The sequence below is a fragment of the Mycobacterium intermedium genome (genome assembly GCF_002086275.1).
Taxonomy (GTDB): Bacteria; Actinomycetota; Actinomycetes; order Mycobacteriales; family Mycobacteriaceae; genus Mycobacterium; species Mycobacterium intermedium.
Genome location: NZ_MVHT01000001.1, coordinates 1 through 115343, shown reverse-complemented (window position 1 = coordinate 115343; position 115343 = coordinate 1). Strand labels below are relative to the sequence as shown.

Here is a 115343-nt window from a genome sequence, read left to right as displayed (position 1 = left end):
CAGCGTGGTTTCGTCCAGGACCGCCGAGGCGACGCGCGTGTTGAAGACGATGTCGCGGCGTAGGTCGAGCTTGTCGGTGACCCAGTTCAAGTAGCTCAGAATCTCGGCCTGGGTGGCGTACTTCTCCGTCCAGTTCCACTCCTGCTGCAGTTCGTCGGAGAACGAGTAGCAGTAGTCCACGCTCTCGACGTCACAGCGCGCGCCGGGATACCGGTTGTAATACCAAGTGCCACCGACTTCGGGCGCTGCTTCCAGCACTTTCACCGACAGGCCCTGTTCGCGCAGCTTGTGCAGCGCGTACAGACCGGCGAATCCGGCGCCGACCACGACAGCGTCCAGAGTCTTCCCACCGTTCACCCCACTCACCGTAGAACCTTCAGTGAAATTCGGACGCATTTGGTCCGCTGAACGGGATCGCCGGTGAGTCCGAAGGCGGACTGCGGTAAACCAGACATGAGCCCAAACACGTAAGGACGGCAGCATGAGCGAGCGGGTACTCGATCGAGTAGTGGCCATGGCGGACCAATTGCGCGAGCAGGCTGCCGAGGCCGAGCGGATCGGTCGACTCACCGACGACACGGTCAAGATGATGAGATCCGCCGGCTTGATCCGGCTGCTGCAGACCAAGCAGTACCAGGGTTTCGAGGTCCACCCGCGTGAGTTCGCCGAGACCACGATGGCCACCGCGGCGCTGGACCCGTCCGCCGGCTGGATCGTCGGGGTGGTGGGCGTACACCCCTACCAGTTGGCGTATGCCGACCCGAGGGTCGCCGCCGAGATCTGGGCCGACGACGTCGACACCTGGATGGCTTCGCCGTACGCGCCGCAGGGGGTGGCCCGGCCCGTCGACGGCGGTTACATCTTCAACGGGCGCTGGCAGTTCAGTTCGGGCACCGACCATTGCGACTGGATCATCCTGGGAGCGATGCTCGCGGACCCCGAGGGTGTGCCACTGATGCCGCCGCAGATGCTGCACATGATCCTGCCCCGCAAGGACTACGAGATCGTCGAGGACTCGTGGAACGTGGTGGGACTGCGCGGCACCGGGTCCAAGGATGTCATCGTCAAGGACGCGTTCGTTCCGGCCTACCGGACGATGGATGCGACGAAGGTGATGGACGGCACCGCCCAGCGCGAGGCCGGGATGACCGAGCCGCTATACCTGATGCCGTGGTCGACGATGTTCCCGCTCGGCATCTCCGCGGCCACCATCGGCATCGCCGAGGGCGCGTTGGCTGCGCACCTGGACTACCAGCGCGAGCGCGTCAACGCCACCGGCACCGCGGTCAAGGATGACCCATACGTCATGTACGCGATCGGGGAGGCCGCCGCCGACATCAACGCCGCACGCCAGGAGCTGCTGGCCAACGCCGACCGCATCTACGACATCGTCGCCGCTGGAAAGGAGGTTTCCTTCGCCGACCGGGCGGCCGGCCGCCGCACCCAGATCCGCGCGGTATGGCGGGCGGTGTCGGCGGTCGACGAGATCTTCGCGCGGTCCGGCGGCAACGCTGCACGAATGGACAAACCGCTGCAGCGGTACTGGCGCGATGTGCACGTCGGGCAGCTGCACGCCATCCACATGCCCGGAACCACTTACCACGCCTCGGCGCTGAGCTCGTTCGGCGTCGAGCCTCCGATGGGTCCGTTGCGGGCATTGATTTAGGAGTTCGATCGTGAGTGACCTGAAAAGCCTTGGCTACATCACCGTTTCGACGGCCGACATCGAGCGCTGGCGGCATTTCGCGTTCCGCGTCCTAGGTTTTGCCGAAGGCAAGGGACCCGACCCGTCCGCCCTGTACTTGCGGATGGACGAGCGTGCGGCCCGGATCATCGTTGTGCCCGGCGAGGTCGACCGCGTCGTGACCGTCGGTTGGGAGGTCCGCGACCGCGCCGCCCTGCAGCGGGTCAAGGCGACCCTGGACGCCGCCGGTGTCGCCTTCAAGGAACTGTCCCAGCAAGAGGCCGACGCCCGTCGCGTCGAGGAAGTGATCACCTTCGAAGATCCGGCCGGCACCACGCTGGAGGTGTTTCACAGCGCGGTGTTGGACCACAGCCCAGTCGTCACGCCGTTCGGCGCCAAGTTCGTGACGGGCGATCAGGGCTTGGGACATGTCGTCGTGCCCGCCCGGGATCCCAATGGCTTGTTCGACTTCTATACGGAGGTGCTGGGCTTTCGATCCCGCGGCGCCTTCCGGATACCGCTGCCCGCGGAGTTCGGCCCGATCCGGGTCCGGTTCCTCGGGATCAACCCGCGACACCACAGCCTGGCGATCTGCCCGGCGGTTCAGCAGCGCGACCCGGGACTGGTGCACGTCATGGTCGAGGTCGACACCCTTGACGCCGTCGGTCAGGCGCTGGACCGCGTCAACGCCGAAGGCTTCACGGTGGCATCCACCCTGGGACGCCACACCAACGACAAGATGGTGTCCTTCTACGTCCGCGCGCCCGGTGACTGGGATATCGAGTTCGGCACCGACGGCATGCGGGTCGACGAAACCTATTACACAGCAGAGGAAATCACCGCCGACAGTTACTGGGGCCATCAGTGGATCCCGGAACCGCCTGCGGCAATGCGAATGTGAGGGCTGTCGTCGCGCCGCGCGCGGCGCCTCATACGTCGCAGAATTCCGGGGATGTGTCGAGCTGCCCGGCTTTCAGCGACAAGGTGCGGCATCCCGGCGCCCCGCGGGCGCAACCTCCCGTTACCCAAGTGACAGAAGGGATTTAGCCAATAATGATCGACCTGGATGTCACGCCCATCCCAGCGACGACGATCACCACCTGGGACCACGAGGCCGACGTCGTCATCGCGGGCTACGGAATCGCCGGCGCCGCGGCCGCGGTCGAGGCGGCCCACCATGGCGCCGACGTCCTGGTGCTGGAACGCATGGGCTCCTGGGGTGGGGCGGCCGCGATGGCCGGCGGGTTCATCTACCTCGGCGGCGGCACCGCACTGCAAAAGGCTTGTGGTTTCGACGATTCCGTCGACAACATGGCGGCATTTCTCAATGTCGCGATGGGACCTGGCGCGGACCAGGACCGGATCGCCGACTATTGCGCGGGCAGCGTCGCACACTTCGACTGGCTTGTCGAATGCGGCGTGCCGTTCAAGGCCGAGTTCTTCTCCGAACCCGGCTGGGAGCCCATGGGCGATCAGGGCCTGATGTACAGCGGAGGCGAAAACTCATACCCGTTCAACACAATTGCCGCCCCGGCCCCCCGCGGCCACGTCCCGCAGATGTCGAACAAGAAACAGGGCGAAGCCAGCGCCGGCTACATGCTGATGAAACCCCTCGTCGACACCGCCACGGCGGCGGGCGTGCGGGCGCTCTACGACGTGCGAGTGCAGTGCCTGATCGTCGAATCCGACGGCCGAGTGGCCGGAATCCGAGCGCGCCAGTACGGCAACCACATGACGATCCGGGCGCGCAAAGGAGTGGTGCTCGCCACCGGCAGCTTCGCCTACAACGATGCGATGGTCGCCCAGTACGCGCCGCGGATCGCCGGCCGCCCGGCAGCATCGATCGAGCAGCACGACGGGCAGGCGATCCGGATGGCGCAGGCGCTCGGCGCCGACCTGGCCCACATGGACGCCACCGAGGTCGCCATCTTCATCGACCCCCAACAGCTCGTGCGCGGCATCCTGGTCAATGGCCGCGGTCAGCGCTACGTGCCCGAGGACACTTACCCCGGTCGGGTCGGGCAGCTCACGCTCTACCACCAGGACAACACCGCGTACCTGATCATCGACCACGAGGCCAACGAGGAAGCAATGGCGTCGTGGTCACCGAAGTTCATGCTGCGACAGCCGACCTGGGTGGCCGACACAGTCGCCGAGTTGGAACGTGACATGGGCCTGGCGCCGTGCTCATTGCAGGCGACCGTGGCCGCTTACAACGACGGCGCCGCCCGCGGCGAGGACCCGCTGCTGCACAAGAAGCCGGAGTGGCTGAAGCCGATCAGATCACCGGTTGGCGCAATCGATTTGCGCGAGAGCACCGGCGGCTTCACCTTGGGCGGCCTGCGCACCTCACTGGACGCGGAAGTGCTGCACGTCAACGGTCAGCCGATCCCGGGATTGTTCGCCGCGGGGCGTTCGGCCGCCGGACTGGCCGCGTGGGGTTACGCCAGCGGGATCTCGCTCGGCGACGGCAGCTTCTACGGGCGCCGCGCAGGCCGTTCCGCCGCCAAAGCCTGATCACCCAGCCCCGCAAGCGATCACCCAGCCCCGCGAGCAGACGCAAAGTTGTACAAATCCGCCCTCACGCGTACGAGTTTGCGTCTGCTCGGCCAGGGTTGGTGACAGCCGACCATGCGGTGTGATATTCCTAATAGGAATATACCGGTCAGACATAAACCGTTGGGAGCGCCGATGGCCGCCGAACCCACCACGCCCAGTGCCGTCATCGACCGAATCTCGCTGGTCCTGGACGCGTTCGAAGGCCCGGGACGGCTGACGCTGGCTCAGATCGTGCGGCGCACCGGCCTACCCCGCTCATCAGCGCACCGGATGCTGGAGCGTCTGGTGCAGCTGCGTTGGCTGCGACGCAGCGGCCGCGACTACGAGCTCGGCATGCGTCTGGTCGAACTGGGGTCGCTGGCCGTGCACCAGGACCGGTTGGTGCGGGCGGCCAAGCCGGTGCTCGGTGAACTGCATCGCGCGACCGGTCTGGTCGTCCATCTCGCCGTGCTGGATCGATCCGACGTCGTCTACCTGGACAAGATCGGCGACCGCACGGTCGCCGCCATCCCCACCCGTGTCGGTGGTCGGGCCCCGGCGCAGTGCGCCGCCGTCGGCAAGGCGATGTTGGCCTACCGGGACGATGATGAACCGATTGACTTGTCGACCCGCAGAACCAAGTACTCCATCGCGACCGCGCCCCAGCTGGCCGCCGAACTGACCAAGGTCCGCACCCACGGCTACGCGTTCGACCGCGAGGAATCACTGCTCGGATTCGGTTGTGTTGCAGCGCCGATCGGAGCTCCGGGCGAGGCGGTAGCGGCCGTATCGGTGTGTGGTCCAATGAGCCGGATGATGTTCGATCAGCGACTGGTCGCGCCGGTGCGCATGGCCGCGATGGGTATCTGGCGCAACATGGAAAACGGTGAAGTTGCGCCGACACTGCAGCCGGTCCGGCCCCTGCTTCGATACGCGTGACTCTCGATCCACAGATCGCCGAGTTGATCGACGAACTCGACGGCGGCTTCCCGGCGGTGCACACGATGACCGGCGCACAAGCCAGGGCCGTGATCCGGGACCGGTTCGTACCGCCCGCCGCGCCCGAACCCGTCGGTGAGGTCCGCGACGCGGTGGTCGCCGGTCCCGACGGGGATGTGCCGGTGCGTGTCTACCGGCCCGACGGTGACGACCTGCCGATCCTGGTCTACGCGCACGGCGGCGGCTTCGTGTTCTGCGATCTGGACAGCCACGACGGCCTGTGCCGTAGCCTCGCCAATCATGTGCCCGCCGTGGTTGTTTCGGTGGCGTACCGATTGGCCCCGGAACACCGCTGGCCCGCCGCGGCCGACGACGTCTACGCGGTGGTCCAGGCGGCGGCGGCCGGGACGTTCGGCGGTGACGTCAGCCGCGTCGCCGTCGGCGGTGACAGCGCCGGCGGAAACCTGGCCACCGTGTCGGCCTTGATGGCCCGCGACCGGGGCGGACCGGCGCTGGCGGCACAACTGCTCGTCTATCCGGTGATCGCCGCGGACTTCGAGACCGAGTCCTACCGGCTGTTCGGCAAGGGGTTCTACAACCCGAAGCCGGCCATGCAGTGGTACTGGGACCAGTACGTTCCGTCCGTTGCCGACCGCACCCACCCCTATGCCGCACCGCTGCACGGCGACCTGCGCGGGTTGCCGCCCGCCGTCCTGGTGGTCGCCGGACATGATCCTCTGCGCGACGAGGCACTCGCCTACGCGGCCGCGTTGAAGGACGCCGGGGTACCCCTGACGCTGCTTGAATTCGGCGGCGGTATACATGGCTTCATGAGCATGCCGATGCTTGACATCGCGCAGACCGCGCGACGACGGGCCGGCACTGCGCTCAGCGCGGCTCTGGGGGTTGCTGATGGCTGACGGACAGGTCTTCGTGATCGATCGAGTGGTGACCGCGCCCGGCTGCGCGCGCCGGTTCGTCGACTCCTACCTGGCCGAATACGCGCCCGGCGCGCAGGAGCGCGGCATGACCCTGCGCGACGTGCTGGTGAGCCCGCCGGTCTGGTTCGACGACAACGTCAACACCGTCACGATCACCTGGACGCTGCCCAGCGTGCGGGCGTGGTGGGAGATGACCTGGCAGGGTCGGTCGGACCCGAGCCTGGCGGAATGGTGGTCGCGAATCAGCGACATAGTGGTGGAGCGGACGCGGTCGTTCGCCGCCGACGCCCATGATGTCGACGATCTGTGCGACGTGTAGCGATGTACTGCGTCACCAGGTTGCTTGACGTCAGCGAGTCCGAACGCGACCGGATCCTCGACGAACTGCGCGCCGTCGCTTCCGGCTCGCCCTATTCGATCGTGCAGCCAACGATGCCCGGTTCCCGCAACGGGGGCGACGTCCTGGCCCATCTACGTTTCGCCGCCGAACCCGAATGGCGCGCGCTGGAAGGCGATTTCACCGCAGTTCTCAAAGACGCCGCGGTGACCCGGGTCAACGGTGCCAACTACACGGGCACGCCGGTCCGAACCGACACCACCAGCGGGACGGTGTACCGCACCCTCTTGCTCCGGGTGTCCCCCGACACCGCCGCCGACACCATCGCCCGTTTCGAGGACGAACTGCGGTCGATAGCCCGCTACGTGGACACGATCACCGCTTGGCAATTGAGTCGTGTCGGGCAGTCGGTGGGGACGACGCCGTGGACTCACGTTTTCGAGCAGGGATTCACCGACGTCGACGGTCTGGTGGGTCAGTACCTGATGCATCCGATCCACTGGGCGATGGTGGATCGCTGGTTCGACCCGGAATGTCCCGACGTGATCGTGCGGGGCCGGGTATGCCACAGCTTCTGCGTGCTACCCGACACCGCGATCTGGGATAACTTGCCTCGGATCGATAGGTGAATCTTGTGTCCTCGCAGCCCAGTCAGACCCCAGCGGGCCTGATGTTCGGGTTCGCCGTCTCCGGCGGCGCCAGCGGCGGTAGCACCGACTTGCCGTCGAGCGAATGCACTACCAATCCCTGCGACCACGGGTAGTGCAGGCTGAACGCCACCAACCCGGTGCGTTCGGCGGCGGGCAGATGACACATCGCCAGCACGGTCTCGGCCAGATACTCCACCGGCTCGGTCGGGAAGGAATCCGGAATCAGCTGTGCCGCACCGGGAGTGCGGATCGCACTGGTCGGAGCGACGCAGTTCACGGCAATGTTCGCATCGACAAGTTCGGCCGCCACGCCCTGAGTGAAGCGGTGCAGCGCGGCCTTGCAGGACGCGTAGATGACGTCGCCGGCGACCTTGTTGTAGTCCCGATAGGGCCGCACCGGCGCCACCCCGGTGACCGATCCGATGTTGACGATCCAGCCGGCACCTTGGCTACGCATGACCGGTACCGCGGCCTTGGTCAGGACGAACGGGATACGCAGATAGTGCTCGACGGTCCGGTCGAACGTCTCCAACGACATGTCCTCGACCAGCGAATAGTCCGCGAATCCCGCATTGTTGACCAAAATGTCGATGCGGCCGGCCCGCTGGAGCACCTCGTCGATCAGGCCATCACGCTGCGCCGGATCCTCCAGGTCCGCCGCCAGCCCGATCCCCCGGCCACCCGCGGCCTCGATCAACGCAACCGTCTCCCCTATCGTGCCGGGTAAGGAGGCCGAAACACCCGCCCGCACTGACGACGACGGCTCGAAAGACCGCGCCGTCACCACCACCGTGGCTCCCTCTGCGGCAAGTCGCTGCGCGATCGCCCGACCAATTCCCCGGCTGCTGCCGGTCACCAAAGCCGTTCTGCCGCAGAGCAAGCCCGTCATCGTAGCTCGAAGTGCTCTTCGATGGGCGCCCGATGTTCGTGCCAGAGATCGACCAGCCGGTACGGTGTCGCCACCACGACGCGGCCCGAGCCCGAGCGGTAGTAGGTGTGCGCGTTGGGAGTGTGGCACCACACCGTGTTGGCCATGGCTTGGTCAATGCCGGCCACGTACTCGTCATGGGCCTGGCGGGTGACTTCCATGGTGCTGGCGCCGCGCAGCGCCATCAGTTGCAGACACTCAATGATGTAGTGCGCCATCACTTCCATGGAGAAGTTGGCGCCCGCCCCGTGCCCGGGGCTGTAATTGGGCGCGGAGTTGATGAACAGATTCGGGAATCCCGGAACGGTCCCGCCCCGGTAGGCCGCGGGGCTGTCGCCCCACTCGTCGACCAGTTTGCGACCGTCGCGACCGCGGATGTCGATGGTGGACAGGAAGTCCAGGTGATAGCCGGTGGCGTAGATGATGACGTCGAGGTCAATCTGGCGACCATCCTGCGTGACAATGCCTTTCGGGTTCACCTCGCGCGGCTCGCTGGCCTCCACGTCGACGTGGTCGCGTGTCAGCGCCGCGTAGTAGCCGCCGGGATCCCGGATGATCCGCTTGCCGTAGGGCGCGAAGTCGGGGGTGACCTTCTTCGCCAATTCCGTTCCGGCACCGAATGTTCGATCGATGTAGTCCAGGCACATCTGCAACAACACATCGTTGGCCGGCGAGATCGACAGATGGGTCTCGGCCCATTCCGGGTCCCGCAGGATGACGGGGTAGTTGTTGTCCGCCGTGCCCCAGAACGACTTGACCCGGTTCCACTTCGCGTAGTACGGCAGGTGTCGACCGAGGTAGCGGCGGTATTCGGGAACATCGTCGGTCAGCCGTTTGCGCGGCGCCACCCAATGCGGTTGCCGCTGAAACACTGTCAGGTGTTCGACCTCGTCGACGCAGGCGTCCACGATCTGCACCGCGGTGCAACCGGCGCCGATCACCGCAACCCGGCGACCCGTCAGGTCCAGGGAGGGATCCCACTGTGCGGAGTGGATGCTGTTGCCCGCGAACGTGTCCCGGCCCGGCAAATCCGGCCACCGCGGCCGGTTCAGATATCCGGTGGCGGTAATGACCACTCGCGCATGGCTGATGGAACGGTTGCCGCCGCGGTCCACCGCGTGGATCTGCCACTGCGCGCGGTCATCGTCCCACCACAGCGCCTCGACCTCGGTCCCGAACCGGGTTTGCTCCCGTAGCTTGTACTTGTCGGCAAGGCGGACCAGATACGCCTGATACTCGGCACCCTGCGGGTAGTAGCTGGTCCAGTCGGGATTCACCTCGCGCGACAGCGAGTAGTATGCCGACGGGGTGTCGACGCCGATGCCCGGGTAGGTCGTGGTGAGCCAGGTGCCGCCGACCTCGTCGTTGCGGTCGAACATTTCGTAGGCGACCCCGGCGTCGGCGAGGGCCAATGCGGCGATGATCCCGGCGATCCCCGCCCCGATGATGGCCACCGTCGTCGTCTCGGGAATCGGCACCGACCGGGGCAGCGTCGGCTGGGAGAGCTGGAATCCACCCTGCTCAAGCAGCAACGGCACGAACTCGTCGTCGACCTCGGACCCGAGCGCCAGCGGCAGCAACCGCCGGAACAATTCGGGGTCATCGGCGGGAACCGCATCGGGGGACCGGTCACCCCCCAACGCGCTGACCACGGCGTCGACCAACTCTTCGGCGGTCGACGGATCGGTGACACCGGCGCGTTCCGGCGGGTCGGGGATGTGGGTGATCTTCGGCCCGAAGGTGTCGATGACCGACGGATCACCGGTGAGCTGCGCCAACACGGCGACCAGGACGCCCGGGTCCGCCTGACGCAGGTTCTCCCGCAGTTCGTCGGGATCGAACGTGGCCATGGAATTCAGTATCGGAGCCGTGGGTCGGCCGGGCGACCACCCTTTCCTCTGAGCGGGACACGATGCCTATGTTCGAGTGATGCACGACGTAATCGCCCAGGCGCGCAGTCAGTCGCTCGGCGACATCCCCCGACGCTCGGCGCAGCGGCGGCCGGACAAGACGGCGATCATCGACGGCGACGTCCTCCTGACCTTCGCCGAGTTCGAGCACCTGGTGGACCGGGCCGCGGCAGCGTTGCACGACAAGGGTTTTGCGCCCGGCGACCGGCTCGCGTTGTTGGCGCGCAACTGCTGGCAGTACGCGGTCCTGGCGTTCGCGACGGCACGGGCCGGGGTGATCTTGGTTCCGGTCAACTTCATGCTGACCGCCGAGGAGGTCGGCTTCATCCTCGGGCACAGCAAGGTCAGCGGATTCCTCGTCCAGGACGAGTTCCTGGTCACCGCCCAAGAAGCGATCCGGTCAGCCGGCCAGAAAAGCGCTGTCAGGACGACAGCCACGCTCACCGACGACTTCGCCGACTGGTTGAACACCACAACCATCGCGCCGCACCACCACATCCACGACGACCAGGTCGTGCGGTTGATGTACACCAGCGGCACCGAGTCCCACCCCAAGGCGGTCATGCACAGCAGTCGCAGCCTGATCGGGAATTACGTCAGCACGATCATCGCCGGCGAGAAGTCGGCGGACGACGTCGAGATCCATTCGCTGCCGCTGTATCACTGCGCCCAGTTGGACAACTTCTTGATTCCGGATATCTATCTCGGTGCCACCAGCATCATCCTGCCGCGCCCGGAGCCAGAATCCGTGCTCCGCACCATCGAGCGGTATCAGGTCACCAATTACTTTGCGCCACCGACGGTTTGGATCAGCCTGTTGCGGTCCCCGCTGTTCGACGACGTGGACCTGTCCAGCCTGCGCAAAGGCTATTACGGCGCGTCGGCGATGCCGACCGAGATCCTCGGTGAGATGCGCCAGCGACTGCCGAATCTGAGGTTGTGGAACTTCTACGGCCAGACCGAGATGGCTCCGCTGGCCTCAGCGCTCGGACCAGACGAGCAGGACGCCCACCCCGGTGCCGCCGGGCGGCCGGTGCTCAACGTCGAAACCACGATCCTGGACGATGACGACGCTCCCGTCGCGCCCGGCGTGATCGGGGAGATCGCGCATCGCAGCCCGCACCTGATGCTGGGCTATCTCGACGACGAGGACAAGACCGCCCAGGCGTTCCGAAACGGCTGGTTCCACTCCGGCGACCTCGGCTACTACGACGAGCATGGACTGCTGCACGTCGTGGACCGCAAGAAGGACATGATCAAGACCGGCGGCGAGAACGTGGCCAGCCGGGAGGTCGAGGAGGTGCTGTACCGGCACAGCGGGGTGCAGGAAGTCGCGGTGTTCGGCGTGCCCGACCCGGTCTGGGTGGAAGCGGTGGTGGCCGCGGTGGTGACCCGCGATGGCATCAGCCTCACCGAGGACGACCTCATCGCGCACTGCCGGGAACACCTGGCCGGGTTCAAGACCCCCAAGCAGGTGTTTCTGGTCGAATCCCTGCCCAAGAACCCCAGCGGCAAGCTACTCAAGCGGGAGCTGCGGGAGCGGTTCACCCGCGCGTCGACGGGCCGGTAAAACGGACTCCCTACAGTTGCCAGCATGAGCACCGCTTTGGAAATCACGACCGACGGCCCGATCCGCACCTGGACGATCAACCTGCCGAGCGTGGGAAACGCGATCACCGGCAAGGATGTCATCTCCGCGATCGAGGCGGCCGTCGACAGCGCCAACGCCGACACCGACGTACGAGCGGTGATCCTCACCGGGGAGGGCAAAATCTTCTCGGCCGGCGGCAACGTCAAGGAGATGGCGGACCAAACGGGCATGTTCGGCCTCAGCGCGCTGGACCAGCGACACGCCTACGTCGACGGAGTCCAGCGCATTCCGCGGGCGCTGTCCCGGCTCGAAGTGCCGTTGATCGGCGCCATCAACGGCGCCGCGATAGGCGCGGGTTGCGACCTGGCGCTGATGTGCGACATCCGGATCGCCTCGGAGCGAGCATCTTTCGCGGAGAGCTTCGTGCAGCTGGGCCTGATCCCCGGCGACGGCGGCACCTGGTTTCTGCAGCGCGTGATCGGCTACCAGCGCGCCGCGGAGATGACGTTCACCGGCGATCGCATCGATGCGACGACCGCGCTCGAGTGGGGCCTGGTCACCAGCGTCGTCCCGCACGACGAACTGCTGCCGCGGGCGCGCGAGCTGGCCGAACGGATAGCCAAGAACCCGCCGCACTCGCTGCGGATGGCCAAGCGGCTGCTTCAGGAGTCGCGCACCGGCTCGCTGGAGTCCACGCTGGGTATGGCCGCCGCCATGCAGCCGTTGGCGCACCGCGACCCTGAGCACCTGCAGCGCATCGCCAAGTGGAAGACAAGCTAGTGGCGCTGCCCAGGCTGGTCCCAGCCGCCGGAGTCGAAGACGAACAGATCGCCGACCTGCGCGCCGAGGTCCGCACCTTCATTGCCGAACAGCTCGCCGCGGGGGCGTTCACCCCCACCGTCGACGCCTGGCTGTCCCGTTGGGACGAGGACTTCACCGCAGTACTCGCGGCGCGGGGTTGGCTCGGCATGACCGTGCCGGTCGAGTACGGCGGTCACGGCCGGTCCTTCCTGGAGCGGTTCGTCGTGACCGAGGAACTACTGGCCGCCGGTGCGCCGGTCGCCGCGCATTGGGTCGCCGACCGCCAGATCGTGCCGTCCCTGCTCAAGTACGGCACCGAAACGCAGAAGCGGCGTTTTCTGCCGCGAATCGTGCGCGGTGAGTGCTTCTTCGGCATCGGGATGAGCGAACCGGACTCCGGCTCCGACCTGGCCAGCGTGCGCACCCGGGCCGAGCGCGTCGAGGGCGGCTGGTCGCTGTCGGGCACCAAGGTCTGGACGTCGGGAGCCCACGTCGCGGAGGCGTTCATCGCGCTCGCCCGCACCGCCCCGGTGGATCCGAAAAACCGGCACGCCGGCCTGAGCCAGTTCATCGTGGACCTGCGCAGCCCCGGCATTGAGATTCGCCCGATCATCTCGATGAACGGCGCGCATCATTTCAACGAGGTGATCCTGGACGGCGCGTTCGTGCCCGATGACATGGTGTTCGGTGAGATCGGCGACGGCTGGCGGCAAGTGACGTCCGAGCTGAGTTTCGAGCGCAGTGGGCCGGAACGGTTCCTGTCCACCTTCATGCTGCTGGCGGCCTGCGCGGACCGGATGGCCGCCAACGCCATCCCCCGCAACGCGGAGCTCGGCCGGTTGGTGGCGCGAATCGCCGGCTTGCACCAGATGTCCAACGCCGTCGCCGGCGCGCTGCAGCGCCGGGATCCCGCCGACCTGCCCGCCGCGGTGGTCAAAGTCCTGGGCACCACCACCGAGGGGGACATCGCGGAATTCGCCCACTTGCAGGACTCCCCCGACGCCGTCTTCTCGGAGTTGGTGCGCGCGGCGGTCGACCAGCGGCCGGGCTTCACCCTGCGTGGCGGCACCAACGAGGTGCTGCGCGGTGTGATCGCGCGCGGATTGGGGCTGCGATGAACGTCAGGCCCGCGGTCGACCAGGCCTTGGTCGAGATGATCGACGCCGTGTTCGCCGACTACCGCAACAAACGTCCGGTGGGCGCCCCCGTCGAGCGCGATACGCAACTGTGGCAGCGCCTGGACGACCTCGGCCTGGTGCGATTGACGGGCGCGGAACAGCACGGCGGCAGCGGCGCGGGCTGGCCCGAGGCGGCCGAGCTGCTGGCTGCAGCAGTTCGGCACGGCGTGCGAATTCCCTTGGCCGAGCACGACTTATTGGCGTGCTGGCTGCTGGAGGCCGCCGGGATTCCGGTGGATGACGCCGTCCGGACGGTGTGCATGCTCACCAAGCAGGGACACGCGACCGAAGTGCCTTGGGCGGCAACGGCGGACCGGGTCGTGGTGGTGTGGCGCGCCGATGGCCAGTACCGCGTGGTCGACGTCGCGGCCGGCGAGTTGGCAATCACCCCGGGCACCAACCTGATCGGCGAGCCGCGCGATGAGGTGACCGTCGACCCCGCTTCCTTGCCCGGAACGCCGATCACCTTGGCCTTGGTCACCCAGCTTCGGTTGAAGTCCGGCCTGGTCCGGGCAATCCAGGTGTGCGCCGCGCTCGATCGAATACTGCAGTTGTGCGTCGAGCACGTGACCTCACGCATCCAGTTCGGCCGGCCGTTGGCGAAATTCCAGGCCGTACAGAACCTGGTTTCCGACGTTGCTTGTGAGGCCGCGCTTGCGCGGGCGGCGACCGAAGCCGCGCTCAACGTCGCCGTCGTCAACGGGTGGTCGGCGCCCGAGCTGGATTTCCTTGTGGCCGTGGCCCGTTCGTGTGCCGGTCACGCGGCCACGGTGGTGGTGCGAAACGCGCATCAGGTACATGGGGCGATCGGCACCACCCGGGAGCACCGGTTGCACGAGTACACCCGGGCCGCACTGGCCTGGCGTTCGGAGTTCGGTTCCATGCAGTACTGGGACGACCAGGTCACCGACGCGGCAATGCACGCAAGCGCGGGCGGCCTCTGGGGCTTGATCACCGGGTAACTGTTGTTCCACTCATCGGGCCGTCCGAGTGTCGTCGCGGCCGTGACGGGGTTGACTGCCATGTCATGAGCAACGACACCACGCTGCCGGAACTGCAGGAGTTCATCGCAGGCTTCTGGTACCACTACGACGAAGCGCACTACGACGAGTTGGCCGCGCGGTTTGCCGACGACATCCGGTACGTGAGCAGAAGCGACAGCGGCGCAAGCCCGTTCGAGGAGCTGATGTCGCCGGAGTTGCACGGGCGGGACGCCGTCATGGAGTGGCTCAGGGCTCACCGCGAACAAAGCCCCTACCCGCTGCGTCACCACACCACCAACCTGCACCGCATCGGATCCGACGGCGACGTCACCCGGGCCCGGTTCTACCTGCTGGTCAACCAGGTCGCGAACTACGTGCCGTTCGCGGTGTCCAGCGGCGTCGTGGAAGTGGGTGTGCGCCGCGCCGCCGACGGCCTGGAGTTCACCGAGATGGACGCCGTCCTCGACACCACCAACTCGGTGCTGCTGTCCGAACGGCAGGCCGGCGCTAACGCGGGGACGTGAGCGCGCGTGAGACATTTTCCGGTGGCGTGGCCGTCATCACCGGCGCGGCCGCGGGCATCGGCGCGGGCCTGGCACGCTATGCGCACCGGCTAGGTATGACGGTGGTGCTTGCCGACATCAACGCAGATGCTGTCACGGCTTTGCGTGACGAACTCGGCGACGAACTCGGCAGGGCCGTCGCCGTCGTCTGCGATGTGCGCGACGCCGACGCCGTGCAGGCGCTGGCCGACCAAACCTACCGGGAGGTCGGCCCGGTGCGGTTGCTGGTGAACAACGCGGGCGTCGAACAGTTCGGTTATCTGTGGGACACCCCGCTGGCCAACTGGCAGCGCGTCGTCGACGTCAACATCAGCGGCGTATTCCACGGCATCAGAGCATTTCTGCCGAAGATGATGGCCAGCGAGCACCAGGCGTGGGTGTGGAACCTGTCGTCGGTCGGCGGCGTGGTGGCGATCCCGTTGCAGACGCCCTACATCATGAGCAAGCATGCGGTCCTCGCGCTGACCGAGTGCCTGCGCCTCGACGTGGAAGCCGCCGGGCACGGCCACCACATCCACGTCCAGGCGGTACTGCCGGGCGCGGTGGTATCGAACATTTTCGAATCGGCGGGCGGGGTCGACGCCGTCGGTGACACCGACGCCGCCGAGGCGCAGCGAGCCGCCATGCTCGATATCAAGGCAGCGGCGATGGATCCGCTCGCGGCCGCCGAAACGCTGTTCGAGCAAGCGGCAGAGGGACGCTTCTATCTGGTGACCCAGCCGTCCGTCGTGTCGGCCATGCAGCGACGCGCGGAAACGCTTGCCTCGCAGAGTGCCCCGTCTCTGAAGCGATGACCTACTCCTTGGACCCCTTGGATCCGGACGCCGCCGCGCGGGTCGCGGCGTTCGGTGACGTGCCGCCGATGCGGGTGCGGGGCCTGGCGGCGGTGCGGGCCGCCATCGAAGCCGCTCCCCTGCCCGACGACATGCCGGACATGGCCGCGATCACGGATGCAATGGTCGGTCAACACGTCCCCGTCCGGATCTACCGGCCCACCGAAGCCTCGGGACAACCCGTGTTGGTGTATTTCCACGGCGGCGGATTGGTCATGGGCAGCAACCATTCCTTCGAACCGTTGGCCCGGGTGCTGGCATCGGCCTCGGGCGCCGTCGTCGTCGCCGTCGATTACCGGCTGGCACCGGAGTACCCGCCGCCGGCCCAATTCGACGATGCCTACGCCGCCACCGACTGGGTTTCGTCGCATGCCGAGGAACTCGATGTCGACGCCGGGCGCCTCGTCGTGGTCGGCGACAGTGCGGGCGGTTCGCTGGCGGCGGGGGTGGCACTGGCCGCACGCGATCGGGGCGGCCCGGCAGTCTTCGCGCAGGTGTTGATGTACCCCGGGCTGGATCGCGACATGACCACGCCGTCAATCACTTTGCTCGCCGATGCGCCGATGCTCAGCCGCGACGACATCGAATTTCTGCACGAGTTGGCCGAACTCGGCGAATCGGAGACCGATCCGTACCTCGTTCCCGCCTGCGCGACCGACCTGACCGGACTGCCGCAGGCCATCGTGGTGACGGCGGGTTGCGACCCGATCCGGGATTGGGGCGAGCGGTACGCCGCCCGGCTCTGTGCTGCGGGGGTACAGACCACCCTGACCCGCTATCCGGGGATGTACCACGGATTTCTGATGCGGTCGGAGGCCACGGCACGCGGGCGGCTGGCCGTCGCCGAAATCGGCGGGATACTGCGTGCCAAGTTTGCTCATCCACTTCGCTTCTAGCGTCCCGGTCACTGGACAACTTCTGCCCGCGGTGCGCCGTCGCCGCGCAGAATCACAGGCGATTCGCACTGCGAAAGGAGACGATTGATGCTCACCGACGAGCGGCGGATGGAGCTGTCCGACGTACTGCGGCCGGTCGCGCCGCCCCGCGAGGTCGACAACGTCTACACCGACGATCAGCGTGAGCGGTTGCTCGACGTGGTGCGCACCGAAGGCCCGTGGCGACTGATCATCTCGCAGCACTTCGCGTCGGCGGACGAGCTGATCGCAACCATGAGCGGACTCTTTCCGGAGGGATACACGCCGTCGCTGGACCTGTTCCTCACCCCGACCTTCCGGGGCTACCTGGCCAATTACGGCGCCGTGCTCTACCCGCAACTACACGACTGCTTCTACAACGAGCGGTTCCTGGAGCTGGCCAAGAGCTACTGGGGCGCCGAATACGCCAAGCCGCAACTGATGTTGTTCAACATCAACGGCCCGTGCGCCAATCGCGACCCCGGACATTTGGATTCGCCGAGTTTCCGCGGCGTGCGACACGAGAACGCTCCCACGTGGCTGACCAGCGTGATGGGCAAATCCGGCCTTTTCACCGACTACCTGATCAAGATGGCTCAGGTCATCACCTGGTTCTCACTGGACGGCTCCAGCGGTTTCACCTATTGGCCGGACGGTCCGCTCAAGCCGCCCAAACGGGTGCTGCCGCCGATCTACAACCGCGGCGTGGTGGTGCAGAACGAGATGATGGTGCACCGCGGCGAGGCGAATGGGCCGCTGGAACAACAAATTCCGCCAGGTTTGGCGTTCGATACGGTGTTCGACGGCGACCCCGCCGACCGTGATTACTGGCTGCTCAAGAACGGCGACGAGGTGATCGCCCGCCACCACACCGACGAACTCCGGTTCCTGGTGCACTGGTCGGCCGAGGTGTTCTCCGACTTCGACGAATTGAAGAAGAACATGGAAGGTTCCGACGACCTGACGGTGGAGAAGGCCATCGACATCATGGTCGACGACGCCAACGCCCGAGGCATCAAACTGGACATACCCAGTGAGCCCCTGCATGATCCGGCGTTCATCGGCGCACTCAACGCGGCTTTTGACCTAGGCGGGCCATCCACCTACCCCGAAGAGGCCCCAATCAGCGCCTTCCAGCTGTAACCTTCTCTCGCGAGCAGACGCAAACTTGTACCGCAACAGCAGTTTTCATACAAGTTTGCGTCTGCTCGCGGGGGTTAGCGGAGCGGGGGTTAGCGGAGCGGGGGTTAGCGGAGCACCACCGGACTGGGGGTGCGCGGCTCACCTAGGTGCCGGTGTGACGGCGGGCGGCGACCACCCTCGTCGGTGATGCCGTAACGCTGCGCCAACTCCGCGCCGATCAGCGTCTGCCCGCTCAGCTCAGACAGGCTGGGGTCCCGGTACAGGGCATCGATCAAATGCCCAGTGAACTCCGGGGTTTCGGCGTGCTCGGCAGTCTTGGCCAACGCGTCCTCGTTGCCCGCGAAGGCGGCGCGCAGCCTCTCGGTCAGCAGGATACCCATCCAGATCGACACCGTCGCAACACCCGTGCCGCGGAAGTCGACCGCCATGTCGGCAGCCATCTTGTCGACCCCTGCCTTCTGAGCACCGTAGGCCGGGCCGTGCATGTAACACACCGAACCGGGTGACGAGGTGAAGGCGATCAGGCCGCGACCGCGCTCCACCAACATCGGCGCGGCATGCCAGGACGCCACATACGACGACCGCAACCCGACGTCCAATACTTCGCCCAGCCCAAGCGGCTTCTCCCAGAATGGCTTTGGACTCACCAACTCATCGGAGATGACGGCTGCGTTGTTCACCAGCAGATCCAGGCCGCCTTCGGACCGCACCCGTTCAAAGAACCGGGCGACGGCTTCGTCGTCACCGTGGTCGAGCTGGACCGCGACCCCGCCCGGCGGAGCTTCGGTGATCGTGCGGCCGGTCGCATACACCCGCCAGCCCCGCGCGCTCAGCGCCCGCGCGATACCCCGCCCGGCGCCGCGACTGGCCCCGGTCACCACCGCAACGGACACTACGTTATCGGCCGTCAACGATCGCCAAATCTCCGACGGCTACCGCGGTTTCGATCGACTCACGTAATGCCGAGCAGACCAGAAACGGCCGCCGGTGGTGCCCGGCCAACCGGTCCGAATCCCGACGTTCGGCACACCGCGCGGACGCCTCGGCGTTCCATTGCACGCTGGTCTGGTTCCAGGTGGCCTTACGGACCAGCACCTGTGCCCCACAATTGCGGCATGCGACGGGCGCCATCGGCATGTCGTCGAGGCGGTTGTCCGCCCGCACCGACAGCTTCATGAGACCGAGCCCGCGTTGGCGGCCATGTTCGCCTCGATCTGCTTCATCCACGCCTCGTACGGGCGGGTGGTGTCCAACTCGAACTCGAAGCGGTCCACCATGTCCGGCTGCACATCGGCGACGTCGACATAGAACTGTTCATACCAGCGCCGCAATTGATAGACCGGACCGTCCTCCTCGACCAGCAGCGGGTTGTCGATGCGCGCCTTGTGCCGCCAGATTTCGACGTCCTGCTCGAAGCCCAACTTGACGTAGTCGCCGAGGCTGATCGCGGTCCGCATGGCCTCGTCTTCGGGCAGGTTCGCGGACTTCTTGACGATGATCCCGTATTGCAGCACAAACGAATTCGCGTCGATCGGGTAGTGGCAGTTGATGAGAACCGTTTGCTGGTCCCCCTCTTCGTAGTGGTAGGTCAGGTCGTCGATCATGAACGAGGGGCCGAAGTAGGACGCCACCGAAGTGGTGCCGAGCATCTTCGCGCCCTCGGAACCCATGTCGGGACGGCCTTCGCCGTTCATGTACTGCGTCGCGACGTGTCCCTCGAAGATGTTCTTGAAGTACGTCGGCAGTGAGCCGTGGATGTAGAAGAAGTGCGCCATGTCCACGACGTTGTCGATGATCTCGCGGCAGTTGCTGTTCACGACGGTGGTGTACCAGTGCCAGTCGGTCCACTCGTCGCTGCCGGCGCCCTCGATGCGGGGAATGGCGACTTCCGGCGGCGGCGGGTTGTGTTCGGGGTCGTTCCAGACGAACAACATGCCGTCTTGCTCCAGCGTGGTCCAGGTGGCCGTGCGGGCCATTCGCGGCGTGCGCCGCGCGTACGGCACCAGTTTGCAGCGGCCGTCGCCACCCCACCGCCAGTCGTGAAACGGACAGGCGATTTCGTTTCCTTTGACCTGCCCCTGTGACAGGTCACCGCCCATGTGCCGGCAGTAGCTGTCCAGGACGTTGATCTTGCCGTCGCCGCCGCGGAAAACGACAAGCTTCTGGCCGAAGGCGTTGATCGCGTGCGGCTTGCCGTCACCGAAATCTCGAATGAGGCCAAGGCAATGCCAGCCGCGGGCGAACCGGGCGGGAACGGCCTGCGCTTCGATGTGCCGAATTTCTTCGGCGCCGTGTTGCGACGTCATACCAACCTATTCAACGCCTATCCGCGGGGCTGCGGGGATTACCTGTTCCACTCAACAGGAAACTCTTCCGCTGTCGCGCTCGGCGCGCCTAACGTCCCTGCTGTGAGCGCACACAGCACGACGATTCCGGCCGGCCTGCCCGTGGCCGACACGTGCGTAGACCTGCTGGTGGTGGGCTCGGGGACGGGGATGGCTGCCGCGCTCACCGCCCACGAGCTCGGGCTTTCGGTGCTGATCGTGGAGAAGTCGTCATACGTGGGCGGCTCGACCGCGCGCTCCGGCGGCGCGCTGTGGCTGCCCGCCAGCCCGGTGCTGGGCGCCGACGACTCGGCGGCCAAGGCCACCACCTATCTCGATGCGGTGGTCGCCGGGTCGGCACCGAGGGCGCGGTCGGTGGGATTCGTCGAGCATGTGCCCGCAGCGATCGACATGCTGAAGCGCACCACGCCGATGCGACTCTTCTGGGCCCGCGACTACTCGGACTATCACCCGGAGGAGCCGGGGGGCAGCGCGGTCGGGCGCACCTGCGAGTGCCATCCCCTGGACACCTCGATCCTCGGCCCTTACCGCTCACGGGTACGGCCCAGCATCATGGAAACCGGCTTCGCGATACCGACGACGGGCGCCGACTACCGGTGGATGAATCTGGTAACGCGAGTGCCGCGCAAGGGAATTCCGACGTTCGGCAAGCGAATCGCACAGGGCCTCGGCGGTCTGTTGGTGGGGCGACACTATGCGGCGGGTGGCCAGGCGCTGGCGGCGGCCCTGTTCGCGGGGGTGCTGCGCGCCGGCATCCCGGTATGGACCAACACCACACTGCTGCGCCTGGACGGCGACCGCGACCGCGTGCGCGGCGCCGTCGTGGACCATGACGGCCGCCAGGTCACCATTACGGCCCGACGCGGGATAGTGCTGGCCACTGGTGGTTTCGACCACAGCATGGACATGCGGTGGAAGTTCCAGTCCGAAGCACTCGGCGCGAACCTGAGCCTGGGTGCGGACACCAACACCGGCGACGGCATCCGCGTGGCGCAGGAACAGGGTGCCGGCATCGCGCTGATGGATCAGGCGTGGTGGTTCCCCGCCATCGCCCCACTGCCCGGAAAAGCACCCGCGGTGATGCTGGCCGAGCGCTCGCTGCCGGGTTGCCTGATCGTGGATCAGCATGGCCGGCGCTTCACCAACGAGGCCGCCGACTACATGTCCTTCGGGCAGCGACTGCTCGAACTGGAGCGCAGCGGCAACCCAGTCGAAGCGATGTGGATCGTCTTCGATCAGCAGTACCGCAACAGCTATGTCTTTGGCGCCGAACTGTTTCCGCGGATGAAGGTCCCCCAGTCGTGGTATGACGTCGGGATCGCGGTCCGCGCCGACACCCTCCGCGAATTGGGTGCCCGCATCGGGGTGCCGGTGCACGAGTTCGTCAATACGATGGACCGGTTCAACGAAAACGCCTACGCCGGTGCGGATCCCGACTTTGGCCGAGGCCGCAGCGCGTACGACCGCTATTACGGTGACCCCACCATCACGCCCAACCCGAACCTGCGTCCGCTGACCAAGTCTCCGTTCTATGCGGTGCGAATGGTGCTGAGCGACCTGGGTACCTGCGGCGGGCTCAAGGCCGACGAGCGCGCCCGCGTGCTGCGTGAGGACGGGACGGCGATCGGTGGGCTCTATGCGATCGGCAACACCGCGGCCAATGCGTTCGGCACCACATACCCGGGCGCCGGCGCGACCATCGCGCAGGGCTTGGTGTACGGCTACATCGCCGGCAAAGAGGCGGCCAGGGAGGCTGCCAAAGGCTAGTCCGCCATCCGCTTGGCCTCGACCTGCTTCTCCACCTCGCGCCAATATCCCGGCGTGGGTCGAGGCCTGCCGAAGCCGGCCTTGGCGGCCTCTTCGATGATCGCCTCGGCTTCGTCGATGTCCTTCATCAGTTCCAGGGCGAACTCACGCTCGGCGGCGTAGTACTTCGCCGCCCACCGCAAGGCGATCACCGAGTACGCCCAGGCGGGTTGGGCTTCGGCGCCCTCGGCGTCCTCGACGGCCTTGCGATGCCTGGCCTCGGCATAGGCCACGTGTTCCTGCAGCAACTCCTTGAGCCGCGTCGGGTTGCTCAGGTGACCGAAGGTGACGCGCAGCAGCATGCTGTGCTTGAGCACCGGCGGGTCGACGGGAGCCTCATTGGTCCACTTGGTCACCGCCTCCATGCCGGCCGGGGTGATCTTGTAGAGCCGGCGGCTGCGGGTACCCTCGTCACGCTCGACACGCGAGGTCACCAGCCCCAGACTCTCCAGCTTCTTCAGTTCGGTGTAGATCTGGCTGTACGACGGGCTCCAGTAATAGAGGTCGACGCTCCAATCGATCCATTTCTTCAGGTCGTAGCCCGAAACTTCCTCTTCGTAGGACAACATTCCCAGCAGCGCCCAACTGGTGGAGGCAAGCGCCGGCTTCGCCGACTTTTCGCTGGCAGGGTCCATTTCGAAAGGTTAACAACACCGGTCTGCTGATGGTGGGCGACGGACCGCTGGCCGGGACGCCGAGTTGACTGGCCCGGCCCGCGCATGGTGGATTCGATTGCCGCAATGCCCCTCCGACGAAAGCTGGGACATGACTGATCCGACCGGTCCGTCGAACTACGAGACGCTGGCGGTCTCGGTGCGGCGCTTGATCGACGCAACAATCCGTACCGAGGTATCGCCGGAGGTCGTCGCCGCCGCTGCGGCCAAGATCGACAGCGTCACAAACGAACTCAGCGCCGCCCTGATGCCGGGATCGTTCGGGGAGCGCACGGTCGACGATGGGCAACCCGTAGCCGCGGGCAATGCGGTCATCGGGATCCGCAACCCATCGGCACCTCCGCTGGTGATCCACCACAACGACGACGGGTCGGTCTGGACCGAATTCACCCTCGGCGCGGCGTATGAAGGCCCGCCGGGACACGTGCACGGCGGCGTCATCGCCCTGATTCTCGATCACGTGCTCGGGGCGCCCACGCACAAAGCCGGGCGGCCCGCCTACACCGGGACATTGACGTTGCGATATCACCGGCCGACGCGGCTGCGGCGCCCGCTGCGTTCCGAGGCTCGCATCGAAAGTGTGGACGGGCGAAAGAATTTCGTGGTGGGAAGCATCAGCGATGCCGACGGCCCGACCGTAACGGCCGAAGGCGTGTTCATCCACCGGCGCGAGTCACCTGCCAGCTAAGGACTAATTCCTCTGGTGCGTCGGCCCCGGTGTGCTCCACGATGGAATCACCAGCCACTGGAGGATGATCATGCCGGACACGTTGGTCGATGCCGAGGTGCTCAAGGCCGCGGTGCAATTGGCATGCCGAGCCCCGTCGTTGCATAACAGCCAGCCCTGGCGATGGGTGGCCGACGACGCCAGCCTGCACCTGTACCTCGACCACAACCGGATCCTCTACTCCACCGACAAGTTGGGCCGCGAGGCCCACATCAGCTGCGGCGCCGTGCTCGACCATCTGCGGGTCTCGATGGCCGCGGTCGGCTGGGCCGGCGACGTGCAACGGTTCCCCGATCCAGCCGATCCAGACCATCTCGCGACATTCGAATTCCGTCCGGCCGACACCATCACCGACGATCAGCGTCGTCGTGCCGAGGCAATGCGGCAGCGCCGCACCAATCGTCTTCCGTTCGCCGAACCGAAGATCTGGGAGCCGCTGGAGACGTTGCTGCGCAACGTGGTCGACTGTGGGCCGGTTCACCTTGACGTGTTGGCCGACGAGCTGCGCCCCGAAGTCGCCAGGGCATCCCAACTCACCGAGTCGCTGCGCCGTTACGACTCTTCATACCACCACGAATTAGATTGGTGGAGCGGCCATTTCGAAAACAGTGATGGCATTCCGCGCACCTCGCTGGTGTCGATGGACGAAAGTGAACGCGTCGACGTCGGACGCATATTTCCCGCCGGTCCGCAGCACCCGGGACATGCCGGCACCGGGCCGGACCGGTCCAAGCTGCTAGTGCTGTCCACCGACGAGGACACCCGAGAACAAGCTCTGCGATGCGGTGAGGCGTTGTCCGCAGTGCTGTTGGAGTGCACCGTGGCCGGCCTGGCGACATGCACACTGACCCAACTGACCGAGTTGTGGTCCAGCCGTAACCTCATCGGCACCCTGACGGGACGGGCAGCCATGCCGCAACTCTTGATTCGGGTCGGTGAAGCACCCGCGCTGGGCGAGCCGCCCCCCATGACACCACGGCGGCCGCTGGCGGAGGTCTTGACGTTTCACCGCTCGAATTGAAACGAAGGGCCCTAAGTCCCTTCGATGTGAGCCGCAGGTCATCCTTCGACATCTGGCCTTAGGGCCCAAATGCTCTGGTGGCCCCCTCGTTTGCGAATCATCCTAAGAGGGCGAAGGAGAGGGACGAATGCCCAAGCATTGGTTGGTGATCGAAGGTGACGGACCCCCGACGCCGTTTCGCGCCCGACTCGCCGGGGCCGGTCGCCATCTGCCTAGCACCGTGCTGACGACGGACGAACTGATGTCGTCCACGCGCCACCGCACCCATATCGATCTGGAACGCCTGACCGGGATCCACGAACGACGCGTCTCGGTCGGAGACGAAGACTCCTACAGCCTTGCCACCGCGGCGGCGCTCGACTGCCTGGAAAAAACGCAACGACCGGCCGCGTCGCTCGATGTGGTGATCAACTGCAGCATCACGAAGTTTCGCGACGGCTTGACCCAGTGGGTGGAGCCGACGATGAGCGGTGCCGTCGCTCGCGCGATCGGGGCCGACAATGCGGTGACGTTCGACTTGTCCAACGCCTGTGCCGGAATGCTGACCGGAGTCACGGTGCTCAACAACTGGATCCGGCAGGGAACCGTCGAGCGCGGGCTGGTCGTCAGCGGCGAGTACATCTCCCAACTCGGCCAGAACGCTGCCCAACACATCCGCAGCATCGTGAGCAAAGAACTCGCCTGCCTGACGCTCGGCGATGCCGGGGCGGCACTTATGCTCGAGCGCGCCACACCGGGGTCCGGCGCCATCAGCCTCACCGGGTTCACCACGGTCGCCGACTACAGCCGGCTCTGCCTCGCCTACCCGAAGGGGCACGATCCCGGTGCCCGGATGTTCACCGATTCGCGGGGAATCCAGCAGGCGGCCATCGCCAATACGCCCCTCCTGCTGCACGAAGTGCTCGAAACGGCGGGCATCGCCATGCATGACGTCGATCACGTGATCACTCATCAAACGTCGGCCCGCGCGATACGCAAGGGAATGGCCGCGATGTCCGCCGCATTCGGCGACCGCCCGCAACATGACGCGGTAATCACCGTCGACCGCTACGGAAATACGGCGTCGACGACCCACACCGTGGCACTCGTGGAAGAACTCGAAGCCGGACGGATCCGGCCGGGCGAAACAATCGCCCTCATTGCTTTGGCATCGGGTCTGGAGATCGGTGTCGTTCTCCTCACCGTGGACGAGGATTTGGTGAGCCGCTATGGGCACAGTGATTGATCGAATCGACGTCGTCCAGGCCGGTTGGCACACCCGCCGCAGCGCGTTGCGCTTAGCCGTCGCGGCGGCCAAGACCTGTCTGCACAAGGCCGGCCGCGAGCCCGACGACGTGGATCTTTTGATCAATACTGGTATCTACCGCGACAAGAATCTGGCGGAGCCCGCCCTCGCCGCACTCATTCAGGACGACATCGGGGCCAACCCCGAGGATCCGCACGGTGACGCGCACGGCACGTTTTCCTTCGACGTGTCAAACGGAAGCTGCGGAGTCCTCACGGCGCTGCAGATCGTCGACGGATTCCTGCGATCGCGGACCGTGCGGTGCGCCTTGATCGTCGCGAGTGACGCGAACCCGGGGCGCGGGATGAGTGAGCACTTTCCGTTCTCCCCCACCGGGGCCGCCATGTCGTGTGGCTGGACCGACGATGAGTACGGGCTGGGCCGCGTGCACTGGGTGAACATCCCCGACGACGGTGAAAACTTCCGCGCCACAGTCGGCCTCGAAGATGGGCGCAATGTTCTCCGCTTCGGTGGCGCAGCCGCGATGGACGAGCACTTCGCCGCCGCGGGGGCCCGCGCGGCCCGCAACTGCCTCCGGGAGGCCGCACTTGGCCTTTCCGACGTCGACATCATCGTCGCCGCGCCCGGTCGGCGGACGTTTCAGACCGCGCTGGCAACCGAACTCGGTGTACCGGCGGACCGGATCACCGTCGCGGACGACGAGCGTGCGCATAGCGCCGCATTGGTGGCGGCGCTCGGTCGTGCCGGCGAGCAGCTTCGGCCGGGCGCCCGAGTTCTGCTGGTCGCCGCTGCAGCGGGTGTCACCGCCGGTGCCGCCCTCTACCGTGAGGCACCCGGCGACCGTTGACCTGTCCAGTCTGGCCCGGCCTGGCATCGAAAATACGAGGAGAAGCCCGTGTCGAGACGCAATTCCCAACCCGGCGTCGTCGTCGGCGTCGACGGTTCGTCGAGCGCCAAGCTTGCGGTCCAGTGGGCAGCGCGCGACGCCGAATTGCGCGACGTTCCGCTGACCTTGGTACACGTTGTGCCGGCGACGGCGGGGTCGTGGCTGGACTCGTCATTGATCCCGGAGTGGATGCGTCGGCAGCGCGAGCACGGCCAGCACGTGATCGATGAAGCGCTGCAAATCGCCAGCGACAGCTGCCAGCGGGGTTCCGCTCAGATCGATTGCGAAATGCCTGCTGCGATAACCGTTCCCGCTCTGGTGGACCTGTCAAGAGACGCCGACTTGGTGGTGGTGGGTTGCCTCGGTACCGGCACGTTGCGGGGCCGTCACCTGGGTTCGATCAGCGCCGGACTCGTGCATCACGCACGGTGCCCGGTCGCGGTGATTCATGACGGCATCCAGGTCAGTGGCGATAGCGAGGCGCCGGTGTTGTTGGGGATTGACGGATCGCCGGAGTCGGAACTGGCCACTGCGATCGCATTCGAAGAGGCGTCGCGCCGCGAGGTGGAGCTGGTGGCCTTGCACGCGTGGGACCCGGTGGGTTGGTACGACGACATCGTCAGTTTCTCCGGGCCCAAGTGGTCGGAGTTGCGGGCGGTAGAGGACGAAATCCTTGCCGAACGTCTGGCCGGCTGGGCCGATCGATATCCCGACGTGACGGTGCACCGCCAAGTCGTACGCGACAAGCCGGCCCGCCAGCTCGTGGAGTCATCCCACTGGGCTCAACTCGTCGTCGTCGGCAGTCACGGCCAGGGCGGTTACGCCGGGATGTTGCTGGGTTCGGTCAGTGCGGCGGTGGTGCTGTTGGCCCAGGTGCCGGTCATCGTCGCCCGCGAAGCGGTGGCGGCGTCATGACGCGACCCGTCACGCTCGACCCCCGCTACCACGACGCCGTGATCTTCAACCTGGACGTTGTGTTGACCGACGCAACGGATCGTCCGGCGCTCGAACCGACGACCAAGCTGGCGCGCAAGTTGCTCGACGTTGGGATCACCACGGCCGCTTACGTATTGCGCCCGGGTGGTCGACAGCTGCTGGAATCCGCAGGTATCGATCACCTCTTCGATGCGTGTATCGAAGGAGCGCCTTCCACCGTGCTCATCGAAGCGATCAGCCAACTCGGTGTTCGTCCGGAGCGGTCGGTTGTCATCGACGACCTCGGTACCGAGGTAGCGGCGGCCAACGGTGGCGGCTTCGCGCTCGTCATCGGCGTCGGCTCGGCCGGTGACGCCGAGCGCCGACCAGAGTTGCGCGCCGACATCGTGGTTTCGGACCTGGACAACGTGACCGTGCGCGCGGGAGATCGACGGATGTCGGAGCTGCCCAATGCCGTGCAGTCCTACGGTCAGATCGTCGGCGTTCTCGGTGCGCGAGAAGCGATCCTGTTTCTCGACTACGACGGCACCCTGTCCGACATCGTTTCCGATCCCGATGCTGCCACGCTCGTCGAGGGAGCCGCGGAGGCGCTGGAAAGCGCTGCGGCGCAGGGCCCCGTGGCCATTCTGAGCGGTCGTGACCTCGCTGACATTCGCTCCCGAGTACCGGTAGGCAACATCTGGTTTGCGGGTAGCCACGGTTTTGAGTTGACCGGACCCGACGGCACCTATCACCAGCACGAGGCGGCCGCCGCCGCGGTCGATGTCCTCAAGCGTGCGGCGGCCGAGTTGGGCGAGAGCCTGGCGGCGATTCCCGGACTGCGGGTGGAGCACAAACGCTTCGCGGTCGCGCTGCACTACCGGGAGGTTACACCGGAACACGTCGACGAAGTCATTTCTGCCACAATTCGATTCGGAAAGAAAAACGGCCTGAGAGTCACCAGCGGTCGCAAGCTCATAGAGCTGCGACCAGACATTGACTGGGACAAAGGCGCAACACTGGCCTGGATCCGTGCCCGTATCGACCCGGACCATGCGATGTTGCCGGTCTACATCGGCGACGACCTCACCGACGAAGATGCTTTCGAAGCAGTTCGTTTCGACGGCATAGGAATCGTCGTGCGGCACTCGGAGGATGGCGACCGCCCGTCGGCGGCACAGTTCTGCCTCGAGAGTCCGGCGGAAGTCGTAGATCTCATCCGGCGTGGATCGAACTGGTTGGCATACAAGCACCAGACGTTGTCCAAGTCTTGGGAATTCACCTATGAGGGATACGATCCCGAGGCAGAGAAGCTTCGTGAGGCGCTGTGCACGCTGGGAAATGGCTACTTCGCCACCCGCGGCGCCGCACCCGAGTCCAAAGCCGGGGCATTTCACTATCCCGGCACCTATGCCGCCGGCATCTTCAACCGCCTTTTCGACGAGGTCGCCGATGTCACCATCGACAACGAGAGTTTGGTGAACCTGCCCAACTGGCTCGCCCTCACCTTCCGGATCGACGGCGGCAGCTGGTTCGACATCGACTCGGTCGAGCTGCTGTCATACCGCCAGGTTCTCGACCTCCGGGGCGCGGTCCTGACGCGGGAGGTGCGCTTCCGCGATGACGCCGGACGCACCAGTTCGCTTACCCAGCAACGGTTCGTCGCCATGCACATGCCTCACGTCGCCGCCCTGGCGACCACGATTACCTCCGAGGATTGGTCCGGGACGATCGAGATTCGCTCGACACTGGACGGCAACGTCACCAACTCGCTGGTCGAGCGGTACCGGGAGCTATCCAGCAATCATTTGGAGTTGGTGCACACCCGAGAAATATCGGACAACTCTGTGCTGCTGGCAGTTTCGACGAATCAATCACGAGTCCCCATTGCCATGGCGGCGCGAAACACCGTGTGGCAGGGCGGAAAACCCGCCCCGGCTACCTACCGCCTGGTCGCGCGGGAGGCAGAGATCGGCCACGACATCACCGTGGAGGTGTCAGCCGGTGCGACGTTGACGGTGGAAAAAATCGTGACCTTGTTTACCGGCCGCGACGTTGCGACGTCCGAACCCGCGGTCGATGCCGAGCGCTGGCTGGGCCGCCTGGGCAGATATGACGAACTCCGTGACGGGCACTCGATTGAGTGGTCGCATCTGTGGGAGCGCCTGTCGATCGAGTTAGAGGACTTCGCAGACGAATTGCGCATCCTGCGCCTGCATCTGCTGCATCTGTTGGTGACGGTGTCGCCCCACTGCGCCGACCTCGATGTCGGGGTGCCGGCGCGCGGACTTCACGGTGAGGCATATCGGGGTCACATCTTCTGGGATGAGTTGTTCATCTTCCCCGTCCTCAACCTGCGCCTGCCCATGGTCACCCGGGCACTGCTGGGATACCGGTACCGGCGCCTCACCGAGGCCCGTCACCTCGCCAGGGCGGCGGGATACTCCGGGGCGATGTTCCCGTGGCAATCGGGCAGCGACGGACGCGAGGAAAGCCAACGCCTGCACCTCAATCCACGCAGCGGCCGATGGAACCCCGATGCGAGCGCCCGTGCGCATCACATCGGCATCGCCGTCGCCTACAACGCGTGGAAGTTCTATCAAGTCACCGGGGATCTGGCCTACCTGATCGACTACGGTGCGGAAATGCTGGCCGAAATCGCACGCTTCTGGGTGAGTCGGGCCACGTACGACGAAGATCGCGGTCGGTACAGCATCCGCGGTGTCATCGGACCCGACGAGTTCCACTCGGGCTACCCCGCCGCGCCGTACGACGGCGTCGACAACAACGCGTACACCAACGTGATGGCGGTCTGGGTGATCATCCGGGCCCTGGACGCACTGAACCGACTGCCGCTGCCGAATCGAATCGACCTTTTGGAGAAACTCGGACTGCACAGCGAGGAACTTGCGCACTGGGACGACGTCAGCCGTCGGATGTTCGTGCCGTTCCATGACGGCGTCATCAGCCAATTCGAGGGATACGACGAGTTGGATGAATTGGATTGGGAGCGCTACCGCCGTCAATACGGCAATATTCAACGCCTCGATCGCATCCTGGAGGCCGAGGGCGACGACGTCAACCGCTACAAAGCGTCAAAGCAAGCAGATGTGTTAATGCTGCTCTACCTATTGTCGTCGGATGAGTTGCGTGAGCTGCTCGACCGGCTCGGCTACCGGTTCACACCCGAGCAGATCCCAAGGACCGTCGAGTACTACCTGGCGCGCACCTCGCACGGGTCGACCTTGAGCGGCGTCGTGCACACGTGGGTACTGGCCCGTGGCAACCGGGATCGCGCGCTGGAATTCTTCCAGGAGGTGTTGCAGTCCGACGTCTGCGACACCCAGGGCGGCACCACAGCGGAAGGTGTCCACCTGGCGGCCATGGCCGGCAGCGTGGACCTGATGCAACGGTGCTTCACCGGTCTGGAAACCCGCGGGGACCGCATTGTCTTGTCACCGAACTGGCCGAAAAAACTTGGGGTGCTGGCATTTCCGATCCACTATCGCGGCCTGCACCTGCACCTGCGGGTCAGCGGTAAAGGGGCGATAATCAGTGTGGACCCGCGCGGCGCCCAGGGCGTCGAAGTGGCAGTGGAATGCCACGGTCGGGTCGTTCAGCTCAGGCCGGGAACCACGGTGCGGTTCCCCGGCTGACTTGTCCGGCCAGCCGGCTCACATTGGTTTGTGATCAACGATATTGGTGATCAACGAGGTTGGTGATCAACGACCAGCACCGAGCACCCGGCGCCGTGCAGGACGGAGTTGCCCATGAGTCCGACAAGTTGGTCGACGTGCTCTCGGTTGCGCACGCTGACCACCACCAGTTGCACCGTTCGGCCGCTTTTCTCCAGATAAGTCAGCAGGCTGCCATGCAGTGCCGCCGACTCCACTCGGACATCCGGATGGTTCCGCCTGCAACGCTCGAGCCGCCGATCCAACTCAACCTCTATCCGGCAATCGGCGTCGCCGCGGCCGCTTGCCGATCGGGCCACCGCCCGAAGCGGAGCGTTGCGCAGCTGCGCTTCCGCGAACGCCGCTTCCAGCACAACGTCCGTGCTGCCGGCACCCTCTGCGTCCACGACGATCCAACGCGCCTGCTGCCCAGATCGACGGTTGTCGCCTCGAATAATGGCCACCGGACAATGCGCCGACACAGCCAGGGCAGCAGCCGTGGAACCCATCCGGTCTGGACGGACGTGGTGCAAGCCGACCGCACCGACGCACACCATTTCGGCCGAGGCCGAGGCCCGGATCAACGCCGTGATCGCCCTGTCCTGGACGACCTCCACTTCGATCTTGACCGGCTTTTCGGCGGCTTCGAGCGCGGTGAATGCATAGCGGACCGCGTTTTCCGCGATGGCCAGTTTGCGCGCCGCCCGGTCCGGGGGGACTTGCGCATTTTCCGGCTCGATCGCATAGAGCAGGCGCAAGGGGATGTCACGACTGACCGCCTCATCGATCGCCCATAGCGCCGCCTGAATGGCCGCCCTGGAACCGTCGATGCCCACAATGATCGAAGGGGGCGTTCTGATCTCGTTCATCATGGGCTCCGAGTCGACTTCGATTGGGCGCGATTCGCTGACGCAGTAGCAACGCTATTGCCCCCACCAGCGATTTGGCAGGGCCTTTGGTCCCCTGCGCTGAGGGGCTATAGCCCCGGCCGGAATCGGCGTTGGCAACCAAAGAGTTTCACTCTTCAGCAAACGCGTCCGGCCGGTTACCCTACGCTGACACGCATTGCGACCTGCGCTGAGAGGACTCCCATGTCGACCCGGATCCGATTGTTGGCCATCGTGGCGATGGGCTTGGCAAGTGTTACGGCGTGCGCATCGCAGCACCCGACGTCGCCGCAGGCCTCCACTGCGAAATCCCCCACGCCATCCGCCAGCAGTCCCGTCTCCGCGGTGGTCAGCACCACCGTGTCGCCAACGACCAGCACGCCGGAGTGCACCGGTTTGTCGATCTGCGCGCCGCCTCCCCCGGACGCCCAAGGCAATCCGCCGTGCTTCTACTCCGATGGCTGGCAAGCGGCCACGGACGGCGGCATCGAGGTGTGGTACTTCCATGAACCGCAAAACCTGTCGCAGGCCGAGAAGGTCACCGCGGTGGTGCGTAAGACAGACGGCACCACGCAATCACAGGAAGCCGACGTCGCGGCCGGTCAACAGGTACACCGCTTTGAGTTTCCGACCATCGACAAATCCGTTGTGGCAGAAGTCTTTTTCGACACGGCCGCGGGCCGCTGCTTCGTGGCCGGGCCGGGTATTTGACGGGCGTGACCCACGCTCAGCGCTGCCGCTACTGCTGAGCCGGCGCCGGGGCAGCGGGCGCGCCACGGGCAATGACGACGGGCATCGATGTCGTTGCGTTCCTGCGCAGGATGGTGTGGACCACCTCGACCAGGTCCTCGACCGGCATCAGCGTGCCGGGCATGCACCCTCGCGCCGCCCACTGCGGGTAGAACTGCATGGCCAACTCACGGTCCCAGCCGGCGGTCATCCCGGTCTGTGCTTCGCCCTCACCGCCCGCGCACTCGCCCGCGATGAGGGTGGTGAATCCGATCTCGGGGTGTTCGGCTTGCCATGATTCGACGAGCCTCTCCAGCGCCGCTTTGCTGACCCCATACGCGCCGAGTCCGGGCCACACCGGCCCCGCGCTGCCAACCGGGGAGGACAGGTAGACGGCCTTCGGGGCGGCCGAGGCGAGGAGGTACGGCAGCGCCGCCGCCGTAACCAACGATGCGCCGATCACGTTGGTGTCGAAGACGTTGCGCCAGGTTGCGGCATCGGTGTTGGCCAGCGGCGCGAGGGGGCTTATGGCCGGTGCGTACACGACGTTGTCGATGCCGCCCAGATGCTCAGCCGCCCCGTTGATCGCCGATCGACAGGATGCTTCGTCGGTGATGTCGCACTCGACGGCGACCGCGTCAGGTCCCGCTTGCTGGGCTGCGGCCTCGATGCGCTCGCGGCGCCGGGCCAGCAGCGCGACTCGATCCCCGCGTCGGGCCAAGCTGATGGCGATACAGCGCCCCAACCCGCTCGACGCTCCGACCACCACTGTGTTCGACATAGCGACCTCCGCAGCCGAGCATCGCACACCGCCGTGCCCAATCGAGTAGGGGGCCGGGTTGACCGGCCCCCTCTCACACCACCGGACGTGCGGGCCTCGCATCCGGCGGTTCGCTAGGTCGTGTGGAATCTGGCCCAGGCGTGGTGAAACGTGATGAGGCCCTGCCGGTCCCAGTATCGGTTGGGCAGTGCCCGCGTCAGGACGGGCGAGCCCGCGATTCGCCAGTAGCCGCGGCTGCTCATGCCCCATTGCCAGGCCAGATCGGCCCGGATCCCGAGTGCACGCAGGTTCGCGACCTTGGTGCGGACGCGTTTCCATTCCTTCCAGCGGATTTGGCGCAGTCGACGGCGGAACCACTCATCCAGATCCCGGAACTTGCGGGGTGTGTCCGCTAGGCGGAAGTACCCCATCCAGCCCCGGACGTATTGGTTCAGCCGCATGATGCGGTACTCCATGGCCACACTCCACCGCCGCGACGTCAACGACCGGATGCGGGCTTTGGCCCGCTGCCACGCCTTGGGCGCGACCCGGATCTTGACCCCGGAGGTAGTGAAGAAGAACCCGAACCCCAGCAACACAGCTGTCGTCGCCGGGGCGATCGAGGACTTGGCCTGGTTCACCCTCAACTTCAACCGCTGCTCCAGCAGCCGAGTGCCCTGTTCGAGCACCCGCTCGGCCGCCCGCTTCGATTTCACAAAGACCCGGATATCGTCGGCGTAGCGGACAAACCGGTGCCCACGCGCCCAGAACTCCTGATCGAAATCGTCGAGCATGATGTTCGACAACAGCGGCGATAACGGCGACCCCTGTGGGGTCCCCTGGCTCACCGCCTGCCGCACCCCATCGGCCATGATCCCCGCCTCCAAATAGCGGCGGATCAGCTTCAGCAGCCGTTTGTCGTTCACTTTCCGCGCAACCCGGGCCATCAGCACGTCGTGGTTGACCCGATCGAAGAACGCATCCAGGTCCACCTCGACCACCCACCGATACCCCTGCTCGATCACCAACCTGGCGACCTTCACAGCGTCGTGGGCGCTTTTGCCCGGCCGGAATCCATACGAGACCGGCACAAACCCCGGATCAAAGACCGGGGTCAGCACTTGCGCGATCGCCTGCTGGATCAACCGATCCAGCACCGTCGGCACCCCCAACTTCCGTTGCCCGCCATCAGGTTTGGGAATCATCACCTGACGCACCGGCATCGGACGGTACGTGCCCGCATCCAACGCCGCCCGCACTCCGGCCCAGTTGTCCCGGCACCAGTTACGCAACTCCTGCGCGCTGACATCATCGACACCGGCCGCACCGCGATTGCGTTCGACACGTCCCAACGCGACAGCCAGATTCGCGGGCGCGAACACCTGCTCCCACAAATCCTGGCCATCCCTGACACCCTCGGCAGCACCCGCCGAGACACCGCTACGCACAGACAAGGGCACTTCCGGATTCACCAGTCCCTCCACATCATCTGCCCCACCGCCGGTGGGTTGGCTGCGATCACCGCGACATCCACGAGAAGCACCACTTCGAAACATCAATTCCCAACGTTCAGCCCTTCCCGGCACATCTGATTCCCGCCGGTACTACGGCCTCTGCTGACTTCTGCCCCGTCAGCGCCGCCCTCACGAACGACGCCGCTCCGGCGCACAGCACCGACGCACCAGGACAGATCTCCCCAGATAAGAACATCCACTTTCACCCTGCCGCCGCCGCATTTACACACCGGCCGCTTCGGTGGAACGGGCTTCACCATCTGTTGCTGGCTCACCCCAACCGGCATGCCTTCTATACGGTTCGTGTCCCTCGGTGCAGGGCTTCGTCTCCGGCTTCCTTCCCACCCCACCTCACGGTGACGCAGTTGCCATCGACTCGGAGTTAAACCACCTTCTCCTCCAGAGGACTCACACCTCCTAGCGAATGCCCATGCTGGGCGTACAACGAGAACGGGGCACCACTGCCGTGGTGCCCCGTTACAGCATGTCAGGCCGGTAATCAGCCCTTTCCGACGATGGCGTCCCGAGCCCGGTCCAACATCGCCGCGAACGGGCCGGCGACCAGATTCGCCGTCTGTGACTCGACCCCGGCGTGCGGGCGGGTCGGCGCGACCGCTTCGGCGAGTTTGGCCGCGCGGCCCATCCTTTCCAGCTCGTCATTACTCAACTGCTCGGCCAGCTTGGTGAATTCTTCGCGCTCTTCGTGCTGGGCATGAGCTAGAACGGCGTCCCGCAGCTCGGCCAGCTGGTTGGTGAACACCGCACTGTCGACATCGAGCTTCTCCAGCTGCTTCAGCCGGATCTTTGCCTCGTGCTCCTCCTCGAGCCGCGGTTTGACCACAGCGTCGCCGTTGTCGATCTTCCGCTTGACACGAGGGTGAACAATTTCCTCCTCGGCGGTCTCGTGCACCGCGAGTAGCCGTCGGAGTTCGATGAAAGCTTCTTCTCGTTGCTTGCCCGATGCGGCCAACGTCCTGTCGAACAACGACTCGATCTGTTGGTGCTGGTGTACCAGAAATTCGACGACGTCGTCGGGCGACTGGATTGTGCTCTCAGCCATGCGTCCTCCCGTTCAGGGTTGGGTTTCGCGCGCTGGGCTGTAGTGCGCGCACTTGGTGGCGGCTACCCGAGCACCGTGGGCACCAAACACAGCTGTGTCGAGCCGCATACGCGCTGGTGGCGGTGTTTGGTGCGGTCAGCAGCGCGTACCTCAGCGCGAAATGCCACCGACATGCCGCGATCCTTCGGATACCAGCGCGACCAGCTGACAGCGTCGCACGCCGACTACGGTGGAGCTATGAAATTCTTGGACGTCGACGGGGTCGGAAGAGTCAGCCGAATCGGACTCGGCACCTGGCAGTTCGGTTCCCGCGAGTGGGGCTACGGGGACGCCTATGCCGAAGGGGCGGCCCGCGACATCGTCCGTCGGGCCCTTGCGCTGGGTGTGACGTTGTTCGACACCGCCGAGGTGTACGGACTGGGCAAGAGCGAGCGAATTCTGGCCGAAGCGCTTGGGGACAAGCGCACCGAGGTCGCGGTGGCAAGCAAGGTCTTTCCCGTCGCACCGTTCCCGGCCGTCGTCAAACAGCGAGCACGCGCCAGCGCCAAGCGATTACAACTCGATCGGATTCCGCTGTACCAGATTCACCAACCCAACCCCGTGATTCCCGATTCGGTGATCATGCCGGGGATGCGCGACCTGTTGGACGACGGGTTGATCGGCGCGGCAGGCGTGTCCAACTATTCGCTTGCGCGCTGGCGGAAAGCCGACGCCGCGCTGGGTCGCCCGGTGATCAGCAACCAGGTCCAATTCTCGTTGGCGCGCCCGGACGCACTCGAGGATTTGGTCCCGTTCGCCGAGCGCGAGGGCCGCATCGTGATCGCGTACAGCCCGCTGGCGCAGGGCTTGCTGGGCGGCAAGTACGGAGTCCACAACCGTCCCGGTGACGTCCGCCTGGCCAACCCCTTGTTCGGCACCGAAAACCTGCGCCGCATCGAGCCGCTGCTGCAGACACTTCGTGAGGTCGCGGCGAGCGTCGATGCCAAACCGGCCCAGGTGGCATTGGCTTGGCTGATCAGCCTGCCGGGCGTGGTCGCCATTCCCGGGGCCTCCAGCGTCGAGCAGCTGGAGTTCAATGTCGCCGCAGCCGACATCGAGTTGAGCGCCGAGGCCCGCGACGCGCTCACCGACGCCGCGCGCGAATTCCACCCGGTGTCCGCGCGCCGCGTGTTCACCGACCTGGTCCGCGAGAAGCTTCCCTTCTGACCGCGCACAGCAGCAGGATTGCCGTCAGTGTCTGCCACAGCAGGATCGAATAGACGCTGATCCGTTCCCAAAGCCCAACGTTGTTGGCGCCCAACAGGAACAACGTCAGTCCCGCGTACCCGGCTCCGGCCAGCAACCACGAAACGACGCGATACGAAGGCGCACCAATGGATTTCGACAGCGAAGTCGACCCTGCCATTATCGCGGCGTTGCCGCCGGCGATAGCCAGCACGGCGCCCAACCCGTGCACCCAAGCTCCCGAGCCGCTGTGGACGACCGCGACGAGGACGTTACCGACGGCGTTCGCCGTCGCGAACAACACAAACGCGGCCCGGTAGCGGATGCGGTGGCTGCCGGCGGGGCCCACCAGCAGAGCACCGAGCAGGAAAAGTGTTCCCTGCCAACAGAAAGCCGCATTCATGGCTGCGGCCCGCGGTGACCGCGCCGGCACGCCCAGCGAGCTGATGTAGTCGGTCACGTAGCTGTACTGGGCGCCGATCGCGGCCGCGGCCACCGCCTCCACGATGAGATAGCCGAGGGCCGCCGCGATCCACGCGGCGGCGCCTGCGGCAACGCGCACGGCGTTTCGCTACGCGTTCTCTACAGGCTGCGCGTCAAGCGGTCCGCGAGCAGTCCGGCGAACCTCGCCGGGTCGTCGAGCGCCCCGCCTTCAGCGAGAAGCGCTGTGCCGTAGAGCAATTCAGCAGTCTCAGCCACCGAAGCATCATCGGGCCGGTCCTGGTGCGCCTGGCGCAGACCCTTGATGAGCGGATGGTTCGGGTTGAGCTCCAGAATCCGCTTGCCGACCGGAACGTCCTGCCCGGAAGCACGGTAGATCCGAGCCAGCGCCGGGGTCATCCCGAAGGCGTCGGTGATCAGGCAGGCCGGCGACTCGGTCAGGCGGGTGGACAACCGAACTTCCTTGACGTGCTCGCTCAGGGTCTCCTTCAACCAGGTGAGCAGACCGGCGAATTCCTTTTCCTGCTCTTCGCGCTCGGCTTCGCTGCTTTCCTCGTCAGAGGTCAGGTCCACCTCGCCCTTGGCCACCGATTGCAGCGGTTTGCCGTCGAAGTCGGGCACCATGCCCACCCAGACCTCGTCGACCGGGTCGGTGAGCAGCAGCACCTCGTAGCCCTTGGCCTTGAACGCCTCGAGATGCGGCGAATTGAGGATCTGTTGGCGCGACTCGCCGGTCGCGTAGAAGATCTTCTCCTGCCCTTCCTTCATGCGCTCGACGTACTGCGCCAGTGTGGTGGGTTCCTCCTCGCTGTGCGTGGAGACGAACGACGAGATCTGCAGCAGGGTCTCCCGGTTGTCGATGTCTGACAACAGGCCCTCTTTGACGACCCTGCCGAACTGGGTCCAGAACTTCTTGTAGTCCTCGGGCCGCGAGGACTGCATCTCCTTGATCGTCGAAAGGACCTTCTTGGTCAGCCGGCGGCGGATGGCCTTGATCTGACGATCTTGCTGCAGGATTTCTCGGGAAACGTTGAGCGACAGGTCCTGTGCGTCGACGACACCTTTGATGAAGCGCAGGTACTCGGGCATCAGTTGGTCGCAGTCGCCCATGATGAACACGCGCTTGACGTAGAGGTGCACACCGACCTTGGCGTCCCGGTCGAACAGATCGAACGGGGCGTGCGACGGGATGAACAGTAGGGCCTGGTACTCGAAAGTGCCCTCCGCCTTCATCGCGATGATTTCCAGCGGGTCGTCCCAGGCGTGGGCGATGTGCTTGTAGAACTCTTTGTATTCGTCTTCGCTGACTTCGTCCTTGGGCCGAGCCCACAACGCCTTCATCGAGTTGATCGTCTCGGTTTCGACGGTCACCTCTTCGCGGGTCTCTTCGGAGCCTTCCTCGACCGGCACCTGCTTGCGCCGCTCTACCTGCATACGGATCGGGAAGGCAATGAAGTCGGAGTACTGCTTGACCAGGCTCCTGATCTTCCATTCGGCCGTGTAGTCGTGCAGCTCGTCCTCGGCGTCCTCGGGCTTGAGATGCAACGTCACCGAGGTGCCCTGCGGTGCCCCCTCGACGGATTCGATCGTGTAAGTGCCCTCACCGCTGGACTCCCAGCGGGTGCCCTCGGTCTGCCCGGCTTTGCGCGTCACCAGTTCGACCTTGTCGGCCACCATGAAGCTCGAGTAGAAGCCGATACCGAACTGCCCGATCAGCTCTTCCGACGCGGCCTGGTTCTTGGCTTCCTTGAGTTGCTGACGCACCTCGGCGGTGCCCGACTTGGCCAACGTGCCGATGAGGTCCACCACCTCGTCGCGCGTCATCCCGATGCCGTTGTCGCGGACGGTGAGTGTGCGCGCCTCTTTGTCTACCTCGAGTTCGATGTGCAGGTCGGACGTGTCAACGTCCAGGTCCTTGTTGCGGAGCGCCTCGAGGCGCACCTTGTCCAACGCATCCGATGCGTTGGAGATCAGCTCCCGTAGGAATGAGTCCTTGTTGGAGTAGACCGAGTGGACCATCAAGTCCAGCAACTGTCGCGCCTCGGCCTGAAACTCCAACTGCTCGACACTCGCGTTCATGACTTTCCCCTTCTGCACCCTTCTGCACCCTATCTGCGTTTTGCACACCTTTACCCCGTGTGCACCCCTGCAGACTCGGCGGCCGCCGCGGTGCGGCCGTACGCGACTCGAATTTAGCGCGCCGAATCGGTCAGTGCAGGTAGGGGTCGTCTTGGGGCAGCCACGCCGCCCCCTGGCGGAGGCTCCTACGCAAGTCTGGTTCGCTTTGGCTGAGTGCCTCGATGACGGCGACCACGCTCGGTCGCCGCTCGTCGCGCCGAGACACCAGCGACCAGGTCCAACAGGGCTGCGGGTTCATGATCGGGCGTCGCACCAAACCCGTCGGCAATGGCTTGTTCTGATCCCTGACATTGTTCAACACCGGGCCAGCGAATCGACGCACGTGAGCAAAGAACGCGGTGCCCGTGACGCCGCCGTCCTCGCATCGCTCGCTCCGAGCCCCGGTGTCGCCGGCAAACTGCTCGGCGAACCGATTCCAGGATGACCACGACGACTCATCCGAATCGAGCAACACCAGGACGTCCTGCGCGGCGACCGGGGATGCGTCCGAACCCGGGCCCACCGCGTAGAGCAGGTCGGCGCCGATCAGCCGAGCGTCCAGTTGCTGCTCATCGAGGTCGCGGCGCTGCACCCAGCAAATTGCGAGGTCAAGGGCGCGCTCGGCGACCCGCGTCGCCTGCGTGTGCGAGGGCAGTAGCCAGGTGTCCACGCGGAGTTGAGCGACGCCGGAGGTGCGCTCGACCAAATCGGGCGGACGCCAGTTGACGTACCCGATGCGCACCGGTTGGCTGTCGGTCAGCCCGTTGGCCTGGGTGCGCAACTCCTCGGCACTGGCCAGCAATTCTCGGACCTTGGGTAGCAGGGCGGCTCCCGACGCGGTCAGGGTCACCTCGCGGCGGTTGCGGTGAAAGAGCTGCAGTTTGAGGTCTCGTTCCAGAGCTTTGATCTGCTGAGAGAGCGACGGACCCGCGATATGCAGCCGTTCGGCGGCCCGACCGAAGTGCAATTCTTCGGCGACGGCGACGAAGTAGCGCAGCTGACGGAGCTCCACCGGCCCATCGTAGTGCGGTAATAGGCTGTGACTATCAATTGAGAGGCAACTTCTCTCGAACGCGTGGATGCGTTGAGCGCCCCGATTCGTTACAGCGAAGCACAAGCTGCGCGAAAGGGCGTTCCATGAGTCAGCCAACGAAAGTAGTGGTCATCACCGGGGCCTCCCAGGGCATCGGTGCCGCCTTGGTCCCCGCCTACCGCAAACTGGGTTACGCCGTGGTGGCGGTCGCCCGTTCCATCGCCGACTTCGACGACCCTGAGGTGCTTGCCGTGCGGGCCGATGTGTCCCAGCCCGGCGCGGGTGCCCGGATCGTCGAGGCGGCGCTGAACCGCTTCGGCCGGATCGACACGCTGATCAACAATGCCGGCATTTTTGTCTCCAAGCCCTTCACCGAGTACACCGACGACGACTACGACGCTGTGACGGGGGTGAACCTGCGCGGGTTTTTCGAGGTGACGCGCAGTGCGTTGGCCGCCATGCTGAGCCGCGGCGGCGGCGGCGGTCACGTGATCAACCTGTCGACCAGCCTGGTCGACCACGCCAGTTCCGCGGTTCCTGCTGGCCTGGCGGCGCTGACCAAGGGGGGTATCAACGCCGTCACCAAAGGACTGGCGGTCGAGTACGCCACCCGCGGGATCCGGGTCAACGCGATCGGACTGGGCACCATCCGCACTCCCATGCATTCGCCCGACGTCTACGACACCCTGGCCGCACTGCACCCCGTCGGCCGGTTGGGGGAGATCGAGGATGCGGTCAACGCCATCGTGTACCTGGAAACCGCCCCGTTCGTCACGGGCGAGATCTTGCACGTCGACGGCGGCCAAAGTGCTGGGCACTGAACGAATTTCGCCTTAGGAAAAGGGTTGGAAGGTCGCAATCATGGAATATCTCGTCGAAATGAAGTCACGCGCTCCCGCGGGGACGCCGCCGGCGGTCATGGCGGACCTTCAGGCGCGCGAGGCAGTACGGGCCCGCGAACTCGCCGCCGAGGGAACGATAGTGCGCCTCTGGCAGCCGGCCGCGTCGGGTAGGCGCACTTTCGGCTTGTTCACATCCGACGAACACGGCCTGCTGGACAAGGCTCTCGCCTCGATGCCCCTGCACATGTGGCGCTCGTACGAGATCACGCCGTTGTCGTGGCATCCCGATGACCCAGGTGCGGAGCGGGGGCACGAAGCGGCGGAATTCCTTACCAGGACGACGATTACAGTCCCGGCAGGCACCTCGGGACGGACCATCGACGAACTCAAGGTGCGGGAGGCCATCTGCAACCAGGCACTGGCGCAGGCCGGTCTGCTGGTTCGACTGTGGACACCACCGATCCAGCCCGGTCTGTGGCAGTCCGTCGGCCTGTGGAGCGCACGCGACCTGCGGGACCTGCAGTCGATACTGGCGTCCCTACCCCTTCACGCCTGGATGACCGCCCAAATCACACCCCTGAGTTAGCCGCGAGCAGACACAAAATTGTACTGCAGCAGCACTTTTGGTACGAGTTTGCGTCTGCTCGGCCCTCATCGAGCGGCGCCCACCAGTTCGTCGACGACGTCGGCCAGGGCGCCGAAACCGGGGGCGGCGGCCATATCGGCGGAGATGCGTTGGCTCGCTTCACGATAACGCGGCTGCGTCAGCACGGCCAAAATGTCCCTCCGCAGCGCCTTTACGCTGGGCCGCTCGGAGCGGATTCGACGTCCGACGCCGGACCACGCCACCCGTGCACCCACTTCGGGCTTGTCTTCCTTGCCGCCAGTGGCGACGATCGGCACACCGTGACGCAACGCGCATTGAACGCCGCCATACCCGCCGTTTGTGACGTAGACGGCGGTACGCGGCAACAGCTCGTCGTACGGGAGATATTCTGCCGCGCGGGCATTTTCCGGAAGTGGAGGCAGGGTGTCGAGCGGGCGACCGCCGGTGCTGACCACCGTCAGGACGTCCTCGTCGGCCAGCGCCTCCAACGTCGGGGCAATGGCTTGGCGGTAGTCGCGATTGGCGACAGTCCCCTGCGTCACATGAACAACCGGTCGCGAGCCATCGAGATCAGACCACCAGTTCGGCAACACCCCGCGCGACTCAGCGCTGCGGAGCGGTCCCACGAAGTGCAACGCGGTGGGCACGTCCGCCCGCGGGTACTCGAAGGCCGCAACGGTGAACTGCATAATCACGTCGGCGCAGCGACACCATTCGAGCAAGGAACATGGCAGGCCCTCGTCGTGTACCTCGCGGTAAAGCTGGTCGCCAATGCTGTTCGCGTGTGCGAGTATTCGGCGGCTGACTGCGGCCAAGACAGCGTTGCGCTGCTTGTTTGCCCATCGAGCGGGAGGTAATCCCATACCGCACGGTGCCGTTTCGGTGTCGGAGATCGGCAGCGGAACAACGCCACACACGACGACGGGCGGACGCACCGTTCGCGGGTGCCCGACGAGGATCGCCCCGCCGGTGAACCCGGGCTCCATCAGCACGGCATCAGCGGGACGAGCAGCAAGGGCGGCCATCACTGTCTCGTACTGGGCCTTGGTTGGACGGACGAAGACATGCTCGATGTCGAACGCGATGGCTTTAGTGCCCTTCAGCTTGGCGCGCTCAGGAAACTGGTCGAGGAGACTTTCGTCGTAGTCGGCCTCCGGCGCCAATGGGATATGGGACGCTCCTGTCGCGGCGATGCGATCGGCGAACCGAGCGCCGGTGATGAATCGGACGTGGTCGCCGCGTTCGACGAACGCCCGGGCGACCGCCAATAGCGGGGTGACGTGGCCGTGACCGGGGATGCTGGCGATGAGTATGGATGCCACGCTGCCCCCTAAGGGTCACCTTCAGTCCGTGGTTGTAGTATTCATTACTATGGCACCGCAGTCAATATCTGCAACTCCTAAGGGCGCCCGTCGGCCGCGGACGTATCGATCGGAGTTGCGACAACAGCAGGCGGAGTTGACCCGCAGCAAGGTCGTCAGCGCTGCGGCCGAACTGTTTTCCGAACACGGCTACGCCAGAACGACCCTGGCGAAAATCGCTGAGGCCGCTGGGGTTTCGCCCGAAACCGTGCAGGGACACGGCCCCAAAGCGGCCCTGATGATTGCCGCCGTGGAGTACGCCGCGATCGGCGTCAGCGACGAAGAAGACGTTCTCAACGTGGAAGCTGGACGGAGATTTGTCGCCACGCAATCCCCCGACGAGGCGATCGATTATTTCGTGGCCGCCCAGACCGAGATCCACCAACTAACCGCGCGGATCGCGCCAGCCCTGAGGGATGGCGCCGCCGCCGATGCTGAATTGCGCAGCTATCTGCAGGGGTTGCTGAGAAGCATCAACCAGCAGCTTGAGCGGCTACTCGGGGTTGCTCGCGAGCGCGGCTGGCTGCGCAGAGACGTGCCCTTCGAGGAGCTGGTCGAAACCCTGGCGGTAATCAGCAGCACCGACAGCTACCTGCGCATCACACAACAAGACGGGTGGCCGGTGGACCGCTATCGCGGGTGGCTCCGGCGGATGATCGCGGAGTCGGTGTTTGGTCATACACACGACAAACAGTGACCACTGCAAACTAATGTGCGATTTGCACAACAGGATCTTCATCAGCGCCCTATGATCTGCTCATGACGGGCGACCGGGCCGCCGCTGCGAGGGCCTCGGGAGTATTCGAAAGCGCTCGTGGAGCCGGCAAAAGTGATCACGCGTGCTTGGCGTATTCGACGAAATCCGAGCGCGACGCCGCAGCGGTTGAGTGGCTGCTAGAAGGCGCCCGCATCGGGCAACGCCTGGCCATGGTGACGACCGACCCCGACGGCGGCGCCGGGCTACTTGCCGCCCTCACGGCGGCCGACGCACGGGTCGCCCAAGAGGTAGCCGCCTTCAGCCACGATCAGATATATGACATGTCGAAGCCGATTGACGCCGACGCGCAACTGGCGCTGTATGCCGGCCAGGTCAAGCGGGCGCTGGCCGCCGGCTTCAACGGCATTCGGGTGTTCTGCGACATCACTCCTCTGATCGCCGATCCGGCTCGCCGAGCCAGCCATGCCCATTGGGAGCACACAGCGGATGCCTGGATGGCCGAGGGCAACCCAATGTCCGCATTGTGCGCCTACGACGTCGGCGTCGTCGGCGATCAACCCGAGGCGGTGATGGTCGTTCACCCGCTGCGCCAAGGTCCCGCGACCACCTCGACGCCTTTCGGCCTGTTCTGCCAACCCTCGAAGACGGTGTTGGGCGGCGAAGTCGACGCCTTCGGCGTTCGGGCCCTGGCAGAAGCTCTCCAGGCCCTGCCGAAGGGTCCGGTCAACCTCGACGTGAGCGATCTGTCCTACATCTGTGCTCGGGGCGCCGCTGCCCTGGCGCAGGCCGGCCAGGTCGCGACCACAGACCGGCCGCGCATTCGACTCACCGGCGCACCGCCGATTGTGAAGCGAATTTGGCAGGTCCTGGGGTTCGACATGGACATGATCCCCGAGGACGCGACCCAGCGCTGACCTTCTGCCGTTGACTCTGCACTTTTGGCGGCGCCTTCTCGCACTTCCCCGCCAAATCCGCAAAGTCAACGCGGCACCAGCCAAGCCGCGACCGTGAGCAGCGTCACCAGTTAGTTGCGCTTGCGCAACTATACGCCTTAGATATATTGGCTATATACTCTATCTATTGAATCTGGGCACCAAGACTTGTTGGCGACCCACGTGGATGGGAGGCGCCAATGAGCAACGGCGACAAGGCAACCGAATACGTGCTGACACCCGCAGACATCGTCTGGCACAAGACCGACCTCGGGCCGAAATTCTGGCTCAGCAACGAGTTGGTCGACGACGACTACTCCAGCCTCTTCAGCGCCCAGTTGACCAAGTTCGGCCCGGGTGGCGGCTCGTCCCCGCACAGCCATACCTACAACCACGCGTTCTACTTCCTCAGCGGCTCCTGCAAAGTGCAGATCGAGGACGACATCTGGCAGGTAGCAGCGGGTTCGTTCGTCAAGGTGCCCGCATACAAGCGGCACAACGTGATCAACAACGGCACCGAGGACCTCGTCTTCCTGGTGATCTACGACCCGCCGAATGTCGACGACAGGCAGTAGGGATATCTAGGCATCGAGCCCGAGCAGTCGGGCCTTCAGCTGCCCCAATTCCGCCCGGTAACCAATTACGCTTTGCCCATGTCACTCCAGGTTGGCCAAGTGTTCGCCGGATACACGATCCTGCGGGTGCTGGGCTCCGGCGGGATGGGTTCGGTGTATCTGGCCAGGCACCCGCGGCTGCCACGCGAAGACGCACTCAAAGTGCTTTCGCCCGAGTTGACCAATGATGCGGAGTTTCGGGCGCGCTTCCTGCGCGAGGCCGAGGTAGCGGCGACTTTGTCGCACCCGAACATCGTGCGAATCCACGACCGCGGCGAGTACGACGGCCAGTTCTGGATCTCGATGGACTATGTGCCCGGCACCGACCCGGCACAGCTACAGCGCGAACGCTTCCCCGGCGGAATGCCGCTGGATCAAGTGGCGACCATCATCACCGCTGTCGCCTCGGCCCTCGACTATGCGCACCACCGCGGACTGCTGCACCGCGACGTCAAACCGGCGAACATCTTGCTTGCCGAAGCCGATGGGCAACCGCGACGGGTCTACCTCGCCGACTTCGGAATCGCTCGGCGCATCGAGGATTCAACGGGTCTGACCGCGACCAACATCATGCTGGGTACCGCGTCTTACGCGGCACCCGAGCAGTTGAAGGGCGAGCCGTTGGACGGTCGCGCCGATCAATATGCCTTGGCCTGCACCGCCTTTCACCTGCTCACCGGTTCGGCGCCGTACGTCGATTCCAACCCGGTAGTGGTGATCACCCAACACGTCACCGCACCGCCGCCCTCGATCGGTGCCCGCCGCCCGGAATTGGCAAGGCTCGATCCCGTATTCACCCGCGCCATGGCGAAAAAACCGGCCGACCGGTTCGACAGCTGCAGCGAGTTCGCCGCCCGACTGCGCCAGGACCCGACGATGCCCGCCTACGCCCAGGACATCGCACGCACCGTGACCGCTCCGACCGTGCCGGGCGCGGGGCCCCAACCGGCCGGAAAGCGCCCGCGTTCCCGCGCCCTGATCGGCGCGCTTGCGGGCATCGGTCTGCTGCTCGTGGCCGGTGGAGTGTTCGCGGGAATAAAGATCACTCAACGCCCTGACTCCGCCCCTCAGGCTGGAGCACCACCCGGCGCCACGTCCACTACCCCGACCAGAGCACCCAACACGGGGCCGTTCACCGGGGCCTACCGAGCCAACTTCGGCGCAGCGACCAGCATAGATATTGACGTGCCCGGCCCGGGCATGGTGCCGTCCACCGACAACTACGCCGTCCGCTCAACGTGTGGGCCCGGCGGTTGCCGGGCAACCGCGGCTCATCTCGGGGGCGAAACCACCTTCGCACCGACGTTGGTGTTCGACAAGATCGGTGACCGCTGGGTGTCGGTGGCCCTCGGCCACGACAAGTGCCAGGACGCCCCGGCCGAAATCTGGGAGGTGTTCATCCTCAAGGAGGGCCCCCCGGGCACATTGACCGGAGATTTCACCGCGACCACCGCGAACGACTGCGTAGGCAAACACACGGTGACCTTCACCCGCATCGGCGACGTCGATGTCGACAGCCTGCCCGATCCGTCGGCGCTACCGGCGCGGGTCGTGCCGCCGGCCGAAGCGCTACGCGGCCAATACCACCAGCGACGAACCTTCAAGATCCGGGCCGCACCGCAGGAGATCGACTACAAGGTCACCACCCACTGCCTGCGCACCGGTGACCGGTGCATGAGCTTCTTCCACAATTTCTCGGGGGCCGTGGAACCTCTGGTGTTCGCCGACGGGAACTGGACGTTGCACACCGAGCACGACGGTACGTGCCCGGGTCGGGGCTCCCCGACGCACGTGAAGAAGACCGGGCAGTATCCCCTGCCCCAACCCCCGCAGGATCCCATCACGTTGCTCACCGGCCAAGGCACGCAGGAACAGACCGGGTCCTGCGCAGTCAGTGTCGGCTTCGACGAATCATTCACTCGCACAGGCGATTAACACCCAGCCCATGTCCCTAGAAGTTGGCCAGGAGTTCGCCGGCTACACGATCGTGCGGAAGCTCGGTGCTGGCGGGATGGGCGCGGTGTACTTGGCGAGGCATCCACGATTGCCCCGCGAGGATGCCCTGAAGGTGTTGCCGGCGGACGTGACCAACGATCCGCAGTATCGGGCGCGGTTCGAGCGCGAGGCCGAGTTGGCGGCGGCGCTGTCCCATCCGAGCATCGTCGGAATCCATGACCGCGGGGAATATGAGGGCCGGTTGTGGATCTCGATGGACTATGTGGACGGCACCGACGCGGCGGCGCTGCTGGCGACGAGGTACACGGGCGGGATGCCAGTCGATGAAGTGGTGGCGATCATCAGTGCGGTCGCCTCGGCGTTGGATTACGCACACCACCGCGGATTGCTGCACCGCGACGTCAAACCGGCCAACATCCTGCTGACCGAACCGGACGGGCAGCCGCGGCGGGTGTTTCTGGCGGACTTCGGCATTGCGCGACGGATGGATGACGCGGCGCGCCTGACTCAGACGAATATGGCGGTGGGAACAGCGGCCTACGCCGCGCCCGAGCAGTTGACGGGCGAGTCTCTTGACGGCCGCGCCGATCAATATGCGTTGGCCTGCACGGCTTTTCACCTACTGGCCGGCACGCGGCCGTACAGCGACTCCAATCTTGCAGTGGTGATCACCCAACAGGTCACCGCCCCGCCGCCCTCGATCGGAGCGCGCCGCCCGGAGTTGGCCGCGCTGGATCCGGTGTTCGCCACCGCGATGGCCAAGCACTCGGCCCAGCGTTTCGCCAGCTGCCAAGAGTTCGCCCAACAGTTGGAGCAATATCTCACCGACGCGTCCTACGTGTTCGAGACCCGGGCCGCCCCCGTGGTGACGGTGCCGGATGCCGACGTTCGGCGCCGACGCTCGCCCCTGCTCGTCGGCGCGCTGGCAGCCGTCGCGTTGCTCGTCGTTGCCGTCGGCATCTTCGCGGGCGTCGCACTCACCCGGCAGCCGGGCCCGGCCGCCACCGCGAGTGGTCCGTTGGCCGGGACCTATCGCGCCGACTTCGGCCCGACGATCGGACTCGATGACCCACCGAGTCAAGGGACAACGGCGCTGACGGGGACGTATGGCCTTCGGTCGGTGTGCGAGACGAGTGGTTGTGTGGCTACGGCAAGACGTTTCGGCGGCGCAGAGGTGGGGCCCGCGGCGCTGGTGTTTGACCAGATAGGCGGGCGCTGGGTGTCCGTATCACAGGGCACAGGCCAGTGCCAGGGCGCAGACGCCGACGACTTGTGGCAGGTGTTCACGTTGCGGCCAGGCAGCAACGACCCTCTCACCGGCGAGTACGCCGTGATGGCCGGCGACGGCTGCTTTGAAAGGCGAATCGTGACCTTCACCCGCACCGGCGACGCCGATCTGGGCGAACTTCCCGATCCGGCCGGCCAGCCAGCGCGCGTCCCGTCGGAGGCCGAAGCGCTGCACGGCCGGTACCGCCTGACGCGGACCTTTACCGACGGCAGCCCGCCGCTGCAAGCCAGCTTGGTCGGCACCACCTACTGCCTGCGCACCGGCGATCGGTGCACCAGCTACCTGCACAACGCATCGGGTGGAGTGCCGATGGTGTTTGCCGCCGGCAAATGGACGTATGTGATCGAGGAAGAAAAAACATGTCGGACCTCCGGTGCGAGCGCCCAGTTGAAGGTCACGGGGCAGTTTGCGTTGCCACCAGGGGTGCAGGATCCGATCACGACGCTGAGCGGGCACGGCCACCAAAGCATCAGCGAGTGCAGTGACAGCGACTTGGACGAAACGCTCACGCGCACTGGTGATTAGAAATACATCACCCTGGTAGGCGCGCGGGATCGGCCGCGCTGCGTCGGTGCCGGTGCGCAGCGGGTGCGGGGAAACAAACGAACAGGACATACGATTTGGCCATGGCGCTGGAGGTTGGCCAGGTATTCGCCGGATACACAATCCTGCGACTGCTGGGCTCGGGTGGGATGGGCACTGTGTATCTGGCGTCGCATCCGCGGCTGCCCCGCGAGGACGCACTCAAGGTGCTGCCGGCGGACGTCACCGACGACGCTGAGTTTCGCGCCCGTTTTGAGCGCGAGGCTGATCTGGCGGCGACCCTGTCTCATCCGCACATCGTGGGGATTCATGACCGCGGCGAACATGACGGACAGCTGTGGATCTCGATGGAGTATGTGGAGGGCACCGACGCTCACCACCTGTTGAGCGAGAAATTCCCGACCGGTATGCCCATCGACCAGGTTGTGATGATCGTCAACGCGGTCGCATCGGCGCTGGACTACGCGCATCATCTCGGGCTGCTCCATCGCGACATCAAACCCGCGAACATCCTGCTGACCGAACCCGCCGGACAGCCGCGACGCGTCTTTCTGGCTGACTTCGGCCTGGCCCGGCGCATCGATGATCCGTCCGGCCTGACCAGGACCGATGTCACCGTCGGGACAGCGGCTTACGCAGCACCCGAGCAATTGACGGGCGAACCGCTAGATGGACGCACCGACCAGTACGCGTTGGCCTGCACCGCCTACCACCTCCTCACCGGTGGAGCGCCATACGGCATGTCCAACCTGGCATCGATGATCAATCAGCACCTGACGGCGCCGCCTCCGGTGATCAGCGAGCGCCGCCCCGACCTCGCCGGGTTGGATCCAGTCTTCGCCAAGGCGATGGCCAAGAACCCAGCCGACCGGTACGACAGCTGCCAGGAGTTCGCCCGTCACCTGGCGCAACACCTCAGCATCGCCACCCAGAGCGTCGATGTCACGCAACCCACCATCGACCTGAAGGCCCTGGACATACGACCTCCGGTGCGGGAGGAACCCAAGCGACGACCCCGCGCCCTGATCGGCGCCCTGATCGCCGTCGCGATCCTACTCGTCGCCGGTGGCGTCCTTGCGGCCGTAAAGCTCACCAAGGACGAACCTTCCGGCGGCACCGCAGCCCCCACCGCTGCACCCGCTCCCCCGACCAACAGCGGTCCATTCACCGGCGTCTACCGCGCGGACTTCGGTGCGCCCACGACTCTCACCGGCGCCCCCGCCGGAGGCACCAAGCCGTCGTCGGCGACCTACGCCATCCGCTCGGCGTGCACGCCCAGTGGGTGCGTGGCCACCGCCTCGCGCCTAAAAGGCGACCCCACTTTCGCGTCGACAATGGTGCTCGACCAGATCGACGGGCGCTGGCTTGCGGTTGCCCTCGGTTCCCAACAGTGCCGCCAAATGCCCGCCGAAGTGTGGCAGGTGTTCTCCCTGCGCCCGGAGGCCGAAGGCACGTTTACCGGCGAATATCGCTCGGAGGTCCGTAATGCCTGCGCCGACAAACGAACTGTGACCTTCACCCGCACCGGGGACGTCGATATCAACAGCCTGCCCGATCCGAACAACCAACCCAAGCGGGTGCCGTCGCCGGCCGAGGGCCTGCGCGGCCAGTACCACCTCACGCGGACCTTCGCGTCGGTGTTGCCGCAACAGCAGACGGACTTGACGGTCACCACCTACTGTCTGCGCACCGGTGACCGATGCATGAGTTACTTCTACTCGGACAACGAAGACAGCCCGCTGGTGTTCGACGGAGCCAACTGGGTCCTGGACATCGGGCACTCCGAAACGGTGCCTGGCTGCACCGGACTGATGGTGAAGACCACCGCGCAATACCCGCTCCCCCAGCCGGCGGACAACCCCATCCAGCTGCTGACCGGGCACGGTAACCACCAGCAGACCGGCAACTGCGCCGTCAGCGTGGACTTCGACGAAATCTACGCCCGCACAGGCGATTAACATCCGTTTGTGCTCGCCGAACGTGGGGCCTGCGACCCTCAATGCGCAGATGGAAGGACCATAAGGCCCACGCTCGGCGCGGCCGTCGCGGCCGTCGCGGCCGTCGAATACTGTTGACCGCGTACGGAACGGGGCACTTACTGCGAACCGGGTGCGGACCCAGACGCAATAAGTGCCCCGTTGCCGTGCGTCAGAGGATGTAGAGCATCTCCTGGTAGGTGGGCAGCGGCCACAAGTCGTCGGCCACAACGGTTTCCAGCGCGTCCGCAGCGGCGCGCACCGCATCCATCGCGGGGAGCAGCGTATCCCGGGCGTGTTTGGCCTCGTCATACGCCGACTCCGCGGAGTGGTCCGACAATGCCGACTTCAGCGTCGCCAGCGCCGCGGTCAGATCGGCCAGCGGAGCCGAAACCGCCTCCAGCGCAGCGGTGCTCGGGTCGATGCCCGCCGCCTTCAACGTCGCGACGTTCTGCGCGAGTTCGGTCTGGTAGCGGATCGCCGCCGGCAGGATGACCGTCGTCCCGATCTCCAGGGCCAGCTTCGCCTCGACCCCGATGGTCAACGCGTACTGCTCCAACCGGACTTCGTAACGGCTTTGCAGCTCACGTTCGTTGAACACGCCGTATTTCTCGAAGAGTTCGATCGCTTCCGGCTTGATCAACTCGGGGATGGCGTCCAGCGTGGTCTTGAGGTTCGGCAAGCCGCGCGCGGCGGCTTCGACCTGCCAATTCTCCGAGTAGCCGTCCCCGTTGAACACCACCGCGCCGTGTTCGGTGATGACCTCGGTGAGCAGCTTCTGCACTGCCTTGTCGAAGTCCTCACCCGCCGCGACGGCCTCCTCCAAGACCGTGGCCATGTAGTCGAACGAGTCGGCCATGATCGTGTTGAGGATGATCATCGGGACCGCGACCGTCTGGCTGGCGCCGGGAGCGCGGAACTCGAAACGGTTGCCGGTGAACGCGAATGGGCTGGTGCGGTTGCGGTCGCCCGGGTCGGTGGGCAGGTGCGGGAGTGTGTCGACACCAATGATCATGGTGCCCTTGCCCTTTGACGACGTGGCCTCGCCCTTGGCGATCTGCTCGAAGACGTCGGCGAGCTGCTCGCCGAGGAAGATCGAGATGATCGCGGGTGGCGCCTCGTTGGCGCCCAGGCGGTGGTCGTTGGTGGCCGACGCAACCGAAACCCGCAGCAGCCCAGCGAACTTGTGCACCGCACGAATCACTGCGGCACAGAACACCAGGAACTGGGCATTCTCGTGCGGGGTGTCGCCGGGCACCAGCAGCGAGCCGAGTTCGGAGTTGCCCACCGAGAAGTTGACGTGCTTCCCCGACCCGTTGACACCGGCGAACGGCTTCTCGTGGAACAGGCATTCCATGCCGTGTTTCTTGGCGACCGTCTTGAACACCGTCATCAACAGCTGCTGGTGGTCGGAGGCGAGGTTGGCCCGCTCGAACATCGGCGCAACCTCGAATTGGCCTGGGGCCACTTCGTTGTGCCGGGTCTTGGCGGGGATGCCGAGCTTGAACAGCTCCCGCTCGGTGTCCATCATGAAGCCCAGGACCCGTTCGGGCACCGCGCCGAAGTAGTGGTCGTCGAACTCCTGACCTTTGGGCGGCTTGGCGCCGAACACCGTGCGACCGGCGTTGATCAGGTCAGGCCGCGCCAGGAAGAAGTGCCTGTCGACCAGGAAGTACTCCTGCTCGGGCCCGCAGAACGACACCACCTTCTCCGGGTTCAGGTGCCCGAACAACTTCAGGATGCGCTCGGCGTGCGTGCCCATCGCCTGCTGGCTGCGCAGCAACGGGGTCTTGTAGTCCAGCGCCTCACCGGTCATGGAGACGAACACCGTGGGAATGCACAGCGTGTTGCCGTTCGGGTTCTCCAGGATGTAGGCGGGGCTCGTGACATCCCAGCCGGTGTAGCCGCGCGCCTCGAAGGTGCTGCGCAGCCCGCCCGACGGGAAGCTGGACGCGTCGGGCTCGCCCTGGATGAGGGTCTTGCCCGCGAACTCGGCAAGCGTCTGGCCGTCGGAGATGGGTTCCAAGAAGCTGTCGTGCTTCTCGGCGGTCAGGCCGGTCATCGGGTAGAACACGTGCGCGTAGTGGGTGGCGCCCTTCTCCAGAGCCCAATCCTTCATCGCCACGGCGACCGTGTCGGCGACGGCTGGGTCGAGCGGGGCGCCCTTCTCGATGGTCGCGATGATCGACTTGTACACGGCCTTGGGCAGTCGGGCCTGCATCTCCGCCTTGGTAAAGACGTTGGCACCGAAGATCTCACCCGGAGGTTCGTCAGGGTCGAAAGTGATGGCCGGGGGAACGTATGCCTCGACGTTGTTGATCGCCTGCAGGCGGACCGCGTTTCCGCTCAATTGAGCTCCTACCACTGGGGGGAAGTGAACTGCCCCACCCTAGGAAGGTTGCAAGTCAATCTTGTTACGCCGGCGTCAACGATAAGCCGCGAACGATTGCGAATGTAGCGCCGAGATTGCCGTGACGGTCCTGTACACGGGGTCAAGCACGACCCTGGCGGCAATCTCGGTAGGAGTTGAGCGGGCTAAAGCTTGGTACGCGGGCGGAATCCGCTCTGGGCAAGCGCGACCGCCACCGCGGTGCCGATCGGACCCTTGTGGTCGACGAGAGAAGCCGAACCGTTGGCCACCCCGTCGTGGCTGTAGTGAGTGTGTGACGCCAGGCCGATGTGGGGGCCGTCGGGGAGTCGACTCAGCGTCAGCGTGTAGTCGACGTTGATGAACTGCAAAGCCTCGGTGCCCCAGTTGGCGATCGCGGCCGTGACATCACCTGCCATGGCCGCGCGGGTGAAGGGGGTGAAGGGTTCGCCGCCGATCAACGCGTGCGTCTCGCACACCCACGTGTACTTCGGTCCGGGCGTGTTGTCCCATGCGGGGTCGGGGTTCTGCAGTTCCATACCCCAGCCGTAGGTGCGCATGAAAAGCGAAGCGCCGTCGTGTTCGACGGGTCGCTCCGGCATTTCGAAGGGGGTCGACCACACCCGCCCCTCGGGCTGCGCTCCGCGCCGCAGGAACAGGGCGCTGGCACGCGCCACTGCGGTTCCATGCTGGGTGAGGACGGCCTCGACAAGTCGCAGACGCCGTCGCTCGTGGCGCACACTGGTATGCACCTCGACGGGCTCCATCGCGGTTGGCGCAAAGAGGTCGACGGTCAACCGTGCGGGTTGCAGTTCCAGGTCATCGACGGCGCGTTCGACAGCCCAGCCCAGCAGGCCGCCGATCGCGTGACCGCTGATCTTCGGGCCCCAGCCACCGCGTGCGAGTTTCGTTGGTACGTATTGGTTTTCGTTACGCTCGAAGTACGGCAGCGAGGAGAAGTCCGACACTATTCGCCTTTCGTACCAACGGTGATCAAATCGGACAACAGCTGGGTCCACACCGGTCGCCGAACGCGGTGCTGGTCGGTGATGGTGAATCCCGCGTCTTCGAACAGGGCGCGCATTTCCTTGGGCGACGGGTTGTGCTGAGGCTTCCACTTACTGGCCGAGGGGATTTGCAGCACCGGTTGGCGTGCGCTCAGTGTCGCGACGGCCACCAAGCCGCCGGGGGTCAGCACCCGGTGGAACTCCCGCAACGCCGCCGGCTGGTCGAAGAAGTGAAACGCCGAGGTCGTCACGACCGCGTCGAGAACCCCGTCGCCGAAGGGTAGCTGCTCTGCCGGAGCGCGCAGCCAGTGCACCCGTTCAGATTTCGCGCGAGCCTGGCTGAGCATGCCGTCGGACATGTCGACGCCGTAGATCTCGCCGGGGTGCAGTTCCCGCTCGATGCGGCTGCTGAGTACGCCTGTGCCGCAGGCAATGTCGGCGATCTTGTCGGCGCCGTGGGCGCGCAGCGCGGCAATCACCTCGTCGTGCGGCGGCCGATAGATCCACTGCTGTAGGAACGGCAGGTCGTACGCCGGAGACAGCAGGCTCCACATGCTGGTGACCGCGCCGTTGAGCACGCGGCGCGGCGCGGTCACTTATTCAGTACCGAGCTGTAGTAGACGGTGTCGGCCATCGATACCGAGTCGTGGCTCTGCGGGACGGCGCGCAGGCCGAAGTCGGCCAGCAACTGGCTCATCGGGGTGCCGACCGAGCGCCAACCCAGGTTCGCCACGTAGGCCTCGACGTCGTTGCGCTCGCCCTCGAAGCCGAGTTCCTCCCAGTCCAGCTCGAAACCGTGCTCACGCCATTTGGCGGTGGAACGGCGCATCATTTCCCGGGCCTGCTCCCGGGCCTGCTCCGTGTCGCGCTCCGGCCTGTTCGGGATGGCCTCGACGGCCAGCCGACTGCCGTCGGCGCTGAGCGTGGTGATGTTGTCCATCAGGCGGTCTTGGGCTTCCGGCGGCAGGTAGCCAAGGAGTCCCTCGGCGATCCAGGCGGTGGGCTGCTGGCGGTCCAGACCGGCCTCGAGCAGCGCGGTCGGCCAGTCCTGGCGCAGATCGATGGCGACCGTACGCAGATCGGCGGTGGGAGCAGCGCCGAGACCCTCCAGGGTGGCGGCCTTGAACCCGATGACCTCGGGCTGATCGATCTCGAAGACCTTCATGTCCGCCGGCCAAGCCAGCCGGTAGGCGCGGGAATCGAGGCCCGACGCCAGGATGACGGCCTGACGGATTCCGGCCTTCGCCGCGTCCTGGAAGAACGAATCAAAGAATCGGGTTCGGGCGGCCATCGCGTCCGGCATGTGCTCGAGCTTCCAGGTCGACTCGTCGTCGTCGACGTCTTTGGCGAGAAGGTCGCCGCTCACCCACCGGGTGAAGAAGTCCACGCCGACGGCGCGGACCAGCGGTTCGGCGAACTGGTCGTTGATCACCGGGTTGGGGGCGTTGGTCGCGATGGCGCGGGCGGCGGCCACCATGGTCGCCGTGGCGCCCACGCTGGTGGCTAGGTCCCAGGTGTCGTTATCTGTGCGCGGCACAGGTTTGTCTCCAATGTCAGAACAGGGCCAAATACTTAGTTAGTTTAACGACTATTGGAGCGCGTGCGGCTGTGAGCCGCGTCACCTGCGGTCGAGTTAGTGCCTGCCCAGGCCGCCAGGTCCCGCCGGCCCCGGGCCAATGGGTCCCGGTCCAACCGGCCCAGGCCCAACCGGCCCAGGTCCCACTGGCCCGACCGGACCCGGACCTCCGGGCCCGCCGGGTCCCCCCGGACCGTTCACCGCAGGAAGGACGAACACGCAGGTGTTCAACTCGAAGCTCCACGCCCAGCCGGGAGCGCAGTCGTCGGCCCGGCTGACGGGCGGCACAGCTAGACCGGTCAGCACCGCGGAGGCAAGAGCGAATGCCCCGATTGCGGATCGCCGTAGCACATGGCTCATTGCAAACCTCGCTCCTTCGTCATTGGGGGAACGCGCCGACTTGTGCGTCAATTTTGCGCCCAGTCCGGCGGTTATGTGGCGGTTTTTGCGCAGTCCGGGAGTCGGTAAGCGGATTTACTACGTCCAGCGGATACTGACAGTCGAAATCTTCGGCTTGAAGGAGGGCTGTGAAGGAGGCGGTGGATGGCGGGCGGTGACGCGTCGCCGCGCGGGCACACCACTCTCAAGCTCGGGAGCCAAGCGTTGCGCTGGTTGCTCCTGGTGTTGTGCATCGCGCTTCCGGGATGCACCAGCGTCGTCAGCGGTATCCCCAAAGCCGCACCGAGGGGCGCCGGTTCCAGCGGTCCCATCCAGCCCTCTCAGCTGGAGGACCTGTTGACGCCGTCGGCGTCGTTTTCGGTGGTGCCGAACAATCCGCTGACCGAGGATGACATGCAGGCCGCGTTGTTCATCGGGGCCGACCCGGCCAAATGCCATGGCGCGGTGGCGTTCGGTCGCTTCCCGCTGTTTCCCAGCAACTACACCGGCCGCGAGGCCCGCACTCAGCAAGACCACATGAAGAACCAGCACCAGCTGCTCGAGGTTTCGGCCGCCTACCCGCGCAGCTTCGACGCCGCGGGTTTTCTCGCCTCGGTCCGCAACACGGTCTCCGACTGCCAGCATCCCGTCAGCGCATGGGGCGACGATGAGCGCAGGATGACCGTGACCCCGGCACCGCTCATCCCGAGTGCACCCGAGATTGTGCACTGGATGACGAATTTGACTGGCCAGCAATGGGTTTGCGAGTTCGCCGTAATAGCCAAGGCCAACGTGGTCTCCGAGATCGTCACCTGCTCACCCGACCGCTCCGTCAAGATCGACCCCTTGGCGACCAAGCGGCTCGAGAAGATCAACCAGCTACTCAGCTCCACCGCTTGACGCGGCTGCGTCCTCCCGCTCCTCGACGCCAGCGGCACGCCGGGAAGCCCTGCGGCGACGCAGCACCCACACCACGGCCCAGACCAGCGCGGCAAGCACCGGCAGCCACGGCAGCAGGAACCCGACGGTGAGCACGATGGCGTGCAGGGTGGACAGCAATGATTGCCAGCCTTGCTGCAGCGCACCTCCGAAACCGGTCCGGGGGGGTGCCGTCGGCGTGGTCGAGATATTGACGTTGATCGTCGCGTACGCGATCTCGTCGCCTAGGGTGGCGCGCTGAGCCCGCAGCGAGTCCAGCTCGGCCTGTCGTTGGGTCAGCGACGATTCGGCGGCGAGCAGGTCGGCGACGGTACCCGCGCGGCCCATCAGTTCGCGAAGCCGGGTGACCGAGGTCTGCAGTGCCGCGATGCGGGCATCGAGATCCACGCGCTGCGAGGTGACGTCGGTGTGGTTGATCGACATTGACCGCACGTCGCCGAGTTTCTTGGCATCGGCCAGGACTCCGTCGAGCTTGTCGGCGGGAATGCGCAAGGCGAGGTTGACCGTCGGCTGCGCGGACTGAGACGCGGACTGCTGCGAGCGCGAGTCCACCCGACCCCCGGCCTCGGTGACCGCGGCGACCAGCCGATCGGCCACGTCGGCCGGCTCGGCGACAACCAACTGCACGGATCCGGTCGTGACGATGTCACGCTTGAAGGGTGTGCCGTCCGCCGGCGACTGTGGCGGAATCGGCGGGGGAGCCTCCGGTACGACGACCGTGCTTTCGGTGCCGGCGCCGCCCCTCGTCGCGGGAGCTCCTGGGGCCACCGTGGGCGCGCTGCGGTAGTTATCCGAGACGTCGCCCAACTTGCCCGACACCACGCCTTCATCACGGGCCGTAGGCGGGACGCCGCCACCCCGAAGCGACCAGGCAAAGCCGAGGCCGACCAACACGACGCCGATCAACGCCGCGGCGACAACGTTGCGCAGCTTGACGGTTCGCGGTGTCGGTTTCTCCGCCTCTGCCGTCTTCGCGTCTTTGCGGGCGGGGGTGGGCTGCGCGTCTGCGGCAGCAGGTCCAACCGATGCCTCGACCGGTTGCAGCACGCGGTGCAGCAGCGCGCCCTCGGCAACCACTCGGCCGTCTCGGCTGTCCGGGGCGACGAACGCGGTGAACCTGCACAGGACGCCAAACCGCAGCGAGGTGTCGACGATCCGCTTCTCCAACTCTTCCGTGGAAGCCTGGCCCGCCGCGGCGTAGCGGTCCTCGAGGTCGCAAAGGTGCGCCCGCGCCCACTGCGCGGTCACCTCCGGCGCTTCATGGGGCCGGCCGACGACCGTGAGCGACCAATCTGCACCGACGTCCGAGGCGCCACGCAGAGTGATCGAGCCCATGGCCGTACCCGCACTCCCCCGGTACCGCCCGGTCACCACCAGCGGGGTCCCCGGGTACAGATCCGGCAGCCGGGCCGGGCTGGTGGTCTCCTCGATGAGTGAAAGCCCGTCGGCGTGCAGTGTCAGCGAGCGCGCCAACGGCACCCCGATGTGCCGCCGAATCGCGTGCAAAGCCTCGTCGAGCCGAGCCTCGCTTTCCACCAAGTCGCAGCTGCCCCCACCCACCGCGGCGAGCCGGCGCAGGAATCCGGCGTTGACGGCCTGGTCGACGCCCACCGTGTGCACGCGCACTTGGTGCAGGTCACTCGACAGTTCACGTAACAGTTGGTCTTCGTTGCCGATCTGCCCGTCGGTGATCACGATGACAGCGGCGTCACGAGTGGCGTCCTGTACCGTCTCGCTTGCCAGGACGAGCGCCTGGCGCAACACCGCAAGCATCGTGGTGTTGCCCCGCGCCTCGACGCGGGTGAGGTGCTCGACCGCGCGATAGCGGTTATGGTCGCTCGCCTCGACCAGCCCCTCGCCCAGACCCTTTGGCCGGCTGACTCCGTCGCCGATGGTCAGCACCGCGAATCGGTCCTCGGCGTCCAGCGAATCGACGATTCGCGCGGCGGCGCGGCGCGCGGCAGCCACCTTCCACCCCGCCATGCTGGCAGAGTGGTCCAGCACCAGCACCAAATCCCGGGGGCGCGGCGGCCCACTCGATGACGGTGGCAGCACCGTGAGCCGGTACGTCCCCTCGTCACCGTCGGCGTCGGTGTCGGGAACCAGCACGAGCGAGCTCGTCAGCGCCTCGACCCCGTAGCGCAGCCGAAGCACGAAATCCTGTTTGGCCCACTCCGCGGGTTCTACTCGAATCCGTCCGTCATCGGTCGTGACCAGGGGCAGGTTGGACCGCACGTCCGGCACCGGGAGACCGGCCGGGTCGATGCCGATATCGATGCTGACCGGAACCCGATGCGGGAAATCCGGCGCGAGCACGGGTGGGGTGATGCGGGATGCGTCGGGCACCGCGTCGGTGTCGTCGGCATAACCGTCGCCGACGGCGAAGTCGGCGAGCGGCTCACCCGGGATGTACCGGGGCGCAACCACGAGCGGAAACCGGAACGTCGCCTCGCCATCCTCGTAGACCAGTGGGTTGACCAGGGTGAGGGTCACGCCGACCCTTTGACCAGGCACGATGTTGCCGACCCGGATGGTGAAGACGTCCGGCCGCTCCTCTTCGGTGATGGACACCCGCCGGCCCGCCGCGACCGCGTCGTCGTAGGCTTCGCGCGCGGCCTCCCGCTCGCGAAGTTCCGCCTCGACGGTGCGCCCGTCGACGCTCATCCGCATGCTCGTGACCGCGGCGCGGTCCGGCAGCGGAAACACGTAGCTGGCTTCCAGAGGGTCGTCGAAAGTGTTGACGAAGTCCTGGGTCAGTTCGATCTGGCTGGTGAGACCGGTGATCTCGACGCGGATGTCGACGCGGTCGAGCGGCAGGCTCCCACGCTCGGTACGCAGCTCACCAAGTTCGGCGTCGTCCGTCCCTACGTCGCTGGTGGGTGTGCTGCGGACGGTCATGATGTGCTCCGTTCGTCGAGGGAGAGCAGGCCACGGTCGGCCAGCAGATCGAGCAGCGGCCGTGCGGCCTCATGGATCGCGTTGATGTCGTCTTCGTCGGGGCGGCCGTCGTGATCGACGGGCAGCACGAGCATCGCCCCCCCGGGCAGACTCAGCCCGGACAGCTTCCTAACAGTGTCAGGGCCGGGGGCGGGGTGCTCGGCCCAGAACCGCCTCCGTCGTGCCGATCGCTCCTTGTCGCGAGCGTGCGTGTCGGCACCGCGACACGCCGTCGAGTCCGACATTTTGGGCACGCTCGCCGCAGCTTCCGACGGCGCGGCGAGAACTTCGTCGGGGACGGCGGCGACGCGGCGCAATGTTTCGTCAGTCGCGCCCGCGAGCTCGGCCTGGATCTCGGCCAGCGAACGGCCCTCGGCCTGCCGGCGTTTAACTGCGATGACCTGCAGCAACTGCCTCGGTCCGTACAGCGCCGTGCGCCCCTGCATGGCCGGCCGATCCACCAGACCCGTCGTCGTGTACCACCGCACCGCTCGGCGATCGGGCAACTCGCGAACCCGGCCGTTCGGCGCGCCACGGTACGCGGGATCGGCCAGTCCGACGGCGACCCGTCGCACCAACTCGTCCAGCGTCCACGACGCCTGCGCGGTCATGCCAACGATACTGACACTGTAATCGTGACACTGTCAATGTTCTGCCGTCGGGTATCCAGCGTCACGACCGAGACCCACGCCCGAGCGTTTATCGTCGATTGCCTACCCTTTCGATCCTCGCGATCGGGACCGACCTGACGATTTCGTCGCCGACATCTCGTTCGGCCTGGAATGCGCCACGAGGGTGCGCGACGACACCGGCATTACGCGAAGGCCGCATCCCCGGCGTTGCGACGTCCCGCATGGTGTCAACGGGGAGTTTGATCAGCCGAGGTCGGGCGGACGGATACCTAGGGCCTGCAGGAGTTGGTCACGCGGGCTTAGCTGCCTGAACGCATCTTCCCGAGTCGGATTGCGGAATTCGCTTTCGCCGTAAAGCTCCGAAGTTCGTAGCTCAGTCAACTTCTTGATCTTTTCGCGCAACGTGCGAAGACTCGGCAACGGAATGACCAGCAGGGCTTTGTCGTCCTGCACCGGCGTCGCATGCTGGGCCGCGTGCTGGGCGGCATGGACCGAAGTGTCCGCGCGTGCCAGGTTCGGGTGGGCCGGGTCGTTCAGCTGCAGCGGCGGCGGCTTTGCCAGCGACTGTTCCGCCGCCGCGGATGCGGTTGTGTGGGTCGTCGGTGCTTGCGCCGCCGAGGGAGCCGCCGGTGCCACCGGTGCGGTCAGACCCGCGATGGGGGCGTATTCGCCGTTGGTTCCGGCAAAGGTAGCTCCGGCCGCGGCGTCGCCGGCATGGCCGGCGCCATGTCCAACGCCACCGGCAGCCCCGCCAAACAGGCCGCCCGGGTTGAGCACGCCGGAGCCGCCGACATCACCACCAAATGGCGTTGCCGGGACAACAGGAACGGTCGCCGCCGCACTTGGGCCTCCCGCTGCGAAGTTCGGGTCAGCAACCCAGCCGGCCGCACCGCCGCCGGCGGTCATGAAGTTGATACTTCCCACCTCGCTGGGTGCGCCATTGCTACCGACCGACGCGGACGAGCCGCCGCCACCGCTGGTCCCGCCACCGCCGACGTCGCCGCCGCCAGCATGGACAGCCGACCCACCGCCCGCCGCAACGCCGTTGCCAGCACCACCGTCGGCACCGAGCCCGCCGGCTCCTGCCCCACCGCTGCTGCCACCGTATGAGGTGGAACCGACCGGGGCCGCGCCGGTGGTCTTTCCATCGGCAAGCATCCGCTCAGCCGTTTCCCGGCCGGTGCCCACCGCCCCCTTGGCGCCGTCGATCAGCGAGCGCCCGGTGGGAGACTCGGCGGCCGCCTTGACGGCGCCGAACGCATCTTGCATCGGCGAGACGTTGGCCGCCTCGGTGGCCGCATACGAACCCGCGCCGCTGCGCATGAGCTGCACAAACTGGTCATGAAACGTCGCCGCCTGGGCGCCGACAGCCTGGTAGGTCGCCGCGTGATAGTTGAACAGCGCCGCAATGTACGCCGAGACTGGGTCCCCGCCCGCGGCCGTCAAGTCTGAGGTCGGGGCGGCAGCGGCAGCATTGGCCCCGTTCATCGTCGCAGCGATCGCGGACAGGTCATTGGCCGCCGCGGCCAACAACTGCGGCGTAACGTTCAGATCAGGCATTGGGAGCTCCCACCCCTGCTGTCAGTCGGCTGTGGCGAACGTCATCGTGCCATAGCTACGGCAGATCGTAACGCCCTAGAACGCGTTACACCGAGACTTTTGTCTTTGTAACGGCTATGACACCCAATACCACCTGGTCGGAATCGTGGTCGGTCATTCTCCAGACGGAGCTACCTCGATAGACACCAGTTCCGCCAGACCGCTCATGGTGAGAGCGGACATCAGCAGGGGCTGGGCGATGAGGTCAATGTCGTCGGCGTGTGCGAACAGGGCATTGATCGCAGCGCTGTCAAGGTACTCCACGGCACTGAGGTCGACGGTGAACTTCCCGCCACGTGCCGCGGCTTCAGCGGTGGACGCAGCGAGTGCTTGGTTGAACTCGTCGATGTTGCTCAGGTCGATTTCTCCCACCGCGACCAACACGAGCTTGCCTGCGCCGGAAATCGCGGTGTCAAGTGTGAGCAACGTAGGCATCAGGTAATCCTCGTGGACAAGTGAACGGTGGTTCCGCCGGTGTCGGCATCGATGATCACGTCTTGCATGAGGCTGCGCATCAGGCTGATTCCCCGACCGCGCTGATTGTTGGCGATTGGCTGCTGTGGTTTCCATGAGCCGGAGTCAGTGATGGTCAAATGCACCTCGTCGACGCAGGCCGTCGCGTCCAGCCGGATCAAGCCTTCTGACTTGTTGCGATGGCCGTGCTCAATGGCGTTCGAGACGGCTTCGCCGGCGGCGATCAGCACATTCATGCTTTGCTCGGCGCGCACATCAGCTTGCCTCAACCAGCTGCGCAAGGCATTGCGGGTGTGGGCAAGCTGACTCGCATGCGGAGGAAAGTTCAACTCCAACGGGGCGGGGTGGCGGTACAGCAGTAGAACAACGTCGTCCTGATAACCGCCGCTGGGAGCAAGACGGGACATGATCTCGTTGGCCAACTCATCGAGCGACGAGGCATGTTCGTCCTTGATGACGTCGGCGGCACGGGTGATGCCCTCCGTCAACGGGTGGCGACGCCGCTCGACCAAACCGTCGGTATAGAGCACCAGGGTGGCGCGCGCTGGGATGGTCACGCGCGCCTCTGGGCGGGGCCAGTTGCGTCGCACTCCCAGTGGGATGGTGTGGCCGTCGTCGAGAATCTGAGCGGAGCCGTCGGATTTGACGAGGATGGGCGGCGGGTGCCCAGCACTGGAATACACCACTTCCCCGGTCTCGGGGTTGAGCACCGCACAAACCGCAGTGGTGCATCGGGCACCAGGCAGCCGAGCGGCGAAGCGGTCCATGCTGGACAAGGCGGCGCTTGGGCTGGGTTCGTCAAACAGCAGCGCGCGACAGGCGCTGCGTACCTGGCCCATGACCGTAGCGGCGGCCAAGTCGTGACCGACGCAGTCGCCGACAACCATGGCGATGCGACCGTCGTCCAGATCAAAGACGTCGTACCAGTCGCCGCCCACTTGCAGGGGTCGGCTGGCGGCCTGGTACCGCACCGCGAAACCCGTCGGCAGGTGCGATGGGCCGAGAATCGCGTGCTGCAAGGCCAGGGCGGCCGCACGCTGCTGATCAACCTGGTACACCCGCTGCAGGCCCTGCCCGAGGCGACCGGCCAGCACGGTGAGCAGGGTCTGGTCCTCGAGGGTGAACGGCCGATTCTCGGGCAGTTCAATCCAAACGACCAGCACGCCTTCCGGATGCTGCAGCGCGATGCCGGCCGTATCCGGCGTGGCGATAGTGGGCGTCAGCAAGTCGCCGTCGCACAGCGACGCAAGCGTTTGCTGCAGCTGAGGCGACAGGTCGTGCCACTGGACGGCGTCGCCGACGGACACGACCGCGGGCGCATAGGCCATTTCCGGTGCGGAACTGCCGCTCGGGAAGGTGACGGCCAGCACCCGGACCGCCCGCCATTGTCGACGAAGCTCCTCGACCGCGGCCCGCACCGCTTCATCGACGGTGTCCGCCTGAGCGAGCTCCTGGTTGAGCGCATGCTCCCGACCAGCCGCCAGCGCCAATGCGATTGCGGCATGCCGGGCGAAGTCGCTGACCAACTCGAGGTAGTCGTGGCTGAATTGCGCCTGCTGCGGACGCCGCGCGACCGCAATGACGCCGAGCACCGCGTCCCGCGCGATGAGCGGCATGACGATGGCCGGGCGTTCTCCGACATCGGTGAACCCCTCGATCGGATAGGCGAAGGAATCGGTGATCATCGGTAGCCCCCGACGCGCAACGCCGCCCGTGGTGGAGCCGTCCATCGGGACCTGGCGACCGATCACCTCCGACGCGTATCGACCTGCCGTGGCCGCCACGACAAGGGTCGAGACGTCGCTCGCGGGCAGGTCGGGCTCCCCCGGCACCAACAGAATTGCCTGCTCGGCGTCGGCCAGCTCCAGAGCGCGGTTCACGATCAGCTGCAACGGGCCGGTCTTGGGGTCCCCGGACAGCAAGGCCGTCGTGATCTCGCGACTGGCCTTCGTCCACTTCGCCGCTTCACGCTCGCGCTCAAACAACCGCGCGTTGTCGATGGCGGCGGCCGCCGCGGTGGCAAGCGCCCACACGACGCCCTCGTCGGATTCGGAGAACCCCTGGTCAGGCCGATCGTCGGTCAGATAAAGGCTGCCGAAATCGGCCCCGCGAACCGTGATCGGGATTCCCAGCAGGGACCGCAACGACGGGTCGTGTTCGTGCAAGCCACTGGCCGCCGGGTACGCGCTCAGGTCGGCAACGCGGACACCCGCACCGACCGGCACATCGCCCAGAAGCTGCGCAGTTGCGTCGTTGATTCCCGAACGGACGAAAGAAGACAGGCTGCCGTCAGACCCGCGGATCCCCAGCACTCCGAAACGGGCACCGGTCAATTCCATTGCCGCATCGACGACTCGCTGCAACGTCACCTTCAGGTCCAGGACAGAACCGATTTCGACGATGACGCGCACGAGTTGTTCCAGCTGATCACGCGCGGCGACCAACTCATCGAGCTGTTCGTGCATTTGCTTGACCGGTTCGTGACGGCCCAACCAGGTCAAAGCGGATCCCCCCGGTTGTCGGTCATACGAACAAACCTAATCGCTAGGTCTGGGTTTCTGGCATTCGGACTTCGCGACGATCAGTCGCGTCACAGGTGTGTCGTTCAATTCTTCCCCGTCTGCGCGTTGATAAACGTCTTATCCTTGGGCCATCGGGGCGATCGCAACCCCCAGATCGGCGGTGCTGCGATGACGGCGGGCGGGGCTTGCATGTCATGCGGTACCGGGCTGCGCGAATCCGCCAAGTTCTGTGACGAATGCGGTGCCCCGACCGCGTCCGCCCTCGACGCGGCTGAGTACAAGCAGGTCACAGTGCTGTTTGCCGACGTGGTGCGGTCGATGGACATCGCGGCCATGCTCGACATGGAACGGCTGCGCGAGGTAATGACCGAGCTGGTGCAGCGTTCGGCGGCGGTGGTGCGCCGTTACGGGGGAACCGTCGAATACAACGGCGACGGGGTGATGGCGCTGTTCGGCGCCCCCATTGCGTTGGAGGACCACGCCCGACGCGCGTGCCTGGCGGCGGTGGCCATTCAAGAGGAGGCCAACCGGCTCGCGGATGAGGTTCAGCGGCGTGATGGCATGACGTTGCGGTTGCGCGTGGGACTGAACTCGGGCCGTGTGATTGCCGGCGAGATCGGTTCAGGACCTTTTGGATACGTCGCAACGGGTGCACCGATCGGCTTGGCCCAGCGGATGCAATCCGCGGCGGCACCGGGCGAAGTACTCCTTTCAGAGTCCACCGCACGACTGGTCGAACACGCAGTGGAGCTGTCTGAACCGGAGTTGGTCCGCATCAAAGGCGCCGACGAACCTGTGCCCGCGCGCCGGCTGATCGCGACCGCCCGGCGGGATCTGTTGATCCGACACCCGGAGGCGAGCCTGGTGGGTCGCCTGTGGGAGATGGCGATTCTCGACGCCATGGTGGATCGCACGATCGGCGGCCTCGGTGGTGTCGTGGCTGTGGTGGGACCGCCCGGCATCGGCAAGAGCCGGGTCGCTCGCGAGGTCGCAACACTGGCCGGGGGGCGCGGCGTCGAGGTGGTTTGGACCTTCTGCGAATCGCACGCCCATGATGTTTCCTTCGGCGTGGTGGCGCGATTGTTGCGGGCGGCCAGCGGTGTGGCCGATCTCGAGGGCGAAGCCGCCCGCGCGCAGGTGCGGGCCACTGTCTCCTTCCATGCCAGCCCGCAGGATTTGCTGTTGCTTGATGATCTGCTCGGTATCGCCGACCCTGACGTTGACCTGCCCCAGATCGATCCCGATGCGCGACGGCGCCGCCTAACCGCACTTGTCAACACGACGGCACTGGAGCGCACCGAGCCTGTGCTTTACCTCATCGAAGATGCGCATTGGATCGACGCGGTCAGCGAGTCGATGCTGGCCGACTTTCTGACCGTCGTCGCGCACACCCCGGTAATGGTATTGATCACCTTCCGTCCGGAGTATGCCGGAGTACTGAGCCGCATTCATGGTGCACAGACGATAGCCCTTGCCCCACTTGATGATTCGGACACCACCGCGCTGATCGGCGAGCTGCTCGGTCCGGATTCATCGGTTAGCGACATCACCTCGGTAATCACCGAACGATCCGCCGGTAACCCATTTTTCGCCGGGGAGATGGTGCGGGAACTAGTGCAGCGGGGCGTACTGGCCGGCGAACGCGGTAGGTACGTATGTTCCGCGGGGATAGCTGAGCTAAGTGTGCCGGCGACGGTGCAGGCGGCCATCGAGGCCCGCATCGACCGGTTGAACAACGCGGCCAAGCGGACGGTGTACGCGGCATCGGTAATCGGGGAACGTTTTAGCGCGGAGTTGCTTACCGCGCTGGGAGTCGATGGGGTTGCCGACGAACTGATTGATGCGGAGCTGATCGATCAAGTGCGATTCACCCCGAGCGCCGAGTACGCCTTCTGCCACCCCCTGATCCGCGCGGTCGCCTACGAATCGCAGCTGAAGTCCGACCGCGGCGCGTGGCACCGGCGCCTGGCTGCGGCCATCGAAGGGGGAAGTCCAGAATCGATCGACCAAAATGCCGCGCTGATCGCCGAGCATCTGCAGGCCGCCGGGGATCTCAACGACGCGTATGGCTGGCATATGCGTGCCGGAACATGGTTGGCCAACCGCGACGTCGGTGCAGCCCGGGTCAGCTGGGAGCGGGCATGCTCGATCGCCGATGCGCTGCCCGCGAACACGCCCGACCACATTGCGATGCGCATCGCTCCCCGCACCATGCTGTGTGCTACCGGCTGGCAAGCAATCCAGGAAAGTCGGGGTCGGTTCGACGAGCTACGGGATCTGTGCACCGTTGCGGGAGACCAGGTCTCGCTCGCCCTCGGCATGACAGGTCTGGGCACTGAACTCATGTTCGCCGGGCGCACCAGCGAAGGCTCACGACTGATATCCGAGCAGATGGAGCTACTCACGTCGATTGACGACCCCACGCTGATCGGGTTGGCATTCGTCGGGTTCAACAACTGGTTCGACGCGGGCGAGTTCGGCGAGATCTTGCGCTGGTCGGAAGTCGTCATCGACCTAGCTCACGGCGACCCGACCCGAGGAAGCGGCCTAGGCTTCGGATCACCACTGGCCGCCGCTCACGCATGGCGCGCCGTCGCAAAGTGGTGGCTGGGCAGGCCAGGTTGGCGGGAGGACCTGCACGTTGCCACTGCCATGGCCCGGCAATCCGACCCCACCACGTTGGCCATGATCGCCGGCTGGTCATGGGGTATCGGAATTGCCTTCGGGGTGCTGCGCGCGGAGGACTCCACCCTGCGCGCGATCGAGGCCGCGGTAGACGCGGCCGAGGGATCGAGCAACGCGGCACTGAGCATCGTCAAGTACACACTGGCCGTCGCGCTGCTGAATCGGGACGCGGCCAGCGACCGGCACCGCGGCCTCGACCTCATGATGCAGGTGCGCGACATGTGGTTGCGCGAACCGATTCCCTTCCTCGTCCCCGTCGCCGAATTGTGTTCGGCCCCAGAGCGGGCACGGCACGGCGACCGCGACATTGTCATCTCGGTGGTGCGCAGGGCCGTCGACGATCTACTCAAGGCCGAGCGCCCGTTCTTCGCCGTCTTGGGCATCGGCGTACTCGTGGAAGCCTTGCTCAATCGAGGCGCCGAAGGCGACCTTTCTGAAGCCCGACAGGGGATCGATCGGTTGGCAGGTCTGAGGGCAGAAGAGGATTGGGCAATGCGCGACATCACCGTGCTGCGACTGCGTGCGCTGCTGGCCCAAGTTGATGGCGACGACGCTGCTTATCGGGACTTGGTGAGTCGCTATCGCGAAATGGCGGAATCGCTTGGCTACGATGGACATATCGCGTGGGCAACGACGATGTGAGGCGGACATCGCCGAGGTCCCTGTGCTGGGCGAGGGACCCTCGAGCCGCCTCAAGATCGGCGGCCCCTCAGTGACACTGGTATGCGCTTCGTGCGGCACGACACTGCGGGACAAGGCAAAGTTCTGCGACGAGTGCGGCGCCCAGACTCCGCTTGCGGACGAAGGCGCGGGGTACAAGCAGGTGACGGTCCTGATCGCCGATGTGGTGCGGTCGATGGACATCGCGGCCACGCTGGATATCGAGCGGCTGCGCGAGGTGATGACCGAGCTGGTGGAGGGATCGGCGGCGGTGGTGCGCCGCTACGGCGGGACCGCGGAGTACAACGGCGACGGGGTGATGGCTCTGTTCGGTGCGCCAGTTGCGTTGGAGGATCACGCTTATCGCGCCTGCCTGGCCGCACTGGCGATCCAGCGGGCGGCCGACAGGCTGGCGACCGAGGTGGCGCAGCGCGATGGCGTCGCGCTGCGGCTGCGGGTGGGCTTGAATTCGGGTCGGGTGATCGCGGGCGAGATCGGTTCTGGGACAATGGGGTACGCCGCAACCGGCGAGGCGGTCGGGTTTGCCCAACGGATGGAATCGGCGGCTCCCCCAGGCGGAGTGATGCTGTCCGAATCGACCGCGCGGCTTGTCGAGCACGCCATGCTGCTGTCGGAACCGGAATCCGTTCATATCAAGAGATTCGACGAACCCGTATATGCGCGCCGACTGCTGGGGATCCGGCCGCGCCATGGCGTGGTCGAACGAGTCGAGGCGAATTTGGTCGGTCGGCGCTGGGAGATGGCCGCCCTCGCGGCCATGATGGACCGTGCGGTCGGCGGCCGCGGTGGCGTCGTAGCGGTGGTAGGGCCGCCGGGCATCGGCAAAAGCCGCGTCGCCCGCGAAGTTGCCGCACTAGCTACCGGTCGCGGGGTTGAGGCTTTTTGGGTCTTCTGCGAGTCGCACGCTAGCGACATCTCGTTCCACGCCATCACACGGTTGTTGCGAACTCGGATGGGCGTGAGTGACCTCGACGGCGAAGCCGCCCGGGAAAGGCTGCGCACTGCCGTACCGCCCGATTCCGAGCCGCAGGATCTGCTGCTGCTCGACGATCTGCTCGGTATCGCCGACCCAGACGAGCCTCCTCCCCAAATCGACCCCGATGCGCGCCGGCGCCGATTGACCGCGCTCATCAACAAGGCGGGGTTGGAGCGCACCCAACCGACGCTCTACGTGGTCGAGGACGCGCACTGGATCGATGCGGTCAGCGAGTCGATGCTCGCGGACTTTCTCACCATCGTTTCGCGTACCTCGGCGATCGTCCTGATCACCTTCCGTCCCGAATATGCGGGAGTGCTGACTCGGGCGCATGGCGCCCACGTGATTTCTCTTGGCCCTCTGTCTGACTCAGAAATTTCAGCATTGCTGGTCGAACTGTTGGGTTCAGATCCATCGGTAGCCGGCATAGCGCCGGTCATCACCGCCCGCGCGGCCGGCAACCCGTTCTTCGCAGAAGAGATGGTGCGTGAGTTGGTGCAGCGCGGGGCGCTGGTCGGCAAGCGCGGTAGGTACACCTGCCCCACGGACGTTGCCGAGCTCAGCGTGCCGGCCACCGTGCAGGCGACTATCGAGGCGCGCATCGACCGACTGGACACCGCAGCAAAGCAGACCTTGCACGCGGCATCGGTGGTCGGCGCTCGTTTCGAAGCGGAGTTGCTGGTCGCGCTGGGTATCGATCCGGTGATCGATGAGCTAGTCAGCGCAGAGCTGATCGAACAGGTGCGGTTCGTCCCTAGTCCCGAGCACGCCTTCTGCCACCCGCTGATCCATGCGGTTGCCTACGAGTCACAGCTGAAATCCGATCGCGCCGAATGGCATCGACGCCTGGCCACCGCGATCCAGCGTCGTGCGCCGCGCTCGCTGGAGGAGAATGCGGCGCTCATCGCCGAACATCTGCAGGCCGCCGGCGACCTACCTGAGGCATATGGCTGGCACATGCGCGCCGCAGCGTGGTCAGCCGACCGTGATGTCAGCGCTGCGCGGCTCAACTGGGAACGCGCCAGCCAGATCGCCGACAAACTATCTGACGGGCTACCCGAGAAAGACCCCGGCCTCCTGCAGATGCGCATCGCGCCGCGTACCATGCTGTGTGCCACCGACTTTCAAGCTCGAGCGGTCCAGGAAAGTCGGGGGCGCTTCACGGAACTGCGGGAGTTGTGCACCCTAGCGGGAGACAGGGTCTCACTGGTCATCGCCATGACCGGCCTCGCCTCCGAATTGAACTATGCTGGACGCCTCCTCGATGCAGCAAAACTGTCGTCCGAGCAGACGGCGCTCCTCGAATCGATCGGCAATCACACGTTGTCCGTAGGGTTGGGGTTCGTCGCATTTATCAACTGGTTCGACGTTGGTGAATTCGGCGAAATCCTACGGTGGTCGCAGACAGTCGTCGGTCTCGCGGCGGGCGACCCCACCAGGGGCGCGGGCTTCGGTCTTGGGTCGCCGCTCGCGATCGCGCTGGCGTTCCGCGGCGTCGCTCGATGGTGGCTCGGGCTCGACGGATGGCGGCAGGACCTCCTCGACGCCCTTGAGATGAGCCGAAACAGCGATCCCGCTACCGTCGCTCTCGTCCAGGCATGGACGAACGGCACGGGCATGGTCTACGGGGTGTTCTTGCCTGACGAGTCCGCACTGCATGCGATGGAGACGGCAGTGCAGACATGCAAGGCAACCGGCAACGATTTTGCCCTGGCCTCCGCGGAATACAGCTTGGGCATGATGCTGGTCTTTTCAAGCGCGACAGTCGATCGTCAACGGGGTCTGGAAATCTTGGTGCGGGAGCGCGCCACGCTTGTCGAGCGTATTCCGTCCCTGGTTCCCGTCACTGATTTGGTGACCGCTCCGGAGCGGATCAGGCGTGGCGAGCGCGACATCGCCATCCCCGTTGTGCGCGACACGGTGGCAGAGCTGTATGCGGCAGGACGGATTGGGTATGCCTTGTGCGGCAGCAGCATTCTTGTGGAGGCGTTGTTAGAGCGCGGCGCCAACGGTGATCTGGACGAAGCCCGCGAGGCGATAGACCAGCTGGCCGCGCTGGCTGCCAGCCACGGCGATTGGGCGATCCTCAATGTCACGCTGCTGCGGCTGCGCGCGCTGCTCGCCCGGGCCCGTGGCGACGACGATTATCAGGATTTACTGGGTCGGCATCGCGAAATTGCGAGATCGCTTGGTTACGAAGGACATATCGCGTGGGCGACGGCGATGATGGACGCCGGCCCTTGACCTGACGCCGCGCATCAGGGCTCCCCCAAGCAAGAACCCTCCGAATTAAGTAGTCGAACACTGAATGCCGCCGGTTCGATTCGGGCAAGACTCCAGTCATGTCATATGTCTTTGCGGTCCCGGAAATGATGTCGGCGGCGGCAACGGACCTGGCCGCCATAGAGTCAATGCTCAGCCAGGCCAGCGTCGCCGCGACCGCTGGGACGACGACCGTGCCGGCCGCCGGCGCCGACGAGGTCTCGGCAGCCATCGCGGCGCTGTTCTCCGCGCACGGCCAAACGTATCAAGCGCTGAGTGCGCGAGCGGCAGCGTTTCACCAGCAGTTCGTGCAGCTGATGACAATTGCGGCGGACTCGTATGCGAGCGCCGAGACAGCGCCCGTCGCGCCGTTACAGAGCCTGCTCGGTTGATTGGGGTCCTTTTGCGTCTGCTCGGCCTATTGTTGGCCTATCGGGGTTGGGCGCGGGCACCACCCCGAGATCGGCGGTACGGGGATGACAGCGGGCGTGGTGTGCGGGTCATGCGGCACCCGGTTGCGCGACAACGCCAAGTATTGCGACGAATGCGGCGCTCCCGTCGCGATTCCCGAAGACGCGGCCCAATACAAGCAGGTGACGGTGTTGTTCGCCGATGTGGTGCGCTCGATGGACATGGCGGCCACCCTGGATATCGAGCGGCTGCGCGAAATCATGACCGAGCTGGTGGAGCGCTCGGCGACCGTGGTGCGCCGCTACGGCGGAACCGCGGAATACAACGGCGACGGGGTGATGGCGCTGTTCGGCGCCCCAATCGCGTTGGAGGACCACGCCAATCGCGCCTGCCTGGCCGCACTGAGCATCCAGCAGGAGGCCGACCGGTTGGCCGCCGAGGTGGCGCGCCGCGATGGGATGGCGCTGCGACTGCGGGTGGGCCTGAATTCGGGTCGGGTGATCGCTGGCGAGATCGGCTCGGGCACACTGGGATACGCCGCGACCGGCAAGACCGTCGGACTCGCGCAGCGAATGGAATCCGTTGCGCCCCCGGGCGCGGTGATGCTGTCCGAGTCGACAGCACGGCTCGTCGAGCACGCCATGCTGCTGTCCCAACCGGAATCAATGCGTATCAAGGGATTCGACGAGCCGATATATGCTCGTCGGCTACTGGCAATTCGGCCGCGGCGCGGCTTGGTCGATCGTGCCGAGGCGAGTAGGGTCGGCCGCCGCTGGGAGATGGCGGCTCTCGAGGCAATGGTGGATCGCGCGATCAGTGGCCGCGGTGGTGTAGTGACCGTGGTGGGACCACCGGGCATCGGCAAGAGCCGGGCAGCCCGTGAGGTGGCCGCGCTGGCCGTCGCCCGCGAAGTAGAGGTGTTCTGGGCCTTCTGCGAGTCGCATGCCACCGAGGTCCCGTTCTACGCGGTGACGCGACTACTCCGGGCTAGCCTGGGCATGGCTGACCTCAGCGGCCAGGCCGCACGCGCGCGCATGCGGCAACAATTCCCCGATGCCGACCCGCAGGATCTCGCGCTGCTAAACGATCTGCTCGGCGTCTCCGATCCCGACGTGCCGCTGCCCCAGATCGACCCCGATGCCCGGCGGCGCCGGTTGACCGGCTTGATCAACACCGCATCGCTGGCGCGCACCCAACCGGCGCTCTACGTCATCGAGGACGCGCACTGGATCGATGCGGTCAGCGAATCGATGCTCGCCGACTTCCTTTCCGTCGTTTCGCGCGCCCCGTCGATGGTCCTGATTACCGCCCGCCCGGAATACACGGGGGCACTGGCCCAGGTGCGCGGCGCTCAGACGATAGCCCTTGCCCCACTGAGCGATTCGGATATCGAGACGCTCCTCGGCGAACTACTGGGCTCCGACCCGTCGGTGAGCGAGCTGGCCGGAATCATTGTCGAGCGCGCCGCTGGAAATCCCTTTTTCGCCGAAGAAATGGTGCGCGAGTTGGTCCAGCGCGAGGTGCTGGCGGGCGAGCCCGGCGCCTACCACTGCCACACCGCTGCCGCAGACGTCAGCGTGCCCGCCACGGTGCAGGCGGCCATCGAGGCGCGCATCGACCGCCTGGACGTCGCGGCCAAACGCGCGTTGACCGCGGCGTCGGTGATCGGAGCCCGCTTCGACGCAGAGCTGCTGACCGCGCTGGGCATCGATGCTGCGATCGACATGCTGTTGGATGCCGAACTGATCGATCAGGTGCGGTTCACCCCGAGCGCGGAGTACGCCTTCCGTCACCCCCTGATCCGTGCCGTGGCATACGAATCACTGCTGAAAACCGACCGCGCCCAATGGCACCGCCGGCTGGCCACCGCCATCCAAGAACGCGAACCGGACGCGGTGGAAGACAACGCAGCGCTGATCGCCGAACATCTGACCAGCGCCGGAGAGCTGCGCGACGCATACGGCTGGCACATGCGCGCCGCAGCCTCATCAGCTAACCGCGATGTCAACGCCGCCCGGACCAATTGGGAGCGTGCACTGCGGGTTGCCGAAAATCTGCCCACCGACGGCTCTGCCCAACTGTCGATGCGGATCGCCCCGATCACCATGCTGTGTGTCACCGATTGGCAGGCCCGAGCGATCCGGCAGGGTCGCTTCGCCGAGCTACGGGAGTTGTGCACCGCAACGGGTGACAAGGTCTCCCTTGCCATCGGCATGACCGGGGAGGTAGCAGAGCTTCTGTACGGCGGGCGTTCGCAGGCCTCACGGGTGGCCTCCGAACAGATGACCCTGCTCGAATCGATCGGTGACCCCAACCTGACTGTGGGGCTGGCCGTTGCCGCATTCGCCGCCTGGTTCAGTGCCGGCGAGTTCGGCGAAATCTCGCGGTGGTCGCAGCGGGCCATCGACCTGGCGCGGACTGACCCCACCACCGGAGCCGGGTTCGGTCTGGGATGGCCGGTGGCGGCCACCATGGCATGGCGCGGCGTCGCGCGGTGGTGGCTGGGCCACCCCGGATGGCGACACGACCTCGACGACGCGCTTGCCATGTCACGAGCGAGTCAGGACCCGGCAACCGTCGCCGGCGTCATTGCGTGGACCTACGGACTGGGCCTCCAGTACGGGGCGCTTCGGGTCCAAGACGGCGCAGTGCGCGCCATCGAGGACGCGGTGCAGATTGCGACCGGATCCAGCAGCGATCTCGTGCTGAGCTTGGCTGAGTACACACTGAGTGTTGCTTTGCTGAACTCGGATTCAGAGTCCGAACGTCGGCGCGGGCTGGAGCTGATGATGCAGGTCCGCGAAACGTGCCTGGACGAGTGCGTGCTGTTTTTGATCCCGGTCACCGAGTTGTGGATCGCGCGGGACAAGGCCATCAGCGGCGACCGCGACAGTGCTATATCGATGATGCGTCGAGCCCTCGATGAGCTGCATCGGGCGGGCGGGATCGCGTACGGCGTCTGGGGCACCGGCTTGCTGGTGGAGACGCTGCGCGACCGCGGGGCCAGGGGCGACCTGGCCGAAATCCTGGCAGCAACCGACCGGTTGACCGAGCTGTGGGCCGATGACGGTTCGGCGATGCGCGAGATCGTGCTGCTCCGGCTACGGTCGCTGGCGGCCCGAGCCCGCGGCGACGATGGTGCCTACCGTGACTTGGCGAGCTGTTATCGCGCGGCTGCCGAATCGCTTGGCTTCGAAGGGCACACCGATTGGGCCGAGGCGATGCTTGACGTCGAGTAATGGACGTTTCCCATGCTCTTTCAAAGTCGTATCCTTTAGCCCGTCGGGGTAAGTGGGGCCTCGGATCGGCGGTACGGGGATGACGGCGGGCGTGGCGTGCGGGTCATGCGGCACCGGGCTGCGCGAAGACGCCAGATTCTGCGACAAGTGCGGTGCCCCAGTCGGGGTTTCGGGTGACAGTGCCCAGTACAAACAGGTGACGGTGTTGTTCGCCGATGTGGTGCGCTCGATGGATATCGCGGCCACGCTGGACATCGAGCGGCTGCGCGAAATCATGACCGAGCTGGTGGAGCGCTCGGCGGCGGTGGTGCAACGCTACGGCGGGACCGCGGAATACAACGGCGACGGGGTGATGGCGCTGTTCGGGGCCCCGGTCGCGTTGGAGGATCACGCTTTCCGCGCCTGCCTGGCCGCACTGGCCATTCAGCAGGAGGCCGAGCGGCTGGCCGCCGAGGTGGCGGGTCGCGATGGGGTGGCACTGCGGCTGCGAGTGGGGTTGAATTCGGGTCGGGTGATTGCCGGTGAAATCGGTTCTGGGACGCTGGGATACGCCGCAACCGGCGAGGCGGTCGGCTTCGCCCAACGGATCGAATCGGCGGCTCCCCCAGGCGGGGTGATGCTGTCCGAATCGACAGCACGGCTCGTCGAACACGCCGTGGTGCTGTCTGAGCCGGAATGGGTGCCTGTCAAGGGATTCGACGAACCGGCGCAGGCGCGCCAACTGCGGGCGATCCGACCACGACAGGGACTGGCTGAACGCGTCGAGGCAACCCTGGTCGGTCGGCGTTGGGAGATGGCGGCGCTTGAGGCCATGATGGACCGCGCGCTCGGCGGCCGGGGCGGCGTCGTCACGGTGGTAGGACCGCCGGGCATCGGCAAGAGCCGGGTGGCCCGTGAAGTTGCCGCGCTGGTCGGCAGTAGCGGGGCCGAGGTGTATTGGGCTTTTTGCGAGTCGCACGCCGGTGACATTTCTTTCGGGGTCTTGGCACGACTGCTGCGCGCCGCCATCGGCGTGGCAGATCTGGACGGCCAAGCCGCCCGCGCGCGCGTGCGGCAACAGTTCCCCGATGCCGACCCGCAAGATCTGCTCTTGCTAGAGGATCTGCTCGGGGTCGCCGACCCCGAGACGCCACCGCCCGCGATCGACGCGGAAGCCCGGCGCCGCCGGTTGAGCGCATTGATCAATACCGCGTCGCTGGCGCGCACCCAACCGGTGCTCTATGTCGTCGAGGACGCCCACTGGATCGACGCGGTCAGCGAGTCGATGCTGGCCGATCTGTTCACCGTCGTGGGGCGCACCCCGTCGATGGTGCTGATCACCACTCGTCCCGAATACCAGGGGGCGCTGGCCCGAGTACCCGGCGCCCAGACCATAGCGCTTGCACCACTGGGTGATTCGGATATCGCTGCGCTACTCGCCGAGCTGTTGGGTGCCGACCCCTCGGTCAGCGAGCTGGCGGCGATCATTACCGAGCGCGCCGCGGGCAACCCGTTCTTCGCCGAGGAAATGGTGCGCGAGTTGGTGCAACGCGGAGTGCTGAGCGGTGCGCGCGGTGACTATGTCTGTTCCGCGGATGTCGCCGAGTTGAGCGTGCCCGCTACGGTCCAGGCCGCCATCGAGGCGCGCATCGACCGGTTGGCCCCAGCGGCGAAACGCACGTTGACTGCGGCCTCGGTGATCGGAGCGCGCTTCGAAGCCGATCTCCTGCTCGCACTGGACATCGATCCGGCGCTCGACGAACTCCTGGCCGCGCAACTGATCGATCAGATCCGGTTCTTCCCGAGCGCCGAATATGCCTTTCACCACCCGCTCGTCCGGGCGGTGGCCTACGAATCACAGTTGAAATCCGATCGCGCCCAGTGGCACCGCCGCCTGGCCGCCGCGATCCAAGAACGTGAGCCAGGCGCGGTAGAGGACAACGCGGCGCTGATCGCCGAACATCTCGAGTCGGCCGGCGATCTGCCCACGGCATACGGCTGGCACATGCGTGCCGCCGCGTGGTCTACCCACCGCGATCTCGACGCTGCCCGGCTCAGTTGGGAGCGGGCACGCCGCATCGCCGACACGCTACCCGCCGACTTCCCCGGTCAGCTGTCGATGCGCATCGCTGCCCGCACCATGCTGTGTGCCACCGAGTGGCAGGGCCGAGCTGTTCAGGACAGACAGAGCCGCTACACCGAATTGCGCGAGTTGTGCGACGCCAGCGGCGACAAGGTATCGCTGGCCATCGGCATGACCGGCGTCATTACCGAGCTCTTCTATACCGGGCACTCGGCCGAGGCCTCGCAATTGGTATCCGAGCAGATGGCGCTGATCGAATCGGTCGGAGATCCCAACTTGACGGTGGGAATGGCGTTGGTGGGTATCGCAAACTACGCGGATACTGGTGAATTGGACAAAACGTTACGGTTGTCGCAGACCGTCGTCGATCTGGCCGCCGGTGATCCCGCGATGGGAGCCGGATTCGGCTTTGGATCACCGCTGGCAGTCGCGTTGGTATGGCGCGGTATCGCGCGGTACTGGCTTGGCCGCCCCGGGTGGCGCCAAGATCTCGAGGACGGCACCGAAATGGCCCGGAACAGTGACCCGACAACCTTCGCAACTGCCACCGCTTGGGCCTATGCCTGGGCGATTCACTACGGGGTCCTGCGAGCCGATGAGTCAGCGCTGCACGCGATCGAGGGGGCGGTGCAGACCGCCGAACGGGCCGGCAACGACACCGCACTGAGCGTGGCGAAATACGGACTGGGAGGCGCGCTGCTGACTCGCCAGGCCGCGGACGACCGGCACCGCGGGCTGGAGCTACTTTCTCAGGCCCGCGATATCTGGCAGCGCAAGCAGGTCGGTCTTCAGATGATGCAGATCGTCGAAGCCTGGGTCGCCCGCGAGAGGGCCAGGCAAGGCGACCGCGACGCCGCCATGGCGGTGCTGCGCAAAGCCGTCGACGAGTTGCATCAGGCAGAACGGCTCGGCCCTGCCGTTTCGGCCACCGGCATGCTCGTGGAGACACTGATCGAGCGTGGCGCCGAGGGTGACCTGACCGAAGCCCAAGAGATGATCGACCGGTTGACGGAACTGCGGACCGACCAAGAAGCGGCGATGCGCGAGATCATGTTGCTGCGCCTGCGCGCGCTGCTCGCCCGCGCCATCGGCGACGGCGACGTCTTCCATGACTTGGCAAACCGCTATCTCGCGATGGCCGAATCGCTTGGCTTCGAAGGACATATTGACTGGGCGCGGGCGATGGTTCCAGGGACTACGTACTGACGGCGAACGGTCGGAAGAGATTCAGTAACACGCTACTGAACGCCACCACACCGCATCGGAGGGACGATTCTCTGATGAACGGAAGATATCTCCGTCGGTGGTTGCCGTGAGCACCGAAGCCGTTCGGGAAAAGCGAGTCACGCTGAATGTCGATCTGTTGGAGGTTGCCGACCTGCTCGAACGCGTGCCGCGCGCATGCGTGGCATTCGCCGGCGAGGAGGGCCCACGTGTCGAGCCCGTCACCGTTGTCTGCAACGGCGACGGGCGCTACTTCGTAGGATTGCCGTCGAGCACCGCGAATCGGCTCGGCGTTCACACCGAGGTGGTGCTGCTCGTCGATGACGGTGTCCAATTCTTTGACCTCCGAGCGGTTTACGTGCGCGGGGTCGTCGAGCCGCCGAACGGAATGACAGTTTTGGCGGACGGATTCTTCTGGTTCGAGGTCGAGCCGACGCGGACCGCCGCCTGGGATTACGCGCGCATGAGGGAAGTCGATGATGAATCCTGACGACCCGGCGGTGGTCGAAATCCTCCGCCGCGCGATGGTAGCGCGCATTGCGACCGTCTCTCGCAACGGACGCCCCCACGTCAACCCGCTCTACTTCGTGTGTGGGAACGGAAGAATCTACCTCGGCACCGTCGACCGGACGCTGGCAGCGCTGAACGTCAAGGCCAACCCGCGAGTTACCATCCTGTTCAACATCGAGCGGGAGCCCAACGATGAACGGGCCCTTAGGATCTACGGGAACGCTGTGGTGCGTACCGACCTGAAGATTTGCCGCTGGTATTTGCGCCGCGACTATCGCAAATACATCCTGACTCCACGCGGGTTCGCAAACTCCCTCGCACATGTTCGACTGCTCCCGCTGGTGCGTCGTTTCGTCACGTCGGGTGAGAAAGGGCAGGAGTGCGTGCTTGAAGTCAGGCCGGAAGTAGTAGAACTTGTGACCACGCCCGCCGCGCGGTCCTACGCTCCGTAGTTCAAAGCCGCGACGTCACGATCTTCGTTCTGGACATCGCCCGGGTCCTTGACAAAGCAGTACATGCGGTAGAGGTATTCCTCGCGTTGCAGTGCGCGGTAGAACCTCGTGCCTTTCATGCCTGAGTATTCGCGGCCCATAGTTCGCAGGCCGAGCGGCATCCGGATGACCAGTTCCTGGATCCGCTGCGTGTTCCCCTCGAGCGCACGCAGTACCTGGGCATTGATGACTTGCTGCGACAGCATTCGCATCGGGGCCTCGGCGAGCGCAGATTCCCACGCGGCGACATCGTCGCGGGGGCGGAGATCGGCGTAGAGGAAATGCCCGCCTGGGCGGAGCACCCGCACAACTTCGGCGAGAAACCTCGAAAAGTGAGGATACGCAGCCGAGGATTCGAGATTGACTACCACGTCGAAGGATTGGTCGGCAAAGGGCAGCTTCTCCGCGTTGCCGTGAACGAATTCCACGCCGTCGAGCTGGTGCCTACGGCGGCAGTAGGCGATGCCGGCAGGATTCAAGTCCAGCCCAGTGTAGGAGGTCGGGCGCAAAGTGCGCATGAGGTAGGAGGCTCCGCCACCGTGGCCGCAACCAACCTCGAGCACTCTCTTTCCGCTCAGGGCGGTCTGAGTTGCGATGCGGTGATAGAGCTGAATGTAGAACCGGTCGGGCTCGTCGCACTCCGCCAACTGGAGCGCCATCGGCGGATCCTCCTCGTAGCCGATGTTGAGGAACACCACGTCCGCGGAGTCGAATAGACGGGTTTGGAGGCGGTAGAAGTACCTGGACACCAAACGGTTGAACGACAAGAAATACGTAATGTGCATGGTGTATCCTCCAAGTTACCTTGTCGCAGTTATGTTTTCGTACGAACGGTTAATGCGACGGACGCACATCGGGACGTCGTCGATCGGAGCCGGCAAGGCCGTCATGTCCCATTCCAGGGAGTAGCCGGAACGCATCTCGATGCGACGGTCACGAAGCAAGTGGTGGATGAGAACCTTTACCACCACGGTGGCGAAGTGCATGCCGATACATTTGTGCGCGCCCGCACCGAAGGGCACGAAGGCAAGCCGGTGCGCTCTGTCTTCGCGACGCGCATCGCTGAACCGCTCGGGATCGAAGGTACGAGGATCGGTCCACAGACCGGGCCAGTAGTGATTGAGCAAAGGCGCGACGGCCACCATCGTGTCTGCCGGCACGAAACAGCCCTGGATGGAGGTAGCTCTCAACGCTTTCCGGAAGATGACGGGTACCGGAGCTACCAGGCGCATTGCCTCGTTGATCACCATTCCCAGCGCCTGCATGCGATCCAGCGCGTCCAGGTCAAGGCGCCCGTCACCGATATCGGCTGACTCTGCGCGCACCCGGTCCTGCCACTCGGGGTGCAGCGCCAGCTGATACAGGGTGGCCGTCGCGGCGGCGGCGCTGGTATCGGTCGCGGCCGACATCAGAAAGATCATGTGGTTGACGGCGTCGTCGTCGGTGAACTGATTGCCCTCCTCGTCGCGGGCACGGCAAAGTGCTGCAAAGAGGTTGTCGCCGCCTGACTTCCGTCGCGCGTCGATGTTGCTATGGAAGAATCGCTCGAGCTTACGCCGACCACGCACGCCTGCCCACCAGCGCAGGCCGGGGACTGGGAAGCGAATTACGGCGGTGGCCGCGTGCAAGCATTGGATGAACGCCTTGCCCATCAGGTCACTCTGCGGTCCAGGTTCATCACCCATGAACGCGACCGTGGCGATGTCGAGCAAGGTGCGTTTGAGATACGGAAAAACCAGCATTTCCTCATCATTGAGCCCGGCAGCGGCGGCCCGAGAAATGGTGTCCATCGACCGCAGGTAGCCGCCCAGACGTTGCCTGGTGAACGCCTCCTGCATGATTCGACGGTGCAGGCGGTGTTCCGCGAAGTCCAAGAACATCAGTCCCCGGTTGAAGAACCGGCCGGCGAAGAACTCCTGGCCCTGCTGCGAGAAAACGTGGTCGCTGTCCGTAAGAACTTCCTGCGTAGCATCCGGGCCTAGGGCGAGAACTATTGGCATTGCAAAGACGCGCATCCAGGAGACTGGACCGTAGGTTTGCAGCCGGCTCTGCAGAAACTCAATCGGCAGAGTTCCCGCGGCGAGGGCGTCGCCGAGTAACGGAAGGCCTCTGTCGCCTGGAACTGGCTGCAATCCACTGCCTTTCGGGGCCGGAGACAGAGCACGGCGGACGGGACTTCGGTTCGTCAAGAGTCTGCGGGCGGCTACCGCTCCGCCCTTGAGGACCCGCCTTTTCACCCGCCGGCGAACATCTCCCGCGAAACGTCTAGCGGGCATGATCACCGGCCCTGGAAAGGGCGGTGTGCGCTGGCACCTGCTGAGAGTTCTTTGCCGTCAGGGCATCAAGCCCCGCTGCGATCACCGCGTCCATGATTCGATCGGGCACCATACGGCGGGCGAAGACGGTACCCCACGAATCGAGGCCGACACGGTATCGGACCTTTGGGCGCTTCGCGGCGAGTGCGACGGCCACGGTGTCGGCGAAATCGGTGGGCGTCGTCTTGCTCGCCTGTCCACGCGCCTCGTTCATCTCGAGGAATGCGGCGAATTTCGCCCGGTATGTCACGCTGAGGTCGGCGGGCGCCGCGGACATGATTTGATCCGCGGATTCGCGGATCTTGCCCCACAGCGGTGTGTGGATCGCGCCGGGCTGAATGATCGACACCGACACCCCGAGCGGGCGCAGTTCGCGGCGCAGCGCATCGCTCAGCGCCTCCTTGGCGAACTGGGCCGCGGCATAAGCCCCGAGGTATGCCGGGGCGACATTGCCGATGCCCGAGCTGACGTTGACGACCCTGCCCCCCGATGCGCGCAGCAGCGGAAGAAGATGCTGCAAGAGCGCAAGTGCGCCGACGACGTTGGTCTCCAACTGGGTGCGAACCAGGTCGATCGGAATACATTCCAGTGGTGCGCTGATGCACACGCCCGCATTGTTGATCACGGCCCAGAGTCCGGTGTTTGTGCACTCGTGATCGATGAAATCGGCTGCGCGCGCGATCGAAGTCCCGTCGGTGACATCGAGTGACACCGGTATCAGCTCCCCTAGCGACGGCGGCAGCGCAGCGAGTTCGCCAGCACTTCCTTCGCTACGCACTCCCGCGAATACGCGGTAGCCGATCTTGCTGAGGTGGATTGCGGCGGCCCTTCCCAGCCCGCTCGAAGCGCCGGTGATAACTATCGATTTCGACCGTGCCGGCGCCGACCTCAGGGAACCCATTGTGGACCCTCCTCTTTGACTAGTCGCGGCGCCGAGTAGAGGCGGCCGGGTACGAGCAGGACGGCGTACCGCGCGATCCAGTACCACCGCTCGGCCGGGCGGAGGGGACGACGGACCTCGGCCTGTATCATCCGGTCCACCCCAGGTCGAATCGCATGGGGCGGACAGTGTTCCGAGTCAGTGATCGCAGCGGAACGCAACGCACCCCGAGATTGCGTGCGGCACAGACCAGGGGATTCTGCGCCTGCTCTAGTTTGTTGAGCCGACGCGAGCTGCGCACCAGCATCGCGGCTCGGCGCCGGCGCCTGTCCTCGTAGGCGCGAAGAGCTTGAACCGTATCAGGTATACGGGCCAGTGCCTCCGCCAGTACGAAGCCATCCTCCACCGCGGAACTGGCTCCTTGCGACCGACTGGTCAGCATCGGGTGCGCGGCGTCACCCAACAGGGTGATCGGGCCGCTTCCCCAACGTTTGAGGAAGGGCCGATCCTGGCCGGGCACACTGATGATCGCGTCCGCCGGGGTCCGGTCGATCACGTCGACCACCTCGGGTGCCCAATCGTCGAACGCCGAAAGTATTTCGGCCTTGCTCCCATGCCAGTCCCGGGCCTCGGCGGCGGGCAGGTTCTTTGCCCCCCACCAGTAGGCCATCCCACCGCCGATGTCGATGAGGCCGAATCGTTGTCCCCTGCCCCAGTAGTGGCCGGTGTATCCGGGCAGCATGCGTGGGTGCGAGAAGGGCACGGTGGCAAGCCAGAGGACGTAGCCATACTCTTTCGGAGGACGCTGACCAGCGACCTTTGATCGGACGACCGACCGGATGCCGTCGGCACCGATCAACACGTCGGCGCTCACCTGGGTGCCGCCGGCACACGCAGCCCACGCGTGGCGTCTGTCGACAGCGATTTCGGTTACCTCCGCGCCGTAGTGAATGGGTATGTCGGAAGCGGCATTCCGCAGCGCACGAATCAGCTCGTTGCGGTGAATGCTCACGAACGGATGGCCCGTTTCTGCGGTGATGGCAGCCCCCGGCAACGCGCGGATCAGCGCGCCGCGGGCCGTGCGAAACTCAAAGTGCTCGAGCGCGCGGCAGCAGGTCTCCGTTGTCAGGTCGATGCCCAGCGAGCGCAACACTTTGGTGGCATTGCTGGCGAGTCCCAGTGCCGTGCCCGTGGCCCGCGGTTCGGGTGCCGCTTCGTAGACTTCGACGTCAATTCCTCTGAGCCGCAAGGCTAGGGCGGCGCTCAAACCGCCGATCCCGGCGCCGACCACCGCCACCTTCGGTGCGTTCATCGCCGCCCTCCGTGCACCAGGTCCGCCGCAGTCAGTTCGGCGGACAACTTGGCCGCGACGTCCGCGACATGCGGTTCCGACATCATCGACAAGTGGTCCCCCGCAACGTCAATCACCCGAAGGCTGCGCGGCGCGAGAATTTCCCAACCGTTGGTCGGGCTGGCGAACATGCTCCCGACCATGAGGTGCGGGCCCACCAGCTGCGCCGGAAGATCGTCGATCGACCTGAGCAGCGTGATGTCGCGATCCAACGGTTCGTGCCGATAGTTCAGGGTCGCCTGGTAGTTGGCACGGAATATCTCGTAGAGCCGTCGGATCAACTGAGGCGAGCTCTCGGCGGGAACGATCCCGGCCTGCACCGCGTAGCGGAAGGCGGAATCGAACGATTCCTCACGTTGGGCCCAGTTGGACTCCTCCGTCAGCTGCGCCGCGTTCAAACCCCCGTGCGCCTCCAAGAGTAATTCCCCGAAGAACCAGGTGATCATGTCTTTTTCGGTGACGACAGCACGGGAACGCTCGTCGAGCGCGGTCGTATCGAGCAGGATCAGGCACGCCAATTCCTCGTCGGGCAACTGCCGCGCCATTTCGACGGCGACGTAGCCGCCAAAGGACCAGCCACCGACGTGGTACGGCCCCTCGGGACAAACTCTGCGGATCGCCGCGATATACGACGCGGCCAGCTCGCTCATCGAGCGCAGTGGCGTCGCGCCCGGTTCGGCACCCGCGGCCTGCAGCGCGTAAACCGGTTGATCATCCGGGAGGTGCTTGACCAGGTCGAGATAGCACAGGACATTTCCACCCATCGGGTGCACGAGAAAGAGCGGCGGGCGATCGCCCGAGTTGCGCAGCACCACAATTGGATCGAACGTTCGCGCCGGACCTCCGGTCGCTATCAGGCCGGCGATGTGCGCGGGTGTGGGCGTTGCGACAAACGCATCCAGGGGAATCTCCACATCCCATGTTCGCTGAACCGCCAGGACGACGCGCATGGCGCCGATCGACGTGCCGCCGGCATCGAAGAAGTTGGTGTCGGCCGAAAATGCCGCGCTGCCCGCGAATTCCGCCATGATCTCGGCGACCGCTGGCTCGTATGGATTGCACGGGACGGCATTCGACGGGGCTGCGGTGGTGGTGGCCAACGGCAGTTCGCGCAGGGCCTTGTCCTCTCGCTTACCGCTTGGCGTGAGCGGGAACTCGTCGAGCCAATGGAAGTGGGCGGGGATCATGTATGCGGGCAACACCGCTCGCAGATGGGCTCGGATCGCATCGAGGTCGACGCCTTCCCTGTCCCCAACGAGGTAGGCCACCAAGACGGAGTCCGTCCCCCCGCTCGCAGCATCCAGGTGTCGCGCCACGACCGCGACCTCTCGGATCGCCTTGTTGCCGAGGCCCATCAGTGCCAGTTCCACCTCAGCGCATTCGACACGGTAGCCGCGCACCTTCACCTGGGCGTCCGCCCGACCCAGATAGATCAGGTCGCCGTTGGGTAGTTGGACGCCCAGATCGCCCGTACGGTACATCCGATCGCCATGCTCGCCGACTGCGACGAAGCGCGCCGCGGTGAGGTCGGGTCGCGCCTCATAACCGATTGCGAGGCAGCTCCCTCCAATGTAGATTTCGCCCTTCGTACCGAGCGGAACGGGACGAAGATCGGGGCCCAGCACCCTGATCGTTGCGCCGTCGATCGGGGTGCCGATCGGCGGCAACGTGGGAAAGTCGTCCGGTGAACCACTCATCGTGTGGCCGGCCACTTCGTGGGTCTCGGTTGGACCGTAGTGGTTCTCCAGCACGAGACCGGGAGTCGCGTTGGATAGCCGGCGAATCTCCGGTGTCACCCGCAGTTGTTCACCGACGTTGACTACTACGCGCAGCGACTCCAACGGTGTTCGCGACACCTGGACGGCCTCGGCAAATGCCTGCAACGCGACGCAGGTCAGAAACACCCGCTCGATCCGTTCATCCGCGACGAGACGCACCAGTGCCCGAAAGTCCTTACGCTGCTCCTCGGAAACCAACCGCAATGTGCCACCGCCACACAACGTGGAGAAGATTTCCTGAAACGAGACGTCAAAGGATAGTGGGAAGAACTGCAACGTCAACCCGCCGACGGCACCGGACGGCCGCCGGTTCTGCCAGGTGACGAGGTTGTGCAGGGCCCGGTGTGGCATCGCAACACCCTTGGGTTCGCCCGTCGAACCGGAAGTGAACAAGACGTAGGCCGCGCTTTCCGGGTCGATCGCCGGCAGTGTCGTCGTCGCCGGGACTTCCAATAGCGCACGAACTTCCGCGATATCGGAGATGACCCGGAACGGTTTGGCGCGCTCGATCATCAAGTGGATTCGTGCGTGTGGATAACTGACATCCAACGGGACAACCGCCCCGCCGGCCTTCAGCACGCCGAGCACCGTCGCGATCAGCTCCGGCGACCGTTCCAGCATCACCGCCACGCGAGCTCCCGAGGGCATGCCTGCTGCCAAGAGGCCGGCCGCGATTCGGTCTGCGCCGCGGTCCAAATCTGCGTACGTCCAGTTCGCCGCCTCGCAAGAGACTGCCGTCGCGCCCGGGTTCCCGGCCGCCTGCTCGGCGACGAGTTGGGCAACGTCACGCGAGGCGAGATCGTCGGCCGCCGGATCGACTGCCCCCTCAGGTGAGCGCACGATGGTAGCCAGCACTCGCACAACCGAATTCGCATATTCACGCGCTTGTGCAGCGGTGAGTACCGTCGAATCACCCGTGACGCGCAGCGACAGCTGGCTGGTCCGAGGATCCACCGCGGCGGTCACCCACAGCGCAAAGTTTGTCTTTTCGCGCACTTCGAAGTCGAGCAGTTCGATGCCGGCACTTGCCCGCTCGACCATCAGGTGATAGTTCACGTAGTCGAATACAACCTCGAACAGGGGGCGTCCCGCGTCGGACTGCATGGCCTGCAACGGATACCGCCGATGGGGATGGCTCGCGCGTTCGAATCGAGCCAGGTGTTCGACAACGTCGAGCCAGGTCGTCGATGTCCCATCGAGCCGCACCGGGATCGTGTTGAGAAACAGGCCGGCAGCCGTTTCGGAGCCGGCGCGGCCGGGCCGCCCGTGGGTGACCAGTCCCGTGGTGACGTCCACCTCACCCGAGAGTCGCTGCAGTGTGACGCAATGGGCCGCCAGCAGCAGGGATTTCAGCGACAGGCCACGCGACTTCGCCAGTCGTCCGGCCGCATCCTGTAGCCACTGCGGGATCAGGAGTGTCACTGCCGGATTGGCGGCCGTTGGGGATTGGTGTGCAACGAAGGATTGCAGCGTCGTTGCCCGCGCTCCGTCCAGCGCCCGACGCCAGAACTCTTGGGTCGCGGGATTTGCCAGCGCCTCGCGTTCCAGACGGACATGCTCGGCCAGCATGGTGGGCGAGTGGATGTCGGTGTCGACAGCCGGGATGTCGAAGCCGAGGCGGAACAGATAGTCCTGCAACAATTCACGCATCAAGTTGGCCGCGCTCCAGCCGTCCAGCACTGCGTGATGGAACGCGAAGACCAGGTCAACGCAGTCATCCCGGACGAAGGCGCGCAAGCTGTACAGCGGAGCCCGGGTGAAGTCATAACGTTGCGAGTGTCGGGCAGCCAGGTAGCGGTCGATATCGGAGTCGTCGGCTCCGATCACGCAGTCGAATGCTCTGCGCGGCACCTGCGGGCGCACCACCTGCAGCGGCGCGGAATGTTGATTGAGTTCAAACGACGACCGCAGTGCGGGGTGCCGGGTGACCAGGTGCGCGAACGCGTCGCTGAATTCGGCTTCGCACCATGGCATCGCGAAGCGATAGCGGAACACATCCTTGTACATCGTCGAATCGGCACGCTCGATGCTGTGAAAGAGCATCCCCAGTTGCAAGGCATTCACCGGGAAGGCGTCCTCGGCGTCATGCAACGCAGCACGGTCGATCAGCGGAACCAATGCGAACGCGTCCGTGACACCGGGCGTGTCCGGTGCCGGACGTGCACTCAGCTGCGCCAGTTCGGCCACCGTGGGTCGCGCGTAAAGCTCCTCGATATCGAAGGCAATGCCACGCTTTTCGGCCTTGCTGCGCACGACGAGGGCAAGTATCGAGTCGCCGCCGATGGTGAAGAAGTTGTCATGGATTCCGACGGAGCTCAGACCGAGCACCTCGGAGAACACCTCGGCCAGGGCCGCCTCGGCCGAAGCACGTTGATGCTGCGCTTTTGGCGGTGTCTTGTCGTACTTTTCCGCCCTGGACGCAGAGTCAAATGTGGTGATGGTCTGCTCGGGTGAATCGACGACCGACGTCAAGACCTGCAGGAAGGTATCGGCGTATTCGGTCCGCGGATCGCCGTTTACCCGTAGGAACAATCGCTGCGTTCGGGGGTCGATTCCGGCGGTAGCGAGTAACGCGAAGTTGGTCTGCTCTTGCACGTCGAAGTCGAGCAGCTCGATTCCGTCAGTGGCGGCCAACTCGGCGAATGGGTGATAGTTGACGTAGTTGAACGCCGTGTTGAACAGCGGGCGGCCCGCGTCGGACTGCATGGCCTGCAGTGGGTAGCGCCGATGGCGATGGCTTACACGCTCGAACCGAGCGACGTGTTTCACGGCGTCACGCCAGGTCGTCGCCCCGCCGCCGAGCCGCATCGGTATCACGTTGAGAAACAGCCCGGCGGCGACCTCGGCGCCGACACGACCGGGGCGCCCGTGGGTGACCACACCGGTCGTGACGTCCGTCTCGCCGGAGAGTCTCTGCAGGACAAGGCAGTGCGCGGCCAACAGCACCGACTTCATTGGAAGGTCGAGCGACTTGGCCAATCGCGCTGCGCCATCCTGCAGTTCCTGCGGAATCAGCACGGTCAACGCGTCCGGGATGACCACCGGCCGGGGCTCGCGCTGCGAATCCAGTGACGTCGCATGTGACCCGTCCAGGGCCCGACGCCAGAACTCCTGAGCGGCTGGGTCTTTCCGAGCCTCCCGCTCCAGACGGACATGTTCGGCGAGCAGGGTCGCCGAGCATGGTCCGCCGTCCACCAGTGGCACATCGACACCGATGGAGGACAAGTAGTCCTGCACCAATTCACGGATCAGGTTTGCCACGCTCCAACCATCCAGCAGCGCATGGTGGAATGCGAAGACCAGATCCACGCCCTCATCCCGAACAAAGACGCGCAGGCTGTAGAGCGGAGCCCGTTCCACGTCGTAGCGGTGCACATGACGGGCGGCCATGTAGTCCCAGACCAGCGCATCGTCGGCTCCGGTCACGACGTCCAACACCGGCGACACCCGGGGCCAGACAACCTGGACGGGCATCGAATACTGGCTCAGGTCAAACGAGGAACGCAGCGCGGGGTGCCGCGCCACCAGCCGATCGAAGGCATCCGTGAACGCCCTTTCGCGCCACGGCATCGCCACGCGGTAGCGGAAGACATCCTTGTACATCGTCGACGCGGCGCTGGCCACGCTGTGGAAGAGCATGCCGAGTTGCAGCGTCGTCGCGGGGAACGCATCCTCGGCCTCGCCCAGAGCGGCGCGGTCGCTCGGCGCAAGCAAGGCGAACGCGTCTGTGACACCGGCCGGCATCGTTGCCGCTCCCCCGCTCGCCTGGGCCAGCTCCGCGACCGTCGGATGAGCGAACACGTCCTCGATATCCAAGACGATGCCGCGCTCCTCCGCCTCGCTGCGAACCGCGAGGGCAAGGATCGAGTCGCCGCCGATGGTGAAGAAGTTGTCGTGGATCCCAACGGATTCGACCTTCAGCACCGAGGCGAACACATCGGCCAGCGCCGCCTCGGTCGGAGTGCGCGGGCCGACCGCGGATTCGTCGGGCGCACCCGGCCGCGGCAGCGCCCGACGATCCAACTTGCCGCTCGTCGTGACGGGGAAGGAGTCCATCTCGACGAAGGTCGTGGGAACCATGTAAGCCGGCAGCCGGTGTTCCAAGTATGAGCTCAGTTGACCGATCGAGACGAGATCAGCGACGAAATAGCCGATCAGGTGGGTGCCGTGGGTGTCCGACGGCTCGGCTGTCACCACCGCAGATCGCACCCCCGGGCACGACTCCATGACGGATTGGACCTCCCCGAGGCTCACCCGGTTGCCGCGGACCTTGACCTCGTCGTCGAGGCGGCCGAGGAACTCGAGGTTGCCGTCGGCTCGCCACCGGGCGAGGTCGCCGGTGCGGTATCGCCGACCACCCGGCACCCGGTCGTCCGCGACGAACGCGGCCGCCGTCAGGTCCTCGCGTCCCCGATAGCCGCGGGCAAGTCCCACTCCCGCGATGTTCAATTCACCGGGAACGCCGACCGGGCAACGGTTTCCGCGATCATCGAGCACCAGCAGGGTCGTATTGTCGATCGGCTTTCCGATCGGCACCGCCTCGATCCGGCCGGTCGCGGGGCAGTCGAAGTAGCTCACGTCGACCGTGGCTTCGGTGGGTCCGTAGAGATTGACCAGCCGCGGCACACCGACGGCACCGAAGACTCGATTGAATCGCTCGACCAGCGCCGGCGTCAGCGCTTCCCCGCTACAGAACACCGTGCGCAGTGAGGTCAGCCGACGTAAGGAATCGCGCTGTTCCTCAATTTGATCCAGGAATGGAGTCAGCATCGTCGGCACGAAATGCATGACTGTCACACGATGTCGCTCCACAGCGCCGATGATCTTGCGCGGGTCCCGCTCACCGCCCGGCTCAAGCAGCGCGACGCTCGCACCCGCCATCGCCCACCACATCAACTCCCACACCGAGACGTCGAACGTGGTGGGAGTCTTGTGCAGAATCACGTCATCGGGACCAAGCGGATACCGCCGCTGCATCCATTGCAGTCGGTTGAGCACCGACCGGTGCTCGATCATCACGCCCTTGGGCCGTCCGGTCGATCCCGATGTGTAGATCACGTAAGCCAGGTCCTCGAGCGCGGCGACCGGTTCGACGGGATGAGCTTCGGTGAGGCTCGGTTGGATGCGGTCAATACCGAGTTGACTTGTCAGCTCGGCGAATTCGGTTCCCGCCACGGCTACCCGCGCACCGCTCTCCTGCAATACCGTGCGGATGCGCATCGCCGGGTAAGCCGGGTCGATTGGCACGTATGCCGCACCGGCGCGGAGGATGCCGTGGATCGCGACGACCGACTCCGCCGAGCGCGGCACGATCACCCCGATGCAGTCGTCACGTTGAACACCCTTGGCGTGCAACGCTTGCGCGATGTGGCCGACGGCGGCGTCGAAACCCGCGTAGCAGAGTGCTCCGCCCGCCCACGACACCGCTGCACGGTTGCCGGGGACGCCCGGGGCCAACTGGTCGATCCTGACATCCGCAACGTCAAGCATCGACGGCTCCACCGTAGGCGAATACATCCAATTCGCTGTGGTCTTCGGACGACAGCATGCCGATGTCACCGAGCGCCGTATCCGGTGCGTCCAGCGCCCTGTCGATCAGGGTCACCACGTGACGCAGGGCGTCCGCGAACCGGTAATTGTCGTCGAAGACGTCGTCGGCGTAGAACAAGTCCACTTCAAGAGACCCGTCCCGCGCGAAGTCTCGGACGACGATGTTGACCGCGTCCAGCGAGTAACCCGACGCAATCACACTGGCGTCCTGCCAAATCCCCTGCGCCTGTTCGTGTTCGGCGACCGCCAGGTAGGAGTAGGTGACGTCGAACAACGTGGTCCCGCCGGCGCCGTTGTGCAACGCCGAGACGATGTCCCCGTAGGCGAACCGCTGGCGAGCCTGCAGTTCCCATACTTCTGCGCTCACCCGATCGGCCAGCTCCGATATCGACAGAGCGCTGCCATCCGGCAGTCGCAGCGGAAGCATGTTGGTCATGCAACCCACCGTGCGCAGGTCGATGTCCGACAATCGATTCAGGAACGGGACTCCGATGATGATGTCCTTGCCCCGATGGATGCGGCGCAGGTATTCGCCGATGGCGGCCGTTGTGACGGCGAAGATGGTGCGGCCGGTATCGCGCAGACGCTGAGCCGTCGACGGATTCACTTGGAAACTGCGATGGTGCCGGTTTCGAGTACGCACCGATCCGCTGCGGTCGAACAAGCCTGGTTCTGCGTCACGGAGCTTGTCGACGAAGTACTCTCGGTCGGCCGCCCACTGGGCGGACGCGCGATACTGCCGCTCTGTGCGTACGAAGTCCACATACGCCGGTGCGTCCACGTCCATCTCGGTGCGGGTGTCCGGTCCCGACTCGTATTCACCGAGCACCTGGCTGAGCGCAAGATTGATGCCCCACGCGTCCCCCACGGCGTGATGGAAGCACGCGTACACCAGGAACGAGTCCCTGCGATCAACGAGGACGGCCACCCGGGTCAGCGGTCCGGTATGGGGAAGCACGTGTGTGTTCGCTTCGTCAATCCAGCGCTCACGTGCTGCCGCCGGATCCGCCTCGGAGGTCAAATCGACAAACTCAAGCTCGGGCGGTTCGGTACCGATGTACTGAACGAACTCACCGTCGCGGAACTCGAAACGCAACCGGAGCGCGTCATTTCGTAGATATGTCCGTCGCACGCACTCCCGCATCCACTCCAGATGCACCGAGCCATCCAGGCGAGCGTGGGCAACCACCTGAGTAATTGGGAGATCCGGGTACCGGGCAGCGACGGCGACGATGTCGCGTTGATAGGAGGTCAACGGCCAATAGCCCTGTTCGTCCGGTTCGTCCTGGCAGGCCGGCACGGCACCGGCGTCCTCGGCGTCCTGCACGTCATCGGTATCGAGCGCCTGGGTCAGGTAGCGGGCCAGCGCCGTTGGGGTTGGGTAGTCGAACACCGCGGTGGTGGGCAATTTCAACCCGGTGGCGGACTTGAGTCGATTGCGAAATTCGACCGCGCCCAGCGAGTCAAAGCCGAGCTCCTTGAACTCCTGATCCGTGCCCACCGCATCGCGGTCATCGTGGCCGAGCACCGCGGCGGCGTTGCAACGGATGATGTCAAGCAACGCGCCCTGCCGCTCGGACACGCTCATCCCGGCCAACCGATGCAGCAGATCACCCGAGGACTCGGCGGTCTGCCTTCCGGCGGTGCGCCGCTGTGCGCGAACCAGTGCGCGGAAGACGGGCGGCGGACCACTAGCCCCCGACGCCGAGCGGATGGCCGCGCGATTGAACCGTGCCGGTACGACAACGGGATGCGGTTGTCCGAGCGCCGCATCGAACAGGGCAAGGCCTTCGGCCGACGACATCGGAACAAAACCACAACGGCTCATGCGCGACCGATCGCGTTCGTCCAGATGACCCGTCATGCCGGTCGCTTGCGCCCACCATCCCCACGCCATGGAGACTGCTGGTAGCCCGTGCTGCCGTCGGTGCTTCGCCAGGGCATCCAGGAATGCGTTGGCCGCCGCGTAGTTCGCCTGGCCGGGGGATCCGAGTACGCCGGCGGCCGAGGAAAACAGCACGAATGCCGACAGGTCAGCCGACGCCGTCAGTTCGTGCAGATTCCACGCGGCGTCGATCTTGGGACGCAACACCGCGTCCAGGTGACGTGGCGTCAACCCGGTGAACACGGCGTCGTCAAGAACGCCTGCGGCGTGGATGACGGCGGTCAACGGGTGCTCAACCGGTATGCCGGCCAACAGTTCCTGCAATGCATCTCGGTCTGCCGCGTCACACGACTCGATCCGAACGCGAACACCGAGTTCGGTGAGTTCGGCTGCCAAAGCTGCAGCGGCCTTGGCCGCTCGGCCGGTTCGGCTGACCAGCAACAGATTGCGCGCAGCGTGACGAGTCACCAGATGCCGGGCGAGCAGCGTCCCGAGCACGCCGGTGCCGCCCGTGATCAACACCGTTCCTTCAGGATCGAGTGGCCCGGGCACGGTCAGCACCAACTTCCCGACGTGGCGTGCGCGGCGCAAGAACCGATAGGCCTCCGCCACCTGCCGGATATCCCCCGAACGCAGCGGCAGCGCACGCAGTCGACCAGCTTCGAACAGTTCCGCCAACTCGAGGAGCATCTCGTTGAGCAGCGCCGGAGCGACATCCTCGAGCAGATCGAACGCTCGATATCGAATACCCGGATGCCGGCTGGCGACCTCGTCAGGGTCTCGGATGTCCGCTTTGCCCAACTCGACGAACCTGCCGCCGCGCGGCAAGAGCCGCAGCGATGCATCGACGAATTCGTCCTTCAGGCAGTCGAGAACGACGTCCATGCCCGCTCCGCCGGTCGCCTGGAGGAACTTCTGCTCGAACTCGAGCGTGCGCGAGTTCGCGATGTGGCGATCGTCGAACCCCATGCCGTGCAATGCATCCCACTTCCCGGGGCTGGCGGTCGCGTAGACCTCCAAACCCCAATGCCTGGCCAACTGCACCGCGGCCATCCCGACACCACCCGTGGCGGCATGCACGAGGACCCGCTCGCCCGGACGCACGCGTGCGACGTGAGCCAGCGCGAAGTACGCGGTCAGGAACACCGCGGGCACCGTGGCGGCCTGCTCGTAGGACCAGCCGGCGGGCATCCGCACGATTCTCTGGTGATCCACGACGACAACCGGTCCCGCGCCGAAGAACTGACCCATCACACGATCACCCGGGGTGAAATCGACGACGTCGTCGGCTACTTCGATAACGATGCCGGAGCCTTCGAGGCCCACGTCGTAGTCGGACGGGTGACCCAGTGCGGTCAGAACATCGTGGAAATTCACCCCGGTGGCGCGCAGCGCCAGCCGTACCTGTCCGGGCTCCAGTGGCCGCTTGGATTCGGGCCACGGGCGCAAGGCAAAGTTCCGTGAATCCAATGTGCCGTCACCGAGGGTGGCCAGCCGCCAGTTGTCCACTCCGACCAGATCAGCGCCCTCGATTCGTTCGGTCCGCGCCAAGCGGGGACCGAAGCACACGTCATCACGGCAGATGAGTTGCGGTTCATCACGGTTGATGAGTTCGGCGACCGCGACATCGGCGCTGGCCCAATCGTCGACGTCGGCCAGCAGGATGCGGTCCGGGTTCTCCGTCTGCGCGCTACGCAACAAACCCCACACGGCCGCGTGGCCGATATCGGTGACGGCTTCGAACGACTCGGCCGCGACCGCGCCGCGGGTGAGCACGACCAGTCGTGCGTCGGCGTCGTGACTCGTGCTCGACAGCCACTTCTGGACGCGCTCCAGCACGTGCTCCAGGACGCGACGGGTACCGGCGGTCATCGCTGCACAATCGGAAAGCGTTGCCGGGCAGCGCAACACTGTCACATTGCCAGCCGGTGGCGCGGCGTCACGTTGTGCCGGAGGAAGAGCGACCCAGTTCAATCCATACACTGCGTCATCGGCGGCCGCACCCATCTGCAATTGGCTCGGTGAAATCCCCAGCAGGGTTAGTGATTCGATGCGCCCGACCAAGCACCCGCGGTCGTCCGTCAGCGTGAGGGCAACGGTATCGGAGCCGATGAGTCGGATCCGGGCCCGCAGCGTGTTGACGCCGCCGACGTGCAACGACAACCCGGCCCACTCGAACGGCAGCCTGGTGAGCTCGGATGCGGCGAGGATGCCACCGGCGCCGATACCGTGCAGGATGGCGTCGAGAAGCACCGGGTGGAGACTGAATCGGTCCGCGTCGCTCGCCACCTGCTCCGGCAGCACCGCCTCCACGAAGACCTCGGGGCCACTACGCCACACCTTGCGCAGCCCGCGGAATGCGGGTCCGTATTCGTAACCCACCATGGCCAGTTGCGGGTAAACCTCGGAAACGTCGATCGATTCCGCGCCCTCTGGTGGCCATGGGCTCGCGGGCTGGTGGGGTTCGTCGGAAGCGACGTCTTGGGCCGGGGACAGTATGCCGTTCGCGTGCCGCGTCCACGACCGGTCCGCGCCGTCGTCGATCCGCGAGTAGATCTGGACGCGACGTTCGCCTGACTCGTCCTCGGCACCGACGGTGACTTGCAGTGCGACGCCTGCGTGGTCGCCGATGATCAGCGGCGCGTGTAGCACGAGTTGCTCCAGTCGGGGGCATCCCACCTGGTCCCCCGCCCGCAACGCCAGCTCAACCATCGCCGCACCCGGCACGAGCACCACACCGTGGACCTTGTGGTCGGCCAGCCATGCGTGAGAGCCGAGCGACAACCGACCAGTGAGCACGGTCACGTCTGAATCCGCCTGTGTCACAACTGCGCCAAGCAGGGGATGTTCGGCGCCGTCCACGCCGAGGCTGCCCGCGTCGATGGAACCCGACCCGCATTCCATCCAGTAGCGCTTGCGTTGAAAGACGTAGGTGGGCAGTTCAACACGCCGTGCGCCGGTGCCGTAGAACATGGCCATCCAGTCGGGTGTGCGGCCGTGCACGTGCGCCTCGGCAGCCGACAGCAAGAACCGCCGCATGCCGCCTTCGCCGCGTCGGAGCGTGCCTAGCACGCGGTGGCCGTCGCCGTAATCTTCTACCGCTTCCTGGATGCCAGCGATCAGTACCGGGTGTGGACTCGACTCGATGAATGTGCCGTAGTCGTGTTCACATGCCCATCGGACCGCCTGCTCGAACAACACCGGTTGCCGCAGATTGGCGAACCAGTAGTCGCCGTCGAGGACATCGGTGTCGAGCCGGGCACCGGTGACTGACGAAATGAAGGTGATCTCGCCAGGTCGGGGGCGCAGCCGGGAAAGCTGCTGGCGCAACGACTCCCGCAAGTCCTCGACGTGCGCCGAATGCGAAGCGTAGTCGACGGGAATACGACTGGACGGCACCCCGTCGCGATCGCATGCGATCATCAACTCGTCCAACGACGCCGAGGTGCCGGTAACAACGGTCGAACGCGGACCATTGAGCGCGGCGATCGAAATCGACTGGGCCCACGGTTCGATCAGCTTGTGGACCCGTTCCGGGGAGCACGCGAGGGAAACCATGCCACCCGTTCCCGCGATCGTGCTGACAGCCTTGCTGCGCAACGTGACTACCTTCGCCGCGTCTCGCAGTGACAGGACACCAGCGACGTGGGCCGCCGCAATTTCACCCTGCGAATGACCGAGCACGGCGTCGGGGTGGATGCCGAGCGCTCGCCATTGCGCGGCCAACGAAACCATCACGGCGAACAGGACGGGCTGTACCACATCGACCCGGTCTGGGGCCAAAGGGCTCCGCACGGTCTCCAGCAGCGACCAGTCGACGAACTCGGAGAACGCGGCGTCGCAGAGCCGCATCTGATTGGCGAACGCCGAAGCATGCTCGAGAAGTTCGGACGCCATGCCCGGCCACTGTGATCCTTGACCGGGGAACACGAAGACAGTCTTGCCGGGCGCTGCGGCCTTCCCAGCCACCGTATTCGGTGCAGGCGCACCTGTAGCTATCGCTGCCAACCCAGCCAACAACTCATCGCGTCCGGTTCCGACGGTGATGGCACGCTGATCGAACAGCGCCCGGGTGGTAATCAGCGAGAACGCGATATCCTGCGGATCCAAGTCGTCGTGTTCCTCGACGTATTGCCGCAATTGAGCCGCCTGCTCGGCTAATGCCGTCGGTGACTTCGCGGACAACACCCACGGCGTCATCGTGGGGCTCACTCGAGCTGTCCTCGGCGCCAACGGCTCTCGCGGAGCCTGCTCGAGAATCACGTGGGCATTTGTTCCGCTGATGCCGAACGACGACACCCCGGCACGTCGCGGTCGACCGGGCCGCTCGCCCGGGCCAGGCCAAGGGCGTGCTTCGGCGACCACCTCGACAGTCTTGGACGACCAATTCACGTGGGGTGTAGGGGCATCGAAATGCAGTGTGGCAGGTACAACCCCGTGTCGAATCGACTGCACGACCTTGATCACGCCGGCGATGCCAGCCGCCCACTGGGTGTGACCGATGTTCGACTTGACCGAGCCCACCAGCAGCGGGTGTTTCTCCGAATGGGCTTTTCCGTACGTCGCGAGCAGCGCGTGCGCTTCGATGGGATCGCCGATTCTGGTGCCCGTGCCATGCGCCTCGACCACGTCCACATCGCCCGCGTTCAGCCTCGCATCCGACAGGGCCCGCCGAATCACCCGCTGCTGCGCCGGTCCGCTCGGCGCGGAGAGCACGCCGGTGGCCCCGTCCTGCCCAACGGCGCTGCCGCGGACCAACGCGAGTACCGGGTAGCCGCAATTACGCGCGTGTGACAGGGTGGCCAGCACCAGGACGCCAGCGCCTTCTGCGGCGCCAAATCCGTCTGCGGCCGCAGCGAACGGCTTTGATCGACCGTCGGCCGACAGCGCGCCCTGCCGACCGAGGCCGATGTAGACGCTGGGCGAGCACACGACGGTGACCCCGCCCGCCACCGCCAAGTCACATTCGCCCGATCGCAGCGACCGAATGGCCAGATGCACCGCAACCAGCGATGACGAGCAACCCGTGTCTATCGTCATCGCCGGACCCTGCAACCCGAAGATGTAGGACAGTCGACCGGACGCGACGCAAGTGGGAGTACCCATCGCCAGATGGCCGGCATATCCCTCGGTTTCCTCGTAGACGCGCGGCCCATACTCCTGTGCACTCGCGCCGATGTAGACCCCGGTGTTACTGCCCTGCAACGAATTGGGGTCGATCATCGCGCGCTCCAGCGCCTCCCAGGTCACCTCGAGCAGCAGGCGTTGCTGGGGGTCCATGGCATGCGCTTCGCGGGGGCTGACGCCAAAGAACGCGGCGTCGAAATCACTGACGCCCTCGATAAACCCTCCCCCGCGGACATGCGTGGCCCGCGGCGCGGTGGGGTCAGGCCCGAATAGCGTTTCGAGGTTCCAGCCCCGGTCGGTGGGAAACTCCGTGATGGCATCGCGTTCCTCAGACAGCAACTGCCACAGATCATCTGGGGACTTGACGCCACCGGGAAAGCGGCAGCCCATCCCCAAAATGGCGATCGGCTCATTAACGGCCATACTTCACCGGGCTTTCGTCAGAGGATCGGTGGTGGTGGACTTTCGTGCGACGTGGATGAAGAACTCCGTATCGCGCTCCTGGTAGGTCTCCTGGAAGTCGCCGTAGGTACGTGTTCGCTCGAAGCCGGCATCCCGGATAAGCTGTCGCACATAGTTTTTCCGCAGTGGGAACATGTTCAGCGTGTATTCGCGGGCGTCGGGGAAGGTGTATTTGAACCGGGCGAGGCCGCCGTCGAGGTACTCCGGCTCTGCGGTGACCCGACGGCCGCAGTAGTAGTAGCGATGCTTGGACTTGAACCCGTGGTCGAGCATTTCGTCGTAGTTCCGCTGGTCGAGGATGAGGATTCCGTCGGGGCGCAGTGCCGCGTAGAACTCGGCCAGGGCCTGTCGGCGACTGCGCTCGTCGTGCATGTGCGTGAACGAGTTGCCGAGGCAAATCACAGCGTCGTACTCGCCGTGAACGCGCCGGTTCAACTCGCGCCAGTCGGCATGGACGGCTTGAACGATGAGCCCGCGTTTTCGGCCGTTCTCAAACGCCTTCGCGAGCATCGTCGCCGAGCCGTCGACGCTGACGACGTCGAACCCGGCCTGCAGCAGACGGACGGAATGAAAGCCGGTGCCGGTAGCCACATCGAGCACTCGCACGGCGCCATGTGTGCGCAGCAGGTCGATGAAGAACTGTCCTTCGGATTCCGCCCGGGCATCCCAGTCGATCAGTTCGTCCCACTTTTCGACGAAGCCCGTCACGAACTCCCGGCGATACAGATCCGTTGCGCGGTCCGCCAACGGATCCTCACCGTACTGCTGTTCGAACGATCGCACCTGCGTATCGAGCTGCCGGCAGCCGGCACGCGGTGTGGCGCGCCCGTCCACCGCAACCGACGAAATCAGACTCGTCATCGTCGTTCCCCGATCTGTGTCCCGCTCGCAATAGGGATCGTCGCTCGGGTACGACGTGACGGGCGCAGTAGCGGGCTACTGCAATCTCATGGCTTGCGCTGGGCTACTACCCAACTACCTGGCCTCCTGCTCGCGGCGCGGGAGCAGGGCGGCGAGCTCTTCGCGCGTGGCGGTTCCGGTTTTTGCCATTGCCCGATAGATGTGGCTCTCCACCGTGCGTATGGACAGGCACAGCCGCTCGGCGACGGCGCGGTTGGACAAACCCGCGCCGATCAGCATCACAATCTCTCGTTCGCGGTCGGTAAACGGCACGGGTTCGGTCGCCTGCCGCAGCGCCGGAGTCTCGACGCCACCAGATCGCGCGGCCAACGCCTCGGCACGCGCCGCAGATGCCAACGCCGACCCCCGCAGGCCCTTGGCCCGATACGCGAGGGCGGCTTGGGCGGCGGCGTCTGCGGCGGCGACAAGGTCACCCATCCGCTCGAAATCCTCTGATATTGCAGCCAATTGCGCGCCATCGCCATCGATCAACGCGGCCGAGAACCGTGCCGCGAGGCCAACGCGGGGGCCTTCGACCACCGCTTCCAGTTCTTGCAGCCGGGGCAAGCCCGAACGATCTCCGAACTGGGCGGCCGTCTGTAAACAGACCACTTCCTCGGCGAATCGTCCTTTCGCGGACGCCCGTTCGGCCGCTGCCAGCAACAGTGCGATTGCTTCGCTGATGGCACCCTGGCCGGCCGCAACCCACGCCCGGGCCTGGCTGCGTTCGAAGTCCAACGCCCGGAACGGGCGTCGCTGCCGGTCGAGAGCGGCAAGCACCGCCGCCGCCTCCGCGGTTGCCCCGGACATCGCGAGTGCGGTCGCATGCGAGACGCGGTAGCGGAATCCCCAGCCCAACGAATGCGTGGCGAACAGTCCCAGGGTCGCCTGTTCGAGCGACGAACACGCGGATTGAAGGTCACCACCACCGAGGGCGGCCACCCGCCCCGCCACCGCGACACCAAGCAGTTGCGCCTCCCCCGGAAGGTCGGCCGCCTGCCGGCGCACCCGCTCGGCCACCTCGCGTGCGTCCGCATTTCGGCCGGCCAGCAGCAGTGCATTGATGTGCGCGTCTGCGATGTTGAACCGCATGTGCGGGGCATCGAAAGACCGCGCCACGGACTCGTACCCCGACTCGGCGAAGTTCACGGCTTGGGTGGTATGTCCGGCATCGGCGGATATGGCGGCCAGTACCCAGGCGATTTCGGCCCCGACGACGGCGGGCAGATCCTCCAACACCAGGCTCTTCGACGCCTGCATTGCCGCGCCCGGCTGGTCGGTCGCAAACCAGTACACGGTGAGGAAGGCATCGATGTAACTGCGGCCGAGCGGGGAGGACGTCTCCGGCGCGCCGTCGATGATCTCCTTCGCCCGGGCGGGATCACCTAGGGCCCACAGCATGTTGCTGGCCCGCAGGAAGGCCAGCCTTGCGCGCTGCTCGTCGGTCAACGGCCGCGCGCTCGTCTCGGCCAGCACGGCCTCGGCCTCTTTCCCGCGGCCGGCCCACGAAAGGGCATGAGCGCGAACAAAGTTCGGTTCCGGACCAGCTCCGGCCCGCGCTGCCGCCTCGGCAAGACGATCGGCGAGCGCCAGATCCGCCAACCAGACCGCACCGTGGGCGGCTCGCACAAGCACGTCGGCGTCGGGAGTGAGATCGGAGTCAAGACTCAACGTCGCGCGGCGCACCAAGACCTGGATGTCGTCGCGGTCGTCAGCAACGGCGAGTTCGGTGGCAACAAGCCCCCTGAGTCGTCGCAGCCGGGTCGCGGCAACGCGCCGCCGACGCACCTCGCCGTAGAGCGGATGCGCCAGCCGCACCTGAATGCCGCCGACCGCGGGTTCGAGCACAATCAGGGCGCGGGTATCGGCCTCTTCGATCGCCGCCGGATCAGCGATGCGCCGAAGGTGCGTCAGCTCGATGGGCTCCCCCACCGCCAACACGTCGACCACATCGCTCACCGACGGGGGCAAGGCACCGATGCGGGATTCGATCAACTCGACCAGTCCAGGCGGCATGACGGGATCGCCGAGCCAGCGCCAGTACCCCTGCTGTCGGGTGATCCGCCCGTCCGCCACCTCTTGTTCGACGATGTTGCGCAGATACAGCAGGTTGCCGCGGGTCAGCTCCCACAACCGCTGTGCGGCGGACGGGTCCACCGGGCCGTCCAGTGCGGCCGCCAGCAGCGCGTTGGTTTCATCGTGCGACAGCGGTTGCAGGTCGAGGCGATCGAATTGACCAAATGTCCATATCTCGCGCACGGCGTCGGGGACCACGTCGTCATCGCGGACGGTCAGCACAACTTTGGCTGCGCCGCGCTGCACCAGCTGGTGCAGCACGAAGATGGACAGATCGTCGAGCAGGTGGACGTCATCGACACCCAACACCACCGCGGCGCCCGATGGCGTAGCCGTCAGCGACTCCATGACGCCGCGCAAAAGCTGGAGCGTCTCGGTGACGCCGGGTGGCGCCCAGGCGGTGAAGGCGCCAAGCGGGATGGCCCGTGCCGCTGAAGTGGCTACCGCCCAACGACTTTCGAATCCCTGCGCCTCGGCGGCCGCCAATGCTTCGCGGGCGATCCGGCTCTTGCCGACACCGGCCGCGCCGTAGACCACGATCCCGGCAGCGTCCGACGCCACGATGGCGGCCTCGATGGCTCGCATCTCCCTCGACCGACCGACCAGCGGCCACGACAAGCGCACGTCAAGAGCGTAATCCGAGCGCCGCGGAATGGGCCTCAACCCGCAACCACTTCGGCCGACGGACGTCCGGCGTCAGTTCACCGGCTACCCGCCGAGTGCCGCAATAAGGTTTTGAATCACCGACGAGAGCAGGATGAACGGAATCGCACCGATGAAAATGGATACGAAGGGACCAAAGATGATGAAGTTTTGCAGTGGAGCGGGTACCAACTCAATCCAAGAATCGGCCGAGGCGACGAAATTGATTATCAGCTGAGTCAACTGGCCCCACGTCCAGTTCACCCCCGCGTCCAGACTCCGCAACAGATAGACCAGAACGTTCTCAACGCCTAGATAGGCGGCAGCGCCGGCGTTCAGATTCTGAACAAATTGCCCCTGAAATGCCAGAGCCTGCCCGGCTACCGCCTGATATTCCTGGGCGTGCTCGGCAAACACATTTGCGATACTCACCGACACCTCATCGGCGGCTGCAGGGGCCAGCATCTGGATCATGGGAGCCGCCGCTTGATGGGCCTCCTCGATTGTCGCGGCTATCGTTTCCAGGTTTGCCGCCGCCGCCGTCAGCGCCTCTGGCGAAACGCTTACCTGTGACATGTCCGCAAGCCCCCTATGTGTGCGCAGCTCAGCGTAGCTCGGCGAAACAAAGCGCACTGCAGTATCGGCCATCTCACACGCATCACTCGCCGACCTAGTCCGTTCGCAGCCAACAACCAGCCGTCTGAAGTCCGACTGGTCAAGGCGAGAGCTTTACTCGATCTTGACCAAGTATTGAATCGTCTTACCCACGATCACAGATGTGACTACGCTTTTAGCGGTGGAGCTGCAGGTTTTGGGTCCGCTCCAGGTCCGGCAGGGCAGCGCGCCGGTCCCGATACCGGGCACGAAATCGCGCGCCATCCTGACGATGCTTGGCCTGCATTGTGGGTCCGTGGTGCCCGCCGCCACGCTGATCGAGCTGCTCTGGGGCGACGATCCGCCGCGCACCGCCCCGAAGGCCCTGCAGACTCACATCTCCTCACTACGTCGCACCCTGGGCGACGGCTTTGTGTTAACCGAGGGAACTGGTTGGAAGCTGGCCGAGACCGAAGTCGACGCCACCCGGTACAAGTCGGCCGCCCGGCTGGGGCGCGACGCTGCGACCGCCGGGGACACACGACAGGCGGTGGCCCGCTTCGAAGAGGCGTTGACCCTTTGGCGCGGAATCCCCGAACTACCCGACAGCCAGCGCGGAGCATCCGAAAAGACGCGGTGGATCGAGGGTCATGCCGCACTTGTCGAGGATCGGGCCGATGCGCTGCTGGCGACGGGCCGCGCGGCCGAGATCATCGGCGAGCTCGAAGGCGCTGTGGCCGATGCGCCGCTGCGCGAGCGTCGTTGGGGCCAACTGATGCTCGCGCTCTATCGCGCCGGCAGGCAAGGGGAAGCCCTTGGCGCGTATAAGCGGGCGCGTTCATTGCTGGCCGACGAATTAGGGGTGGATCCGGGGCCGGAGCTGAGGCGGCTCGAGGCCGCGATCGTTGCGCAAGATGACGCTCTGGATGTTGCTGCAACGCAACAAGTTTCAGCGGTGACACGCGCCGTGACGTTTTTGCTCACCGATATCGAGGGATCGACCGCGGCTTGGGAGGCTGACGCTGCCGCGATGGCGGTGGCGCTGGCGCGTCACGACGAGCTCACCGAGCAAGTCGTCACCTCTCGAGGCGGCCGCCTGATCAAGACGCGCGGTGAGGGCGATGCGACGTTTTCGGTCTTCGATCGGCCCTCTGCTGCGGCCGCCGCCGCCATCGAGTTACAGGACGCGATCAATCGGGAACCTTGGGAGTTGCGAGAACCGATGCGGATTCGCGTGGCGCTTCATACCGGCGAGGTCGAGCTTCGTGATGGCGACTACTTTGGCCGCGCGGTCAACCGCGCCGCACGCTTACGGTCGCTGGCTGCCGGTGGCCAGATACTGTGCTCCGGCGCAACCGCGGAACTGGTCATCGATTCGTTGCCCGACGACATCGTGCTCGACGACCTGGGGATGCGTCAGCTGCGCAACCTCGCGCGTCCGGAACACGTTTTCGAGCTCCGCATGGAGACCGTCGAGGACGGCCCGGAACCGAACGTAAGCGATGCGCCCCTGGCTCGGCCCAGCCTCGCGGCGGTACTCGTCGGCCCCGGGCCGTTCGTAGGGCGGGGCAGCGAGCTCCAAGGACTTCTTTCCGCGTGGCAAACCGCGCTCACCGGCGCCACCAACGCGGCGCTGATCGCCGGGGAACCCGGCGTCGGGAAGACACGTCTGGCCGGCGAATGGTCCCGACAGGCTTACGACCAGGGCGCCCTGGTGATATATGGCCGTTGCGACGAGGACCTCGGCGCGCCCTACCAGCCGTTCGCGGAAGCGCTGCGTTCCCTGGTGCCCTGTCTCGGGGCTGTTCGGCTGCAAGGGGTGCGCGGCGTGGAAGCACTGCTCCCCCTCGTTCCCCAGCTGACCGATCTGCTGCCGGATTTGGCCCCGCCGCCGCGCGCCGACCCCGACACCGAGCGGTACGCACTGTTCGACGCCGTCGTTGGGCTGTTGCGGGCCGCCTCGGCCGGCGCGCCCGTCGTCCTGATCCTTGACGACCTGCACTGGGCGGCCAAGCCAACGCTGTTGCTCTTGCGGCATCTTTTGCGCTTTGGCGAGCAGGCCCGCGTGCAGATCATCGGCACGTACCGCAGCACCGACCTCGACCGCTCCCACCCGTTGGCGGCGATGCTCGCCGACCTGCACCGGGACGGCACAGCACATCGCATTCAGCTCAGCGGTCTGGACGAACGCGACGTGACCGCGTATGTCGCCGAGGCGGGCTACGACGACGAAGAACTGGCGCGGGCGCTGGCATCGGTCACCGGTGGCAACCCGTTCTTCCTCATCGAGGCGCTGCGGCACGTCGATGAAAGCGGCGGTGTGTGGGACCAGAGCACTCTGCCGCAGGGGGTTCGCGAGGCGGTAAGCCGGCGACTTTCCCGACTTCCGTCGCAGACGAACAAGGCCCTTGCCGCAGCCGCCGTCGTCGGCAGCCGGTTCGCCATAGACCTCGTCGAGGAAGTGCTCGACCAAGACCTCGTGGACGCGTTCGACGAGGCGTGCCAGGCCGGCATCGTCATCGAAGAACCTGGCGGTCGCTACCGTTTCAACCACGCCATCGTGCGGCAGTCGCTGCTTGCCGAACTCACGTCCGTACGGCGCATGCGACTGCACCAACGCATCGCCACGACACTGGAAAACCAGCCCGGCGCCGACGATGAGCTGCTGGCTGAGCTCGCCTACCACTACTTCGAATGCGCGTGGGCGGGAAACGCGGCCAAGGCCGTCGAGTACTGCCGACGAGCCGCAAACCAGGCGATGGCACGACTCGCCTACGAAGGGGCCGCCGACCTCTACGACCACGCCCTGCACGCACTGGACGAGCTTGACGACGAACTCCCCGATCGCGTTGACCAAACGGTCGAGCTACTCGTAGCACGGTGCGAGGCGCTGCTGGCCGCAGGCGACGTGGCGTCGGCAGCGGGCGCGGTCTCGCAACTGCAACAGGCAACAGTCGGTTCGGCCCGGCTCGCGGCGTGGGCCGCGTGCTTCGACGGTCAGCTTTCGATGTTGAGCCATCCCGAGCGCCTGGACGAGGTCGAAGTTGCGGTACACGCGGCCGCCGAGAAGCTGGCCGAGTTGGACGACGCCGCAGGAGAAGCCAAGGCCCACACCGTCCGGGCGGGCTGCCTTGCCCGACTCGGACGAATAGGCGACTGCGAAATCGCCCTGGACGACGCACTTACCGCGGCGCGGCGCGCGCGTGAGCACCGCCGGGTGAATGCGGTGCTGGCCGGCGCACCGCTCGCCGCACTCTGGGGGCCCAACCCGGTGCCGCGCGCGGGCGGGCGGTGTCTTGACGTTGTGCGGCTGCTCCGCATCACGACCGACTCGCCGGCGGTCGAGGCGACCTCGACACGGTGCCAGGCCGTCTTAGAGGCCTTCCGCGGGCGCCCCGCGGCGGCACGACGGATGATCGACTCGGCCCGGCGCGCTGTCACCGAACTCGGTCTGCGCCATGCCCTTCTCGAGGTCGAGCAGTTTGCCGGCATAGTCGAGCTGGTCGCCGACGGTGCCATCGCGGCCGAGCCTCATCTTCGCCAGGCCTACAACGGTTTTCGACGCATGCGCCTCGACGCCGACACCGCCGAAACCGCGGCGCTGCTGGGTCGTGCTTGTCTCGCACTGGGAAGAGACGCCGAGGCCGACGAATTGTGCAGGGAGAGTGAGCGTCTCGCCGGGCATGCACTGAAGGCGTCAATCCCGTGGCGTTCGCTTCGGGCGCAGCTGTTTTCGCGCCACAACCAGCACGATGAAGCTCGGCGGTGGGCCATGGCTGCTGTTGCCCTGGCCGAGCGAACGGACCTGTTGGTTGATCACGGTGACGCATGTTTGGCACTGGCAACTGTTCTGCAGGCCGCTGGTGACATCGCTGGCGCGCGAACCGCCGCAGAACGTGCGGTGGGGCTGTACGAAGGGAAAGGTGCTGCGGCACTTGCCGAAAAGGCGCGCCATACTATCGGTGTCGAACTGCCTGCTGCCGCACCAGCACCCGAGGCGCCTCAAGTCGAGTTGGACAATGCGTGCGTGCGTGCGCTCGACCAGGCCGTCGCTGCTGTCAATCGCGAGGCCTGGGCGGACTTGGAGCAGCTGTTTGCGTCCAACGTCATCGTCGAAAGTCGTCGCAAAATCGTGGGCTTCGCGCCCGTCGAGGTTCCGTCGCGCCAGTGGCCACGGGAGATGAGGCACTATCTGAAGCTGGGTATGGTGCGACACAGCCATGCCGTTGTGGCCGTGCGGGACGAGCGTCTTGCTCTCACCCGATTGAAGGTGGGCACTGCGGACGTGAGTCCCGGGGCGCCGTACGACGAGATGCTTCAGGTAATCGGTCTCAACGATGAGGGCCGAATTGCGTCACAGGTATGGTTCGACATCGAAGACATCGACGCCGCACTCGTCGAACTCGACGCAGCGCAGGCCCGGTTCCAGGAACCACGTCCCTGGGCGCCGCTCGAGAACGCCGCATCTCGAGCCGAGGACCGGGTCAACGAACTCTTTACCAGTAGGCGCTGGGACGAGCTCGGCGAGATGTTTGCCGACGACCTTCGGGTCGATGACCGACGAAAAGGACTCCGCCGAGAGCTTCGACCGCGCCACGGAGGTCGAAAATCTCCGTGAAATCGCGGCACTTGGCGCGTGGAAGATCACCATGACGCCTCTCGCGCTGCGCGGCGATCGCCTGAGTCTTCGCCATGCGCTGTTCGAGGGGGGTGACCCGCGGCCCGAGGCGTTCCGCGTGGGGGCACTTTGCGTCGTCGAGATCAATCCCCACGGGCGACTAGTGACACGAGTGGTGTTCGACCCCGACGACTTCGACACAGCCATCGCAGAGCTCGACGCCCGCTATCTCGTCGGCGAGGCGGCACCCCACGCACACACGTGGTCGGTGATCGCAGGAAGCTACGCCGCGTTGAACCGGCGCGAAGAACCGCCAACCCCACCGGATCTGGTGAGCATTGATCACCGCCGGGTCGCTGCGTACGCGCCCGGTGAACTGATCGCATACGTCCGTGCCGGGTGGGATATCGGTCAACAGATCCGCACTTTTGTCGAGCGGGTCCACCGGATTAACGACCTTGGAGCAGTCGTAACCCATGTGGCACAAGGATCTTCGCAGGCAGGCTTCGAGGCCGAGTGGCGGGGGGTCGACTTGTTGACGGTCGACGGCGACATGGTCAACCGGAGCGAGGTATTCGACGAAGACGATATCGACGCCGCGATCGCAAGGTTCGATCAGCTCAGCCGACCGACGCCGCGGCTCGAAAACGCGGCGAGCCGCGTCGGCGAACGCCTCTTTAGCTGGTTTGGGACTCGCAACTGGGACGCGATAGCCCAGATCCTGGCTGACGACGTGTTCGCTGACGATCGCCGCCTGGCCGCCAACGCCGGGCCACGACGCGGACGAGATGCACAGATCCAGGACTTGCAAGGTCTGGCTGGCGTGGGCTTCGCGAACTTGACGCCGACAGTCATCGCGACCCGCGGCGAGCGCCTGGCCCTAATTCGTCTTCAGCTTTCGGGAAACGACCCCAATGCTTTTCGTCTCGAGGGCTTTCACCTCCTCGAGCTCGACGCCGACCAACGGATTGCGGCGGGCGTACTTTTCGAGCTCGACGACTTCGAGGCCGCCATTGCAGAGCTCGACGCCCGCTACCTCGCTGGCGAGGCGGCCCCTCACGCGCGCACATGGTCGGTCGTCGCGGAAAGTTACGCCGCGTTGAGCCGGCACGAACTGCCGGGAACACCAGACTTTGCCAGCATCGACCACCGGCGAGGCAGATCGTACGAGCCCGGTGATATGCCCGCATACGTCCGTGCCACATGGGATCTCGCGCCGCACAGCAAGATCTACGTCGAGGCTGTGCACCGGCTGAGCGACCTGGGAGCCGCCGTCACCCAAGCGTCGTATGGAACGTCGCTAGAGGGCTTCGACGCTGAATGGCGGGAGATAGCGGTCGTGATGGTCGACGGCGACCTGGTTAACCGCAGCGAGCTATTCGACGAGGAGGACATCGACGCCGCGCTCGCAAGGTTCGACCAACTCAGCCCGCCGGCACCGCGGCTGGAAAACGCGGCAAGCCGAGTCTACGAACGTCTCGCAGCGTGCTACCGGGCACGCGACTGGGGCGGAATCGCCACAGCGTTAGTAGATAATATTTCCGCCGAGGATCGTCGCCGGGTAGTGAATTCCGCTCTCCTGCAGGGCAAAGATGCCGTGTTCAAGAATATGCGGGTGAGCGCCGACGTAGGCGTCATGCGATTCACACCGACCATCATTGCCACCCGCGGGCATCGACTCGCACTGAGTCGCACCCGCTACTGGGGTCAGGTTGATGAGCCCGGTGCGTATCTCAGCGATGTCCTCCACCTGATTACCATCGATGTGGATGAACGGATCGCAACGCTCATTTCATTCGATCTCGACGACATCGACGCCGCCTTGGAGGAACTGGACGCTCGGTACCTCGCCGGCGAAGCCGCCGCCCAGGCAAACGCATGGTCGCTGCTCACGCGGGTCCAAAATGCGTACAACCGACACGAAGTCACCCCGACGACGACCGACGGCTTCGTGAACATTGATCATCGGCAAGGTAGAGCGTTCATACCCGGCGACTTGATCCCCTTCCTTCGCGCCACGTGGAACGTTGCCTCGAACGTCAAAGGTTACATCGAAAATGTGCACCGGTTGAACAACTTTGGAGCGGTCATCACAGAGGTAGTGACGGGGACCTCGCAGGACGGCTTCGATTTCGAGTTGCGCGAGATCGGTCTGTTTGTATTCGAAGGCGACCTGGTCTGCCGGTTTGAGTTGTTCGACGAAGCGGACCTCGACGCCGCGCTCGCGCGGTTTGACGAATTGCGCTCACAGACACGACCGCCGGAAAACGAGGCAAGCAAAGTGGCCGAACGCGTCATGGCGCACTACGCGGCTCAGGATTGGAACTCGATCGCCGAGATTCTGTCCGACAATCACTACCTCGACGATCGCCGACGGGTCGTCAACGCCGGGATCCGGCATGGTCGAGACGCCGAAATCGCGAACATCCAAGCCGCCATCGACCTCGGCGCGACGAATGTCACGTCGGTGTTGATGGCAACCCGCGGAACGCGTCTCGCTCTTACTCGTACCCGGTTCTCGGGTCGCGACCGGCGGCCTGAAGCGTTGCACACCGAGGTGCTCAACATCGTCGAGCTCGACGCCGACGAGCGAGTTGCCGCGCTCGTCTCATTTGACTTGGACGACGTCGATGCTGCCTTTGCGGAACTCGATTCCCGGTATCTCGCCGGCGAGGCGGCCGCCCACGCGCACACGTGGTCGGTGATCGCGGCGGCTTACGCCGCAATGAACCGGCACGAACTACCCGCGACGACGCCTGACTGGGTCAACATCGACAATCGCCGGACAACGGCGTTCGCGCCCGGTGATGCGATCGCGTCCCTGCGTGCCATGTGGGGCCTCGCACCGGACTTCGCCATCCACATCGAGACCTTGCATCGACTGAACAATCTCGGAGCGGTCTTCACCCAAGCGGCATCCGGTACCTCACACCAAGGCTTCGAAGCCGAATGGCGGTCGGTCGGCATATTGACGGTCGGCGGCGGCCTGATCGATCACTGCGAACTATTCGACGAGGCCGATATCGATGCCGCACTGACGAGATTCGATCAGCTCAGCCCACCGGCGCGACGGCTGGAAAATACAACAAGCCAAGTGGCCCAGCGCTTCCTGGCACACTTCGCCGCACTCGACTGGGACGTCATAGCGGAGACCTTGGCCGACGACTTCTGCCAGGACGACCGCCGTCGAGTGGTGGGCGCCGGAGTCCGGCGTGGTCGAGGCGCCCAGATCGAAGACATGCGGGCGACCGCCGAACTGGGAATCATGAGCGTGACACCGACCTCCATAGCACTCCGCGGGGAGCGCCTCGCCCTCATGCGCGTCGGCTTCTCGTTCCGTGATCAAGGGCCCCGGGCATTCGATGTGGAGCGGCTCAGCGTCTACGAGATCAACGCCGACGACCGGATTGTCGCGATCGTCGCGTTCGGCCCCGACGACATCGACGCCGCCTTCCAAGAACTTGACACCCGCTACGTCGCCGGGGAAGCGGCGCCCCACGCGCACACGTGGTCAGTGATCACCCAGGTCTACGCCGCACTCAACCGGCAGGAACTCGCGGCAACGACGCAGGGATGGGTGAACATCGACCACCGACGAGGGACAAAGTTCGCGGCCGGAGAGATCACCACGTACCTGCGTGCCACGTGGGACGTCATGGCGCAGGCCAGCATCTACGTCGAGTCCGTGCACCGACTGAGCGACCTCGGAGTGGTCCTCACCCACGTGGCCAGCGGCACCTCGCAAGACGGCTTCGACGCCGAGTGGCGGGAGATCGCGATCATGACGGTCGAAGGTGATCTGCTCAGCCGTTGCGAAATCTTCGACGAGGGAGACCTCGACACCGCACTCGCCCGATTTGAGGAACTGCACCCAGAGGCGCCGCGGGTGGAAAATGCCGCAACCCGAGCGCAAGTCGGCTTCTTCGTGAACTTCGCGGCCCGCAACTGGGCAGCGATCGCCGAGACGCTGAGCGAGGACTCTGTGATCGATGACCGCCACGACGTTGTCAACGTCGGCTTCTGGGACGGGCGCGATGCGGTGATCGAAAATTTGCGAGCCTTATCAGAGGCTGGCGAAAACACGACCTTAAGTGTCATCGCGACCCGCGGTGAGCGCCTCGCCCTCACCCGCATGACTTCCCTAAGCCGCGAACCGCGCTACGGGGAGTTCCGCAGTGAGATGCTCATGGTCGTAGAGATCGACTGCGACGGACGCATTGGTGCTCAGGTTTCGTTCGCGCCCAACGATTTTGAGTCGGCCTTCGGAGAACTCGACACCCGGTACCTCGTCGGCGAAGCGGCCCCCAACGCGCGCACATGGTCGGTGATTACCGGGGCGCATGCCGCTTTCAATCGGCGCGAACTTCCCGCGACCATCCCAGGGGGTCCGGTTTACATCGACCGTCGACCGGTCGTGTCGATCGAAGGCGTCGAATTGGCCGCGACTGTGCATGCCGTGTGGGATCTCACGCCGGACGCCACCGTCTACGTCGAGGCGGTGCATCGGCTGAGCAAGACAGAAGCCGTCATCACACAGGCGCTGACGGGAACCTCGCAAGAGGGCTTTAACGCCGAGTGGCGGATGGTCGAAGTTTTCACCGTCGAGGGCGACCTGCTTAGCCGTGTCGAAATCTTCGAAGAGGCGGACATCGACGCCGCGCTCGCCCGCTTCGAGGAACTGCAAGCATTGAGGCGGCGGCTGGAAAACCCCGCAAGCCGACTGTTAGAGCGCTCGTTTGCATACGCAGCGGCTGGGGATTGGGCGGCGGTGGCCGACACCTGGGCCGACGACATATTCAGCGACGATCGCCGTCGCGCAGTGAACTTCGGACAAACGCACGGTCGCGATCCAGTGGTCGCAAATCTGCGCAGAGCTTTCGATCTCGGCGACGAGCTCGTCATTTCAGAGCCCATCGCGGCTCGGGGGCGCCGGCTCGTCCTCAATCGTCTCCGATGGTCGGCCAAGGACCAGGGGCCGGAGGCGTTCCCCAGCGAGTCGCTGTGCATCACCGAGCTCAACTCCGACGAGCGGATCGCGGCGTCCATCATGTTCGACTTCGATGATTTCGACTCTGCACTCGAAGAACTCGACGCCCGCTACCTCGCCGGCGAAGCGGCCACCCACGCCCACATGTGGTCAGTGATTGCAGAGGGCCACGCCGGGTTCAATCGGCAAGAAACTGCCGCGACGACGCCGGATGTGGTTTACATCGACCATCGACCGGTCGTATCGCTCGAGGGAGTTGAACTGGCCGCGACTCAGCGCGCCGTGTGGGATCTCACGCCGGAGACCAACGCCTACGTCGAGACGGTGCATCGGCTGAGCGAACTCGGCGCCGTCATCACGCAGGTGGTGACGGGAACCTCGCAAGAGGGCTTTGCCGCCGAATGGCGGATGATCGCCGTCTGCACGGTCGAAGGTGACCTGCTCAGCCGCTACGAAGTCTTCGACGACGCAGACCTGGAAGCCGCGCTCGCGCGCTTCAACGATTTGCACCCACAGACACGACCGCTGGAAAACGCGGCGGCGCAAACACTCCAGCGATACCAGGCGTGCTTCTCTGCCCGCGACTGGATCGCTTTTGGGGACCTTCTGGCAGACAAGATTGTCGTGGACGATCGTCGTCGTGTCGTGAACGCCGGGATGCGACGCGGCCGGGATGTGCACGTCGCGGACGTCCGAGCCGCCGTCGAGGTCGGGTCCGAAACCATAACGTCAAGCGCCGTCGCGACCCGCGGCGAGCGTCTGATACTCGCCCGTGTGCGTTTCAGGAACCGCGACTACGGGCCCGACGAGTTCGGCGCCGACATCGTCGGTGTTGTCGAGATAGGTGCCGACGATAGGATCTCGGCCATCGTTTCGTTCGATCCGGACGACGTCGATCGCGCCTTTGAGGAACTTGATGCCCGGTACCTGGCCGGCGAAGCGGCAGCTCACCCGCACGTGTGGGCGGTAATGGCGCGTGAGTGTGCCGCGTTCAACAGCCACGATCACCCCGCGGCCGACTGGGAGATCGTCGACCATCGGCACCTGGCCATCATTGAGGCGACTGATCCCCAAGCCACGCAAGCCATTTGGGACGTCACGCCCGACCTCGTCATTCGCATCGAGGCGGTGCCCCGGCTCAGCAGCTTCGGAGCCGTCGGCATTTATGCCGCAGGTGGGACTTCGCCGGACGGTGTCGGCGCCGAGTGGCGGATGATCCTTCTTCTGACCATCGCAGGTGATCGCATTATCCGTTGCGAGGTATTCGACGAGGCAGGCCTTGACGACGCGCTCGCTAGCCCGGATTTTTCGTGAAACGTTGTGAGTTTCGGGGTGTAGATATGCGAAAGTGCCTGTCCTGCAAGGAATAATTGGA

General features: G+C 65.5%; 74 protein-coding genes and 1 pseudogene (1 of these 75 running past the window's edge). 42 read left to right on the top strand and 33 right to left on the bottom strand.

Annotated features, from left to right (window positions below; all coding sequences use genetic code 11):
- Positions 1–396, bottom strand: the 5' portion of a protein-coding gene (locus BST27_RS00370) for a flavin-containing monooxygenase (RefSeq protein ID WP_170062250.1). The gene continues 1254 nt to the left of window position 1, outside the view; only the first 396 of its 1650 coding nucleotides appear in the window; the start codon lies at positions 394–396; the stop codon falls past the left edge of the window.
- Between the two features lie 85 nt (positions 397–481).
- Between BST27_RS00370 and BST27_RS00365 the strand changes: the two genes are divergently transcribed.
- From BST27_RS00365 to BST27_RS00335, 7 genes are all read left to right on the top strand, one after another.
- Complete coding sequence (locus BST27_RS00365) at positions 482–1666, top strand: acyl-CoA dehydrogenase family protein (protein ID WP_069419225.1); 1185 nt, start codon at positions 482–484, stop codon at positions 1664–1666.
- 10 nt (positions 1667–1676) lie between these two features.
- Positions 1677–2585: a biphenyl-2,3-diol 1,2-dioxygenase gene (gene bphC, locus BST27_RS00360; protein WP_069419226.1), complete on the top strand. Its 909-nt coding sequence runs from the start codon at positions 1677–1679 to the stop codon at positions 2583–2585.
- Between the two features lie 152 nt (positions 2586–2737).
- Entirely contained in the window at positions 2738–4201 is a 1464-nt protein-coding gene (locus tag BST27_RS00355) for an FAD-dependent oxidoreductase (RefSeq protein WP_069419227.1), read from the top strand.
- A gap of 174 nt (positions 4202–4375) precedes the next feature.
- On the top strand, positions 4376–5161 hold the full coding sequence (locus BST27_RS00350) for an IclR family transcriptional regulator (RefSeq protein ID WP_069419228.1): 786 nt from the start codon (positions 4376–4378) through the stop codon (positions 5159–5161).
- The gene (locus tag BST27_RS00345; protein ID WP_069419229.1) at positions 5158–6081 is read left to right on the top strand and encodes an alpha/beta hydrolase; all 924 of its coding nucleotides are present in this window, start codon (positions 5158–5160) and stop codon (positions 6079–6081) included. The genes BST27_RS00350 and BST27_RS00345 overlap by 4 nt, the downstream gene beginning before the upstream one ends.
- A complete protein-coding gene (locus tag BST27_RS00340) occupies positions 6074–6421 on the top strand; it encodes a hypothetical protein (RefSeq protein ID WP_069419230.1) in 348 nt (115 codons plus the stop codon). Before BST27_RS00345 ends, BST27_RS00340 begins: the two co-directional genes overlap by 8 nt.
- 2 nt (positions 6422–6423) lie before the next feature.
- Entirely contained in the window at positions 6424–7068 is a 645-nt protein-coding gene (locus BST27_RS00335) for a Dabb family protein (protein ID WP_069419231.1), read from the top strand.
- Between the two features lie 22 nt (positions 7069–7090).
- Here BST27_RS00335 and BST27_RS00330 read toward each other — a convergent pair whose 3' ends face one another.
- Together BST27_RS00330 and BST27_RS00325 are read right to left on the bottom strand one after the other, a co-directional pair.
- Complete coding sequence (locus BST27_RS00330) at positions 7091–7978, bottom strand: SDR family NAD(P)-dependent oxidoreductase (RefSeq protein ID WP_069419232.1); 888 nt, start codon at positions 7976–7978, stop codon at positions 7091–7093.
- Positions 7975–9867 carry a flavin-containing monooxygenase gene (locus BST27_RS00325; RefSeq protein ID WP_069419233.1) on the bottom strand — a complete coding sequence of 631 codons (1893 nt, stop codon included), beginning with the start codon at positions 9865–9867 and terminating at the stop codon, positions 7975–7977. The genes BST27_RS00330 and BST27_RS00325 overlap by 4 nt, the downstream gene beginning before the upstream one ends.
- A 79-nt stretch (positions 9868–9946) precedes the next feature.
- Here BST27_RS00325 and BST27_RS00320 point away from each other — a divergent pair, with 79 nt between their 5' ends.
- The 8 genes from BST27_RS00320 (at position 9947) to BST27_RS00285 (ending at position 17933) form a co-directional block, all read left to right on the top strand.
- On the top strand, positions 9947–11497 hold the full coding sequence (locus BST27_RS00320) for an acyl-CoA synthetase (protein WP_069419234.1): 1551 nt from the start codon (positions 9947–9949) through the stop codon (positions 11495–11497).
- Between the two features lie 24 nt (positions 11498–11521).
- Entirely contained in the window at positions 11522–12298 is a 777-nt protein-coding gene (locus BST27_RS00315; RefSeq protein WP_069419235.1) for a crotonase/enoyl-CoA hydratase family protein, read from the top strand.
- Positions 12298–13437: an acyl-CoA dehydrogenase family protein gene (locus BST27_RS00310; RefSeq protein WP_069419236.1), complete on the top strand. Its 1140-nt coding sequence runs from the start codon at positions 12298–12300 to the stop codon at positions 13435–13437. Before BST27_RS00315 ends, BST27_RS00310 begins: the two co-directional genes overlap by 1 nt.
- Entirely contained in the window at positions 13434–14459 is a 1026-nt protein-coding gene (locus BST27_RS00305) for an acyl-CoA dehydrogenase family protein (protein WP_069419237.1), read from the top strand. Before BST27_RS00310 ends, BST27_RS00305 begins: the two co-directional genes overlap by 4 nt.
- Positions 14460–14524: 65 nt before the next feature.
- Entirely contained in the window at positions 14525–15004 is a 480-nt protein-coding gene (locus BST27_RS00300) for a nuclear transport factor 2 family protein (protein WP_069419238.1), read from the top strand.
- A complete protein-coding gene (locus tag BST27_RS00295; protein ID WP_069419239.1) occupies positions 15001–15837 on the top strand; it encodes an SDR family NAD(P)-dependent oxidoreductase in 837 nt (278 codons plus the stop codon). Before BST27_RS00300 ends, BST27_RS00295 begins: the two co-directional genes overlap by 4 nt.
- Positions 15834–16772 carry an alpha/beta hydrolase gene (locus BST27_RS00290; protein WP_069419240.1) on the top strand — a complete coding sequence of 313 codons (939 nt, stop codon included), beginning with the start codon at positions 15834–15836 and terminating at the stop codon, positions 16770–16772. The genes BST27_RS00295 and BST27_RS00290 overlap by 4 nt, the downstream gene beginning before the upstream one ends.
- A gap of 87 nt (positions 16773–16859) precedes the next feature.
- The gene (locus BST27_RS00285) at positions 16860–17933 is read left to right on the top strand and encodes a hypothetical protein (RefSeq protein ID WP_069419241.1); all 1074 of its coding nucleotides are present in this window, start codon (positions 16860–16862) and stop codon (positions 17931–17933) included.
- A gap of 104 nt (positions 17934–18037) precedes the next feature.
- Here the strand turns inward: BST27_RS00285 and BST27_RS00280 are convergent, their stop codons facing one another.
- From BST27_RS00280 to BST27_RS00270, 3 genes are read right to left on the bottom strand one after another with little or no spacing between them, the layout of a single operon-like run.
- Entirely contained in the window at positions 18038–18826 is a 789-nt protein-coding gene (locus BST27_RS00280) for an SDR family NAD(P)-dependent oxidoreductase (protein WP_372515536.1), read from the bottom strand.
- Positions 18827–18830: 4 nt separating this feature from the next.
- Positions 18831–19109 (bottom strand): ferredoxin, encoded by a 279-nt coding sequence (locus tag BST27_RS00275; protein ID WP_069419243.1) that lies wholly within the window; start codon positions 19107–19109, stop codon positions 18831–18833.
- Complete coding sequence (locus BST27_RS00270; RefSeq protein ID WP_069419244.1) at positions 19106–20239, bottom strand: 3-ketosteroid-9-alpha-monooxygenase, oxygenase component; 1134 nt, start codon at positions 20237–20239, stop codon at positions 19106–19108. Before BST27_RS00270 ends, BST27_RS00275 begins: the two co-directional genes overlap by 4 nt.
- A gap of 102 nt (positions 20240–20341) precedes the next feature.
- Between BST27_RS00270 and BST27_RS00265 the strand changes: the two genes are divergently transcribed.
- On the top strand, positions 20342–22045 hold the full coding sequence (locus BST27_RS00265; RefSeq protein WP_079219976.1) for a 3-ketosteroid-delta-1-dehydrogenase: 1704 nt from the start codon (positions 20342–20344) through the stop codon (positions 22043–22045).
- On the opposite strand, the gene BST27_RS00260 is transcribed toward BST27_RS00265, so the two are convergent.
- The gene (locus BST27_RS00260; RefSeq protein ID WP_069419245.1) at positions 22042–22719 is read right to left on the bottom strand and encodes a PadR family transcriptional regulator; all 678 of its coding nucleotides are present in this window, start codon (positions 22717–22719) and stop codon (positions 22042–22044) included. The two genes, BST27_RS00265 and BST27_RS00260, sit on opposite strands and share 4 nt — an antisense overlap.
- 130 nt (positions 22720–22849) lie before the next feature.
- Between BST27_RS00260 and BST27_RS00255 the strand changes: the two genes are divergently transcribed.
- The 6 genes from BST27_RS00255 (at position 22850) to otsB (ending at position 31209) form a co-directional block, all read left to right on the top strand.
- Positions 22850–23446 (top strand): PaaI family thioesterase, encoded by a 597-nt coding sequence (locus tag BST27_RS00255; protein WP_069419246.1) that lies wholly within the window; start codon positions 22850–22852, stop codon positions 23444–23446.
- Positions 23447–23516: 70 nt separating this feature from the next.
- Positions 23517–24506, top strand: a complete 990-nt coding sequence (locus BST27_RS00250) for an Acg family FMN-binding oxidoreductase (protein ID WP_069419290.1) — start codon at positions 23517–23519, stop codon at positions 24504–24506.
- A gap of 127 nt (positions 24507–24633) precedes the next feature.
- A complete protein-coding gene (locus BST27_RS00245; protein WP_069419247.1) occupies positions 24634–25731 on the top strand; it encodes a 3-oxoacyl-ACP synthase III family protein in 1098 nt (365 codons plus the stop codon).
- Positions 25715–26599, top strand: coding sequence for a 3-oxoacyl-[acyl-carrier-protein] synthase III C-terminal domain-containing protein (locus BST27_RS00240; protein WP_069419248.1), 885 nt, complete (start codon positions 25715–25717; stop codon positions 26597–26599). The genes BST27_RS00245 and BST27_RS00240 overlap by 17 nt, the downstream gene beginning before the upstream one ends.
- Before the next feature lie 48 nt (positions 26600–26647).
- The gene (locus tag BST27_RS00235) at positions 26648–27553 is read left to right on the top strand and encodes a universal stress protein (protein ID WP_069419249.1); all 906 of its coding nucleotides are present in this window, start codon (positions 26648–26650) and stop codon (positions 27551–27553) included.
- Positions 27550–31209, top strand: coding sequence for a trehalose-phosphatase (otsB, locus tag BST27_RS00230; RefSeq protein ID WP_069419250.1), 3660 nt, complete (start codon positions 27550–27552; stop codon positions 31207–31209). The genes BST27_RS00235 and otsB overlap by 4 nt, the downstream gene beginning before the upstream one ends.
- A 50-nt stretch (positions 31210–31259) precedes the next feature.
- Here the strand turns inward: otsB and BST27_RS00225 are convergent, their stop codons facing one another.
- Complete coding sequence (locus BST27_RS00225; RefSeq protein ID WP_069419291.1) at positions 31260–32096, bottom strand: universal stress protein; 837 nt, start codon at positions 32094–32096, stop codon at positions 31260–31262.
- Positions 32097–32318: 222 nt separating this feature from the next.
- Here BST27_RS00225 and BST27_RS00220 point away from each other — a divergent pair, with 222 nt between their 5' ends.
- The gene (locus tag BST27_RS00220) at positions 32319–32825 is read left to right on the top strand and encodes a hypothetical protein (RefSeq protein WP_069419251.1); all 507 of its coding nucleotides are present in this window, start codon (positions 32319–32321) and stop codon (positions 32823–32825) included.
- 28 nt (positions 32826–32853) lie between these two features.
- Here the strand turns inward: BST27_RS00220 and BST27_RS00215 are convergent, their stop codons facing one another.
- The 3 genes from BST27_RS00215 to BST27_RS00205 all read right to left on the bottom strand — a co-directional run bounded on the left by BST27_RS00215 (position 32854) and on the right by BST27_RS00205 (position 36177).
- The gene (locus tag BST27_RS00215) at positions 32854–33612 is read right to left on the bottom strand and encodes an SDR family oxidoreductase (RefSeq protein WP_197518108.1); all 759 of its coding nucleotides are present in this window, start codon (positions 33610–33612) and stop codon (positions 32854–32856) included.
- A gap of 125 nt (positions 33613–33737) precedes the next feature.
- Positions 33738–35075, bottom strand: coding sequence for a group II intron reverse transcriptase/maturase (gene ltrA, locus BST27_RS00210; RefSeq protein ID WP_079219592.1), 1338 nt, complete (start codon positions 35073–35075; stop codon positions 33738–33740).
- 541 nt (positions 35076–35616) lie between these two features.
- On the bottom strand, positions 35617–36177 hold the full coding sequence (locus BST27_RS00205; protein WP_069419253.1) for a hemerythrin domain-containing protein: 561 nt from the start codon (positions 36175–36177) through the stop codon (positions 35617–35619).
- A gap of 237 nt (positions 36178–36414) precedes the next feature.
- On the opposite strand from BST27_RS00205, the gene BST27_RS00200 reads away from it, so the two are divergent.
- On the top strand, positions 36415–37383 hold the full coding sequence (locus BST27_RS00200) for an aldo/keto reductase (RefSeq protein ID WP_069419293.1): 969 nt from the start codon (positions 36415–36417) through the stop codon (positions 37381–37383).
- Here the strand turns inward: BST27_RS00200 and BST27_RS00195 are convergent.
- From BST27_RS00195 to BST27_RS00185, 3 genes are all read right to left on the bottom strand, one after another.
- A complete protein-coding gene (locus BST27_RS00195) occupies positions 37349–37963 on the bottom strand; it encodes a DUF998 domain-containing protein (RefSeq protein ID WP_069419254.1) in 615 nt (204 codons plus the stop codon). The two genes, BST27_RS00200 and BST27_RS00195, sit on opposite strands and share 35 nt — an antisense overlap.
- Positions 37964–37983: 20 nt before the next feature.
- The gene (gene htpG, locus BST27_RS00190) at positions 37984–39921 is read right to left on the bottom strand and encodes a molecular chaperone HtpG (protein WP_069419255.1); all 1938 of its coding nucleotides are present in this window, start codon (positions 39919–39921) and stop codon (positions 37984–37986) included.
- A gap of 130 nt (positions 39922–40051) precedes the next feature.
- The gene (locus BST27_RS00185; protein ID WP_069419256.1) at positions 40052–40972 is read right to left on the bottom strand and encodes a LysR family transcriptional regulator; all 921 of its coding nucleotides are present in this window, start codon (positions 40970–40972) and stop codon (positions 40052–40054) included.
- A 125-nt stretch (positions 40973–41097) separates the two neighbouring features.
- Here BST27_RS00185 and BST27_RS00180 point away from each other — a divergent pair, with 125 nt between their 5' ends.
- Complete coding sequence (locus BST27_RS00180) at positions 41098–41814, top strand: SDR family NAD(P)-dependent oxidoreductase (protein ID WP_069419257.1); 717 nt, start codon at positions 41098–41100, stop codon at positions 41812–41814.
- A 40-nt stretch (positions 41815–41854) separates the two neighbouring features.
- A complete protein-coding gene (locus BST27_RS00175; protein ID WP_069419258.1) occupies positions 41855–42421 on the top strand; it encodes a muconolactone Delta-isomerase family protein in 567 nt (188 codons plus the stop codon).
- A 65-nt stretch (positions 42422–42486) separates the two neighbouring features.
- Here BST27_RS00175 and BST27_RS00170 read toward each other — a convergent pair whose 3' ends face one another.
- A complete protein-coding gene (locus BST27_RS00170) occupies positions 42487–43764 on the bottom strand; it encodes a glycosyltransferase (protein ID WP_069419259.1) in 1278 nt (425 codons plus the stop codon).
- A gap of 136 nt (positions 43765–43900) precedes the next feature.
- On the opposite strand from BST27_RS00170, the gene BST27_RS00165 reads away from it, so the two are divergent.
- The 6 genes from BST27_RS00165 (at position 43901) to BST27_RS33060 (ending at position 51812) form a co-directional block, all read left to right on the top strand.
- On the top strand, positions 43901–44500 hold the full coding sequence (locus BST27_RS00165) for a TetR/AcrR family transcriptional regulator (RefSeq protein ID WP_170062248.1): 600 nt from the start codon (positions 43901–43903) through the stop codon (positions 44498–44500).
- A gap of 62 nt (positions 44501–44562) precedes the next feature.
- Positions 44563–45435: an MEDS domain-containing protein gene (locus BST27_RS00160; RefSeq protein WP_069419261.1), complete on the top strand. Its 873-nt coding sequence runs from the start codon at positions 44563–44565 to the stop codon at positions 45433–45435.
- 218 nt (positions 45436–45653) lie between these two features.
- Positions 45654–46028 (top strand): cupin domain-containing protein, encoded by a 375-nt coding sequence (locus BST27_RS00155; protein WP_069419262.1) that lies wholly within the window; start codon positions 45654–45656, stop codon positions 46026–46028.
- A gap of 78 nt (positions 46029–46106) precedes the next feature.
- Positions 46107–48002: a serine/threonine-protein kinase gene (locus BST27_RS34925; RefSeq protein ID WP_069419263.1), complete on the top strand. Its 1896-nt coding sequence runs from the start codon at positions 46107–46109 to the stop codon at positions 48000–48002.
- 10 nt (positions 48003–48012) lie between these two features.
- Positions 48013–49836: a serine/threonine-protein kinase gene (locus BST27_RS34920; RefSeq protein WP_069419264.1), complete on the top strand. Its 1824-nt coding sequence runs from the start codon at positions 48013–48015 to the stop codon at positions 49834–49836.
- 101 nt (positions 49837–49937) lie between these two features.
- Positions 49938–51812: a serine/threonine-protein kinase gene (locus BST27_RS33060; protein ID WP_069419265.1), complete on the top strand. Its 1875-nt coding sequence runs from the start codon at positions 49938–49940 to the stop codon at positions 51810–51812.
- Positions 51813–52002: 190 nt separating this feature from the next.
- On the opposite strand, the gene BST27_RS00135 is transcribed toward BST27_RS33060, so the two are convergent.
- From BST27_RS00135 to BST27_RS00120, 4 genes are all read right to left on the bottom strand, one after another.
- Complete coding sequence (locus BST27_RS00135) at positions 52003–54180, bottom strand: glutamine synthetase III family protein (protein ID WP_069419266.1); 2178 nt, start codon at positions 54178–54180, stop codon at positions 52003–52005.
- A gap of 185 nt (positions 54181–54365) precedes the next feature.
- Entirely contained in the window at positions 54366–55166 is an 801-nt protein-coding gene (locus BST27_RS00130; protein WP_069419267.1) for an acyl-CoA thioesterase domain-containing protein, read from the bottom strand.
- Positions 55166–55801, bottom strand: a complete 636-nt coding sequence (locus BST27_RS00125; protein WP_069419268.1) for a class I SAM-dependent methyltransferase — start codon at positions 55799–55801, stop codon at positions 55166–55168. Before BST27_RS00125 ends, BST27_RS00130 begins: the two co-directional genes overlap by 1 nt.
- Positions 55798–56742 (bottom strand): SAM-dependent methyltransferase, encoded by a 945-nt coding sequence (locus BST27_RS00120; protein WP_069419269.1) that lies wholly within the window; start codon positions 56740–56742, stop codon positions 55798–55800. Before BST27_RS00120 ends, BST27_RS00125 begins: the two co-directional genes overlap by 4 nt.
- Before the next feature lie 582 nt (positions 56743–57324).
- On the opposite strand from BST27_RS00120, the gene BST27_RS00115 reads away from it, so the two are divergent.
- Positions 57325–58059, top strand: a complete 735-nt coding sequence (locus BST27_RS00115; protein ID WP_069419270.1) for a sensor domain-containing protein — start codon at positions 57325–57327, stop codon at positions 58057–58059.
- On the opposite strand, the gene BST27_RS00110 is transcribed toward BST27_RS00115, so the two are convergent.
- The 5 genes from BST27_RS00110 to BST27_RS00090 all read right to left on the bottom strand — a co-directional run bounded on the left by BST27_RS00110 (position 58039) and on the right by BST27_RS00090 (position 66205).
- Positions 58039–60996, bottom strand: coding sequence for a DUF4349 domain-containing protein (locus BST27_RS00110; protein WP_069419271.1), 2958 nt, complete (start codon positions 60994–60996; stop codon positions 58039–58041). The two genes, BST27_RS00115 and BST27_RS00110, sit on opposite strands and share 21 nt — an antisense overlap.
- Entirely contained in the window at positions 60993–61646 is a 654-nt protein-coding gene (locus tag BST27_RS00105; protein ID WP_139804940.1) for a MerR family transcriptional regulator, read from the bottom strand. Before BST27_RS00105 ends, BST27_RS00110 begins: the two co-directional genes overlap by 4 nt.
- Before the next feature lie 264 nt (positions 61647–61910).
- Positions 61911–63227, bottom strand: a complete 1317-nt coding sequence (locus BST27_RS34370) for a PE family protein (protein ID WP_069419272.1) — start codon at positions 63225–63227, stop codon at positions 61911–61913.
- Positions 63228–63380: 153 nt separating this feature from the next.
- Positions 63381–63701 (bottom strand): STAS domain-containing protein, encoded by a 321-nt coding sequence (locus tag BST27_RS00095; protein WP_069419273.1) that lies wholly within the window; start codon positions 63699–63701, stop codon positions 63381–63383.
- Positions 63701–66205 carry a SpoIIE family protein phosphatase gene (locus BST27_RS00090; RefSeq protein ID WP_079219593.1) on the bottom strand — a complete coding sequence of 835 codons (2505 nt, stop codon included), beginning with the start codon at positions 66203–66205 and terminating at the stop codon, positions 63701–63703. Before BST27_RS00090 ends, BST27_RS00095 begins: the two co-directional genes overlap by 1 nt.
- A 246-nt stretch (positions 66206–66451) precedes the next feature.
- On the opposite strand from BST27_RS00090, the gene BST27_RS00085 reads away from it, so the two are divergent.
- The 7 genes and pseudogenes from BST27_RS00085 to BST27_RS00055 all read left to right on the top strand — a co-directional run bounded on the left by BST27_RS00085 (position 66452) and on the right by BST27_RS00055 (position 80764).
- Complete coding sequence (locus BST27_RS00085) at positions 66452–69589, top strand: ATP-binding protein (protein ID WP_372515535.1); 3138 nt, start codon at positions 66452–66454, stop codon at positions 69587–69589.
- Positions 69558–72848 (top strand): AAA family ATPase, encoded by a 3291-nt coding sequence (locus BST27_RS00080; RefSeq protein WP_079219587.1) that lies wholly within the window; start codon positions 69558–69560, stop codon positions 72846–72848. Before BST27_RS00085 ends, BST27_RS00080 begins: the two co-directional genes overlap by 32 nt.
- A gap of 98 nt (positions 72849–72946) precedes the next feature.
- Positions 72947–73255: pseudogene (locus BST27_RS00075) on the top strand (PE family protein); the annotation flags it as partial.
- A gap of 87 nt (positions 73256–73342) precedes the next feature.
- Positions 73343–76516: an AAA family ATPase gene (locus BST27_RS00070; protein WP_069419276.1), complete on the top strand. Its 3174-nt coding sequence runs from the start codon at positions 73343–73345 to the stop codon at positions 76514–76516.
- A gap of 79 nt (positions 76517–76595) precedes the next feature.
- A complete protein-coding gene (locus BST27_RS00065) occupies positions 76596–79784 on the top strand; it encodes an AAA family ATPase (RefSeq protein ID WP_069419277.1) in 3189 nt (1062 codons plus the stop codon).
- Positions 79785–79890: 106 nt separating this feature from the next.
- On the top strand, positions 79891–80292 hold the full coding sequence (locus tag BST27_RS00060; protein WP_069419278.1) for a hypothetical protein: 402 nt from the start codon (positions 79891–79893) through the stop codon (positions 80290–80292).
- A complete protein-coding gene (locus BST27_RS00055; protein WP_069419279.1) occupies positions 80282–80764 on the top strand; it encodes a pyridoxamine 5'-phosphate oxidase family protein in 483 nt (160 codons plus the stop codon). Before BST27_RS00060 ends, BST27_RS00055 begins: the two co-directional genes overlap by 11 nt.
- On the opposite strand, the gene BST27_RS00050 is transcribed toward BST27_RS00055, so the two are convergent.
- The 9 genes from BST27_RS00050 to BST27_RS00010 form a co-directional block, all read right to left on the bottom strand.
- Entirely contained in the window at positions 80752–81588 is an 837-nt protein-coding gene (locus BST27_RS00050; protein WP_069419280.1) for a phthiotriol/phenolphthiotriol dimycocerosates methyltransferase, read from the bottom strand. The genes BST27_RS00055 and BST27_RS00050 overlap by 13 nt on opposite strands.
- Positions 81589–81603: 15 nt before the next feature.
- Positions 81604–83079, bottom strand: coding sequence for a cytochrome P450 (locus tag BST27_RS00045; RefSeq protein WP_083274508.1), 1476 nt, complete (start codon positions 83077–83079; stop codon positions 81604–81606).
- Entirely contained in the window at positions 83069–84019 is a 951-nt protein-coding gene (locus BST27_RS00040) for an SDR family NAD(P)-dependent oxidoreductase (RefSeq protein ID WP_069419282.1), read from the bottom strand. The genes BST27_RS00045 and BST27_RS00040 overlap by 11 nt, the downstream gene beginning before the upstream one ends.
- A gap of 127 nt (positions 84020–84146) precedes the next feature.
- Positions 84147–85310 carry an FAD-dependent oxidoreductase gene (locus BST27_RS00035; RefSeq protein WP_069419283.1) on the bottom strand — a complete coding sequence of 388 codons (1164 nt, stop codon included), beginning with the start codon at positions 85308–85310 and terminating at the stop codon, positions 84147–84149.
- Positions 85307–92617 carry a non-ribosomal peptide synthetase gene (locus BST27_RS00030; RefSeq protein ID WP_139804939.1) on the bottom strand — a complete coding sequence of 2437 codons (7311 nt, stop codon included), beginning with the start codon at positions 92615–92617 and terminating at the stop codon, positions 85307–85309. Before BST27_RS00030 ends, BST27_RS00035 begins: the two co-directional genes overlap by 4 nt.
- Positions 92610–100112: a type I polyketide synthase gene (locus BST27_RS00025; protein WP_069419285.1), complete on the bottom strand. Its 7503-nt coding sequence runs from the start codon at positions 100110–100112 to the stop codon at positions 92610–92612. The genes BST27_RS00030 and BST27_RS00025 overlap by 8 nt, the downstream gene beginning before the upstream one ends.
- A 3-nt stretch (positions 100113–100115) precedes the next feature.
- Entirely contained in the window at positions 100116–101012 is an 897-nt protein-coding gene (locus BST27_RS00020) for a glycine/sarcosine N-methyltransferase (protein ID WP_079219591.1), read from the bottom strand.
- Positions 101013–101126: 114 nt separating this feature from the next.
- A complete protein-coding gene (locus tag BST27_RS00015; protein ID WP_069419286.1) occupies positions 101127–103751 on the bottom strand; it encodes a helix-turn-helix transcriptional regulator in 2625 nt (874 codons plus the stop codon).
- 84 nt (positions 103752–103835) lie between these two features.
- The gene (locus BST27_RS00010) at positions 103836–104417 is read right to left on the bottom strand and encodes a PE family protein (protein ID WP_069419287.1); all 582 of its coding nucleotides are present in this window, start codon (positions 104415–104417) and stop codon (positions 103836–103838) included.
- Positions 104418–104565: 148 nt separating this feature from the next.
- Here BST27_RS00010 and BST27_RS34915 point away from each other — a divergent pair, with 148 nt between their 5' ends.
- Together BST27_RS34915 and BST27_RS34910 are read left to right on the top strand one after the other, a co-directional pair.
- Positions 104566–108981 (top strand): ATP-binding protein, encoded by a 4416-nt coding sequence (locus BST27_RS34915; RefSeq protein ID WP_069419288.1) that lies wholly within the window; start codon positions 104566–104568, stop codon positions 108979–108981.
- Entirely contained in the window at positions 108917–115282 is a 6366-nt protein-coding gene (locus BST27_RS34910) for a hypothetical protein (protein WP_428842017.1), read from the top strand. The genes BST27_RS34915 and BST27_RS34910 overlap by 65 nt, the downstream gene beginning before the upstream one ends.
- The last annotated feature ends 61 nt before the right edge of the window (positions 115283–115343 follow it).

Bases quoted from the DNA above. Each gene is read 5' to 3' on its own strand.
- BST27_RS00365 (WP_069419225.1), top strand. From the start codon at position 482: ATGAGCGAGCGGGTACTCGATCGAGTAGTGGCCATGGCGGACCAATTG.
- BST27_RS00355 (WP_069419227.1), top strand. From the start codon at position 2,738: ATGATCGACCTGGATGTCACGCCCATCCCAGCGACGACGATCACCACC.
- BST27_RS00350 (WP_069419228.1), top strand. From the start codon at position 4,376: ATGGCCGCCGAACCCACCACGCCCAGTGCCGTCATCGACCGAATCTCG.
- BST27_RS00340 (WP_069419230.1), top strand. From the start codon at position 6,074: ATGGCTGACGGACAGGTCTTCGTGATCGATCGAGTGGTGACCGCGCCC.
- BST27_RS00335 (WP_069419231.1), top strand. From the start codon at position 6,424: ATGTACTGCGTCACCAGGTTGCTTGACGTCAGCGAGTCCGAACGCGAC.
- BST27_RS00330 (WP_069419232.1), bottom strand. From the start codon at position 7,978: ATGACGGGCTTGCTCTGCGGCAGAACGGCTTTGGTGACCGGCAGCAGC.
- BST27_RS00325 (WP_069419233.1), bottom strand. From the start codon at position 9,867: ATGGCCACGTTCGATCCCGACGAACTGCGGGAGAACCTGCGTCAGGCG.
- BST27_RS00320 (WP_069419234.1), top strand. From the start codon at position 9,947: ATGCACGACGTAATCGCCCAGGCGCGCAGTCAGTCGCTCGGCGACATC.
- BST27_RS00315 (WP_069419235.1), top strand. From the start codon at position 11,522: ATGAGCACCGCTTTGGAAATCACGACCGACGGCCCGATCCGCACCTGG.
- BST27_RS00305 (WP_069419237.1), top strand. From the start codon at position 13,434: ATGAACGTCAGGCCCGCGGTCGACCAGGCCTTGGTCGAGATGATCGAC.
- BST27_RS00300 (WP_069419238.1), top strand. From the start codon at position 14,525: ATGAGCAACGACACCACGCTGCCGGAACTGCAGGAGTTCATCGCAGGC.
- BST27_RS00290 (WP_069419240.1), top strand. From the start codon at position 15,834: ATGACCTACTCCTTGGACCCCTTGGATCCGGACGCCGCCGCGCGGGTC.
- BST27_RS00285 (WP_069419241.1), top strand. From the start codon at position 16,860: ATGCTCACCGACGAGCGGCGGATGGAGCTGTCCGACGTACTGCGGCCG.
- BST27_RS00275 (WP_069419243.1), bottom strand. From the start codon at position 19,109: ATGAAGCTGTCGGTGCGGGCGGACAACCGCCTCGACGACATGCCGATG.
- BST27_RS00270 (WP_069419244.1), bottom strand. From the start codon at position 20,239: ATGACGTCGCAACACGGCGCCGAAGAAATTCGGCACATCGAAGCGCAG.
- BST27_RS00260 (WP_069419245.1), bottom strand. From the start codon at position 22,719: ATGGACCCTGCCAGCGAAAAGTCGGCGAAGCCGGCGCTTGCCTCCACC.
- BST27_RS00255 (WP_069419246.1), top strand. From the start codon at position 22,850: ATGACTGATCCGACCGGTCCGTCGAACTACGAGACGCTGGCGGTCTCG.
- BST27_RS00250 (WP_069419290.1), top strand. From the start codon at position 23,517: ATGCCGGACACGTTGGTCGATGCCGAGGTGCTCAAGGCCGCGGTGCAA.
- BST27_RS00245 (WP_069419247.1), top strand. From the start codon at position 24,634: ATGCCCAAGCATTGGTTGGTGATCGAAGGTGACGGACCCCCGACGCCG.
- BST27_RS00240 (WP_069419248.1), top strand. From the start codon at position 25,715: ATGGGCACAGTGATTGATCGAATCGACGTCGTCCAGGCCGGTTGGCAC.
- otsB (WP_069419250.1), top strand. From the start codon at position 27,550: ATGACGCGACCCGTCACGCTCGACCCCCGCTACCACGACGCCGTGATC.
- BST27_RS00225 (WP_069419291.1), bottom strand. From the start codon at position 32,096: ATGAACGAGATCAGAACGCCCCCTTCGATCATTGTGGGCATCGACGGT.
- BST27_RS00220 (WP_069419251.1), top strand. From the start codon at position 32,319: ATGTCGACCCGGATCCGATTGTTGGCCATCGTGGCGATGGGCTTGGCA.
- BST27_RS00205 (WP_069419253.1), bottom strand. From the start codon at position 36,177: ATGGCTGAGAGCACAATCCAGTCGCCCGACGACGTCGTCGAATTTCTG.
- BST27_RS00200 (WP_069419293.1), top strand. From the start codon at position 36,415: ATGAAATTCTTGGACGTCGACGGGGTCGGAAGAGTCAGCCGAATCGGA.
- htpG (WP_069419255.1), bottom strand. From the start codon at position 39,921: ATGAACGCGAGTGTCGAGCAGTTGGAGTTTCAGGCCGAGGCGCGACAG.
- BST27_RS00180 (WP_069419257.1), top strand. From the start codon at position 41,098: ATGAGTCAGCCAACGAAAGTAGTGGTCATCACCGGGGCCTCCCAGGGC.
- BST27_RS00175 (WP_069419258.1), top strand. From the start codon at position 41,855: ATGGAATATCTCGTCGAAATGAAGTCACGCGCTCCCGCGGGGACGCCG.
- BST27_RS00160 (WP_069419261.1), top strand. From the start codon at position 44,563: ATGACGGGCGACCGGGCCGCCGCTGCGAGGGCCTCGGGAGTATTCGAA.
- BST27_RS00155 (WP_069419262.1), top strand. From the start codon at position 45,654: ATGAGCAACGGCGACAAGGCAACCGAATACGTGCTGACACCCGCAGAC.
- BST27_RS34925 (WP_069419263.1), top strand. From the start codon at position 46,107: ATGTCACTCCAGGTTGGCCAAGTGTTCGCCGGATACACGATCCTGCGG.
- BST27_RS34920 (WP_069419264.1), top strand. From the start codon at position 48,013: ATGTCCCTAGAAGTTGGCCAGGAGTTCGCCGGCTACACGATCGTGCGG.
- BST27_RS33060 (WP_069419265.1), top strand. From the start codon at position 49,938: ATGGCGCTGGAGGTTGGCCAGGTATTCGCCGGATACACAATCCTGCGA.
- BST27_RS00115 (WP_069419270.1), top strand. From the start codon at position 57,325: ATGGCGGGCGGTGACGCGTCGCCGCGCGGGCACACCACTCTCAAGCTC.
- BST27_RS00110 (WP_069419271.1), bottom strand. From the start codon at position 60,996: ATGACCGTCCGCAGCACACCCACCAGCGACGTAGGGACGGACGACGCC.
- BST27_RS00105 (WP_139804940.1), bottom strand. From the start codon at position 61,646: ATGACCGCGCAGGCGTCGTGGACGCTGGACGAGTTGGTGCGACGGGTC.
- BST27_RS34370 (WP_069419272.1), bottom strand. From the start codon at position 63,227: ATGCCTGATCTGAACGTTACGCCGCAGTTGTTGGCCGCGGCGGCCAAT.
- BST27_RS00095 (WP_069419273.1), bottom strand. From the start codon at position 63,701: ATGCCTACGTTGCTCACACTTGACACCGCGATTTCCGGCGCAGGCAAG.
- BST27_RS00090 (WP_079219593.1), bottom strand. From the start codon at position 66,205: ATGCACGAACAGCTCGATGAGTTGGTCGCCGCGCGTGATCAGCTGGAA.
- BST27_RS00085 (WP_372515535.1), top strand. From the start codon at position 66,452: ATGTCATGCGGTACCGGGCTGCGCGAATCCGCCAAGTTCTGTGACGAA.
- BST27_RS00080 (WP_079219587.1), top strand. From the start codon at position 69,558: ATGGACATATCGCGTGGGCAACGACGATGTGAGGCGGACATCGCCGAG.
- BST27_RS00070 (WP_069419276.1), top strand. From the start codon at position 73,343: ATGACAGCGGGCGTGGTGTGCGGGTCATGCGGCACCCGGTTGCGCGAC.
- BST27_RS00065 (WP_069419277.1), top strand. From the start codon at position 76,596: ATGACGGCGGGCGTGGCGTGCGGGTCATGCGGCACCGGGCTGCGCGAA.
- BST27_RS00055 (WP_069419279.1), top strand. From the start codon at position 80,282: ATGAATCCTGACGACCCGGCGGTGGTCGAAATCCTCCGCCGCGCGATG.
- BST27_RS00050 (WP_069419280.1), bottom strand. From the start codon at position 81,588: ATGCACATTACGTATTTCTTGTCGTTCAACCGTTTGGTGTCCAGGTAC.
- BST27_RS00045 (WP_083274508.1), bottom strand. From the start codon at position 83,079: ATGCCCGCTAGACGTTTCGCGGGAGATGTTCGCCGGCGGGTGAAAAGG.
- BST27_RS00040 (WP_069419282.1), bottom strand. From the start codon at position 84,019: ATGGGTTCCCTGAGGTCGGCGCCGGCACGGTCGAAATCGATAGTTATC.
- BST27_RS00035 (WP_069419283.1), bottom strand. From the start codon at position 85,310: ATGAACGCACCGAAGGTGGCGGTGGTCGGCGCCGGGATCGGCGGTTTG.
- BST27_RS00030 (WP_139804939.1), bottom strand. From the start codon at position 92,617: ATGCTTGACGTTGCGGATGTCAGGATCGACCAGTTGGCCCCGGGCGTC.
- BST27_RS00025 (WP_069419285.1), bottom strand. From the start codon at position 100,112: ATGGCCGTTAATGAGCCGATCGCCATTTTGGGGATGGGCTGCCGCTTT.
- BST27_RS00020 (WP_079219591.1), bottom strand. From the start codon at position 101,012: ATGACGAGTCTGATTTCGTCGGTTGCGGTGGACGGGCGCGCCACACCG.
- BST27_RS00010 (WP_069419287.1), bottom strand. From the start codon at position 104,417: ATGGCCGATACTGCAGTGCGCTTTGTTTCGCCGAGCTACGCTGAGCTG.
- BST27_RS34910 (WP_428842017.1), top strand. From the start codon at position 108,917: ATGACCGACGAAAAGGACTCCGCCGAGAGCTTCGACCGCGCCACGGAG.